The sequence below is a fragment of the Marinobacter sp. CH_CUG1437-1 genome (genome assembly GCF_037029655.1).
Taxonomy (GTDB): domain Bacteria; phylum Pseudomonadota; class Gammaproteobacteria; order Pseudomonadales; family Oleiphilaceae; genus Marinobacter; species Marinobacter salsuginis.
Window position 1 is genome coordinate 573,919 of sequence record NZ_JAYMEW010000002.1, and the last position, 115,343, is coordinate 689,261.

Annotated in this window: 98 protein-coding genes and 6 tRNA genes (2 of these 104 only partly in view); 35 read left to right on the plus strand and 69 right to left on the minus strand. The window is 57.1% G+C overall.

Annotation, left to right across the window (positions count from 1 at the left end):
- The 4 genes in view from WA411_RS08005 to WA411_RS08020 are tightly spaced (at most 10 nt apart) and all read right to left on the minus strand, a layout consistent with a single transcriptional unit that may run on beyond the window.
- Positions 1 to 773, minus strand: the 5' portion of a protein-coding gene (locus WA411_RS08005; protein ID WP_053112339.1) for a carbohydrate ABC transporter permease. Its footprint begins 34 nt before the window's first position; 773 of the gene's 807 nt are visible here — the first part of the coding sequence; it begins with the start codon at positions 771 to 773; its stop codon lies beyond the left edge, outside the window.
- 10 nt (positions 774 to 783) lie between these two features.
- Positions 784 to 1,650 carry a carbohydrate ABC transporter permease gene (locus WA411_RS08010; RefSeq protein ID WP_053112341.1) on the minus strand — a complete coding sequence of 289 codons (867 nt, stop codon included), beginning with the start codon at positions 1,648 to 1,650 and terminating at the stop codon, positions 784 to 786.
- Positions 1,650 to 2,750: an ABC transporter ATP-binding protein gene (locus tag WA411_RS08015; RefSeq protein ID WP_291907084.1), complete on the minus strand. Its 1,101-nt coding sequence runs from the start codon at positions 2,748 to 2,750 to the stop codon at positions 1,650 to 1,652. Before WA411_RS08015 ends, WA411_RS08010 begins: the two co-directional genes overlap by 1 nt.
- Entirely contained in the window at positions 2,750 to 3,844 is a 1,095-nt protein-coding gene (locus WA411_RS08020; protein WP_202347466.1) for an ABC transporter ATP-binding protein, read from the minus strand. The genes WA411_RS08015 and WA411_RS08020 overlap by 1 nt, the downstream gene beginning before the upstream one ends.
- 333 nt (positions 3,845 to 4,177) lie before the next feature.
- Here WA411_RS08020 and WA411_RS08025 point away from each other — a divergent pair, with 333 nt between their 5' ends.
- On the plus strand, positions 4,178 to 6,058 hold the full coding sequence (locus WA411_RS08025) for a sigma-54-dependent Fis family transcriptional regulator (protein ID WP_291907077.1): 1,881 nt from the start codon (positions 4,178 to 4,180) through the stop codon (positions 6,056 to 6,058).
- 25 nt (positions 6,059 to 6,083) lie between these two features.
- Here the strand turns inward: WA411_RS08025 and glpK are convergent, their stop codons facing one another.
- Complete coding sequence (gene glpK, locus WA411_RS08030) at positions 6,084 to 7,556, minus strand: glycerol kinase GlpK (RefSeq protein ID WP_291907074.1); 1,473 nt, start codon at positions 7,554 to 7,556, stop codon at positions 6,084 to 6,086.
- Between the two features lie 203 nt (positions 7,557 to 7,759).
- Here glpK and WA411_RS08035 point away from each other — a divergent pair, with 203 nt between their 5' ends.
- Together WA411_RS08035 and glpD are read left to right on the plus strand one after the other, a co-directional pair.
- Positions 7,760 to 8,518 carry a DeoR/GlpR family transcriptional regulator gene (locus WA411_RS08035; protein ID WP_291907070.1) on the plus strand — a complete coding sequence of 253 codons (759 nt, stop codon included), beginning with the start codon at positions 7,760 to 7,762 and terminating at the stop codon, positions 8,516 to 8,518.
- Positions 8,519 to 8,700: 182 nt separating this feature from the next.
- Complete coding sequence (gene glpD, locus WA411_RS08040; RefSeq protein WP_291907067.1) at positions 8,701 to 10,230, plus strand: glycerol-3-phosphate dehydrogenase; 1,530 nt, start codon at positions 8,701 to 8,703, stop codon at positions 10,228 to 10,230.
- Between the two features lie 198 nt (positions 10,231 to 10,428).
- Here the strand turns inward: glpD and WA411_RS08045 are convergent, their stop codons facing one another.
- Positions 10,429 to 11,556: a porin gene (locus tag WA411_RS08045; RefSeq protein ID WP_136632373.1), complete on the minus strand. Its 1,128-nt coding sequence runs from the start codon at positions 11,554 to 11,556 to the stop codon at positions 10,429 to 10,431.
- 366 nt (positions 11,557 to 11,922) lie between these two features.
- On the opposite strand from WA411_RS08045, the gene WA411_RS08050 reads away from it, so the two are divergent.
- Entirely contained in the window at positions 11,923 to 13,677 is a 1,755-nt protein-coding gene (locus WA411_RS08050; RefSeq protein ID WP_418766805.1) for an ABC transporter substrate-binding protein, read from the plus strand.
- A gap of 14 nt (positions 13,678 to 13,691) precedes the next feature.
- Here WA411_RS08050 and WA411_RS08055 read toward each other — a convergent pair whose 3' ends face one another.
- Entirely contained in the window at positions 13,692 to 14,294 is a 603-nt protein-coding gene (locus tag WA411_RS08055) for a uracil-DNA glycosylase family protein (protein ID WP_291907055.1), read from the minus strand.
- 92 nt (positions 14,295 to 14,386) lie between these two features.
- Between WA411_RS08055 and WA411_RS08060 the strand changes: the two genes are divergently transcribed.
- Positions 14,387 to 15,127 (plus strand): nitroreductase family protein, encoded by a 741-nt coding sequence (locus tag WA411_RS08060; RefSeq protein WP_069183313.1) that lies wholly within the window; start codon positions 14,387 to 14,389, stop codon positions 15,125 to 15,127.
- A 21-nt stretch (positions 15,128 to 15,148) separates the two neighbouring features.
- On the opposite strand, the gene glk is transcribed toward WA411_RS08060, so the two are convergent.
- Together glk and edd are read right to left on the minus strand one after the other, a co-directional pair.
- Complete coding sequence (gene glk / locus WA411_RS08065) at positions 15,149 to 16,114, minus strand: glucokinase (protein WP_291907050.1); 966 nt, start codon at positions 16,112 to 16,114, stop codon at positions 15,149 to 15,151.
- The gene (edd, locus tag WA411_RS08070; RefSeq protein WP_291907047.1) at positions 16,111 to 17,931 is read right to left on the minus strand and encodes a phosphogluconate dehydratase; all 1,821 of its coding nucleotides are present in this window, start codon (positions 17,929 to 17,931) and stop codon (positions 16,111 to 16,113) included. The genes glk and edd overlap by 4 nt, the downstream gene beginning before the upstream one ends.
- Before the next feature lie 169 nt (positions 17,932 to 18,100).
- Between edd and gap the strand changes: the two genes are divergently transcribed.
- Positions 18,101 to 19,105: a type I glyceraldehyde-3-phosphate dehydrogenase gene (gap, locus tag WA411_RS08075; protein ID WP_291907044.1), complete on the plus strand. Its 1,005-nt coding sequence runs from the start codon at positions 18,101 to 18,103 to the stop codon at positions 19,103 to 19,105.
- A 68-nt stretch (positions 19,106 to 19,173) separates the two neighbouring features.
- Positions 19,174 to 20,622 carry a pyruvate kinase gene (pyk, locus tag WA411_RS08080; RefSeq protein ID WP_291907042.1) on the plus strand — a complete coding sequence of 483 codons (1,449 nt, stop codon included), beginning with the start codon at positions 19,174 to 19,176 and terminating at the stop codon, positions 20,620 to 20,622.
- Positions 20,623 to 21,119: 497 nt separating this feature from the next.
- On the opposite strand, the gene WA411_RS08085 is transcribed toward pyk, so the two are convergent.
- The 3 genes from WA411_RS08085 to zwf are packed head-to-tail and all read right to left on the minus strand — an operon-like array spanning position 21,120 to position 23,978.
- On the minus strand, positions 21,120 to 21,767 hold the full coding sequence (locus tag WA411_RS08085; RefSeq protein ID WP_136630106.1) for a bifunctional 4-hydroxy-2-oxoglutarate aldolase/2-dehydro-3-deoxy-phosphogluconate aldolase: 648 nt from the start codon (positions 21,765 to 21,767) through the stop codon (positions 21,120 to 21,122).
- A gap of 29 nt (positions 21,768 to 21,796) precedes the next feature.
- Positions 21,797 to 22,510 (minus strand): 6-phosphogluconolactonase, encoded by a 714-nt coding sequence (gene pgl / locus WA411_RS08090; protein WP_291907392.1) that lies wholly within the window; start codon positions 22,508 to 22,510, stop codon positions 21,797 to 21,799.
- Positions 22,503 to 23,978, minus strand: coding sequence for a glucose-6-phosphate dehydrogenase (zwf, locus tag WA411_RS08095; protein ID WP_136630105.1), 1,476 nt, complete (start codon positions 23,976 to 23,978; stop codon positions 22,503 to 22,505). The genes pgl and zwf overlap by 8 nt, the downstream gene beginning before the upstream one ends.
- Positions 23,979 to 24,189: 211 nt before the next feature.
- Between zwf and WA411_RS08100 the strand changes: the two genes are divergently transcribed.
- The 4 genes from WA411_RS08100 (at position 24,190) to WA411_RS08115 (ending at position 30,549) form a co-directional block, all read left to right on the plus strand.
- Positions 24,190 to 25,062: a MurR/RpiR family transcriptional regulator gene (locus WA411_RS08100; protein WP_069183306.1), complete on the plus strand. Its 873-nt coding sequence runs from the start codon at positions 24,190 to 24,192 to the stop codon at positions 25,060 to 25,062.
- Between the two features lie 275 nt (positions 25,063 to 25,337).
- The gene (locus WA411_RS08105) at positions 25,338 to 26,666 is read left to right on the plus strand and encodes a carbohydrate porin (RefSeq protein WP_291907034.1); all 1,329 of its coding nucleotides are present in this window, start codon (positions 25,338 to 25,340) and stop codon (positions 26,664 to 26,666) included.
- A 217-nt stretch (positions 26,667 to 26,883) separates the two neighbouring features.
- Positions 26,884 to 30,048 (plus strand): pullulanase-type alpha-1,6-glucosidase, encoded by a 3,165-nt coding sequence (gene pulA / locus WA411_RS08110; protein WP_291907031.1) that lies wholly within the window; start codon positions 26,884 to 26,886, stop codon positions 30,046 to 30,048.
- A gap of 72 nt (positions 30,049 to 30,120) precedes the next feature.
- Positions 30,121 to 30,549: a hypothetical protein gene (locus tag WA411_RS08115; protein ID WP_209396955.1), complete on the plus strand. Its 429-nt coding sequence runs from the start codon at positions 30,121 to 30,123 to the stop codon at positions 30,547 to 30,549.
- A 78-nt stretch (positions 30,550 to 30,627) separates the two neighbouring features.
- On the opposite strand, the gene WA411_RS08120 is transcribed toward WA411_RS08115, so the two are convergent.
- The 10 genes from WA411_RS08120 to WA411_RS08165 all read right to left on the minus strand — a co-directional run bounded on the left by WA411_RS08120 (position 30,628) and on the right by WA411_RS08165 (position 39,915).
- Positions 30,628 to 32,472, minus strand: a complete 1,845-nt coding sequence (locus WA411_RS08120) for a SurA N-terminal domain-containing protein (RefSeq protein WP_291907028.1) — start codon at positions 32,470 to 32,472, stop codon at positions 30,628 to 30,630.
- Positions 32,473 to 32,628: 156 nt separating this feature from the next.
- Positions 32,629 to 32,901 (minus strand): HU family DNA-binding protein, encoded by a 273-nt coding sequence (locus WA411_RS08125; protein ID WP_008174603.1) that lies wholly within the window; start codon positions 32,899 to 32,901, stop codon positions 32,629 to 32,631.
- Between the two features lie 238 nt (positions 32,902 to 33,139).
- The gene (gene lon / locus WA411_RS08130) at positions 33,140 to 35,557 is read right to left on the minus strand and encodes an endopeptidase La (RefSeq protein ID WP_291907007.1); all 2,418 of its coding nucleotides are present in this window, start codon (positions 35,555 to 35,557) and stop codon (positions 33,140 to 33,142) included.
- A gap of 161 nt (positions 35,558 to 35,718) precedes the next feature.
- Positions 35,719 to 37,002: an ATP-dependent Clp protease ATP-binding subunit ClpX gene (gene clpX / locus WA411_RS08135; protein ID WP_008174598.1), complete on the minus strand. Its 1,284-nt coding sequence runs from the start codon at positions 37,000 to 37,002 to the stop codon at positions 35,719 to 35,721.
- A gap of 76 nt (positions 37,003 to 37,078) precedes the next feature.
- On the minus strand, positions 37,079 to 37,714 hold the full coding sequence (gene clpP, locus WA411_RS08140; protein ID WP_069183301.1) for an ATP-dependent Clp endopeptidase proteolytic subunit ClpP: 636 nt from the start codon (positions 37,712 to 37,714) through the stop codon (positions 37,079 to 37,081).
- Positions 37,715 to 37,886: 172 nt separating this feature from the next.
- Positions 37,887 to 39,191 (minus strand): trigger factor, encoded by a 1,305-nt coding sequence (gene tig, locus WA411_RS08145; RefSeq protein WP_209396949.1) that lies wholly within the window; start codon positions 39,189 to 39,191, stop codon positions 37,887 to 37,889.
- 222 nt (positions 39,192 to 39,413) lie between these two features.
- A tRNA-Leu gene (locus tag WA411_RS08150) sits at positions 39,414 to 39,498 on the minus strand.
- Positions 39,499 to 39,577: 79 nt separating this feature from the next.
- Positions 39,578 to 39,653, minus strand: a tRNA-His gene (locus tag WA411_RS08155).
- Positions 39,654 to 39,729: 76 nt separating this feature from the next.
- Positions 39,730 to 39,806 (minus strand) — tRNA-Arg (locus WA411_RS08160).
- 32 nt (positions 39,807 to 39,838) lie between these two features.
- Positions 39,839 to 39,915: transfer RNA gene (locus tag WA411_RS08165), tRNA-Pro, on the minus strand.
- Between the two features lie 233 nt (positions 39,916 to 40,148).
- Here WA411_RS08165 and folD point away from each other — a divergent pair.
- Positions 40,149 to 41,006 (plus strand): bifunctional methylenetetrahydrofolate dehydrogenase/methenyltetrahydrofolate cyclohydrolase FolD, encoded by an 858-nt coding sequence (gene folD / locus WA411_RS08170; protein ID WP_291907000.1) that lies wholly within the window; start codon positions 40,149 to 40,151, stop codon positions 41,004 to 41,006.
- An 84-nt stretch (positions 41,007 to 41,090) separates the two neighbouring features.
- On the opposite strand, the gene WA411_RS08175 is transcribed toward folD, so the two are convergent.
- The 3 genes from WA411_RS08175 to WA411_RS08185 all read right to left on the minus strand — a co-directional run bounded on the left by WA411_RS08175 (position 41,091) and on the right by WA411_RS08185 (position 46,486).
- Entirely contained in the window at positions 41,091 to 43,271 is a 2,181-nt protein-coding gene (locus tag WA411_RS08175) for a malate synthase G (RefSeq protein ID WP_153637430.1), read from the minus strand.
- A 150-nt stretch (positions 43,272 to 43,421) separates the two neighbouring features.
- Entirely contained in the window at positions 43,422 to 44,810 is a 1,389-nt protein-coding gene (gene cysS / locus WA411_RS08180) for a cysteine--tRNA ligase (protein WP_222464755.1), read from the minus strand.
- Entirely contained in the window at positions 44,807 to 46,486 is a 1,680-nt protein-coding gene (locus WA411_RS08185; protein WP_291906994.1) for a glutamine--tRNA ligase/YqeY domain fusion protein, read from the minus strand. The genes cysS and WA411_RS08185 overlap by 4 nt, the downstream gene beginning before the upstream one ends.
- Positions 46,487 to 46,624: 138 nt before the next feature.
- Here WA411_RS08185 and WA411_RS08190 point away from each other — a divergent pair, with 138 nt between their 5' ends.
- Positions 46,625 to 47,125 carry a peptidylprolyl isomerase gene (locus WA411_RS08190; RefSeq protein ID WP_069183295.1) on the plus strand — a complete coding sequence of 167 codons (501 nt, stop codon included), beginning with the start codon at positions 46,625 to 46,627 and terminating at the stop codon, positions 47,123 to 47,125.
- Positions 47,122 to 47,847: a UDP-2,3-diacylglucosamine diphosphatase gene (locus WA411_RS08195; RefSeq protein ID WP_291906991.1), complete on the plus strand. Its 726-nt coding sequence runs from the start codon at positions 47,122 to 47,124 to the stop codon at positions 47,845 to 47,847. Before WA411_RS08190 ends, WA411_RS08195 begins: the two co-directional genes overlap by 4 nt.
- A gap of 39 nt (positions 47,848 to 47,886) precedes the next feature.
- On the opposite strand, the gene WA411_RS08200 is transcribed toward WA411_RS08195, so the two are convergent.
- The 8 genes from WA411_RS08200 to WA411_RS08235 form a co-directional block, all read right to left on the minus strand.
- Positions 47,887 to 48,597, minus strand: a complete 711-nt coding sequence (locus WA411_RS08200) for an amino acid ABC transporter ATP-binding protein (protein WP_227514516.1) — start codon at positions 48,595 to 48,597, stop codon at positions 47,887 to 47,889.
- A 98-nt stretch (positions 48,598 to 48,695) separates the two neighbouring features.
- Positions 48,696 to 49,781 carry an amino acid ABC transporter permease gene (locus WA411_RS08205; protein WP_069183293.1) on the minus strand — a complete coding sequence of 362 codons (1,086 nt, stop codon included), beginning with the start codon at positions 49,779 to 49,781 and terminating at the stop codon, positions 48,696 to 48,698.
- Positions 49,781 to 50,968 carry an amino acid ABC transporter permease gene (locus WA411_RS08210; protein ID WP_153633560.1) on the minus strand — a complete coding sequence of 396 codons (1,188 nt, stop codon included), beginning with the start codon at positions 50,966 to 50,968 and terminating at the stop codon, positions 49,781 to 49,783. Before WA411_RS08210 ends, WA411_RS08205 begins: the two co-directional genes overlap by 1 nt.
- An 88-nt stretch (positions 50,969 to 51,056) precedes the next feature.
- Positions 51,057 to 52,082 carry an amino acid ABC transporter substrate-binding protein gene (locus tag WA411_RS08215; protein WP_291906986.1) on the minus strand — a complete coding sequence of 342 codons (1,026 nt, stop codon included), beginning with the start codon at positions 52,080 to 52,082 and terminating at the stop codon, positions 51,057 to 51,059.
- A 260-nt stretch (positions 52,083 to 52,342) separates the two neighbouring features.
- Positions 52,343 to 53,230: a hypothetical protein gene (locus WA411_RS08220; protein ID WP_291906983.1), complete on the minus strand. Its 888-nt coding sequence runs from the start codon at positions 53,228 to 53,230 to the stop codon at positions 52,343 to 52,345.
- A gap of 33 nt (positions 53,231 to 53,263) precedes the next feature.
- Positions 53,264 to 53,656, minus strand: coding sequence for an acyl-CoA thioesterase (locus WA411_RS08225; protein ID WP_069183289.1), 393 nt, complete (start codon positions 53,654 to 53,656; stop codon positions 53,264 to 53,266).
- Positions 53,657 to 53,723: 67 nt separating this feature from the next.
- Entirely contained in the window at positions 53,724 to 55,304 is a 1,581-nt protein-coding gene (locus tag WA411_RS08230) for a PQQ-dependent sugar dehydrogenase (protein WP_291906981.1), read from the minus strand.
- A 115-nt stretch (positions 55,305 to 55,419) separates the two neighbouring features.
- On the minus strand, positions 55,420 to 56,190 hold the full coding sequence (locus tag WA411_RS08235; protein WP_069183288.1) for a ferredoxin--NADP reductase: 771 nt from the start codon (positions 56,188 to 56,190) through the stop codon (positions 55,420 to 55,422).
- 145 nt (positions 56,191 to 56,335) lie between these two features.
- Between WA411_RS08235 and WA411_RS08240 the strand changes: the two genes are divergently transcribed.
- A complete protein-coding gene (locus tag WA411_RS08240; protein WP_136631971.1) occupies positions 56,336 to 57,220 on the plus strand; it encodes a LysR family transcriptional regulator in 885 nt (294 codons plus the stop codon).
- Here the strand turns inward: WA411_RS08240 and WA411_RS08245 are convergent.
- On the minus strand, positions 57,212 to 57,820 hold the full coding sequence (locus tag WA411_RS08245) for a tRNA-(ms[2]io[6]A)-hydroxylase (protein ID WP_153633563.1): 609 nt from the start codon (positions 57,818 to 57,820) through the stop codon (positions 57,212 to 57,214). The two genes, WA411_RS08240 and WA411_RS08245, sit on opposite strands and share 9 nt — an antisense overlap.
- Positions 57,821 to 58,077: 257 nt before the next feature.
- On the opposite strand from WA411_RS08245, the gene WA411_RS08250 reads away from it, so the two are divergent.
- Positions 58,078 to 60,672: a bifunctional aconitate hydratase 2/2-methylisocitrate dehydratase gene (locus tag WA411_RS08250; protein ID WP_069183680.1), complete on the plus strand. Its 2,595-nt coding sequence runs from the start codon at positions 58,078 to 58,080 to the stop codon at positions 60,670 to 60,672.
- A 90-nt stretch (positions 60,673 to 60,762) separates the two neighbouring features.
- Here WA411_RS08250 and WA411_RS08255 read toward each other — a convergent pair whose 3' ends face one another.
- From WA411_RS08255 to WA411_RS08315, 13 genes are all read right to left on the minus strand, one after another.
- Positions 60,763 to 61,509 (minus strand): sulfite exporter TauE/SafE family protein, encoded by a 747-nt coding sequence (locus WA411_RS08255; protein ID WP_291906973.1) that lies wholly within the window; start codon positions 61,507 to 61,509, stop codon positions 60,763 to 60,765.
- 126 nt (positions 61,510 to 61,635) lie between these two features.
- Positions 61,636 to 63,126 (minus strand): sodium/proline symporter PutP, encoded by a 1,491-nt coding sequence (putP, locus tag WA411_RS08260; protein ID WP_209396945.1) that lies wholly within the window; start codon positions 63,124 to 63,126, stop codon positions 61,636 to 61,638.
- Between the two features lie 291 nt (positions 63,127 to 63,417).
- Complete coding sequence (locus tag WA411_RS08265; protein WP_291906970.1) at positions 63,418 to 64,197, minus strand: helix-turn-helix transcriptional regulator; 780 nt, start codon at positions 64,195 to 64,197, stop codon at positions 63,418 to 63,420.
- Positions 64,198 to 64,310: 113 nt separating this feature from the next.
- On the minus strand, positions 64,311 to 64,943 hold the full coding sequence (tmk, locus tag WA411_RS08270; protein ID WP_291906967.1) for a dTMP kinase: 633 nt from the start codon (positions 64,941 to 64,943) through the stop codon (positions 64,311 to 64,313).
- Positions 64,940 to 66,004: an endolytic transglycosylase MltG gene (gene mltG, locus WA411_RS08275; RefSeq protein WP_291906964.1), complete on the minus strand. Its 1,065-nt coding sequence runs from the start codon at positions 66,002 to 66,004 to the stop codon at positions 64,940 to 64,942. Before mltG ends, tmk begins: the two co-directional genes overlap by 4 nt.
- A 5-nt stretch (positions 66,005 to 66,009) precedes the next feature.
- The gene (gene pabC / locus WA411_RS08280; RefSeq protein ID WP_291906961.1) at positions 66,010 to 66,828 is read right to left on the minus strand and encodes an aminodeoxychorismate lyase; all 819 of its coding nucleotides are present in this window, start codon (positions 66,826 to 66,828) and stop codon (positions 66,010 to 66,012) included.
- A gap of 8 nt (positions 66,829 to 66,836) precedes the next feature.
- Positions 66,837 to 68,084: a beta-ketoacyl-ACP synthase II gene (fabF, locus tag WA411_RS08285; protein WP_209396942.1), complete on the minus strand. Its 1,248-nt coding sequence runs from the start codon at positions 68,082 to 68,084 to the stop codon at positions 66,837 to 66,839.
- 130 nt (positions 68,085 to 68,214) lie between these two features.
- Positions 68,215 to 68,448 (minus strand): acyl carrier protein, encoded by a 234-nt coding sequence (gene acpP, locus WA411_RS08290; protein ID WP_008174976.1) that lies wholly within the window; start codon positions 68,446 to 68,448, stop codon positions 68,215 to 68,217.
- A 134-nt stretch (positions 68,449 to 68,582) separates the two neighbouring features.
- Positions 68,583 to 69,326 (minus strand): 3-oxoacyl-ACP reductase FabG, encoded by a 744-nt coding sequence (gene fabG, locus WA411_RS08295; protein ID WP_069183278.1) that lies wholly within the window; start codon positions 69,324 to 69,326, stop codon positions 68,583 to 68,585.
- A gap of 18 nt (positions 69,327 to 69,344) precedes the next feature.
- Positions 69,345 to 70,283 carry an ACP S-malonyltransferase gene (gene fabD, locus WA411_RS08300; RefSeq protein WP_291906953.1) on the minus strand — a complete coding sequence of 313 codons (939 nt, stop codon included), beginning with the start codon at positions 70,281 to 70,283 and terminating at the stop codon, positions 69,345 to 69,347.
- Between the two features lie 112 nt (positions 70,284 to 70,395).
- Positions 70,396 to 71,397 (minus strand): phosphate acyltransferase PlsX, encoded by a 1,002-nt coding sequence (plsX, locus tag WA411_RS08305; RefSeq protein ID WP_366673952.1) that lies wholly within the window; start codon positions 71,395 to 71,397, stop codon positions 70,396 to 70,398.
- Between the two features lie 43 nt (positions 71,398 to 71,440).
- On the minus strand, positions 71,441 to 71,620 hold the full coding sequence (rpmF, locus tag WA411_RS08310) for a 50S ribosomal protein L32 (protein WP_008174968.1): 180 nt from the start codon (positions 71,618 to 71,620) through the stop codon (positions 71,441 to 71,443).
- A gap of 99 nt (positions 71,621 to 71,719) precedes the next feature.
- Positions 71,720 to 72,274: a YceD family protein gene (locus tag WA411_RS08315; RefSeq protein WP_291906938.1), complete on the minus strand. Its 555-nt coding sequence runs from the start codon at positions 72,272 to 72,274 to the stop codon at positions 71,720 to 71,722.
- 137 nt (positions 72,275 to 72,411) lie between these two features.
- Between WA411_RS08315 and WA411_RS08320 the strand changes: the two genes are divergently transcribed.
- A complete protein-coding gene (locus WA411_RS08320; protein ID WP_291906936.1) occupies positions 72,412 to 73,029 on the plus strand; it encodes a Maf family protein in 618 nt (205 codons plus the stop codon).
- On the opposite strand, the gene WA411_RS08325 is transcribed toward WA411_RS08320, so the two are convergent.
- Genes WA411_RS08325 through rluC form a run of 3 tightly spaced genes read right to left on the minus strand, consistent with a single transcriptional unit; the run spans position 73,026 to position 75,818 of the window.
- Complete coding sequence (locus tag WA411_RS08325; protein ID WP_291906933.1) at positions 73,026 to 74,069, minus strand: S49 family peptidase; 1,044 nt, start codon at positions 74,067 to 74,069, stop codon at positions 73,026 to 73,028. The genes WA411_RS08320 and WA411_RS08325 overlap by 4 nt on opposite strands.
- 46 nt (positions 74,070 to 74,115) lie before the next feature.
- Positions 74,116 to 74,763, minus strand: a complete 648-nt coding sequence (locus WA411_RS08330; RefSeq protein ID WP_136631982.1) for an HAD family hydrolase — start codon at positions 74,761 to 74,763, stop codon at positions 74,116 to 74,118.
- Positions 74,760 to 75,818 (minus strand): 23S rRNA pseudouridine(955/2504/2580) synthase RluC, encoded by a 1,059-nt coding sequence (rluC, locus tag WA411_RS08335; protein WP_228744342.1) that lies wholly within the window; start codon positions 75,816 to 75,818, stop codon positions 74,760 to 74,762. The genes WA411_RS08330 and rluC overlap by 4 nt, the downstream gene beginning before the upstream one ends.
- Before the next feature lie 595 nt (positions 75,819 to 76,413).
- Between rluC and rne the strand changes: the two genes are divergently transcribed.
- A complete protein-coding gene (gene rne, locus WA411_RS08340; protein WP_291906924.1) occupies positions 76,414 to 79,557 on the plus strand; it encodes a ribonuclease E in 3,144 nt (1,047 codons plus the stop codon).
- 3 nt (positions 79,558 to 79,560) lie between these two features.
- Positions 79,561 to 80,103, plus strand: coding sequence for a YecA/YgfB family protein (locus WA411_RS08345; RefSeq protein ID WP_069183270.1), 543 nt, complete (start codon positions 79,561 to 79,563; stop codon positions 80,101 to 80,103).
- Here the strand turns inward: WA411_RS08345 and WA411_RS08350 are convergent.
- Positions 80,100 to 80,978 (minus strand): PHP domain-containing protein, encoded by an 879-nt coding sequence (locus tag WA411_RS08350; RefSeq protein WP_291906919.1) that lies wholly within the window; start codon positions 80,976 to 80,978, stop codon positions 80,100 to 80,102. The genes WA411_RS08345 and WA411_RS08350 overlap by 4 nt on opposite strands.
- Positions 80,979 to 81,109: 131 nt before the next feature.
- Here WA411_RS08350 and WA411_RS08355 point away from each other — a divergent pair, with 131 nt between their 5' ends.
- The 3 genes from WA411_RS08355 to WA411_RS08365 all read left to right on the plus strand — a co-directional run bounded on the left by WA411_RS08355 (position 81,110) and on the right by WA411_RS08365 (position 82,502).
- A complete protein-coding gene (locus WA411_RS08355; RefSeq protein ID WP_291906917.1) occupies positions 81,110 to 81,409 on the plus strand; it encodes a YciI family protein in 300 nt (99 codons plus the stop codon).
- Positions 81,410 to 81,535: 126 nt separating this feature from the next.
- On the plus strand, positions 81,536 to 82,207 hold the full coding sequence (locus tag WA411_RS08360) for a TIGR04211 family SH3 domain-containing protein (RefSeq protein WP_069183267.1): 672 nt from the start codon (positions 81,536 to 81,538) through the stop codon (positions 82,205 to 82,207).
- A gap of 4 nt (positions 82,208 to 82,211) precedes the next feature.
- Positions 82,212 to 82,502 (plus strand): PilZ domain-containing protein, encoded by a 291-nt coding sequence (locus WA411_RS08365; protein ID WP_291906914.1) that lies wholly within the window; start codon positions 82,212 to 82,214, stop codon positions 82,500 to 82,502.
- 51 nt (positions 82,503 to 82,553) lie between these two features.
- On the opposite strand, the gene rraA is transcribed toward WA411_RS08365, so the two are convergent.
- A complete protein-coding gene (rraA, locus tag WA411_RS08370) occupies positions 82,554 to 83,033 on the minus strand; it encodes a ribonuclease E activity regulator RraA (RefSeq protein WP_291906912.1) in 480 nt (159 codons plus the stop codon).
- Positions 83,034 to 83,063: 30 nt separating this feature from the next.
- A complete protein-coding gene (gene ppsA / locus WA411_RS08375; protein WP_418766806.1) occupies positions 83,064 to 85,400 on the minus strand; it encodes a phosphoenolpyruvate synthase in 2,337 nt (778 codons plus the stop codon).
- Positions 85,401 to 85,606: 206 nt separating this feature from the next.
- On the opposite strand from ppsA, the gene ppsR reads away from it, so the two are divergent.
- The gene (gene ppsR / locus WA411_RS08380) at positions 85,607 to 86,422 is read left to right on the plus strand and encodes a posphoenolpyruvate synthetase regulatory kinase/phosphorylase PpsR (protein WP_069183263.1); all 816 of its coding nucleotides are present in this window, start codon (positions 85,607 to 85,609) and stop codon (positions 86,420 to 86,422) included.
- A 118-nt stretch (positions 86,423 to 86,540) separates the two neighbouring features.
- On the opposite strand, the gene WA411_RS08385 is transcribed toward ppsR, so the two are convergent.
- Positions 86,541 to 89,465, minus strand: coding sequence for an insulinase family protein (locus WA411_RS08385; protein ID WP_291906907.1), 2,925 nt, complete (start codon positions 89,463 to 89,465; stop codon positions 86,541 to 86,543).
- A 99-nt stretch (positions 89,466 to 89,564) separates the two neighbouring features.
- Here WA411_RS08385 and WA411_RS08390 point away from each other — a divergent pair, with 99 nt between their 5' ends.
- The 3 genes from WA411_RS08390 to WA411_RS08400 all read left to right on the plus strand — a co-directional run bounded on the left by WA411_RS08390 (position 89,565) and on the right by WA411_RS08400 (position 92,608).
- A complete protein-coding gene (locus WA411_RS08390; RefSeq protein WP_069183261.1) occupies positions 89,565 to 90,026 on the plus strand; it encodes a hypothetical protein in 462 nt (153 codons plus the stop codon).
- A gap of 115 nt (positions 90,027 to 90,141) precedes the next feature.
- Positions 90,142 to 91,461 (plus strand): PEGA domain-containing protein, encoded by a 1,320-nt coding sequence (locus WA411_RS08395; RefSeq protein WP_209396928.1) that lies wholly within the window; start codon positions 90,142 to 90,144, stop codon positions 91,459 to 91,461.
- 52 nt (positions 91,462 to 91,513) lie between these two features.
- Positions 91,514 to 92,608, plus strand: a complete 1,095-nt coding sequence (locus WA411_RS08400; RefSeq protein ID WP_153633568.1) for a response regulator — start codon at positions 91,514 to 91,516, stop codon at positions 92,606 to 92,608.
- Here the strand turns inward: WA411_RS08400 and WA411_RS08405 are convergent.
- Positions 92,568 to 93,323 (minus strand): nucleotidyltransferase family protein, encoded by a 756-nt coding sequence (locus WA411_RS08405; protein WP_291906899.1) that lies wholly within the window; start codon positions 93,321 to 93,323, stop codon positions 92,568 to 92,570. The two genes, WA411_RS08400 and WA411_RS08405, sit on opposite strands and share 41 nt — an antisense overlap.
- 21 nt (positions 93,324 to 93,344) lie before the next feature.
- Between WA411_RS08405 and WA411_RS08410 the strand changes: the two genes are divergently transcribed.
- Positions 93,345 to 94,196 carry a 6-carboxytetrahydropterin synthase gene (locus WA411_RS08410; protein ID WP_069183258.1) on the plus strand — a complete coding sequence of 284 codons (852 nt, stop codon included), beginning with the start codon at positions 93,345 to 93,347 and terminating at the stop codon, positions 94,194 to 94,196.
- A 123-nt stretch (positions 94,197 to 94,319) separates the two neighbouring features.
- Here WA411_RS08410 and WA411_RS08415 read toward each other — a convergent pair.
- The 3 genes from WA411_RS08415 to gltX all read right to left on the minus strand — a co-directional run bounded on the left by WA411_RS08415 (position 94,320) and on the right by gltX (position 96,076).
- A tRNA-Glu gene (locus WA411_RS08415) sits at positions 94,320 to 94,395 on the minus strand.
- Between the two features lie 7 nt (positions 94,396 to 94,402).
- Positions 94,403 to 94,478: transfer RNA gene (locus WA411_RS08420), tRNA-Ala, on the minus strand.
- Positions 94,479 to 94,591: 113 nt separating this feature from the next.
- Positions 94,592 to 96,076 carry a glutamate--tRNA ligase gene (gltX, locus tag WA411_RS08425; protein ID WP_291906895.1) on the minus strand — a complete coding sequence of 495 codons (1,485 nt, stop codon included), beginning with the start codon at positions 96,074 to 96,076 and terminating at the stop codon, positions 94,592 to 94,594.
- A gap of 187 nt (positions 96,077 to 96,263) precedes the next feature.
- On the opposite strand from gltX, the gene WA411_RS08430 reads away from it, so the two are divergent.
- The gene (locus WA411_RS08430) at positions 96,264 to 97,271 is read left to right on the plus strand and encodes a zinc ABC transporter substrate-binding protein (protein ID WP_291906892.1); all 1,008 of its coding nucleotides are present in this window, start codon (positions 96,264 to 96,266) and stop codon (positions 97,269 to 97,271) included.
- On the opposite strand, the gene WA411_RS08435 is transcribed toward WA411_RS08430, so the two are convergent.
- Complete coding sequence (locus WA411_RS08435) at positions 97,248 to 98,162, minus strand: AEC family transporter (RefSeq protein WP_291906890.1); 915 nt, start codon at positions 98,160 to 98,162, stop codon at positions 97,248 to 97,250. The two genes, WA411_RS08430 and WA411_RS08435, sit on opposite strands and share 24 nt — an antisense overlap.
- Positions 98,163 to 98,272: 110 nt before the next feature.
- Between WA411_RS08435 and WA411_RS08440 the strand changes: the two genes are divergently transcribed.
- The 6 genes from WA411_RS08440 to WA411_RS08465 all read left to right on the plus strand — a co-directional run bounded on the left by WA411_RS08440 (position 98,273) and on the right by WA411_RS08465 (position 103,375).
- Positions 98,273 to 98,704, plus strand: a complete 432-nt coding sequence (locus WA411_RS08440; RefSeq protein ID WP_291906887.1) for a BLUF domain-containing protein — start codon at positions 98,273 to 98,275, stop codon at positions 98,702 to 98,704.
- A gap of 121 nt (positions 98,705 to 98,825) precedes the next feature.
- Positions 98,826 to 99,860 carry a tRNA dihydrouridine(20/20a) synthase DusA gene (gene dusA, locus WA411_RS08445; RefSeq protein ID WP_291906884.1) on the plus strand — a complete coding sequence of 345 codons (1,035 nt, stop codon included), beginning with the start codon at positions 98,826 to 98,828 and terminating at the stop codon, positions 99,858 to 99,860.
- 127 nt (positions 99,861 to 99,987) lie between these two features.
- Positions 99,988 to 100,953: a transaldolase gene (gene tal, locus WA411_RS08450; RefSeq protein ID WP_291906880.1), complete on the plus strand. Its 966-nt coding sequence runs from the start codon at positions 99,988 to 99,990 to the stop codon at positions 100,951 to 100,953.
- A gap of 42 nt (positions 100,954 to 100,995) precedes the next feature.
- Positions 100,996 to 101,445, plus strand: a complete 450-nt coding sequence (locus WA411_RS08455) for a tellurite resistance TerB family protein (RefSeq protein ID WP_291906878.1) — start codon at positions 100,996 to 100,998, stop codon at positions 101,443 to 101,445.
- Between the two features lie 11 nt (positions 101,446 to 101,456).
- A complete protein-coding gene (locus tag WA411_RS08460) occupies positions 101,457 to 102,584 on the plus strand; it encodes a 3-deoxy-7-phosphoheptulonate synthase (protein WP_209396913.1) in 1,128 nt (375 codons plus the stop codon).
- The gene (locus WA411_RS08465) at positions 102,581 to 103,375 is read left to right on the plus strand and encodes a glycerophosphodiester phosphodiesterase (RefSeq protein ID WP_291906873.1); all 795 of its coding nucleotides are present in this window, start codon (positions 102,581 to 102,583) and stop codon (positions 103,373 to 103,375) included. The genes WA411_RS08460 and WA411_RS08465 overlap by 4 nt, the downstream gene beginning before the upstream one ends.
- 71 nt (positions 103,376 to 103,446) lie before the next feature.
- Here the strand turns inward: WA411_RS08465 and sthA are convergent, their stop codons facing one another.
- The 10 genes from sthA to WA411_RS08515 all read right to left on the minus strand — a co-directional run bounded on the left by sthA (position 103,447) and on the right by WA411_RS08515 (position 113,836).
- Positions 103,447 to 104,838 carry a Si-specific NAD(P)(+) transhydrogenase gene (sthA, locus tag WA411_RS08470; RefSeq protein ID WP_136629789.1) on the minus strand — a complete coding sequence of 464 codons (1,392 nt, stop codon included), beginning with the start codon at positions 104,836 to 104,838 and terminating at the stop codon, positions 103,447 to 103,449.
- 58 nt (positions 104,839 to 104,896) lie between these two features.
- Positions 104,897 to 105,145, minus strand: a complete 249-nt coding sequence (gene nqrM, locus WA411_RS08475; RefSeq protein ID WP_153633576.1) for a (Na+)-NQR maturation NqrM — start codon at positions 105,143 to 105,145, stop codon at positions 104,897 to 104,899.
- Between the two features lie 12 nt (positions 105,146 to 105,157).
- The gene (locus WA411_RS08480) at positions 105,158 to 106,207 is read right to left on the minus strand and encodes an FAD:protein FMN transferase (RefSeq protein WP_291906868.1); all 1,050 of its coding nucleotides are present in this window, start codon (positions 106,205 to 106,207) and stop codon (positions 105,158 to 105,160) included.
- A 9-nt stretch (positions 106,208 to 106,216) separates the two neighbouring features.
- On the minus strand, positions 106,217 to 107,443 hold the full coding sequence (nqrF, locus tag WA411_RS08485; RefSeq protein WP_136629792.1) for an NADH:ubiquinone reductase (Na(+)-transporting) subunit F: 1,227 nt from the start codon (positions 107,441 to 107,443) through the stop codon (positions 106,217 to 106,219).
- 37 nt (positions 107,444 to 107,480) lie between these two features.
- Positions 107,481 to 108,089, minus strand: a complete 609-nt coding sequence (gene nqrE, locus WA411_RS08490; RefSeq protein ID WP_104320397.1) for an NADH:ubiquinone reductase (Na(+)-transporting) subunit E — start codon at positions 108,087 to 108,089, stop codon at positions 107,481 to 107,483.
- Positions 108,089 to 108,754 (minus strand): NADH:ubiquinone reductase (Na(+)-transporting) subunit D, encoded by a 666-nt coding sequence (locus WA411_RS08495; RefSeq protein WP_153633578.1) that lies wholly within the window; start codon positions 108,752 to 108,754, stop codon positions 108,089 to 108,091. The genes nqrE and WA411_RS08495 overlap by 1 nt, the downstream gene beginning before the upstream one ends.
- 2 nt (positions 108,755 to 108,756) lie before the next feature.
- A complete protein-coding gene (locus WA411_RS08500) occupies positions 108,757 to 109,560 on the minus strand; it encodes a Na(+)-translocating NADH-quinone reductase subunit C (protein WP_153633579.1) in 804 nt (267 codons plus the stop codon).
- Positions 109,553 to 110,761 carry an NADH:ubiquinone reductase (Na(+)-transporting) subunit B gene (locus WA411_RS08505; protein ID WP_064228852.1) on the minus strand — a complete coding sequence of 403 codons (1,209 nt, stop codon included), beginning with the start codon at positions 110,759 to 110,761 and terminating at the stop codon, positions 109,553 to 109,555. The genes WA411_RS08500 and WA411_RS08505 overlap by 8 nt, the downstream gene beginning before the upstream one ends.
- 4 nt (positions 110,762 to 110,765) lie before the next feature.
- Positions 110,766 to 112,112 carry a Na(+)-translocating NADH-quinone reductase subunit A gene (locus tag WA411_RS08510; protein WP_069183241.1) on the minus strand — a complete coding sequence of 449 codons (1,347 nt, stop codon included), beginning with the start codon at positions 112,110 to 112,112 and terminating at the stop codon, positions 110,766 to 110,768.
- A gap of 269 nt (positions 112,113 to 112,381) precedes the next feature.
- Entirely contained in the window at positions 112,382 to 113,836 is a 1,455-nt protein-coding gene (locus tag WA411_RS08515) for a glyceraldehyde-3-phosphate dehydrogenase (protein ID WP_412537618.1), read from the minus strand.
- A gap of 236 nt (positions 113,837 to 114,072) precedes the next feature.
- Between WA411_RS08515 and mfd the strand changes: the two genes are divergently transcribed.
- On the plus strand, positions 114,073 to 115,343 hold the beginning of the coding sequence (gene mfd / locus WA411_RS08520) for a transcription-repair coupling factor (protein WP_291906851.1). 2,263 nt of this gene lie beyond the right edge of the window; 1,271 of the gene's 3,534 nt are visible here — the first part of the coding sequence; its start codon is at positions 114,073 to 114,075; its stop codon lies beyond the right edge, outside the window.

Genomic DNA, 115,343 nt, shown 5'->3' on the forward strand with positions numbered 1-115,343 from the left:
TGGTTGCGAACGAACCAGATCACCAGCAGGCCGGGAATGATGGTGAGTGAACCGGCAGCCGCCAGAACGCCCCAGTCGATACCACTCGCCCCTATCGTTCGGGTCATGATCGCCCCGATTGGCTGGGCATCCACGGACGTCAGGGTCCGGGCAAGGAGCAACTCTACCCAGGAGAACATGAAGGCGAAGAATGCGGTGACCCCGATACCGGAACGAATCATCGGCAGGAAGACCTTCACGAAGAATTTGGGAAAGCTGTAGCCATCAATATAGGCCATTTCGTCGTACTCGCGCGGCACGCCGGACATAAACCCTTCCAGAATCCAGACCGCAAGCGGCACGTTGAACAGGCAGTGCGCCAGGGCCACGGCAATGTGGGTATCGAACAGCCCGATGGACGAATACAACTGGAAGAACGGCAACAGGAAAACCGCCGGCGGTGCCATCCGGTTACTGAGCAGCCAGAAGAACAGGTGCTTGTCGCCGAGAAACTTGTAACGGCTGAATGCGTAGGCTGCCGGCAGGGCCACCACCAGCGTGATCACCACGTTGATCGAAACATAGATCATCGAGTTGATATAGCCGCTGTACCAGCTCGGGTCGGTAAAAATCACCGCATAGTTGTCCAGGGTGAAATTCTGCGGCCAGAGTGTCAGACCGCCCAGGATTTCCTGGTTGGTCTTGAACGACATGTTCAGCAACCAGTAGATCGGCGTCAGCAGCAGCAGGATAAACAGGGTTATCCCAAAATTTTTCGAACGTGTCTGTCTCATCACATTCTCCTTATTTTTCTTTGTCGGCGTGCGTAATGGCGGTAAAGAACAGCCAGGAAATCAGCAGCACGATGAGGAAGTAGATCAGCGAGAATGCCGCCGCGCGCCCCAGGTCAAACTGCCCTATCGCCATGGTGGTGAGCGTCTGACTCAGGAAGGTGGTCGAGCTGCCAGGCCCGCCGCCGGTCAGCACGAACGGCTCGATGTAGATCATGAAACTGTCCATGAAGCGCAGCAGCACGGCGATGATCAGCACGCTCTTGAGGCGGGGCAGCTGAATGTAACGGAACACAGCCCACTTTGAAGCCCGATCGATTTCCGCGGCCTGATAGAACGCCTCGGGAATCGCCCGCAGCCCGGAATAGCAAAGCAGCGCCACCAGCGGTGTCCAGTGCCATACGTCCATGAGCAGCACCGTCAACCAGGCATCAAGAGTGTCACCGGTGTAGTTGTAATCGATACCAAGCTGGTTGATGCCCCAGCCGAACAGACCAATGTCACCGCGGGCGAAAATCTGCCAGATGGTGCCAACCACGTTCCAGGGAATCAGCAGGGGAATGGCCAGCAGAATCAGACACAGCGATCCCTTGATACCGGATTTGGGCATCATCAGCGCCACCCCGATCCCGAGGGGAATCTGAATCAGCAGGACCGCACCGGAGAAGATGAACTGACGAATCAGGGAGTCCTGAAGACGCTCATCCGTCAATACCTCCTTGAACCATTCGGTGCCCACGAAGAACGCCTGGCCCGGTCCGAAAATATCCTGGACCGAATAGTTCACCACGGTCATCAGGGGAATCAGTGCCGAGAAGGCAACGAGCAGGAATACTGGCAGCACCAGCCACCAGGCTTTGTTGTTTTGTACCTTTTGCATCACTGTTGCTCCTGTACCAGGAATTCATCCACATACAGCTTCAGCCATTGCTTCGGGAACGAGAGATGAACCCGGCTGCCAATCGATGCGGCGAAGTCCTCGCTCTGCCGGACTTTCATTTTCTCGTGGTCAAGCTGCACGGTAACGATCTTGTAGGTACCGAGGTCTTCGACATCCAGGACCTCCGCCTCGAAGGTGTCGTCTGAAGCTACGGAGGACACTTCCACAAACTCCGGCCGGATTCCGATCTTGATGTTGGTGGACCTGGTCCGCTGCAGGACATCAACTTGCCAGGGCTCAAGTGCCACGACCGTGCCACCGAAACACACGCCGCGGGGGCATCTCTGTACCTCGATGAGGTTCATCCCCGGGCTTCCGATAAAGAAACCCACGAACGTGTGGTTGGGCTGCTCGAAGAGCTCGGTAGGGGTGCCAAACTGAACAATCTGTCCGCCGTACATCACGGCAATCTTGTCGGCAAAGGTGGAGGCTTCGAGCTGGTCGTGGGTGACATACACCATGGTGATGTCGAACTGCTCGTGAATCTGCTTGAGCTTCCGACGCAGCTTCCACTTGAGCTGCGGGTCGATCACGGTCAGGGGCTCATCGAACAGAATCGCCGAAACATCTTCCCGCACCAGGCCCCGGCCCATGGACACCTTCTGCTTCTCATCCGCGGTCAGGTTCTTTGCCTTCTTGTAGAGCTTGTCCTCGATTTCCAGGACTTCGGCAATCTCATGAACACGGGCCTTGATCTTGGAGGTCGGAACCTTGTTGTTCTTGAGCGGAAACGCCAGGTTGTCGTAAACGGTCATTGAGTCGTAGATGACTGGAAACTGGAAAACCTGGGCGATATTCCTGTCTCGCGGAGAAAGCTCGTTAACCCGCTTTCCATCAAACAGAACATCGCCCTCGGAGGGCTGAACAAGGCCGGAGATGATGTTCAGCATGGTGCTTTTCCCACAACCGGACGGACCCAACAGCGCGTACGCACCACCCTTGTGCCAGACGTGGTCGAGTTGACGGATGGCGTAATCGTCCGGGCCCTCGGGCATATCACTGTAACTGTGGGCGAGTGATTTCAACTGAATTTCAGCCATCAGACAGACCCTCCTGAAACCTGAGACGGTGTGTGCACCAGTTGCTCGTTGTTGTCGAACACGAACAGTTTATTGATCGGCAGGTACACCTTGATTGGTGAGCCTGTGTGGTACTGATGCACCCCCATTAACTGCAACACCATTTCGAAGTGACTGTTCTCAACATGCATGAAGGTTTCAGAGCCACTGATTTCGCTGAGCTCTACCTCCATGGACATTTCGAGGTCATCGTCGCTGGTGGGCACCAGGCCGATGTGGCTGGGCCGGATCCCGAACCAGTAATCACCCGGCTGAAGCTTCGCCAGCTCCTGTGTCAGCGCGTGGTGCGAATATTCGTCGAAGGTCACCTCGGTTTCAGAAACACGCCCCCGAATCATGTTCATCGGGGGTTCACTGAACAACTGTGCAGCGAGGGTGTTCACGGGCGCGCGGTAGACATCCATCACCGGGCCGGTCTGAACCACCTGGCCTTCGTGCAACAGTGTGGTTGTGCCACCGAGCGCCAGGGCTTCGTTGGCCTCTGTGGTGGCGTAAACCGCGATACACTGACGCTCGCGGAACAGGTCACGCAATTCCGCCCTGAGCTCCTCGCGCAGCTTGTAATCGAGGTTGACCAGTGGCTCGTCGAATAGCACAAGGGTGGCGTCCTTCACCAGCGCCCGGGCCATGGCGGTTCGTTGCTGCTGGCCACCGGACAGCTCCAGCGGGTAGCGCTTGAGCAAAGGGTCGATCCGAAGCATCGACGCGGTTTCTTTCACCCTTCGATCAATCTCGGACTCTGCCATCTTTGCAAGCCGCAGGGGCGAGGCAATATTTTCGTAGACAGTCAGGTTGGGGTAATTGATGAACTGCTGATAGATCATCGAAATATTTCGGCTCTGCACGCTCTGCCCCGTGACGTCCTCACCGTTGTAGATCAGACGGCCGCTATCAGGCTTGTCCAGCCCTGCCATCAGTCGCATCAGTGAGGTCTTACCGGCCAGTGTCCGGCCGAGCAGAACGTTAAAGGAACCTGCCTCAAAGGTGAGGTTGGCATCCCGGATATAGTCGACACCGTCGACCTCACGGGAGAGATTCTCCAGTGTTAAGGACATAGGCTTTCCTTTTTGTTCTTGTGGAAACGCACTCCGGGCCGGTTTACATCGGCCACAGAAATTCGATTTCGAATCTCCTTACGCAAAGGCTATACCAGCTTGCACGTCTGCGTAGGTAATCTTACTTACTCCACTGTTTTGTATAGCCTTTTATTTTTCGCACAATTTCTCATACGAAAACCATAATGTTCGTTTAGCAATACTTTGTTCAAATTGAACATTGACGTGAACAGGATTTACACAGATGATTGAGCAACACATTTGACACAGTTGCCCACGTCAGCTGCTCGAGTCGTCTGCCAGAACAACAAACGAACACCTGAGTGACGCCTGATGAGAAAAAACGAATATTCGGACTACCGGAGCGTTATTGCCGATTCCTGGGACCGCTGCATTGCATGGGGCCTTGATCACGACCATGAGCCAACACCGCTGGTGCCGGAGTCTGCCAGGCTGGAAGAAATAAACCGCCAATACAGCGAATTGCTCTCGGTTACCGAGGCTGAGGTTCTGCCCTACTACCGGAACGTACTTTCCAACAGCCGCTGCCTCATTCTGCTCGCCGATCAGCACGCCACGGTATTGAACAGCTGGGGCGATGAACGCATTACCGAGACCCGGCTGAAACCCTGGTTTCAGACCGGCGCAAACTGGCAGGAGCAGAACTGCGGTACCAACGCCATTGGCACCTCTATTGCTGTCGGCGCCCCCGTTCAGATTCAGCGAAACGAACATTTCCTGAAAACGAACCGGAGCATCATTGGTTCTGCGGCACCGATTTTCGATGCCCACAGGCAGATTGCCGGTGTTCTCAGTGTGTTCAGCGACGCGTACCTCCCCCAGGCTCACACCCTGGGCATGGTTCGCCTGCTTTCCCAATCTGTGGAGAACCGGCTTATCAATCGCCAGTTCGGTCCCGATCATTTCCAGATCACCTTGAATACCACGGCAGATAACTTCGATAGTCCCTGGTCGGGGATTCTGGTGTGCGATGATTCCGGACGGGTCATTGCGAGTAACCAGCGAGCGGACCAGTTGCTGGGGATCAATACCGTGGAGGCCCGTCTGGATGAGCTTTTCAACGGCCGTCGTAATCAAATTCTTGGCCATCCGGAAACCGAACCCCTGCAACTGACCACCCGCAGCAAGGTGCGACTGAGCGCCCGGATCAAGCGCCCTACCCGGGTTGTCGACAACAGCGCCCAAAATGATCCGATACCACTCCCTGATGAGGGCAAGCATTCCGATGAATTGCTGGGTATCGACAATCTCGAATACGGCGATTCAGCCGTGAAGCGGTGCGCGACACAGAGTCTCAAAGTGCTGCAGCGGGGGCTACCGGTTCTCATCACCGGCGAGACCGGGGTCGGCAAGGAAGTTCTGGTCAAGGCGCTTCATCGCGCATCGCCGCGCAGGGATCAACCACTGGTGGCGGTTAACTGCGCGGCCATTCCCCCGGAACTGGTCGAATCGGAATTATTCGGTTACGAAGCGGGCGCCTTCACAGGCGCGCGGGCGCAAGGTTCACTGGGTTTTATCCGAAAGGCCCACAAGGGCATTCTGTTTCTGGACGAAATTGGCGAAATGCCCCTTTCGGCCCAATCAAGGCTGCTACGGGTACTCCAGGAACGGTTGGTTACTCCGGTCGGCTCTACCGACAGCGTCCCTGTTGATATTCTGCTGGTCACGGCGACCAACCGACCACTGGGCACACGGATCGAAAGCGGTCATTTCAGGGCAGACCTCTATTACCGGATCAACGGGCTATGCGTGGAACTCCCTGCGCTTCGGGACCGCGCCGACAGATTGCTGCTGATACAGACACTCTATTCCCGTTACCGTGATCCGGGGCAATCAGAACAGCTGTCTCCCAAGGTACTCTCGGCCCTGGAAAACCACCCGTGGCCGGGCAACATTCGCCAACTGGTCAACGTGCTGCGGGTGGCTATCGCCATTGCCGACGGGGAGGACGTGCAGGTGTGGCATTTGCCGGAAGACTTCCTTGCAGAATTCGAGAACAGCTCGGGCGAGGAATCCGATCAGACTATCCCGCAGCCATCTGTTCCGGGCATTGAAGCGGAACCCGAGGATACACTCGCCAGAACGCTCAGGGTCTATCACAAGTGCACAGGCAATGTATCTCAGGCCGCCAGAGAACTGGCAATAAGCCGTAACACGCTATACAAGCGTCTGCGGGAACTTGGGGTTCGATGAAACCCATACCCGCAGAAGCCTGGTGTCATAGCTTTTGAACCGCTTGGAACCAGCCATCATACAGCGCGTCCCGCTTCTCTTTCGTCATGACGGGTTCAAAACTCCGGTCACATCGCCATAGTTCGGAAAGCTCCTCGAGAGAGCCATAGACACCGGCCTTCAGGCCAGCCAGATAGGCAGCGCCCAATGCCGTGGTTTCAACCAGCGACGGGCGATCCACGCGGGCACCGAGAATGTCGGCCAGAAACTGAAGTACCCAGTTATTGGCCACCATGCCACCATCAACCCTCAGGTTGACCGGCCGAATCCCGTCTTTTTCCATGGCCTTTTGCAGGTCCTTGGTTTGATAGCAAACAGATTGCAGGCCCGCCGTGACAATCTCCTTGATGCCGGTATCGCGGGTAAGACCGAAGATGGCGCCCCGTGCATTGGGGTCCCAGTAGGGCGCGCCCAACCCGGTAAAAGCCGGTACCAGATAAACACCGTGGTCGACGGGCGTCCCCTCCGCCAGCGGTTCTGTTTCACAGGCGTCGCGAATAAGCTGAAGGCCGTCCCGCAGCCATTGAATAGTGGCGCCGGCGATAAAAATACTGCCCTCCAGGGCGTAGGTGGGCTTACCGTTAACCCGGTAGGCCACCGTGGTAAGCAAGCGGTGCTCCGATTGCAGAGCCTTGTCACCGGTATTGAGCATCAGGAAGCAGCCAGTGCCATAGGTGCTCTTCGCCATGCCAATGCCGAAACAGGTCTGGCCAAACAGGGCGGCCTGTTGATCGCCTGCCACGCCCAGCACAGAGGCACCGTTGAGTGCCCCACCCTCGGTGATCTGCCCGAAATGATCAGCGGAATCCATCACCTCCGGTAGCAGCGATTCGGGAATACCAAAGAGCTCCAGAAGCTCCGGATCCCATTTCTGGTTGTGGATGTTGAACAGCATCGTGCGGCTGGCATTGGTGGCGTCTGTGCGATGCTCTCGACCGCCGGTCAATCGCCACAACAAAAAGCTGTCGACGGTACCGAACGCGAGCTCCCCTCGCTCCGCCCGCTCCCTTACTCCGGAGACATTTTCCAGAATCCAGCGAATCTTGGTGGCCGAAAAATAGGGATCAATGAGCAAGCCGGTCTTGCTGTTGACCCAGGGTTCGAGCCCCTCACTTTTCAGGGACTCGCAATAGGAGGCCGTTCGCCGATCCTGCCAGACAATGGCGTTGTAGACGGGCTCTCCGGTGTTGCGATCCCAGACTACGGTGGTCTCGCGTTGGTTGGTGATGCCTACAGCAACCACTTCACCGCGATCACCGCACTCTTCGGCCATTACGGCGTTGAACGTTTGCTGAACCGATGACCATAGGTCTTCCGGATTGTGCTCAACCCAGCCACTGGCCGGGAAATGTTGCGGAAACTCTTGCTGGCGGGTGGCGTGTATGTTGCCCTGCAGGTCAAAGAGTATGGCGCGGGAACTGGTAGTCCCCTGATCGATGGAAAGTATGTATTGGCTCATAATGTTCGACCTCGGTTTCTTATTTTTTCGTATTTTTACTTTTTTGAACATAAATGCCAAGCGGTTTTCACGACAAGCGAGCATATTACCAGCCAAACCTTTTAAAAAAGCTGCATAACCCGCTGAAAACTACTAAACTTTAAGACTGTTTTCGGACGCACAGTATTTCGCATGAGAAAAATGACAGAGCGGAGGAGATTTTAATGGCACAGCGTCGCCGACAGGATCTGATTATGGAGCTGATCCAGCAGAACGGTTTCGTCACCACCGAACAGCTGGTAGACCAGTTCAAGGTAACGCCCCAGACCATCCGCCGCGATCTGAATGAACTCGCCAAGCAGAAAAAGCTCCGCAGACACCATGGTGGAGCGGGCATTGATTCCAGCACGGTCAATACCGCTTATCAGGCCCGCAAGATCATGGATCTGGAGGCCAAGGAAAGAATTGCCGAGGCGCTGGTAGAGTTGATTCCGGACAATTCCTCCATGTTCATCAATATCGGCACCACCACCGAGACCATCGCCAAGGCCCTGCTGGAAAAACACAACCTGCAGATCGTTACCAACAACCTCCATGTCGCGTCCATTCTCTCGGCCAAGGAAGATTTCCACGTAATCATTGCGGGCGGCGAAGTCCGCAACCGGGATGGCGGGATTGTCGGTGAAGCCACCCGGGATTTCATCAACCAGTTCAAGATGGACTTCGGCATCATTGGCATAAGTGGCATTCACAACGACGGCTCTCTCCTGGATTTTGATTACCGTGAGGTCCGCGTGGCCCAGGCAATTATTGCCAACTCCAACCAGGTTCTTCTGGCAGCCGACCATTCCAAGTTCGGACGCAATGCCATGGTCCGTCTGGGAAGCATTTCCCAGGCTGATCACGTCTTCACCGACCAGCAACCTCCCGTGGAAATCCGCCAGCTGCTGACCGAACACAACGTACAGCTTCATATCGTCTGATTGTTTTTCGCTTCCCTCTCTATCCGAAAACGTGATCGCCTCCCCCTTTTCGTTTTTTTTCTATTTTTTCCTTTACGAATATACAAGCCTTTCGCATAATAGTGTCATATCGCATGTTGAACATTGAAAAGTGCGCATGACAACAAAGCGTCTTTTCCATTGGCGTCAGGAGATGACCAACAATGACTTTGGAGCACGAACAGTTTGACGTTATTGTCGTTGGCGGTGGAGTCAACGGCACCGGCATTGCCATGGATGCAGCCGGGAGAGGCCTGAAAGTCCTCCTTTGCGAAATGAATGACCTGGCGTCAGCCACGTCATCCAGCAGCAGCAAGCTCATACACGGCGGGCTGCGCTATCTGGAACACTATGAATTCCGACTGGTCCGGGAGGCCCTGGCGGAGCGCGAATCACTGCTTCGCAATTCGCCACACATCATGTGGCCAATGCGTTTTCGGTTACCGCACCGACCGCACCTGCGCCCAGCCTGGATGATTCGAACCGGCCTCTTTCTCTACGACCACCTGGCGAAACGGGAAATCCTTCCGGGCTCACGCTCCATCAAGTTCGGTGAGAACGATCCGCTGAAACCGGATATCACCAAGGGATTCGAGTACTCGGACGGCTGGGTCGACGATGCTCGCCTGGTGGTTCTGACTGCGAAAAAAGCACAGCAGTTTGGCGCGCAGATATGCACCCGCACCAAATGTGTCAAGGCCGAACAGGGCACCCATGACTGGAAAGTCACACTGCGGGACATGACCGATGAAACCGAAAGAACGGTATCAGCCAAGGCCATTGTGAATGCTTCTGGTCCCTGGGTAAGCAAGTTATTCGGTGAAACCCTGTCGATGCCGGCGCCGAAAATGATTCGCATGGTCAAAGGCAGCCATATTGTGGTTCCCAGACTCAACAAGGGTACCGAAGCCTACATCCTTCAGAATGAAGACGAGCGGATCGTGTTTGTTATTCCCTACGAGGATGAATTCTCGCTGGTGGGCACCACCGATGTCGATTACGAAGGTGACCCCAAGAAAGCGAAAATTTCACCAGAAGAAACTGACTATCTGCTGAACATCGTGAACTCCCATTTCAAGAGGCAGCTTGAACCCTCGGATGTGATCTGGTCCTACTCCGGTGTGCGCCCTCTTATGGACGACGAGCAGGAAAATGCCCAGAAGGCATCTCGGGATTACTCCTTCGAGGTCAATAGTGAGAAAGGCAAGGCGCCACTGATTTCGGTATTCGGAGGCAAGATCACCACCTACCGCAAGCTGGCAGAGGCCGCCACTGACAAACTGTGCCAGTTCTTTCCTGAGGCCGGCGGGCGCTGGACCAAAACCGGAGTTTTACCCGGCGGTGACTTTGCCAACCACGAGGCGCTTGAAGAAAAACTCAGGCGTGACTTCCCCTGGCTCTCCGAGAAAGTGATCAGCCGCTACGTGCGTACCTATGGCACCACCAGCTATGACATTCTCCGGGACTGCCAGTCGATGGACGATCTGGGCATTCATTTCGCCGGAACTCTCTACGAGCAGGAAGTCGAGCATCTGATCAAGAACGAATGGGCCATGACGTCGGAAGACATTCTTTGGCGCCGGACCAAGCAGGGGCTTTATGCCAGCGACTCGGATGTTGAAGCCCTGGAACGTTTCCTGATGAAAGCTGTCAGTTCCGATAATCGCAAGACCGCTCTCCACCACAGCGCCTGAAGCTCTCTCAGGCATCTTTGCTCCGGCCGGACTCTATCCGCCCGGAGCTTTTTTGTAGCTGGCTCCGCACGGTTTTGGGAAAGCCCTCCCCCTGTCCTTGGCAACTTCGTGTATCAACTCCCACAAAAAAAGGTTGAGGGGTTAACCTCAACCTTTTGCGCTCCCACTTTCGAGGGTGCTTGCCTCCATTCGAGACAATCAGAATGTCAGTTGCGAACCAAAGATGATCGCATCGTATTCACCCTGTCCGTCACCGGTACCGAGTGTGGTGTATTCCGCCATCAGGGTCAGGTGATCGGTGGCCGCGTATCGAGCAAAGAGCATAGTCAGATCTGTATCGTTGCTGTCACCCGCGACAATATCGTCTTCACCTTCGCCATAACTGACACCCAGCGTGGTTCGGTTGATCTGGTAGGTGGTTTCAACATACCACTGACTGGCGTCTTCTTCGTTCGGATCCAGGCGGGCGGCAAACACTCCGTTGCCTGTACCCTGGGTCATGCCGTAGTTGCCTCGAACGGACAGGCCACCAAAAGAGACAGAACCGCCGAAGTCGATACCGGACATGGTGTAGTCATCAAAGGTACCGGTTTTGGAGTCCACGTCCTGCGTGAAACCACTGGACCAGAGGGAAAAATTGTTGCCCGAATAGACCACGTTCGCTTCGATGCGCGGCATGGTGTACTCGGCATCGGCAACGCCATCCACCTTTGAAGGGCTGAACAAACCGACCTTGAACTGCAGACCGCCCAGGCTGTTGGAGGTGTACATCACACGGGGTGTGAAGTTGGCATAAAAGTAGCCGTTGCCAATGCGCCCGGCCGTTGCGGCCACCTGGTCCGGGCCACCGATCAGGCCAACGCCCAGAGCACTGCCGTTATCACCAATAGCAGGCACCCCATAGATCCCGAAGCCCTTACCAATATTTACCTTACCGAAATCGCCGGCCACGGCAATCTCGGAGACCCGGCTGCGAAAATCGGCATTGGCATCACCGGGCGCAATATTCGCGTTCATCTGGAAATGGCCGGACACTTCCAGACCATTTTGGGTCGGTGCATAAATGTTGGTTTGCAGCGTTGCCGGGTTGAAACCGGTCGTGATGGTAAACGAGTCTTCGTCCGTTGGTTGGTCATAATTGCCGAACACCGCAAAGATCGGAATGTGGCCATTAAAGCCCGCTTTCCACCCGTTATCAGATTCAAAGGACACCTCCGCCAGGGCTGGCGAGCAGACCCCTGCCGCCAGCAGCAGGGAGGCTGCCAATGGGGCCTTCCGGAAAGAACGGTTGTTGGACGACACAAAGACATTGTTATTTTCGATCATGTTAGCTTCCTGTTTTTGTTAGCGCTGAACTGTCGAAGCCACCTGAAACGCTTTGCCCAAGGACATAGCTGCGGCGAAACGCCTGGCGACTGACTTCGTTAACGAACCGTCTGGTTTTCGCATTGCGCCATATCGGTTCGAAACAGAACAAATTTAGCGCTGAAAATTGCAAATGGAAAGTTTATGATCGAAAAAATTTTCGTTTAGCCCGCCTTAAAAAGACTTTAGAAAGAAGCATGAACGGTTAAACAGCTGTTTTTAATACACTTAAACTGCCCTTCCCCCGAAATAAAATTTTTCGTTGACGAACTTTCCAACGAACCATATGATCTTAAATTGTACGAAAAGCAACAAAAACAAGAGGCGATCATGAACAAATACCCGTTGCTAGTCGGCCTGATACTACTGGTGAGCCAACCGGTAATCGCGGGCCCCCTCTTCGACTCACTTTCCAATGAGAAGCGATCGCTTATCCGCACACTGATCCAGGACCACTTTCCGGATTCGACCCTATCGGAAGACGAACAGGCTGAAGAACTCGCCTGGTTTACCCATGCCGCCGCGGAGCTCCAGGGAACATCGATATCGGTTCTCTCCGAACAATTACCGACCCATGACTACGAGGCAGAGGTACTGGCACCCGCGTTTTCAATGCTGACGGGGATTCCGGTAATCCACGACAGGAAGCCCGAAGGCGAGGTGATTCGCCAGATCAACCTGCAGCGCATCATGGCGGCCAAGGGGCGGTACGACGCATTTGTGAATGACTCCGACATGATTGGCACCCATTCCCGCAGCGGCTGGGCTCTGGCGCTGAGCGATTATATAGAAGGGGCGGGCAAGGCATTTACACTGCCGACCCTGGCACTGGAAGATTTCATTGGCCTGGAGTTCGTCACTGGCCCCGACGGCAAGATCTACCAGCTACCCGATCAGCAGTTCGCCAACCTGTACTGGTTCCGTTACGACTGGTTCCAGCGCCCCGAACTGAGGGCCCAATTCAGGGAGCGCTACGGCTACGAGCTTGGCGTGCCCTTCAACTGGTCCGCATATGAGGACATCGCAGAATTTTTCTCGGTTCACGTGCAGGAGATCGATGGCGAACGTGTCTACGGGCACATGGACTACGGCAAGCGGGACCCATCTCTGGGATGGCGCTTCACCGATGCCTGGTTCTCCATGGCAGGCGCGGGTGATCAGGGGATTCCCAACGGATTACCGGTCGATGAATGGGGCATTCGTATGGAGGGCTGCCATCCTGTTGGCTCTTCCGTCAGTCGTGGCGGCGCCACCAACAGTCCGGCAGCGGTCTATGCACTGGAAAAATACATCGACTGGTTGCAGCGCTTCGCTCCTCCGGAGGCGGCGAACATGACATTCTCGGAAGCCGGTCCCGTGCCGGCCCGGGGGCAGGTCGCACAGCAAATCTTCTGGTACACCGCTTTTACCTCCGATATGACAAAAGAGGGGTTGCCCGTCGTGAACGAAGACGGCACTCCGAAATGGCGGATGGCGCCCTCCCCTCGCGGCGCCTACTGGCAGGAGGGTATGAAGCTCGGATATCAGGACGTGGGCGCCTGGACCATCCCGCGCGCCATGGGGGCGGACCAGCAGAAAGCAGCGTGGCTTTATGCCCAGTTCACCGTCTCGCGCACCGTGTCACTCCAGAAGACCCTCTACGGTCTGACACCCATCCGGCTTTCAGACCTGGAATCGCCGCAAATGCAGGCAAAAGCGCCAACACTGGGAGGTCTTGTCGAGTTCTACCGTAGCCCGGCTAGAACCGCCTGGTCGCCCACTGGAGTGAACGTGCCAGACTACCCTCGGTTGGCCAAGCTATGGTGGCCAAACATCGCCGATGCGGTAACGGGGAAAATGACCCCGCAGCAGGCGCTCGATAACCTGGCGGCAGCACAAGACAGAACCTTGTCTATTATCGAACGTAACTTCCTGGCCGGTGATTGTGGTCCTAAAATGGCGGATGAAGAAAAGCTGAAGGGCGAAGAATGGTGGCTCGCCCAACCTGGTGCGCCCAAGCCTCGCCTGAACAATGAGAAACCCCAGGGCATAACCATCCGTTACGAGGACCTGCTCAGGCAGTGGGACATTGCGGGCAACTGAACAAGCTCCCGGCCTCAATCGGGCTCAAGAAGCCTGGCAATTCTGCGCTGAAGTTCGGGCACAACCTCGCTTTCAAACCAGGGATTCCGACGCAACCACAGGTTATTTCTTGGGCTGGGGTGAGGCATGGGCAGAACTTCCGGCCAATACTCCTGCCAATGCTGGACATTGGCCGTGACGGATTTGCGACAGTCGGCCAGGTGCCAGGCATGGGCATATTGGCCGATAACCAGAGTCAACCCAATATGCCGCAGACGATCCAGCAACAGGTTGCGCCAGGCCGGCGCGCACTCTGGTCGCGGCGGAAGATCCCCGGATTTGCCGGTACCCGGATAGCAAAACCCCATGGGCAGGATGGCCAGCTTCTGTTCGTCATAAAAGGTATCCCGGGTTATCCCCATCCATTGCCGAAGCCGATCGCCGCTGGGATCATTGAAGGGCAACCCGGTTTCATGCACTCGCCTGCCCGGCGCCTGCCCGACCACCAGAATGCGGGCGCTTTCCGATATCTGGATGACCGGCCTTGGGCCACGTGGAAGAACGTCCGCACAAATCGTACACGCCCGCACGCGCCGAACCAGGTCGTCGAAGGGAAGCCGGGAGAGATCCTCTTTCATGAACGTTCCATTGTCAGGGTGATTGCATAAACGGGCATTTCCCGTAACGATAGAGGCACAATCACGACACAACAAGTCACGAAGGACACACCATGAATGCCAAAGCAGGCCCTCTTCCTCTGCCGGAAATTGATGTCGAGGAGTTCCGAAAAGTCGTTCGCACCCGCCGCTCCATCAGGCGCTTCACCGATGAGCCTATTCCGGAGAAGGTGCTTGAGGATTGCCTCGAGCTGGCAACACTTGCCCCAAACTCCAGCAACCTTCAGCCCTGGGAATTTTTCGTTGTCCGCACTCCGGAGCTGAAGGCGAAACTTGCCCACGCCTGTCTTGGCCAGAATGCCGCGAAAACCGCCGCCGCGCTGATCGTGGTGGTTGCCCGACCGGATAGCTGGCGAGCTCATGCCCGACAAGCCCTGGAAGACTGGCCAGAAGAAAAACTGCCGCCGATCGTTGAAAAGTACTACCGCAAAGTCGCCCCCATTCACTACAACCAGGGCCCCTTCGGGATTCTGGGGTTAGCGAAGAAAGCGGCAGGCCTTGCCGTGGGAATCACCCGGCCTGTCCCCCGGGGCCCCTACTCAACCTGCGAGATGAAAATCTGGGCCACCAAATCCACCGCCCTGGCGGCCCAGAACCTGATGCTTGCACTCCGGGCCCACGGCTATGATTCCTGCCCCATGGAGGGTTTTGACGAGTATCGTGTCAAGAAACTGCTCAACCTGCCCGGTAAAGGACTGGTGACCATGGTACTGGCCGCCGGCCGCCGGGCGGAGAACGGCGTGTATAACCGCCAATACCGTTTTGATCAGAGCCAACTGGTTCACTACCTCTGACCCAGCAAAGGCACTCGGGCATCACACCTCCGGATTGCCCAGTGCCTCGGCCGCTCCCAACAGCCCGGTGTAGGGCTCTGTGACCACATAGACCGGCGTGAACTCCAGCAACGGGCGCATTCTGCCTTTATCCTCAAAGCCGTTCCGGAAGGGACTTTCCAGAAAGAAATCGAGGAAACGGGGCAGGATTCCACCGCAGAGATAAACACCACCGATGCTACCCAGGGTCAGAACCCCATTGCCGGCTACCCGACCGAGGATTTCACAGAAGTGGCGGAGCGTGTGTCGCGCCAGGCTGTCGGTGTTTTCCACCGCAGCCGCGGTGATTTTTTCCGGCGCATCCAGTGGGGCGGCCACGCCCTGGATCTCGGCATGGGCCTGATACAGATTCAGCAGGCCCTGACCACAAAGAATACGCTCTACCGACACCCGCCCAAATCGGGCCTTGAGAATCCGCAGCACCGCCATTTCGGTATCATCGGTGGGGGCGAAATCCACGTGGCCGCCTTCGGTCATCAACGGTACCCAACCATGCTCAATGGGCACCAGGCCCGAAACACCGAGCCCGGTTCCAGGCCCCATAACCAGTCGGGGGCGAAGGCTGTCACCCGGCCCACCACACACAGGCACAAGGTGTTCGTCCGGAACATGGGGAACGCCGAGCGCCATGGCGGTAAAGTCATTGATCACCTTGAACCTGGACCAGCCGAACTGCGCCCGGACCTCTTCGATATCAAAGCGCCAGTGATTGTTGGTCATGCGAACCTGGGTGCCTCGAACCGGTGAGGCAACGGCCAGACAGGCTCCATCCACCTCTGAAACTCCGACCCGGGCCAGGTAATCCCGCACGGCGTCATCGAGATTGGTGTATTCCCCGCAGGGCAGAATCTCGATAGCCCCGGGCTGCACACTGCCCTTCTCTACCAGTGCGAAACGCGCATTGGTGCCGCCGATGTCACCGACCAGTGAGTAATGTGTTGCTGTCATGCCTCATGATTCCAGAAAAAGCTGGCCCCTTCCTCGGGATTGCTGGCCGAACGTCGCATCCAGCCAAACAATTCCCGACCATAGCCGTGATGATACCCGGTCAGGTCCGCATTTTCAGAATCCCGGCCGGCAAACTCCTGCTCATCCACGCGGACGGCAAGAATCCCCTTTTCGGCATCCAGACAAACCTGGTCACCATTTTTGACCTTGGCCAGCGGCCCGCCATCCAGCGCCTCCGGGTAGACATGGATCGCCGCGGGCACCTTGCCCGACGCGCCGGACATACGGCCATCCGTCACCAGTCCGACCTTGAACCCGCGATCCTGCAACACGCCCAGGTAAGGGGTAAGCTTGTGCAGCTCTGGCATGCCATTGCTCTTGGGTCCCTGGAACCGCACGATCACAATGCAATCCCGATCCAGGTCGCCGGCCTCGAAAGCTGCCTTTAGTTCGTTCTGGTCGTTGAACACCACGGCCGGCGCTTCAACTATCCGGTGTTCCGGAGCAACGGCAGAAACCTTGATCACGCCCCGGCCCAGATTGCCATCGAGCACCCGTAGCCCACCATCGGGTGCAAACGGCTCCGCAACCGGGCTCAGCACATCCGGGCGAAGGCTTTTTTCCGGCGCCGGCTTCCACACCAGCCTCTCATCCTCCAGCTCCGGCATCTCGGTATAGCGCTCAAGGCCATAGCCCACGACCGTGTTCACGTCATTGTGCAGGTACCCGCCGCTCAGCAGCTCCCGGATCAGGAACGGGGTACCTCCCGCCTCGTGAAACGCGTTCACGTCTTCCTGGCCATTGGGGTAGATGCGGGTCATGGAGGGGACTACGGAAGAAAGCTCGGCGTAGTCGTTCCAGTCGATGATGATACCGGCAGCCCGGGCAATGGCGATCCAGTGAATGGTGTGATTGGTGGAGCCACCGGTAACCAGCAGCGCTACCAGCGCATTGACGATGCTCTTCTCATCCACCATATCGCCAAGACCAAGCTCGCCTCCGTGAGGCTTCGACAATTTGATCACCTGCTCGGTTGCGGCACGGGTGAGCTCTTCGCGCAGCGGGGTATTGGGATTTACAAAAGCCGATCCCGGCAAATGCAGCCCCATGACTTCGACCAACAGCTGGTTGCTGTTGGCGGTGCCGTAAAACGTGCAGGTGCCGGGGCTGTGATAGGACTTGCTCTCGGCCTCCAGCAATTCTTCCTTGCCAACCTTACCCTCGGCGTAAAGCTGTCGAATCCGCTGTTTTTCCTTGTTCGGCAGCCCTGAAGGCATCGGGCCTGCCGGAACCAGAATGGTAGGGAGATAGCCGAAGCCCAGCGAGCCGATCAGCAGGCCCGGAACAATCTTGTCGCAGATGCCCAATAGCAGCGTGGCATCAAACATGTTGTGGCTCAGGGCCACGGCCGTACTCATGGCGATGGTGTCCCGGGAAAACAGGCTCAGCTCCATACCCGGCTGGCCCTGGGTTACGCCATCACACATGGCAGGCGTGCCTCCGGCCACCTGGGCCACGGACCCCATCCCCCGGGCCGCCTCCCGAATAACATCGGGGAACTTTTCGTAAGGTTGGTGGGCCGAAAGCATATCGTTATAGGCCGTTACCATGGCCACATTGGCCTTGTTCATGAACTTCAGGGTGTCTTTGTCGCCCTGACTACAGGCCGCAAAACCGTGGGCCAGATTGCCGCAGGACAGAGAACTCCGGTGCGGGGATTGGGCTTTGAGAGCGTTCATGCGGTTCAGGTAATCCTGCCGCGTTGAGCGACTGCGCTCAATAATTCTCTGGGTAACCTTGTCTACGGTCGGGTGCATGGTGGGCTCCATTGCATAATCTATTAGAGTGGTCGTTTTTAGATGTAATTTTACTTTCTTTTTTTAGCATTACCACCGTTTAATCGTTCATTTATTCTTTTTTTGTTGTTATATTTACTACATTGCTGAGGTTAAACGAACAAAAAACGACCACCCAAGGAGTCAGACGATGACAATCCGTATCGCAATCAACGGTTTTGGCCGCATCGGTCGCAATGTTCTCAGAGCATTGTATGAAAATAACTACCGGAGCCAGCTCCAGGTTGTTGCCATCAACGACCTTGGCGACGCCGAAACCAACGCTCATTTGCTCAAGTATGACAGCGTTCATGGCCGATTTAACGCCGACGTCAGTCACGACGCAGAATCCCTGACCGTTAACGGGGACCGGATTGCCATTACCGCTCTCCGCAACCCCGAAGAACTGCCCTGGAAAGACCACCGTGTTGATGTCGTTTTCGAGTGTACCGGCCTCTTCACCAAACGCGACAAGGCGGCTGCACACCTGACGGCCGGCGCCCGCAAGGTTATCATCTCGGCACCCAGCCCTGATGCGGATGCCATCGTGGTATACGGCGTGAACCACGAAACACTGACCGCCGACCACGACATCATCTCCAATGCGTCCTGCACCACAAACTGCCTGGCTCCGGTGGTTGAAGCCCTGCACAAGACCATTGGTATCGAGAGTGGCCTGATGACCACCATCCACTCCTACACTAACGATCAGAAGCTGAGCGACGTCTACCATTCCGACCTCTATCGGGCACGCTCAGCCACCCAGTCAATGATCCCAACCAAGACCGGCGCCGCTGCCGCCATTGGCAAGGTCATTCCGGAGTTGGACGGCAAACTCGATGGCCTGGCCGTTCGCGTTCCCACCATCAATGTGTCACTGGTGGATTTCGGCTTCATTGCCAGCCGGGAGACAACCGCAGAGGAAGTCAACGAAGCGGTTAAAGCGGCGGCCGAGCAGAACCCGGTTCTTGGCTATAATATCGAGAAGCTGGTCAGCGTGGACTTCAATCACAACGCGCTCTCCAGCATCTTTGACGCCAACCACACCCGCGTTCTGGGCCGTCACGTAAAAGTCATGGCCTGGTACGATAATGAATGGGGGTTCTCGAACCGCATGCTGGATAATGCACTCGCCCTGATCAAGGCCGGCCAGTAAAACTGGCCGGCCCAGCTGATTCCGCTACCCTGCTCGAGACCATTTTGAAGAACCAAAGGACACAAACCATGCTCAGGCGTACCAAGATCGTCGCCACCCTCGGCCCCGCCACTGACTCGCCGGAATCCCTCGCAGCTATAATTGCCGCCGGAGTAGACGTTACCCGACTGAACTTTTCCCACGGCAGCGCCGAGGAGCACATCGGACGAGCCCGCCGTGTCCGCGAAGCGGCTGCAGCCCAGGGCCGGTTCGTCGCGCTGCTCGCCGATCTGCAGGGCCCCAAGCTTCGCATCGCCCGCTTTGCGGAGAACAAGGTCACCCTTCAGGCCGGCCAGACGTTTATCCTCGATGCTGCCATGGACAAGGAGGCCGGTACCGAAGAAAGAGTCGGGATCGATTACGAGCAACTGATCGAAGATGTGGAACCGGGCGACATCCTGGTTCTCGATGACGGTCGCATTGAGATGGAAGTTCAGTCGGTCGATGATCACAGCATCACCTCCACTGTTCTGATCGGCGGCCCGCTCTCGAACAACAAGGGCCTGAACAAGCGTGGCGGCGGCCTGTCTGCTGAGGCACTGACTGAGAAGGACAAGCAGGACATCGTCACAGCCGCCAAACTCGGTGCCGATTACGTGGCGGTTTCTTTTGTTCGCACCGCCGAGGATATGCACATCGCACGGCGCCTGCTTAAACAAGCAGGATCTGACGCCGGCCTGGTCGCCAAAATCGAACGGGCGGAACTTGCCGACGATGTGGAAGCCCTGGACGCGGTCATCGAAGCCTCCGATGCCGTGATGGTTGCCCGCGGCGACCTGGCCGTGGAAATCGGAGACGCACAGCTGGTTGGCGTCCAGAAGCACATCATCTCCCGCGCCCGGGTTCTTAACCGCGCGGTGATCACGGCCACGCAGATGATGGAGTCGATGATCACCAGCCCGATGCCAACACGAGCCGAAGTCTCAGACGTTGCCAACGCGGTGATGGACTACACCGACGCGGTGATGCTCTCTGCCGAGACCGCGGTGGGTGATTATCCGAAGGAAGCCGTGGAAGCCATGGTGCGCATCTGCCTGGGTGCCGAGAAGCATCCATCGATGCATCAGTCCAAGCACCGGATTCACGAGAGCATGGAAGCGGTGGACGAGGCCATCGCGCTTTCGGCCATGTACGCCGCCAACCACCTTGAGGGTGTCTCGGCCATCATCTGCATGACCGAAACCGGCGCCACACCGAGGTTGATGTCGCGCATAAAGTCGAGCCTGCCAATCTTTGCGTTTTCGCGCCATCACTCCACGCAGCATCGGGTCGTTTTGTTCCGGGGCGTTCAGACGGTGCCTTTCGATTCTGCCAAGATCCCGAACGAGCGGACGAATGCGTTGGCGGTGTCGGAGCTGGTGAACCGGGGGGCAGTCAAGGATGGTGATCTGGTGGTGATTACCAAGGGTGATTATGTGAATGCCCAGGGTGGGACCAATACCATGAAGATTGTTCGCGTTGGGTCGGATATTCGCTGATTCTCTAGCTTCTCTGGCTATAGCCCGCTGTCTTCGGTGCATGGGCTCGTAGCCTGAGGCTGTGTGCCGGGCGGCAGTAGGGTTCCCCTTTCCAAAAACCGCTACGAGCACATCCATGTGCGCTTGGCTGTGGCCATCCTTGGCCACAGACATTTTTGGAAAGGGGAACCCCACTCCCTCCTTCAGAATTTTGCAGTTATCTCTGCGTGACAGTTTCTCGAGTATTGCGAACTTACGACGAATTCTCGCGTTATCGGAGATTATGCCAAGCGCTTTGGGGCAGGGCTTCCGGGAATGTCGCTGGCCAGGGACGGCCAGCGCCAAGCGCACATGGGTGAGGCGGAGCGTTTATGAAGCGAAGCTTCATGCGACAGACGAACGACAGCAATCTGTGATTGCTGGCTGGACCCCGAAGGGGTGCTCGTAGCGTTTCCCGGAAGCCCTGCCCCAAAGTGCGTCCACTCCAAAACTTCCAGTCTGGAAAACCAAGTCGGAAATCAGAGATCAGCAAGACTCCCACGCGCAATCTCGGTGATCTGCGCCCAGTCTCTGGCCGCCACCACATCCGCAGGGGTCAACCAGGTGCCACCAACGGCCTGGACGTTACCGAGGGACAGGTAGTCGGCTGCGGTGTTTCGGCGGATGCCGCCGGTTGGGCAGAAGGTGACATCCGGGAAGGGGCCGCTGAAGGCTTTTAGGGCCGGGATGCCGCCGGCGACTTCGGCAGGGAAGAATTTGAATTCGCGGTAGCCGAGGTTATAGCCCACCATCATCTCGGAGATGGTAGCGATGCCGGGCAACAAAGGCGCTTCAGAGGTCACGCCGAATTCCAGGATGGCTTCGGTCACGCCCGGGGTGATCACGAACTGGGCGCCAGCGGCTTCCACCTGCCGATACTGCGCAATGCTGGTCACGGTACCTGCGCCCACCCAGGCGTCCGGGATGGCTTTGCGGACTTCTTCGATGGCTTTGAGGCCGTGTTCGGTGCGCAGGGTGATTTCCAGGACGTTGATGCCGCCATCAACCAGTGCCTGACAAAGCGGCACGGCGTCTTCGAGCTCTTGGATAGCGATAACTGGCACCAGGGGTGAGGATTGCAGTACTGCCCTGACGCGCTCGCGATGGTAGTCGGAAAGTTGATTCATGGTTTTCTCCATAACAAAGGTCGGGCGTTTCAGGGGCTCCAGAACAACTGGAGGCCAGGCTTGAGGAAAGCTCTGATGGGCATTTCGAGACCCTTGTCCGGTTCGGACAGGGCATGCTCCAATGTTCGCAGCTTGTCTTCACCCTTCAGATGCAGTGCCTTGAAGCGGGCATCTCTCAGGGGCGGCCAGGTCAGTGTGATGCGCTTTTGGGGTTGCGACGCGGGCGTAGCAGCGGCAACGATGTCCTGACACTCGGGATCCATGGCACTCTTCAGCTCCGGTGCATCCGGGAACAGCGACGCCGTGTGGCCGTCGTTGCCCATGCCGAGAATCAGTACGTCGATGGGCAGGGCCAGATCCGCCAGCTCGGCCTTGACCCGTTCCAGGCCTTCGGCAGGTGTGGCACCGGGCTGTTTGAGCGACAGGAATCGGGCCGACGCCGCCTGGTTCTGCAGCAGATTCTCCCGAACAAGACGGGTGTTACTGGCGTCATCGCTTTCGTCCACCCAACGCTCATCCGCCAGCAGGACGTCTACCCTGCCCCATTCCAGATTCTTGCTGGAAAGCGCCTTGAAAAATGGCAGCGGCGTGGAGCCGCCGGATACCACCAGGCTCGCCCTGGGCGCCTCTCTCAGGCGGGCAGCCAGAAACTCTGCAACCGCATCCGCAAGATTCAGGGCCACAGCCTCAGGCGTTTCACCTGAACAGTCGCGAACACCCTGGGGCAAGCGCAGATCAGACATCTTCATACCAGCTCCTCCCATCCCGGGTGATCATGGCGATGGAGGCAACCGGCCCCCAGGTTCCAGCGGCATAACGCTTGGGCGGTTCGCCGCTGTCTTTCCAGTTCTGGATAACCTGGTCTACCCAGCGCCAGGCGAACTCCACCTCGTCACGGCGGACAAACAGGTACTGGTTGCCTTTCATCACCTCCCACAGCAGACGCTCGTAGGCGTCGGGTATCCGGTCGGTGGCAAAGGTCTCCGAGAATGTCAGCTCCAGCGGGCCCTGGCGCAGGCGCATGCCTTTGTCCAGACCCTGGTCTTTGGTGAGGATCTTCAGGGCCATGCCCTCATCGGGCTGCAGTCGGATGATCAGCTTGTTGTTGGCCAGGTGTTTCTGGTCGGGATCAAAGATGTAGTGCGGGGCCGGTTTGAAGTGGATGATTATCTGAGACAGCTTCTCCGGCAGGCGCTTGCCCGTGCGAATATAAAAAGGCACGCCGGACCAGCGCCAGTTATCGATTTCAGCTTTCAGGGCCACAAAGGTTTCAGTAGCACTGCCCTTGTTCGCACCTTCCTCTTCCAGATAGCCGGGCACCGGTTTGCCGTTGCTGGTGCCGGCGGTGTATTGCCCGCGCACCACATAGCTGTCCATCATGTTCGGCGTTATCTGCTTCAACGCCTTGAGCACTTTTACCTTTTCATCCCGGATACTGTCCGCGGACAGATCGGAAGGCGGATCCATGGCAATCAGACACAGCAGCTGCAACAGGTGATTCTGGATCATGTCCCGTATCTGGCCGGCTTTGTCAAAATAGCCCCACCGACCCTCGATGCCCACGCTCTCGGCTACCGTGATTTCCACATGGGATATATGATTCTGGTCCCATTGCGAGGCAAACAGATTGTTGGCAAATCGCAGGGCGATCAGGTTTTGGACGGTTTCCTTGCCCAGGTAATGATCAATCCGGAACAGCTGATTCTCGTTATAGACCTCGCCCAGCTCATCGTTGATCACCTTTGAGGACTCCAGGTCGTGGCCGATCGGCTTCTCTACCACCACCCTGGTCTTCTCGGTACAGCAACTGGCGGAGCGCAAGTTTCGGGCTATAACACCATACATGGACGGCGGGGTGGCCATGTATACGATGAGCTCATTGTTGGCGTCATCCCGCCAATCGTTGAGCACACCAAAGGCCTCCGGTTCGTTAAAATCCAGAATCTGGTAATCAACCCGTTTCAGAAAAGACTTGGCCAGTTCACCGTCGAACTCCTCCGGCTTTACATGCTGCTTCAGCTTGTCAAACAACTGCTGGCGCACGGTCTCGGTATCCGCCTCTGTGCGGGCAATGGCCAGCACCCGGCTACCGTCGGCCAGGAGGTTGGCTCGCTCCAGCTGGTACAGCGCCGGAAACAGTTTTCGCTGGGCGAGGTCCCCCAACGCTCCGAATAGCATGAGGTCACAACGGGTATTGATCTTGTTGACCATTGGTTCCTTCTCTCTGGTGGGCAGTCCGTCGCAAAAAATCGACGACCGGACTCAATGTAGTAATTTTAAACAAATAATGACATTCAAAAATCAATATTCCAAGAAAAAACTGCTTTTCGTGATACTTTTACTACCCCAAAACCGGTAAAAAAGCGGTATAATCACCGCGTTTTCAAGACACCGACCGCCCATGATTCAGGGAGTACCATTGATGGCCGCGAACCAGGCGCACCGTGACGACAATCTGCTTGAGGACATCCAGTCCAGGCTGGACAGCCTTAACAAATCCGAGCGCAAAGTGGCCGAGGCCATTCTCCGCGACCCCAGCGCGGCCACCCGTTACAGCATAGCTGCACTGGCCAGAGCCGCCGATGTAAGCGAGCCAACGGTCAACCGCTTCTGCCGGGGTTTCTCTGCCACGGGCTTCCCGGATTTCAAAATCCGCCTCGCCCAGAGCATTGCCACCGGCACCCCTTACATCGGCCAGAATGTGGAGCCGGATGACACCGTTGCCGAATTCGCCGACAAGATCATGCTCAGTACCATTGCCAGCCTGGACAAAGCCCGGCAGGCGCTCGACCCGAAAGCCCTGGCCACCGCGATCGATTACCTGATCCAGGCCAAGCAGATCAATTTCTTTGGCATGGGCGGATCTGCGGCTGTGGCCATGGACGCTCAGCACAAGTTTTTCCGCTTCAATATCCCGGTGATGTCTTACGACGACGCCTTGATGCAACGTATGGTTGCGGCCGGCGCCAACGTCGGTGACGTAATCGTCCTTATTTCCTATACGGGCCGCACCCGGGAAACTGTCGATATCGCGCAACTGGCGCGGGCAAACGGCGCCACTGTGATTGGCATCACTAACCCCGACTCACCCCTGGCGGAAAGCTGCACGGTGGTACTGGGCGTGACCGCTCCGGAGGACACCGAGGTCTACATGCCAATGTCTTCACGCATCATTCACCTCAGCGTTATCGACATCCTGGCAACCGGTGTAACCCTCAAACGCGGCGCGGATTTCCTCGGGCACCTCAAGAAGATCAAGGAAAGCCTCAAACCAACACGCTTTCCGCCGAGCTGAATACAACCAAAAGAAAGATAGCAAAGCGAACAACAGAGGGGCTCCTCCTCCTACGCCCCTCCTCCCCCTGAAAACTCCCCCCCCAAATTCTTCGGGGCGGATGATGTACTACCTCCTAGGTTACAACACTATGAAATCCGGTTTCCCAATGTCTGATTGGCAGAAGCTGCAATCGCGGGAACCGGAAGCCTGATCCGGCCATTGCCAATCCAATCTCGGCATCCGGAGATTCCGCTTCCCTGACATTTAAAAAAGATAAAAAGCACAGGACACAGATGATGCAAAACAAAATGCGCTTTACCGCAAACAAGCTTCCCCTGGCTGCCGCAATCACCGCCGCAGTCCTGGCAACGCCAGCCGTTGCTGTCGATTTCCATGGCTATGCCCGGGCCGGCGTGTCCACCAATATTGGCAGCGGTGGCGAGCAAACCTGTTTCGGCAGCGGTTCCACCGGCCACTACGTTGGACGTCTGGCCGATGAGTGCGACACCTATTCTGAACTGTCACTGGGTGATGAACTCTTCAGCCAGGACGGCAAAACCTTCCGTTTTGATTCCATGCTGGCCTACAGTGCCAACCGCCAGGGCAACGACTACCAGGCCCTGAACGGCTTCAACAACATCAACAACGTGGATTTTGGTAACCAGGAAACCACGTCGAACAGTTCCGACCCCTACGGCGGTGGTGATATTGCACTTCGCCAGCTCTATGTATCCGCCAATAACGTGATCGAATCACTGCCCGGGGCCACCCTGTGGGCCGGTAAGCGATTCTACAAGCGGAAGGATATCCACCAGCTGGACCTGTTCTATGTCAGTAACGCCGGCTACGGTGCCGGTGTCGAAAACATCACCGCGGGCCCCGGCCAACTCTCGCTGGCCTATACCAACTCCGATACCAGCGACGGTGACAACTTTGTCCAGAACAACAAGGTCGACGTGCGCTATTCCTTCCCTCTCGCAGGCGGCAACAATCTGGAGCTGATCGGCATCTACGCCATGGCCGACCTGACCGACGCCCAGGAGGACGCCGGAATAAATGATGAGAACGGCTATTTCTTCACTGCCGAGTTCTCTTCCGGCGTGATGGGCGGTTTCAACAAGTTCGCGGTTCAGTACGGCGCCGATTCCATGGGCTTTGCGCTGGCAGAGAATGCCAGTGGCGGCCGGGTAGACAACGGCAACGTGGCCGGCTACTTCGAATCCAGCTGGCGCGTACTCAACCACGGTGTGATCAAGCTTGGCAAAGGCTGGGACCTCGGCCACTCAGTTGTCTACGAGCAGGCTGAATCTCATGACCCGTCCGCCAAAGACGGCGAGCGTCTGAGCATCGTTGCCCGCCCGATCTACAACTGGTCGCCGGTCATGAGCACCGCAATCGAAGTGGGCTACAGCGATACCGACCGCCCCTGGTTCACCGAATCCCAGGATCTCGGTAAATTCGCAATCGCCCAGCAGTGGCAAGCTGGCCCCGGATACTGGGCGCGCCCGGTCATCCGTGCCTACGCCGCAACCTTCTTTGGTGACGAAGCCGAAGGAGCCCGCGGTGGTGAAGGTGTCGATGGAGATATCCAGATCGGCGCCCAGATCGAAGCCTGGTGGTAAGGCTCTAAAACCCACACTCTCGTTGGACCTCCTCTGGGCCGGCTTTTGCCGGCCCCTTTTTTTGCCTGCTGAACCCTTTCTACTACCCCAGCACTATTCCATCTACGCCCCGAAAAATTGCCCGCCGAAGGATGTCCTTCCGGCCTTATCACGCAACTATGAATCTGACCCAAAAGGGTTCAAAGCCAAACAAAAACAATGGAAAAGGGGATTTCCCATGCCTGAGCAAAAACTGGTTGCAGGCAGCCTTGCACTGGCGTTTTCGCTGGTGCTGGCCGGCTGCAATTCCGGAAGCGACAACCCTGCGCCGGACGACGGCACCGGTGGTGGCGGCCAGACCGATGCACTCCTCGAGCCGGGCGAAAACGAAGCGCTGCTCTATTACAAACGACCTGACGAAAACTACAGCGGCTGGGGCCTGCACCTCTGGAACAACCCGGCGGACGGCTGCGACGGCCTTGCCGAGGGAGTTCCAACAGAATGGAGCAGCCCCCGGTTGCCCGATGGTATCAGCGACACCTACGGTGCCTGGTACCTGATCCCGATACGCGAAGCCGGAGAGTGCATGAACTTCATCATGCACAAGGGCGACGAAAAAGACCTCGGCGGCCTTGACCACCGTTGGCACTTTGGCGCCCTTGGCGATCGCATCTTTACGCTGAGCGGCAGCCAGGAATTGTCGCAGACTCCGATTGAGGCAGAGGCTGTCACCATCGCCGGAGCCAAGGCTCACTGGCTCGATGAAACCACGGTAGTAATCAAGGACGCAGGCAGCCTGGCCCGGGTTGAACTGCTGCATGACCAGAATGCGCAAATCACCGTTACCGAAAACGAAACGCTTGACGGCGGACAGCCCTTGGCGCTCTCTGCAACGTCTCTTGCCCCTGCGCTTGCGGAGAAATTTCCGCACCTGAGTGGCTGGCCAGCCTTTGAGGTTCAGGCAGGCAACTCTGATATCCAAACCGCCCTGAAAGGCCAACTGGTCGCCGCCGGCTTTAACAGCAGCGACGATCTGGTTATGGCCACCGGCGTCCAGATCCCGGGGGTGCTGGACGATCTGTTTGCCTATAACGGAGACCTGGGTGCCGTGATAGACGGCGCTGACGTGGACTTCGCCGTCTGGGCACCCACCGCACAGTCATTGCGTCTGCACGTTTTCGACGATTCAGGCACGCTGCTTCCGGGCTATCCCGTCAGCATGACTGAGACCGATGGCGTCTGGACGCACAGCGGAAATTTTGCGGAACTGGATCAGCAGTTCTACCAGTACGAAGTGACTGTCTACCATCCCAGAACGGGCGCCATCGAGACCACGATGGTTTCAGACCCCTATGCACTCAGCCTCTCAACTAACGGCCAGTATGCCCAGATTGTGGATCTGGCAAGCAACCACAAGCCGGCAGGCTGGGACTCGCTGTCAACACCGGCCATGCTGGCTCCGGAGGACGTGGTTGTCTATGAAACCCACATTCGTGATTTCAGTGCCACCGACGAAACCCTCGATCCGGCACTGAGAGGCAAATACCGTGCATTCACCGCGCCAGCAGACGGCAGCGTCGACAGTGTCGCGCACCTGAAATCCCTGGCCGATGCCGGCGTCACCCATCTGCATCTGCTCCCAGCTTTCGACATTGCCACCGTCAACGAAGATCCCACCGGGGTTGTCGACATCAACGATGATTTCAGCCGCCTGTGCGATCTGTCCGACGAGGCTGCCAGCGCCTATCAGGCATACTGCGCCAGTGGCAAAACGATTCGTCAGGTGCTGAGTGCATTCGATCCGCTGACTGGGGACGCCCAGGCCCTCTACAACACCTTCCGCGATCTGGACAGCTTCAACTGGGGATACGACCCGGTACATTTCACCGTTCCGGAGGGCAGTTATGCCTCCGATGCAGACGGCACCCAGCGCATTCTGGAGTTTAGGGAAATGGTGCAGGCAGCTACTGCGCTTGGCCTGAACGTGGTCATGGACGTGGTGTACAACCACACCAACTCATCCGGGCTTGCCGAAAATTCTGTCCTGGACAAGCTGGTTCCCGGTTATTACCACCGCCAGAATCCGGAAACCGGAGCGGTCGAACAATCCACCTGCTGTGAGAATACCGCCAGCGAGCACGCCATGATGGAAAAGCTCATGGTGGACTCACTGGTAACCTGGGCCGACCATTACAAGATCTCCGGTTTCCGCTTCGACCTCATGGGCCACCATATGCTCAGTAATATGGAAAAAGCCCTCGCAGCGGTAAAGGCGGTCGATCCTGACACTTTCTTTTACGGAGAGGCCTGGAACTTCGGCGAAGTGGCCAACAATGCCCGCGGGCAAAATGCCATCCAGGCGAATATGGCAGGCACCGGCATCGGGTCTTTCAACGACCGGCTTCGGGATGCCGTCCGTGGTGGTGGCCCGTTTGACGGCGGCGATGCCATCCGCGCTAACCAAGGCTTCGGCAACGGCCTCTTCACTTTTCCAAACGACCGCAACACTGGCAGCGACGACGAGAAAAACCGCCTGCTCCAGGTCAGTGACTGGGTGCGCATCGGTATCGCCGGCAGCCTGAAGGATTTCAGCTTTGAAACTGGCAACGGAGAAATCCTGAGCGGCGGCCAGATCGACTACAACGGGCAGAATGCCGGCTACACCGACGATCCCCAGGAAATCATCAACTACGTCTCCAAGCACGACAACCAGACCCTGTGGGACAACAACCAGTATAAGGCGGATTACGCAGCGACGACCATGGAGCGGGCACAAATGCAGGTGGTCAGCCTGGCCGTGCCCATCCTCAGCCAGGGCATCCCCTTCCTGCACATGGGTTCGGAGTTGCTGCGCTCAAAATCCATGGAACGGGACAGCTACGACTCCGGCGACTGGTACAACGAAGTGGACTTCAGTTACCAGAGCTCTGCCTGGAACCGGGGTCTGCCTCGTCAGGACAAGGACGGCTCAAACTGGGATCTGATCACCGAAGTGATTCAGTCAGCAGGCGCGGGTGCGGCGCCTACACCTGAAGCGATTGCCTACACCAACCAACAGGTCCGCGAGCTTCTGACCGTCCGCAGGGACTGCCCGCTGTTCCGCCTACAAACGGCCGAGGCCATCCAGAACCGGTTGCGGTTTCTGAATACCGGCACAGGCCAGATTCCGGGAGTGATCGGTTACAGCCTGCTGGATGACACTAGTAACGGCCTGCCCGACCTCGATGCCGCCAACGATGAGATTGTCGTCGTTATCAACGCCAGTAATAGCACCCAGACCCTGAGCACGGGGCTGAGCGGAACCTTTGCTGTTATGGCGGACACATCACCAACAGAGACTGCGAGCGCATCGGGCGGCGATTTCTCCGTTCCGGCGCTTTCCGTTGGCGTCTTTGCCCGCTAAACAGCGGCTGCTCAGACAACGATATGGCCACCGGTTGGCCCGGTGGCTTCTACAAAAAGAAGGAGAATACCCATGAACATGAAACTCCATACTCTCGCGCTCGCTTCCGTCCTGGCCGTCACTGGTTGTGCAACCACCGGAGGTGAGCGGGATTACAGCGAATCCCTTTATCTCAGAGGCCAGTTTGCCTGGTGGGATGCACTCCCCGAATACAAGGTAAAGAAGGTCGACAGCGGACTGTACCGGACTGAAGTGGAACTGAAAGCGGATGGCCAGCCTTACGAGTTCAAGTTTGGCGATGCCAACTGGAGCAGCGGCACAAACTGCGGCTATCTCTCGGAGGCCGACGACAAGGTGGTGGAGCTCGACACGCCGGTAAACGCGAACTGTTCCGCCGTGTTCGAGAACTTCCGCTTTACCCCGCCGGAGTCGGCGGTCTACGGTTTTTTCTTTGACACCTCCGGTGAGGTGCCTCAGGTCTACATCAAGAAGGCCGAATAACAGAAAAGCCCGGGCATAGGCACCGGGCTTTTCGCTTTCTCTGGGCGCCATTAGGCGCCCTCTTTCATGGAGCGGACATCAGGGTCTCTCGACCTCTGCCCGATTCCTCAGGAACTGCTGGTAAGCGGCGTATTCACGCTGGCCTTCAAGCGACGCCAGGAACTCACGGAGCTGGTTCAGCTCGGTGCTTTCTTCGGCCACCTGACCGTCGGTAACCTCGTCCAAAGCGATCACTGCGGCTGAATGCGGCGTCACAGCCTTGCCGTAACGGGCATCGTCGGCAGGACGGGGCAGAGAGAAAACCTGTTGCATGATGGCAGGCCCAACATCCGAGGCGTTCCTGGCAAGACCCTCATAGCTCGCCCACTCTCCAATACCCTCGGGGGTATTGCCAGCTTCAAGCTCAGCGATAACCGTATCGGCCCTTTCGGAGAGCGCTTCACGGGTCTTGCGTTGCTCAAGCGTGGCACGGATCTGATCACGAACCTCGTCAAGCGGCAACTGCTCGGCCTCGTGGTACTCACGAACCCGCGCGACAACGGAGACGTTGTCACCCACATCAATCAGCTCGGTATTGTAGCCGGCCTCCAGGACATCCTCGGAGAACAGCTGTCGAACCAGGCCGGCATGATCAAATGGAGCCTGGCCACCGTCACGGGTGACGCCCGTGGCCTCTCGCACTTCCAGGCCCAGTTCTTCCGCAGGGCCGGCCAGGTCATCGGCTGCATAGGCAGAGTCGGCAAGTTCGGCACGGACTTCCGCAAAACGCTCCCTGGCCTGTTCGCGAGCCAGTTCACGACGGAGTTGCTCTTCCATTTCAGCCAGAGACGGCACCTCGGACTCTCTAACATCTTCCAGACGGATCAGATGGACACCGAAGGACGTACGAACCGGCTCGGAAATCTCCCCTTCCTCAAGGGCAAACAACGCCTCCTCAAAGGCCTCGGCGTAAATACCGCGGCCAGCGTAACCCAGATCGCCGCCGTCCTCCGCAGAGACGGTGTCAATCGAATACTCCCGGGCCAGATCGGCAAAGGATTCACCGGCCGCCAGGCGCTCCTGGATCGTCGCCATGGTTTCGTCTGCTTCACTGCCGTCTTCGATCAGGATGTGCGACGCACGACGCTCCTCGCTCGCCAGATCAGCCGACCGCCGCTCGTAATAGGCCTGAAGCTCCGCATCGTCAATTTCGATGCTCTCAGCGAGGGCACCCTGGGACAAGGTAATATAAGCGGCATCGACCCGCTCCGGCTTCTGGAACGCCCCTGAATTCTCTTCATAGAAGGTTTCGATGTCGGCGTCCGTAACCGAGATGCTATCCGCCACGGAACTGGCGGGAATATCCAGTACCCGGAAGCTCCGGGTCTGATTCTGGATCTGGAGCAGTTGCTCGGCGTTTTCATCGGCAACCAGACCACTCTGGACGATGCCGGCACGGATCTGGTTAACCACGTACTGCTTGCGCATGGCTTCCCGGAACTCACCGACACCCATACCCATGTTGCGCACCGTGGAAACGAAACGGTCACGGTTGAACTGTCCATCCACCTGGAACTGCGGCATCTGGGTGATCAAGGCATCGATATCCGCATCATTGAGTTCCAGACCCTGTGCGTTGGCGTCCTGGATCAGGACCTGCTCCTGGATCAGGGAATCCAGTACATCCGTGCGGATCTGGTCTTCATTGAGCATGGAAGGATCGGGGGTTTCCATTCTGGATAGCCGGCGCTGACTCTCCATCTGCACCACGCGGAGAAACTCCCGCTCGGTAATATCCTCGCCGTTGACCGTTGCCACCTCTGGCTCGCCAGAGAAGCCGCCAACAATGGCGTCCATTCCCCAGATGGATAGCGACACAATCAGAAGACCAATGATGATCTTGGCAATCGTGCCCTGGGCATTTTCCCGAATATCTTGAAGCATGTTTCTCCCGGATCCCTGTTCAAGGTCGTGCAGTGTAATTCGTTTCAGCGCGCTGTTACAGGCGGACCTAACGTAAAAAGGCGCACCCTGAGTGGAATGCGCCTTGAATTCTTCTTGGGTGGCCCCCTGTGACAGGAGCCACCGGAGAAAGAACCGTTACTTAACGGCGTCTTTCAGGGCCTTGCCTGCTTTGAACCCAGGCACTTTGGAGGCCGGAATCTTGATCTCGGCACCAGTCTGCGGGTTACGACCGGTACGAGCAGCACGCTCTTTAACGGAGAAGGTACCAAAACCGATCAGAGTTACCTGATCGCCTTTTTTCAGGGCACCGGTGATGGAGTTGGTCATTGCATCCAGAGCACGGCCAGCGGCGGCTTTGGAGATATCTGCGGACTCTGCAATTGCATCGATAAGTTCGGACTTGTTCACACTAAACCCCTTCGATTTCAGGTTGAAGATGTTATAGGTTGGTTTGTTTTTTCTCGGACGTTCTCGACTATCGCATAAGCGGTCAGAGAATTCCATTCTTCAGTTTTCTTATTCCTTTCGGCTTTATACCGGCATTCGGAATAGGCACTAACTGCGCGGGAGCCCTTGGTATTGGCTGCTTCACGGCGAAACAGTTATACCAATGGGCTCTCTGGCATGTCAACAACTCATCAAGGCTTTAATGTGTATTTATGCGTTCTGACGCGTCGCCTTCATCATCACGCGGCTTGCCGGACCCGGTTTCCGGGGAGGAATCCTCAACCCTTGGCTCGGGCGGATACGCCAGCGCAATGTCGAGCACTTCGTCTATCCACTTCACCGGCCGTATCTCCAGTGACTCCTTGATGTTCTCCGGTATCTCTTTGAGATCCCGAACATTTTCATCAGGGATAATCACCGTCTTGATGCCACCCCGGTGTGCTGCAAGAAGCTTTTCCTTCAAGCCGCCGATGGCCAATACACGCCCTCGCAGGGTAATCTCACCGGTCATTGCCACGTCAGCGCGAACCGGAATCTTGGTCAATGAAGAAACCAGGGCTGTGCACATGCCGATACCCGCACTCGGGCCGTCTTTCGGCGTGGCACCTTCCGGCACATGGACGTGCAGATCGTGTTTCTCGTGGAAATCATCGGCAATTCCGAGACCGGGTGCGCGGCTGCGAACCACCGTCAAGGCCGTCTGGATGGACTCCTGCATAACATCGCCCAAAGAACCGGTCTTGACCACCCGGCCCTTGCCCGGTGTGAGCGCACATTCAATGTGCAGCAGTTCGCCGCCCACCTGGGTCCAGGCCAACCCTGTCACCTGACCAATCTCGTTCTTTTCCTCGGCGAGGCCGTACTTGAATTTCTTGACCCCCGAGTAGTCCTCGAGCATGTCCTGAGTCAGGGTCACAGACGCCTTTTCACCACTCTCCACATGGTCGCGTACCACCTTGCGGCAGATCTTCGCGATCTCACGCTCCAGGCCGCGCACGCCGGCTTCACGGGTGTAGTAGCGGATCAGGTCGCGGAGAGTATCCTCGGGCAGCTTCAACTCGTCCTTGCGCAGCCCGTTTGCCTTGATCTGCTTGGGCAACAGGTACCGCAGCGCAATGTTGACCTTCTCGTCCTCGGTGTATCCGGGGATACGGATGATTTCCATCCGATCCAGCAGCGCCGGCGGAATGTCCATGGAGTTGGAGGTGCACACGAACATCACATCGGAGAGGTCGTAATCAACTTCCAGATAGTGATCGTTGAACGTGTGATTCTGCTCCGGATCCAGAACCTCAAGCAGCGCTGATGCCGGGTCACCACGGTGATCCATGCCCATCTTGTCGATTTCATCGAACAGAAACAGCGGGTTTTTCACCCCCACCTTGGACAACTTCTGCAGAAGCTTGCCCGGCAGCGCACCGATGTAGGTTTTCCGGTGACCACGGATTTCAGCTTCATCCCGAACGCCGCCCAGGGCCATGCGGGTGTATTTCCGATTGGTAGCGCGGGCGATGGACTGCCCGAGTGAGGTCTTACCGACACCAGGAGGTCCCACCAGGCAAAGCACCGGGCCTTTGACCTTCTTCACACGACTCTGAACCGCCAGGTATTCCAGAATACGCTTCTTGACCTCATCCAGGCCGTAGTGATCTTTATCGAGGATCTCCCGGGCTTTTTCGATGTCGTGACGGACACGGCTTCGCTTCTTCCAGGGAATGGCCAGCATCCAGTCGATGTAACCCCGAACGACGGTTGCCTCCGCAGACATCGGCGACATCATCTTGAGCTTGTTCAGTTCGGTTTCGGTTTTCTTGCGGGCTTCTTCCGGAAGGCCGGCTTCCTCGAGCTTCTGTTCCAGTTCTTCAAAGTCGTTATTGCCTTCGCCCAGGTTACCCATTTCCTTCTGGATAGCCTTCATCTGCTCATTCAGATAGTACTCGCGCTGGCTGCGCTCCATCTGCTTCTTGACGCGGCCACGGATGCGTTTCTCGACCTCAATCAGATCGATTTCGCCGTCGAGTTTGCCCAGCAGAAGGTCCACGCGCTTGCGGATGTCCAGAGCTTCCAGGAGTTCCTGTTTTTCAGGAATACGCATTTCCAGGTGCGCGGCCATGGTGTCGGCCAGGCGCTCCAACTCTTCAATACCGGTAAGCGCATTGGAGACTTCAGAGGGTACCTTCTTGGAGAGTTTTACGTACTTTTCAAACTCATCCATCAAAGTCTTTACCAGAACCTCCTGCTCGCGCTCGGGCAAGCCTTCTTCATCCATAAGGACTGCGCCACCGGACAGGAATTCGCCCTCGGTGATGTCGCTGATGGTGGCTCGGGCGTTGCCCTCTACAAGCACTTTGACTGTGCCATCGGGCAGACGGAGCATTTGCAGGACCGTGGCCAGGGTGCCCATCTCGAACACATCCTTCGGGCCGGGTTCATCGGTGGAAGCGTCTTTCTGGGCAACCAGGAGGATTTCCTTGCTTCCTTCCATTGCGGCTTCCAGAGCCTGAATGGATTTTTCTCGGCCCACAAACAGCGGGACCACCATGTGCGGAAACACCACTACGTCACGCAGCGGAAGCAGCGGGTACTCTTGCACGGCATTTTCGGGTATACGGGTCATTGGGAATCCTCTGACGGTATTTCTTTCAGCATATCACCCTTCATTGGGGCGCCCGCAAAAATTGCAATCTTTTTACCAAACGAAACAGGGCAGGAAACTCGGGATACAAAACGCGAAAAGGGGCGTCACCGCCCCTTTTCATTTGAACCACTGAACAACGCTCAATCTTCAGGCACAGCCTTGGCGTGATCACTGCTCGCGTAGATCTTGAAGGGCTCGGAATCCCCGCTGATTACGCTTTCGTCGATCACCACCTTGGTGACGTCATGCTCCGAGGGAATCTGGTACATGGTATCCAGCAGCGTCGCTTCCATAATGGAACGCAAACCACGGGCACCCGTCTTGCGCTCCATGGCCTTACGGGCAACGGCCCGCAACGCGTCTTCGCGGAAATCGAGCTCGACCCCTTCCATATCAAACAGCTTCTGGTACTGCTTGGTCAGGGAGTTCTTGGGCTCGGTCAGAATCTGAACAAGCGCTTCCTCGTCCAGTTCGTTGAGGGTTGCCACGACCGGCAAACGACCCACGAACTCTGGAATCAGGCCGTATTTTACCAGATCCTCAGTTTCCACGTCCTTGATGACGTCGCCCGTGTTCTTGGCATCATCCTGACTGGCGACCGATGCAGAGAAACCAATACTGTTCTTTTCAGTACGCTCGCGAATCACCTTGTCGAGGCCCGCAAAAGCGCCACCGCAGATAAACAGCATGTTGCCGGTATCAACCTGCAGGAATTCCTGCTGCGGATGTTTGCGACCACCCTGCGGCGGGACCGACGCAACCGTGCCTTCGATCAGCTTCAGAAGTGCCTGCTGAACACCCTCGCCGGAGACATCCCGGGTAATAGACGGGTTGTCTGACTTGCGGGAGATCTTGTCAATCTCATCGATATAGACAATACCGCGCTGGGCCTTGTCGACATCGTAATCGCACTTCTGCAACAACTTCTGGATGATGTTCTCGACATCCTCACCCACGTAACCAGCTTCGGTCAGCGTGGTTGCGTCGGCAATGGTAAAGGGAACATTCAGCATCCGCGCCAGGGTCTCTGCAAGCAGAGTCTTACCACTGCCGGTCGGGCCGATCAGCAGGATGTTACTCTTGCCGAGCTCGACATCACCCTTGCCCTCGCCGTAACGAAGACGTTTGTAGTGGTTATAGACCGCAACGGACAAAACCACCTTGGCCCGGTCCTGACCGATGACGTACTCATCAAGGGTATTGCGGATCTCGGCCGGTGTGGGAAGGCGATCGCTCGGCTCTTCCTGCGCGTTCTCCTGGATCTCTTCCCGGATAATGTCGTTGCACAGGTCGACGCACTCGTCGCAGATGAACACCGAGGGCCCTGCAATGAGCTTTCGGACTTCATGCTGGCTCTTTCCACAAAACGAGCAGTAGAGCAACTTGCCGTTATCGTCGCCCCTGCCGTTTCTTTCATCTGCCATTGAAATACCTCTGATCTCGTTTTGCCGGCGTCACTGCCTGATACGCCGGCCAAGTATGATGCGATTACTTCCAGTATTATTTATTCGGTACGCGCTTATCAAGTATTGAATCAATCAGCCCATACTCTTTCGCCTGCCCCGGATCCATGAAGTTGTCACGGTCGGTATCCTTGGCGATGGTTTCTAGATCCTGCCCGGTATGATGGGCCAGGATGGAGTTCAGGGTATGCCGGATCTTCAGGATTTCCCGGGTGTGAATCTCAATGTCCGTTGCCTGCCCCTGGTAACCACCCAGCGGCTGATGAATCATGACACGGGAGTTGGGCAAACACGCCCGCTTTCCGGCCGCACCGCCGGCGAGCAGGAATGCCCCCATGCTCGCAGCCTGACCTACACACAGGGTCGCGACGTCCGGCTTGATGAACTGCATGGTGTCGTAGATGGACATACCCGCAGTGACCGAACCGCCCGGGCTGTTGATATAAAGATGAATGTCCTTGTCCGGATTCTCAGACTCGAGGAACAGGAGCTGGGCCACGATCAGGTTCGCCATGTGGTCCTCTACCGGGCCCACCATGAAGATTACCCGCTCCTTGAGCAAGCGGGAGTAAATGTCGAACGACCGCTCGCCGCGAGCTGTCTGCTCGATAACAATCGGCACCAGTCCTGAATTGGTAACCATTGCGGGACCATCGATTGGTTTCTGCGTCATGATGCGCCTGAACTCCTTATGGACAATGGGTCGTGGACTCGCTCCACGGCAGTTTCAAAAGTATTGCACCCTATACTTTGCCAGCAGCGGCCCCAGATGAAAACAGCCGGACATGCCGGCTGTTCTCTGGGTCGGCCATCGGGACCGGCTTTTGATCCGATCCCGGGCAAAATCAGCGCTGGGGCTGACCGGCCTGAACGGCCTCTTCGTACTTGACCTTCTTCTCTTTGACCTTCGCCTGCTCCAGCACATGGTCAACAACCGCATCCTCCAGAACGGAAGACTCGATCTGGCTCTTCTGCTCCGGGTTGCTGTTGAAGTGAGCAACAACCTCTTCAGGCTGTTCATACGTAGACGCGATTTCCTGGATCTTTTCGTCTACTTTTGCCGGATCGGCTTTCAGGTCGTTCTTCTTGACCACTTCCTGGAACAGCAGGCCGGTCTTCACGCGACGCTCCGCCTGCTCCTGGAAAATTTCCTTCGGCAGCTGCTGAAAATCAACCTGGCCGCCAAAGCGCTGAACAGCGTCCTGGCGGAGGCGATCGATTTCCTGGTCAACCAGAGCAGACGGAATATCCAGCTCGGTGGTTTCCAGCAGTCCGTCAACAACGTCGTTCTTGACTTTGTTGGAAACCGCCTGCTTCAGCTCACGCTCCATGTTCTTTTTGACTTCTTCGCGGAAGGTCGCTTCGTCTTCAGCATCGATACCGAACTTCTTGAAGAATTCGGTGTCGAGTTCGGGCAACTGCGGCTCTTCGACCTTGTGAATCTTGATCTCGAACTTGGCCGGCTTACCTGCCAGCTCTTCGTTGTGGTAATCCTCCGGGAAGGTCACCTCGATTTCCATGTCTTCGCCGGCCTTTCCACCAACGATGGCTTTCTCAAAGCCCGGAATCATCTGGCCGGAGCCCAGAGTCAGGCGATGGCCTTCAGCGGCGCCGCCTTCAAACTCTTCACCATCGATGAAACCTTTGAAGTCAATGGTCAACACGTCCTTGTTCTTGGACTTGCGCTTGACTTCTTTCATGGTGGCCTGCTGACGACGCAGGTTGTCGATCATGTTGTCGACGTCTTTGTCGGTGATCTCGGAAGTGAGCTTTTCAACGGAGATCTTGCTCAGATCGCCCAGTTCGATTTCGGGCAGCACTTCGAAGATGGCAACGAATTCCAGATCCTTGCCCTCTTCCATCGTCTTGGGCTCAAACTTTGGCCAGCCCGCCGGGTTGATATCCTGCTCCTGCAGTGCCTTGATGTAGTTGTCGCGCATAACCTCGCCAACGATTTCCTGGCGGACGCTGTCACCGAAACGACGCTTGACGACGCTCATGGGCACCTTGCCCGGCCGGAAACCGTTCAGGCGCACGGTACGCGCGGTTTCCTGCAGGCGTTTCTGGACCGCCTGGTCGATTTCCTGGGCGGGCACACCAATCGTCATGCGACGCTCGATGTTGGAGGTCGTTTCAACAGACACTTGCATGGAAGATCCTCAAATTACAGGTTCGGTATGTGAATGAAATTAAACCTAAAAGTCCGATTTCGGGGCGATTCCCAAGAAAGGACCGAAAATTAAAAGCCGGTAGTTTATCATGCTTTGCACCGCCGAGAGAATCACCCTGCAAAGCAGTTTGATGCTGCCCAATCACGGAACCGGCCGAATCTTGAAGACATAAATGGGGACGAACGAAAAAAAAGAAAGGGGTGGTGCGCGAGGAGAGACTCGAACTCTCACGGGTTGCCCCACTGGAACCTAAATCCAGCGCGTCTACCAGTTCCGCCACTCGCGCACAACAGAATGAAGAATGCCCGATGGCCAGACTGCCATCAACCTATTCAACAAACGCGGAATCAACTCTGAAAGAAAAGTGGGGTGGACGAAGGGGTTCGAACCCTCGACCGCAGGAGTCACAATCCTGAGCTCTACCAACTGAGCTACGTCCACCACATCGGGACATGCCTTTTACTTTTCAACTTTGCTGGTTACGGTCGCTCCGGCGCGGACCAAGCCGACGACTTGATGGCGCGCCCGGCAGGACTCGAACCTGCGACCATCCGCTTAGAAGGCGGATGCTCTATCCAGCTGAGCTACGGGCGCTTGACCGTTCGCCCACCTGAACATTCAGAAAATGGTCGGGGTAGAGAGATTCGAACTCCCGACATCCTGCTCCCAAAGCAGGCGCGCTACCAGACTGCGCTATACCCCGTTTGAACTGAACAACAAGTGCCTCAGCAAAGTTGGCGCGCATATTACCGGCGCCGGAGGGTTCCGTCAACACGGATTTCCAAATTCCCTGAAACAACAGCCTCTTCAGTGACAAAGTGCGGTGCCGAAAGTTCCTCCGCGCCCGGTCAGGCGCCCGTTCAATTGGAGTTCGCCTGGAAGCATGAGACAATGCCCCACCTCCAATTTACCGATGCCCAACCGACAAGACGAGACATGACCGCCAAACTGATCAACGGAAAAGAGATTGCCGCCGAAGTAAGACAGCAAGTCGCGGCAGGGGTGGAAGCACGAACCCAGCAAGGCCTGAGAGCCCCCGGGCTGGCCGTGGTACTGGTCGGCAACGATCCCGCATCCCATGTATACGTAAGCAACAAACGCAAGGCGTGCGACCAGGCCGGAATTCTCTCCCTCTCATACGATCTGCCGGAAGACACTTCCCAGGAAGCACTCGAGGCGCTGATTGATGAGCTGAATGAAAACCCGACCGTAGATGGAATCCTGGTACAGCTTCCATTGCCTGCTCATCTGGATGCAGACCCGATTCTGGTCAAGATCCGCCCGGACAAAGACGTCGACGGCTTTCACCCGTATAACATCGGCCGCCTGATGCAGCGCAAGCCCACCCTGCGCCCATGCACACCGGCTGGCATTATCACCCTGCTCGACAGCATTGATACGCCTTACAAGGGCCAGCATGCCGTGATTGTCGGCGCTTCCAATATTGTCGGTCGCCCCATGAGCATGGAGCTGCTATTGAAAGGTGCCACGACAACGGTTTGTCACCGCTTCACACCAGATCTTGAGAAGTTTGTCCGGGAAGCCGACATCCTGGTCGCTGCAGTCGGCAAGCCCGGCCTGATCAAGGGCGACTGGGTAAAGCCGGGAGCAACTGTGATTGATGTGGGCATCAACCGGATGGAAGACGGAAAGCTGCATGGCGATGTAGATTTCGCAGCGGCTTCAGAGCGCGCCGCCTACATCACACCGGTTCCCGGTGGCGTCGGGCCGATGACCATTGCCACCCTGCTGCAGAATACACTGTATGCCGCGGATGTTCTGCACAAGGACTGAGCCGAGGTGTTGGATTACGGCTCCGCCTAATCCAGCAAGCCACAAAAAACCCCGCCGAGGCGGGGTTTTTTTTATGCTTAGCGCTTACTGTCCGTACTTGGCTTTCGCCTTCAGACGGTAGGCGTGCAGCAGCGGCTCGGTGTAGCCGTTGGGCTGCTCGCGGCCCTTGAGAACCAGATCCAGCGCTGCCTGGAAGGCGACACTATCATCAAAGTTCCCGGCCATTGGGCGGTAGGCCGAATCACCGGCGTTCTGCTTGTCGACCACCGCAGCCATGCGCTTCATGGTTTCCATGATCTGCTCTTCGGAGCAGATACCATGATGCAGCCAGTTGGCCAGCAACTGGGAAGCGATACGCAGCGTGGCGCGGTCTTCCATCAGGCCCACATCATTGATGTCAGGTACCTTGGAGCAGCCAACGCCCTGATCGATCCAGCGAACAACGTAACCGAGGATACCCTGGGCATTGTTGTCCAGTTCCTGCTGGATATCTTCAGCACTCAGGGAGGCCGGATCATCCATTACAGGCACTGTCAGAATGTCCTCCAGTGCTGCACGAGTGCGGCTTTCCAGCTGCTTCTGGACATCAGCCACGTTCACCTGGTGGTAGTGAGTTGCATGCAGCGTGGCCGCCGTGGGAGACGGAACCCAGGCTGTGTTCGCGCCGGCCTTCGGATGGCCGATTTTTGCTTCCAGCATGCCGGCCATCAGGTCAGGCATGGCCCACATGCCCTTACCAATCTGGGCAACACCACGGAAACCGGTTTCCAGGCCAATGTCCACGTTCCACTGCTCGTAGGCGTTGATCCAGGTTGCCTGCTTCATCGGGCCCTTGCGGATAAACGGACCCAATTCCATGGAGGTATGGATCTCGTCACCGGTGCGGTCCAGGAAGCCGGTATTAATGAATACGGCGCGCTCTTTGGCGGCATGGATACAGGCTTTCAGGTTAACCGTGGTACGACGCTCCTCGTCCATAATGCCGACCTTCAGGGTGAAGCGCGGCAGACCAAGCGCATCTTCAACACGGCCGAAGAATTCGTTGGTGAACGCCACCTCTTCCGGTCCGTGCATCTTCGGCTTCACGATGTACATGGAGCCTTTGGTGCTGTTCTGGAACTTGCCGTTGCCCTTCATGTCGTGAATGGCGATCAGCGACGTGATCAGACCGTCCATCAGGCCTTCCGGCACTTCGTTGCCGTCCTTCAGCAGGATGGCAGGGTTGGTCATCAGGTGGCCGACGTTACGGATAAACATCAGGCTTCGACCTTTCAGGCTCAGCTCACTGCCGTCGGCTGCCGTGTAGGTGCGGTCAGCGTTCATCTTGCGGGTCAGCTGCTCGCCACCTTTTTCAAAGGTTTCCTGCAGGTCACCCTTCATCAGGCCAAGCCAGTTGCGGTAAGCCAGTGCCTTGTCGTCAGCGTCTACGGCCGCTACCGAATCTTCGCAGTCCATGATGGTGGTCAGAGCAGACTCCATCAGAACGTCTTTGACGTTAGCGCCGTCGTCTTTGCCAATCGGGTGGCTGGCGTCGATCTGGATTTCGAAGTGCATGCCGTTCTTGACCAGCAGCACGCCGGTGGGCGCGTCGGCAGCACCGGTGTAGCCGACAAAGCCGGCTTCGTCTTTCAGACCGGTGGTCTCACCATTCTGCAGCTTGACGACCAGCTTGCCACCTTCAACCAGATACTTGGCAGCATCTTTATGGCTGCCAGAGGCCAGAGGCGCGGAGCTGTCGAGCAGGTTACGGGCCCATTCGATAACTTTGGCCCCGCGAACCGGGTTGTAACCACGGCCTTTGTCGGCGCCGCCTTCTTCGGAGATCGCATCGGTACCGTAAAGGGCATCGTACAGGCTACCCCAGCGCGCGTTCGCCGCGTTGAGCGCAAACCGGGCGTTCATGATCGGAACCACCAGCTGCGGGCCGGCCATGGTGGCCACCTCCGGATCCACATTGGAGGTGGAGATCTTGAATTCGGAAGGCTCGTCAACGAGATAACCGATGTCTTTCAGGAAGGACTTGTACTCGGCCATGTCCAGCTTCTGACCCTTGTGATCACGGTTCCAGCTGTCCATTTTTTCCTGGATCGCATCACGCTTGGCCAGCAGCTCGCGGTTGCGTGGCGCCAGCTCGTTCACGATCTTGTCGAATTCTGCCCAGAATTTATCGGCATCGACCCCTGTGCCCGGGATCGCTTCATTGTTCACGAAATCATACAGATTCTTTGCGACCTGAATGCCGCCGATTTGTACGCGTTCTGTCATCGTTGTCTGCCTCAGTGGGTTACGTTTCCCGACTCCCCCTTCATCTTGAGGGGGCATTCTAATTTGAGCGCCGCATTGTAAGGGAAAATCCTTACAAGATCATGCCTGCACGCGCAAAACTGGTCTGACCAACCAGCATCTCCCGGAAATTCAGGCTTTACGCCAGCTCGTCCCCTCTCGGGAATCGTCCAGAATAATACCCTTCTCGAGTAGCTCGTCGCGGATCCGGTCGGCCTCGGCAAAATTCTTCGCCTTTCGGGCATCGGCCCGGGCCTGGATCATCGCTTCAATGTCTTCGGCGCTGAGTTCACCACCGGTGTCCGCCTGGAAAAACGCCTCGGGGTCCTGTTGCAACAGCCCCAGGACACCGCCGAGCCTCACCAGAATCGCCGCACTACGTTTGGCATCCTCTTCGCGACCATCGCGCCGGTGCTGGTTGATTTCGTTGGCAACCGCGTGGAGGACAGCAATGGCGCCCGCAGTATTGAAATCATCGTCCATCGCCTCGGCAAACCGCTCATCATGCTCGGATTCCGGCACATCGGCGGCCTTGGCGGGCACGATGCCTCTAAGGGCATGATACAGCCGAGTGAGCGTGCGGCCGGCCTCGGCCAGATTTTCCTCGGAGTAGTCCACCTGGCTGCGGTAATGACTGGACACCAGGAAGTAACGGACCACTTCCGCCGGGTACTTCTCCATGATCTCGCGGATGGTGAAGAAGTTGCCCAAAGACTTGGACATCTTTTCCTTGTTCACCCGGATGGCGCCCGCGTGCATCCAGGTGTTCACAAAGGTGTGCCCAGTGGCACACTCGGATTGGGCAATCTCGTTCTCGTGGTGCGGGAACAGCAGGTCCGGCCCACCGCCATGAATATCGAAGGTGTCGCCTAGGCAGCAGGTAGACATGGCCGAACACTCGATGTGCCAGCCGGGACGACCATCGCCCCAGGGCGAGGGCCAGCTGACCTCCCCTGCCTTGGCCGCTTTCCACAACGCGAAATCCGCCGGACTGCGTTTGGCTTCCTGCACGTCAACTCGCGCGCCCGCCAGCAGATCCTCCAGTTTTTTCTTGCTGAGCTTGCCGTATTCCTCGAAGGAATCAACGGCAAAATAGACATCACCGTTATCCGCCGCATAGGCGTGGCCACTGGCAATCAGCTTATGGATCATCGCGATGATTTCGTCAATGTACGCAGTCGCCCGGGGCTCTTCGTCCGGAGACAGCACACCAAGACGGGCTTCATCTTCGTGCATCGCCCTGATCATCCGGTCGGTAAGCTCGTTATAGGGCTCACCGTTCTCATCCGCACGGCGCAAGATCTTGTCGTCAATATCGGTGATGTTGCGAACGTAGTTTACGTCGTAGCCGCGATGGCGCAGGTAACGGGTAATCACGTCAAAGGCCACCAGCACCCGTGCATGGCCCAAGTGGCAGTAGTCGTAGACGGTCATACCGCAGACATACATCCGCACCTTGCCCGGCTCAATCGGCCGGAACTCTTCCTTTTGCTGGGTCAGCGTGTTGTAGATGCGGATCACTTGCCCCCCTTACCCCAGGAATCCCTGAGCGTAACCGTGCGGTTGAACACCGGCCGACCGGCAGACTCGGTATGGGCCTGATCGCAGAAGAAATAGCCTTCCCGCTCGAACTGGTAGGGAAGATCTGTGCGGGGCGCGGCAAGACTCTTCTCTACCCGGGCACCCTTCAGGACCACCAATGATTCCGGGTTCAGGTGATCCATCAAATCACCTTCCTTGTCACTGTCCGGGGACTCATGGTTGAACATGCGGTCGTACAGATTAATGTCCGCCTCCACGCTATCGGTGGCAGACACCCAATGAATCACGCCATTGGGTTTGTAGCCTTCGGGATTGACACCCAGGGTGTTGGGATCGTACTCGCATTTCAGCTCCACGATCTCACCGTTGTCATCACGAACCACTTCGCGGCAGGTCATCACGTAACCGCCCCGCAGACGCACCGCCTGATCCGGCGCCAGCCGCTTCCATTTGCGCGGCGGCTCCATTTCAAAATCTTCCCGATCGATAAAAAGCGTCTGGGTCCAGGGCACTTCCCGCTCGCCCATATCGGGGTCCTGCGGATGAACCGGCAGGATCAGGGTTTCACTCTTGTCGGCCGGGTAATTGGTCAGTGTGACTTTCAGCGGGCGCATGACACACATGGCTCTCGGTGCGCGAGTGTTCAGATCTTCGCGAATAGCGTGCTCCAGCATGCCCACATCCACGGTACCGCCAGCCTTATTCACGCCAATCATGTCGCAGAAGGTGCGGATGGACTCCGGCGTATAACCGCGCCGGCGCATGCCCGAAATGGTTGGCATCCGGGGATCGTTCCAGCCATCAACCACGCCCTCATCCACCAGTCGCTTGAGCTTGCGCTTCGAGGTGATGGTGTAATTCAGGTTCAGACGGGCAAACTCGATCTGGCGTGGGTGACAGGGGCCGGAGATGTTATCCAGAACCCAGTCATACAGCGGCCGGTGATCCTCGAATTCCAGGGTGCACAGGGAATGGGTAATCCCCTCCATGGCGTCTGAAATCGGATGCGTGAAGTCATACATCGGGTAGATGCACCATTTGTTACCGGTCTGATGGTGCTCTGCGTAACGGATACGATAAAGAATCGGATCCCGCATGTTGATGTTCGGCGAGGCCATATCGATCTTGGCCCGCAGCACCAGCTCACCGTTCTGGTACTTGCCATCCCGCATGTCGCGGAACATCTGCAGACTCTCTTCCACCGGGCGGTCCCGGTAGGGGCTGTTTCTGCCAGGCTCTTTCAGGCTTCCGCGGTACTCAGCCATTTCGTCGGCTGTCAGGGCGCACACATAGGCCTTGTCCCGGGTAATCAGTTCCTCGGCAAATTCATAGAGAGCATCAAAGTAATCCGAGGCATAACGAACGTCCCCGGCCCACTCGTAGCCAAGCCACTCCACATCCTGTTTGATGGCGTCGATGTATTCCTGGTTTTCCTTTTCCGGGTTGGTGTCGTCAAACCGCAGGTTGCAGTCGCCGGAAAAGGTCTCGGCGATGCCAAAATTCAGGCAGATCGATTTGGCATGACCAATATGCAGGTAACCGTTGGGCTCTGGCGGGAATCGGGTGACCACCTTGCCGGTATGCTCTCCGCTGGCGATGGCGTCTTCGATCAGGCTCTGGATAAAGTTGTGGGCTTTCTTCGACTCGGCGCTCATACAATCTCTGTTAAAAGGGGAGTGAATCTTAAACCGCGTATTATACTCACAAATCCTTGCCGGACTCATGCATAGCAGGAAACTCTTGAGTACAATGGGCCCTGTAACGTACCTAACCTTTCTGAACAGGAAAACCTGATGATTCTGCTGACAACCAACTACGGTGACATCAAGCTGGAACTGGACTATGACAAGGCACCGGAAACCGCCAAGAATTTTGAACAGTATGTTCGCGACGGTTTTTACGATGGCCTCATTTTTCACCGTGTGATCAGCAATTTCATGATTCAGGGCGGAGGCTTCGAGCCCGGCATGACGCCGCGCAAAACCCGCGATTCCATCCAGAACGAAGCCGATAACGGCCTGAGCAACATGCAGGGCACCATCGCCATGGCACGCACCATGGACCCGCATTCCGCTACCGCCCAGTTCTTTATCAACGTTGAGAATAACGGCTTCCTCGACCACACCGCCAAGAACGCGGAAGGCTGGGGCTACTGCGTGTTCGGCAAGGTTGTCGAGGGCATGGACACGGTCAACGCAATCCGTGCGGTCCGCACCACCATGCGAGCGGGCCACCAGGACGTGCCTGCCGATGACGTGGTTATCGAAAAGGCTGAGGTTCTGGAGGACGCGTGACCACGCTGTTTATTTCAGACCTTCACCTTGAGGAATCCCGCCCGGATATTACTGAGGCATTTCTGGGGTTTCTCAACGGGACAGCCAGCGGCGTTGATCAGCTCTATATCCTCGGTGATTTCTTCGAGGCCTGGATCGGCGATGACGAACGCACGCCGCTCCAGGAACAGATTGCTGCTGCCCTGCGCAAACTGAGGGATAGCGGCACCGACATCTTCCTGATGCACGGCAATCGGGATTTTCTGATTGGTGAGGATTTCTGCAAGCGGGCCGGCGCAACCCTTCTGGACGACCCCACGGTAATCGATCTGCACGGCACCCCTACCCTCCTCATGCATGGCGACAGCCTGTGCACGGCCGATGTGGAGTACCAGAAGTTCCGGGCCAACATGCGCAACCCTCAGTGGCAACAGATGATACTCCAGCGTCCTCTTGAGGACCGCCAGCAGATGGCCCGCCAGCTGCGGGAAATCAGCATGGCGAAAAATCAGGGCAAGGAAGAGTTCATCATGGACGTAACGCCGGAGGAAGTGATCAAGGATATGGAAGCCCACGGTGTCCAGCACATGATTCATGGCCACACCCACCGCCCCGCCGTGCATGAGCTCATTGCCAACGGCTTGCCGGCAAAGCGGATTGTCCTGGGCGACTGGGACAAGAACGTCTGGTGGCTCGAGGCGGAACCTGGCAAAGAGCCAGAGCTGAAGAAACAACCGTTATAAAAAAACCGGGCAAATGCCCGGTTTTTTTTGCCCTTTGCTTCAGTGCGCCAGTATCTGCTGGAGAAACTTCTGGGTCCGAGCTTCCTGCGGGTTTGTAAAAAACTCGTGCGGTGGTGCTTCCTCCACAATCTCACCACCATCCATGAAGATGACCCTGTCGGCCACGGTTTTGGCAAAGCCCATCTCATGGGTTACACAAAGCATCGTCATGCCGCTGCCGGCTAGCTCAATCATGACATCGAGCACTTCCTTGATCATTTCGGGATCCAGCGCCGACGTTGGCTCATCGAACAGCATGATTTTCGGCTTCATGCACAGGGCTCGGGCAATCGCAACCCGCTGTTGCTGGCCGCCGGACAACTGTCCGGGATATTTGAGAGCCTGGTCGGGAATCTTTACCCTCTCCAGATATTCCATGGCGGTCGCTTCCGCCTCTTTGCGAGGAATCTTGCGGACCCAGATCGGCGACAGGCAGCAGTTCTCAAGGACCGTCAGGTGCGGGAACAGGTTGAAATGCTGGAATACCATGCCGACCTCCCGACGAACCGTATCGATCTGGCGCACATCATCGGTCAGCTCAACGTCGTCGACGATGATTTTGCCTTGTTGATGTTCTTCCAGCCGGTTAATGCATCGAATGAATGTCGATTTACCAGAGCCGGACGGCCCGCAGATAACAATTCGCTCGCCCTGGGCTACTGTCAGGTTGAGGTCCTTCAGTACGTGGAAATCCCCGTACCACTTGTGCATGCCTTCAACACGGATAATGTCGGACTTCTTGCCGGTGTTATCCTGTTCGGAAGGCGTTGCATTGGAAGTTTGGGTTTGTTCTGTCATTGGGTTACCCATCAGGTTTTATGACCGGTGTCGAGTTTGCGTTCGAGATTCTGGCTGTAGCGGGATATGCCGAAGCAGAAGACCCAGAAACAGAAAGCGACGAAAACATAGCCTTCTATGGCCACGTTCTGCCATGCCGGGTCTGTCACAGTGGACTGGACGGTTCCAAGCACATCAAACAGGCCGATAATCAGAACCAGCGTGGTGTCCTTGAACAGTGAAATGAAGGTATTCACGATTCCCGGAATCACCATTTTCAGCGCCTGGGGAAGAATAACGAGCCCCATCTTCCGCCAGTAGCCGAGCCCGAGAGCATCAGCTGCCTCATACTGGCCCCGCGGAATGGCTTGCAGACCACCCCGGATGACTTCCGCCATATAGGCAGACTGCCAGAGTGTGATACCAATCAGGGCCCGTGCCAGTTTTTCGAAGTTGACGCCTTCAGGGAGGAATAGCGGCAGCATCACCGAGGCCATAAAAAGCACTGTGATCAGGGGCACCGCCCGCCAGACCTCGATGAACACCACGCTCAGACCACGAATGATCGGCATCTCCGAGCGCCGTCCAAGGGCCAGTAGAATGCCAATAGGCAGAGAGGCGAGGATGCCGATGTATGCGAGAATCAGGGTCAGCATCAGGCCGCCCCATTTTGTGCTCTCGACAACCTCAAGGCCGAACGTGCCGCCGGGTATCAGGAAATACCCGATGATGGGCAAGCCGGTCATGCCGAAAATCCCGAGCCATTTGCGGCCAGGGAACCGCTCGATGAACTGGGGTACAAACGCAATGGCCAGCAGCAGGAACATGGCGTCCACACGCCACTGCAGCTCATCGGGGTAGAACCCGTAAATGAAGAAATTCAGACGCTGACTGATAAACAGCCAACAGGCGCCCGCGCCAGTACAGTCACTCGCATCCTGGCCCTGGAAGTTCGCTTCGAACAGCAACCAGTTCAGCAGGGGGCCTACACTGGTCACCAGCAAATAGCCAACCGCCAAGGTCAGCAAGGCGTTGTACCAGGTTGAGAACAGGTGCTCTCGCATCCACTTGATCGGACTGAGCGCCTTCTTGGGTGGTTTCATGGTTGACTCAGTCATCATCGCTCCTTAATCGCCACAGCCCGGTTGTAGATATTCATGAACAGCGAGATCGAGAGGCTGATCGTGAGATAAACCGCCATGGTGATCGCTACAACCTCGACCGCTTGCCCGGTCTGGTTAAGGGTCGTGCCCATGAAGACTGCAACGAGATCCGGATAGCCGATGGCCGTCGCAAGGGATGAATTCTTCGCCAGGTTCAGGTACTGACTGGTTAATGGCGGGATGATGACGCGCATTGCCTGCGGTATCACAACCAGGCGCAACGTAAGTCCGTTAGGGAGTCCCAGCGCTTTGGCCGCTTCCGTCTGGCCCTTGCTCACTGACAGGATACCGGACCGAACTATCTCTGCTATAAAACTGGCCGTGTACAGCGACAACGCCACCCACAGGGCGGCAAGCTCGGGAATGATGGTAATACCACCACCAAAATTGAAGCCCCTCAGTGCGGGTACTTCCCATTCGAGCGGGCTGCCTGCGGCGAAGTAGGCAATTGCCGGCAACAGGACCAGTAGTGCAACACCAACCTTGAAGGTGGGAAAGATCTGGCCAGTAGCCAGCTGCCGCTTTTTGGCCCAGATTCGAATGCCAACAACTGCGGCAATGGCGATTGCCAGAGCCCCCCAGACCAGCCCAAAACCGTCCTGTGCCAGGGGTTCCGGGACATAAAGCCCGCGGTTGTTGAGAAACATGGTACCGCCCACATCGATACTCTGGCGCGGCGAAGGCAAGGCGCCCAGAACGGCGAAATACCAGAAAAAGATCTGCAGCAGTAACGGGATATTCCGGATGACCTCGATGTAAACGAGGGACACCTTGGCAACCAGCCAGTTACTGGACAGACGGGCCACGCCGATGATGAATCCGAGAATCGTTGCAGCAACGATGCCCATTGCGGAGACCAGGAGGGTATTGGTCAGGCCAACCCAGAAGGTTCGGCCATAGGTCATGGTGGCATCGTAAGGGATCAGGCTCATGATGATGCCGAAACCGGCAGTCTCATCAAGAAAGCCGAAACCGGTGCTGATGCCCCGGCTCTCCATGTTGGCGAGCGTGTTTTCTACCAGTGTCCAGCCAGCCCAGAAAACGAGGGCTATGGCGACAACCTGGAAAAAGAGTGAACGTACCCGGGGGTCATACCAGGGCTTGGGCCCCGCAGGTCTTGAATCAATTGTTTGTTTTTTCATGCAATGTTCCGAAAGGCTTCCCTGCAGCTGACTTCATCAGAGATCACCGGGGCGCCGCTTGCGAGGCGCCCCGGTGTGCTTTCAGGTGTTACCGGACTGGCGGGGCATACATGATGCCGCCATCGGTCCACAGGGCGTTGATACCCCGATCCAGACCGAGCGGTGTGTCCGGACCCACATTGCGGTCGTACATTTCGCCGTAGTTACCCACCAGTTTTACAACCTTGTGACCGAAGTCGTCAGGCAGGCCAAGCTTGGCGCCCATGTCGCCATCCGTACCCAGCAGGCGCTGAATGTTCGGATTATCAGACTTCAGCATGTCGTCAGCATTGGCGCTTGTTACGCCCAGCTCTTCAGCGTTGATCTGCACTGAAAGCACCCACTTGACGATGTTGAACCACTGGTCATCGCCCTGACGGACAACGGGGCCAAGAGGCTCCTTCGAGATGGTGTTAGGCAGGATTTTTGCGGCGCTCGGATCCTGAAGCTTGGAGCGCAAAGCTGCCAGCTGGGAACGGTCGGAAGTCAACACGTCACAGCGACCGGCAGAGAAGCCCTGCACAGTCTGCTCGGAGGTGTCGAATACGATAGGTTTGAATTCCATCCCCTTGGCACGGAAATAATCGGAGAGATTCAGTTCGGTGGTTGTACCGGCCTGGATACAAATCGAAGCTCCGTCGAGCTGGAGCGCATCGTCTACCCCGATATCCTTGTTGATCAGGAAACCCTGGCCGTCGTAGTAGTTAACCCCGGCAAAATTGAGGCCCAGCGAAGCGTCACGGGTCAACGTCCAGGTCGTGTTGCGGGAAAGCATGTCGATTTCACCGGACTGCAGTGCGGTAAAACGCTCTTTTGCGGTGAGGGGCGTAAACTCGACCGCAGAGGCATCCCCGAAGATCGCTGCAGCTACAGCGCGGCAGGTATCAACATCGATACCGGTCCAGTTGCCCTTTTCGTCAGGCTGGGAGAATCCCGGAAGACCTGTGGTAACACCACACTGCAGGTGCCCCTTCTCCTTGACGTTCTCCAGAGTCGTGGCGGCCATCGCACCAGTAGCCGAGAAGGTACCTACGGCCAGAGCAATCCCCAGGGCAATCGATTTCGTCTTTCTCATTGTCTTTTCTCCGAACATCAGTTGGTTTTTCGAGACGCATGGACTCAGCAATTTGCGAGCCATACATCTTAAACCCATGATTTGTATTGTTTTTATCCGCCACCAGGGCGTTACAGACAGATCTGAAACGAGGTGACGCTGCTTCATGCACTGATACAGTGCCCTCATTGCGACTCCATGCGCCAGAAAAAGGCAGCATTGGAGCCGTGCTCCTTAAAAGTAGAACAAGGTTCGGTAAATGAACTAGTTTTTATGCAAATTTATTCGGAAATTTTGAAGACGGGTGGCTCTTCATAGGTTTCGAGGCGTTTCAACCAGCCTGGCAGCCAGCGCTCTCGTTCGATGGGATCTTTTGCGTTCTCAGCTCTACGCGTGAGAACAGTAGCGGCCGCCTCCCGAAGCTGCTTGAGGGCACTGCGGTCAGGCGAGCCCGACATTTCCAGCAGCACCTGCAGTAGCCCCCAGCCCTGATCGTTGTAGCGTTCCGTGGGTGAGAGCCCCTCTCCCTTGAAATTCACATAGTCGATGATGGCGTAGACGCCGCCGGGGGTCTGACTGAGCGCTTTCACCCTGTTAGCCACTTCTGACTTTCGATCGTCCGGAGCGGACTCAATGATTTTTCCAAGCGACTGCCTGGCCCGCCGGAATATAAATTCAGCCTGGATCCCCTGGGTGCCGGCCAGAAACTCCCGCAGTTCCGCCAGCCGGGGCGAGTCTTCGACGGCCACGAATTCCGCTTTTTCGCTCCAGGGAGCGTCGAACGGCTCCAGAGCCAGCAACCATTCGGGAATATTGACTTGCCGTTGCTCCATGTATTCCATCAGCGCGGGAAAGCTCTCGACAAACCGACCTTCAACGCCCTTCGGATACCAGATGAAGTGCCCGATACCGAGCGACGGGAAGGCCTCACCATCATTCCAGTGGACCAGGCACTGGAAACGACCTGCGCATTCGTTCCGGAAAATCTGCTGACCCACCCAGTCCAACTGGGCGGAGGTCAGCGCCAGGGAAACATCAACATCAGGACTCTCCGACGCGGACATATCCTGGGTCTCAGGAACGGGATCCGTAGTCTCGTTCGCGGAATCACAGCCAGCGAGTGCGAAAACCGTGATCAGACCAAGCAATGCAAACGATTTACCAAACACCAGCGCCTCCGGTAGGTTCAAAATTACGGGCGATTACTCTACAGCATGTTCAGCCAGTCTTGCTTTGATGTCCTCTGGAATTGGCAGGGCCTTCTCTGTTTCGTAATCGAAATGAATCAGCACGGCGACGCCCCGGGCAATCTGCTTGTCGCCCTGCCAGGCTTCCTGAACGACATGGAACGAGGAATTGCCAATCTTGCCAATGCCTGTTTTGATCTTGACCGGAATATGCCAGTAGCTCTGGGCCAGCAGATCAATTTCCAGCCGTGCAATGATCAGCGGCCAGGTCTCCGCCTCAAGGGTGGGATGAAAAATCCGGAAAACCGGCGTTCTGGCCTGCTCGAACCAGACCGGCAAAGTGGTATTGCTGATGTGCCCAAGGGCATCGGTATCGCTGAAACGTGGTTCCAGCTCCAGATGAAACATGGCGGCTTCCCCCTTTTGAAAACCGCCTACTATACACCGGCCATACGCAAACGACCCAGATCTCCGACTAAGGCACGATACGCAGCACTCGCCCTTCGGCGCTGTCGGTAAGCAGATACACCCCACCGTCAGGCCCCGTGGCAACATCCCGAATCCGCTCATCAAGCTCTTCGAACATCGTTTCCGTATCGTTGGCCTGCCGTCCGTCCAGCGTCACCCTATGCACACTTCTGTCGGCGAGCGCGCCCACAAGCAAGTTGCCGTGCCAGTCCGGAAACAGCTCGCCCCTGTAGCGGGTCATCCCTGAGGGCGCGATTGAAGGGGTCCAGTGCAGCAGCGGCTGCTCCATACCCTCATGCTCAACAAAGGGCGTGATCATCGCTCCCGTGTAGTCGATGCCATGAGTGATCCCCGGCCAGCCATAGTTGTGTCCCGGCTCGATGATGTTGACCTCATCCCCGCCACGTGGGCCGTGTTCGTGGGCAATCAGCAAACCATCAACGGAATCGTAGACCAGCCCCTGCACATTGCGGTGTCCGTAACTGTAGATTTCCGGAAGAGCATCGTGGCTGCCAACGAAGGGATTGTCTTCGGGCGCGGTGCCATCCGGGTTCAGGCGGACAATCTTGCCAAGATGGCTGGACAGGTCCTGCGCCTGCTCGCGATAGTCAAATCCATCTCCCAGGGTGACGATCAGCGTACCATCGGGAAGCCACGCCATTCGGCCACCATAGTGGGCACTGCCCTGCTTCGCAGGTTGAGCCCGGAATATCTCGACTACGTCGTGCAGAGCCATTCCCTGTAACTGACAACGGGCAACACATAGGTGATTGGCTGCGGCGGTACCGCAAGCGTAGGCGAGAAATACCGCCCGGTCAGCCTCAAAATCCGGCGACAGCAGGACATCAAAAAGGCCAGCCTGAGCATCATTGAAAACTGTCGGCACGCCTGTAATCGGCTCGGGATCCAGCCCCCACTCCCCTGAAATGCGCCGTAACCGCCCTGCCCGCTCCGTTACCAGGGCGCCACCCTCAGGGAGAAACGCCAGGGACCAGGGATGCTCCAGCCCGGAGATTAATGTCTCGACGGTGTAGTTGCCGGGAGACTGGGCCTGCACCGGCGCGGGCAGCGACCCGAGGCCCAGTGCCAGGCAACAGGCAAGAATAACCGTCGGAGCATGACCAACGACACCGGTATGCCGCCTGGCCGTCAGTCGGGCGAACAATGCACCCGCAAACGCCGCCGTTAGCAACATCGCGAGTAGCCCACCCGCAGACCGGGTAGCCGCAATGAGCGTAGGCATGGGGGCCAGTGCATTGGCTGTCAGCAGCGCCACCCACAGCCCGCAGGCCCCGGCCAGTGCGAACAGCGGTACCCGCAGCCCACGCCCCACGAAACGCGAGACAGCGGTAGCGACAACCTGGGAAACGACGAAACTAACACCAAAAAGGATTCCATAAAGCGGCGCGAAGGAAACCAGATCATGCACAGTGGCGGACAGGCGGGCGTCAAATCCAACCCCCACCCCGATGGCCTGAAGGGCGAGGAGGTTTAGCTGGGTCTGAACCACTGTACCAAGAACCACTCCGACCACCAGTGCCACCAGGAAACTGATGACGTTTTTCTTCGTTCCCTGCATTCCCGCCATTTTGTCCGCCTCCATAACCGTTTGCCGTTTATACGACCAATTCTGTCAGATACAAACACAAAAAAGCCGGAGCATCACGCTCCGGCTTTGTCAAAGGCGGCCTGGCCCTGAAAACTCACTGCTCCACAAAGGCCCGTTCAATCACGTAATGCCCCATGTCGCCGCCCCGGGCTTCCTTGAAACCCATATTGTTCAGGATGGCGCAGGTGTCCTTCAGCATGCTCGGGCTGCCGCAGATCATGAACCGATCGTTTTCCGGATCGAAGTCCGGCAAGTCCAGATCACGGGTAATCTTCCCGGTTTCCATGGCATCGGTCAGCCGGCCCCGGTTGCGGAACTCTTCGCGAGTGACGGTGGGATAGTAAACCAGCTTGCCCTTGACCATTTCTCCGAAGTATTCGTTCTCCGGCAATTCCTCAATTTCCTTCTGATAGGCCAGCTCGGACACGTAACGAACGCCATGGGTCAGGATCACCTTATCGAAGGCCTCGTAGACCTCTGGATCCTTGATGATGCTCATGAAGGGGGCAAGCCCGGTACCGGTGCTGATCAGCCAGAGGTTCTTGCCCGGCAGCAGGTTATCCAGAATCAGGGTACCCGTTGGTTTGCGGCTTACCAGAATTTCGTCGCCCACCTGAATCTTCTGTAGACGGGATGTGAGTGGGCCGTCCTGCACCTTGATCGAGAAGAACTCAAGCTCTTCCTCGTAGTTCGCACTGGCAATACTGTAGGCGCGCATCAGCGGCTTGCCCTCGGTCTCCAGACCGATCATGACGAAATGACCGTTTTTGAAACGAAAGCCCGGATCACGGCTTGTGGTGAAGCTGAACAGGGTATCGTTCCAGTGATGGACGCTGGTAACTTTCTCTTTGATCAGGTTGCTCATGTAAACCTCTTGCCTGTTCGATACGCTGTTTTACGGCGAATGATTTAACTTTGGATTGCGCTCAGTCTAACCCGGCACTAACCTATCGGGAAAATGGGATATTCTCATAACCTTATTCGAGTAAACCGATTAAGAGCGAAAAGTTATGAAATACAGTTTCCGACAGCTGGAGGTTTTCCTTGCAGCGGCACACTTCCAGAACATTACCCGGGCCGCCGAATCGCTGGCCATGTCGCAGTCAGCAGCCAGTAGTGCACTTAAAGAACTAGAGAATCAGTTCGATATCCAGCTCTTCGATCGCGTTGGCAAACGGCTTCAGTTAAACGAACTCGGGCGGCTTTACCGCCCCAAGGTGGAAGCCGTCCTTGCCCAGGCGAACGAACTGGAACAGGCCTTCAGCAAGCACACGGAAGTGGGTGCGCTCAAAGTAGGTGCCACGCTTACTATCGGAAACTATCTGGCCGTGGGTGTCATGGCCCAATACATGAATACCCCTACACACCCCAGAGTCTCTCTGGAAGTGGCCAACACAAGCACCATTGCCAGACGAGTCAAGGACTTTGAGTTGGACATCGGGTTGATTGAAGGCGAATTACAGTCACCTGAACTGGATGTGTTGCCCTGGCGAGGTGATGAGCTGGTGGTTTTCTGCTCTCCGAGCCATCCTCTTGCCGGCAAGAAGTCTCTCTCCGACGAGGACCTGCGCAGCGCCACCTGGATCATGCGGGAGCCAGGGTCAGGAACTCGTCAGAGCTTTGAGCGAGGCATGCACGGGCTGCTGCCGGATCTGAACGTGCTGCTGGAACTGGAACACACTGAAGCCATCAAGCGCGCCGTAGAGGCAGACCTGGGCATTGGCTGCCTGTCTGAAGTGGTGCTGGCAGACGCGTTCAAGCGGGGCAGCCTGGTGCCGCTGACGGTCCCAGAACACCGACGATTTGATCGCCAGTTCTATTTTATCCTGCACAAGCAGAAATACCGCAGCGCCGGCATTGATGCCTGGATAGAGCTGTGCCGGCAGCTACGCTGAGACCGGCCCGCTGTGGAACCGGAACTCCGTATCCGGCTCTTCGACCAGCGCTTTCTCAAGCGCCAGAAATTCTGCCACCCGCGCCTCGATAGGCTCACCGGCAGCCTGCTCGGCCAAAGACAGATAATCCTGATAATGTCGGGCTTCGGATTTCAGCAGGCTGGTGTAGAAGTCCGCCAGCTTCTCATCCAGAAATGGCGCCAGGGCAGCAAAACGTTCGCAGGAGCGCGCTTCGATAATAGCGCCCACGATCAACACATCCACCAGACGTCCGGGATCTTCGGTGCGAACTGCCTGTCTCAAACCGGCAGCGTAGCGGGCCGGCGTCAGGTGACAATACTCCACGCCCCGCTTTTTCATGATCGCCAGCACCTGCTCGAAATGCCTCAGCTCCTCACGGGCCAGCCGGGACATCTTGTTCAACAGGTCGGTGTTGTCGACATAGCGGTACATCAGGCTCAACGCGGTGGAGGCGGCCTTTTTCTCGCAGTGGGCGTGATCAATCAGCATCAGATCCTGATTCGCCAGGGCGTTGTCGATCCATTGTTGCGGGGTCCGGCACGGCAGGAAGTTGTGAATCTCTTGCAGGGCGTCGTTCATGGCTAAGCACATTGGTTAATTGGCGGCGGGCGAGTATAGCGCACTTAACAGATTCCTCCGACCTCTGTCCAACTTAACTTTATAAGGGGTTTCCTATAGAATGCAGCGCCAGATTGAGGAGTCTCTGAATAAACCCTGAAACCCCATCGGTGATTTGAGGCATTATTCAGAGGCTCCTGCGGCCTTTCCGCCAAAAACCGCCCGCCAAGGCATGAAGCCAACGGCGCGGGACATTCCAACTGATGAGGGTCCATATCGTGTTAGAAGCCTATCGTGAACACGTTGCTGAACGTGAAGCCCTGGGTATTCCTCCCAAGCCCCTGAACGCCGAGCAAACCGCTGCTCTGGTCGATCTGCTGAAAAACCCGCCGGCCGGCGAGGAAGATACCCTGGTGTATCTCCTGGAAAACCGTGTGCCGCCAGGTGTGGATGAAGCCGCCTACGTGAAGGCCGCTTTCCTGACCGCCATTGTGAAAGGCGAAGCGTCTTCTCCGCTGCTGGACAAGCAGACAGCGGTCAAGCTGCTGGGCATGATGCAGGGTGGCTATAACATCGCGACTCTGGTCGACCTTCTGGATGACTCCGAACTGGCCGAACTGGCCGGTGAACAGCTCAAGCGTACCCTGCTGATGTTCGACGCCTTCAACGACGTGAAGGAAAAGATGGACGCAGGCAACCCCGTTGCCAAGGCAGTCATTGAATCCTGGGCCAACGGCGAGTGGTTCACCAACAAGAAGAAGGTACCCGAGAGCACCAAGATGGTGGTGTTCAAGGTTACTGGCGAAACCAACACCGACGATCTGTCACCGGCTCCGGATGCCTGGTCCCGCCCGGACATCCCTCTGCACGCCCGCGCTGCCTACAAAATGGAGCGCGACGGCCTGAAGCCGGAAGAGCCCGGCGTTACCGGCCCCATGAGCCAGATCGACGAAATCAAGTCCAAGGGCCTGCCCGTTGCCTTTGTTGGTGATGTTGTCGGTACCGGTTCTTCCCGTAAGTCCGCCACCAACTCTGTTCTGTGGTTCTTCGGTGAAGACATCCCGGGCGTGCCCAACAAGCGTGCCGGTGGTGTCTGTATCGGTAACAAGGTTGCTCCGATCTTCTTCAACACCATGGAAGATGCCGGCGCCCTGGTTTTCGAGGCTCCCGTTGACAACATGAACATGGGCGACGTGATCGAGATCCGTCCGTACGAAGGCAAGATCCTGAACGAAGCCGGTGAAACCATCTCCGAGTTCAAGTTCAAGTCTGATGTGATCCTGGACGAAGTTCAGGCCGGCGGCCGTATCCCCCTGATCATTGGCCGTGGCCTGACTGCCAAGGCTCGTACAGCACTGGGCATGGGCGCGACCGACCTGTTCCGCCTGCCGAAAGATCCCGAAGCCGGCACCAAGGGCTTCACCCTGGCCCAGAAGATGGTCGGTAAGGCCTGTGGCCTGGAAGAAGGCAAAGGCGTTCGTCCGAACACCTACTGCGAGCCGCACATGACCACCGTAGGTTCCCAGGACACCACCGGCCCGATGACCCGGGACGAGCTGAAAGATCTGGCATGTCTGGGCTTCCAGGCTGATCTGGTTATGCAGTCCTTCTGTCACACCGCTGCCTACCCGAAGCCGGTTGACGTGGAAATGCAGCACACCATGCCGGACTTCATCCGCACCCGTGGCGGTGTTTCCCTGCGCCCGGGCGACGGCATCATCCACTCCTGGCTGAACCGCATGCTGCTGCCGGACACCGTCGGCACCGGTGGTGACTCCCACACCCGTTTCCCGATGGGCATCTCCTTCCCGGCCGGTTCCGGCCTGGTTGCGTTTGCCGCTGCCACCGGCGTTATGCCGCTGGACATGCCGGAGTCTGTCCTGGTTCGCTTCAAGGGCGAAATGCAGCCCGGCATCACTCTGCGCGACCTGGTACACGCCATTCCGCTGTACGGCATCAAGCAGGGCATGCTGACTGTTGAGAAGAAAGGCAAGATCAATGAGTTCTCTGGTCGCATCCTCGAAATCGAGGGTCTTGAGCACCTGACCGTAGAACAGGCGTTCGAATTGTCTGACGCGTCTGCAGAGCGCTCCGCGGCCGGTTGTACCATCAACCTGTCTGAGGACTCCGTAGCCGAGTACCTGCGCTCCAACATCACCATGCTGCGCTGGATGATTGCCGAAGGTTACGGTGATCCGCGTACCCTGGAGCGTCGCGCCCAGCAGATGGAAGAGTGGCTGGCCGATCCGAAGCTAATGCGTGCCGACAAAGATGCCGAGTACGCCCACGTTATCGAGATCGACCTGGCTGACATCAAAGAGCCGATCGTATGCTGCCCGAACGACCCGGACGACGCCAAGTTCCTGTCCGAAGTGGCTGGCGACAAGGTGGACGAAGTCTTCATCGGCTCCTGCATGACCAACATCGGTCACTTCCGCGCCGCCGGCAAACTTCTTGAGCAGCACAAAGGCCCGCTGAGCACCCGCCTGTGGATGTCTCCGCCGACCAAGATGGATCAGGCCCAGCTGATGGAAGAAGGCTACTTCAACACCTACGGCACTGCCGGTGTTCGCACCGAAATGCCGGGCTGCTCCCTGTGCATGGGTAACCAGGCGCGTGTAGCACCGAAGTCGACGGTTCTGTCCACGTCCACCCGTAACTTCCCGAACCGCCTCGGTGATGGTGCCAACGTGTACCTGACCTCTGCGGAACTGGCAGCTGTGGGTGCGGTTCTGGGCAAACTCCCCTCCCCTGCGGAATACATGGAGTACGCCAAGGACCTGAACAGCATGTCGAAAGAGATCTACAAGTATCTCAACTTCGACCAGATGGAGAACTACACCAAGAAGGCTGCCGAGGCGAACGTTGCCTAAGCACTGACCTTCAGGTCAAGCTCCACAGAAACGCCAGCCCTCGGGCTGGCGTTTTTTATGCCTGCTTACATACCCGGGACGCCCACACAATCAGTCGATAATCAGCCTCAACAGAATCGCAGCCACCATAACGAGGGTAATCCCCTTGATCCAACGTGCGCCGCGTTTGCTCATATTGACCCGGGTAGCGATAAACGCACCGGTAATGTTGCCCAGCGCCAGGGTCAGTCCCACGCCCCAGCGCACCTGATCGTTAAGGGCGAACACTACCAGTGCTGCAAAGGTAAACGGCAGCACGATCGAGACCTTGAGCACGTTCACCTGGCGCAGGTCGATCTTGAGCATGTGGTAAAGCACCACAAGGAAAAGCACCCCGACACCAACCTGAATGAATCCGCCGTACATGCCAACCACGAACATCGCCAGGTAGACAGCCGGACCAAGGCGCTCGGGTGTCAGTGGACGGGTATTGAGAACGGGCTGCGGCAACAGCATGAAGACAGAGGCGCAAATCATGGCCGCCACGAGCACCCATTCGAACACCGTATCGGAAACCCAGGTAGCGACCCAGGCACCCACCAGAGAGCCCAGAACCGCCGGAATCGCCAGGTGCAGGCTGACAACAAGGTTGCCATGCCCCATGCGGTAGAAGCTGCCTACCGCGGTGACACTCTGCAGGGTTATGGCCACCCGGTTCGTGCCGTTGGCGACCTGAGGCGGCAAACCGAGAAACATCAACAGGGGCAGGGTCAGCATGGAACCGCCGGCTGAGAGAACATTAATAAACCCGGCAATGCCGCCGATCGTCAGCAAAGCCCCGATTTCCAGAACAGTCACTCAGCGCGCTCCATCCAAGCTTGGGGGATACGACAGTAGCCCCCTCGATCAGGAATCATTATGACTAAAAAAAGGACTCCCGAAGGAGCCCTTTTCACTTCTGACAACGCTTTTCCCGCGTTTTTTTTACCGTTCGATGTGCTGGTACTCACCGGCATCGGCGGTTACCGAGCTCACTACCAGGATTGCGATGAATGCCGCAATGAAGCCCGGAATAATTTCATAGACACCCGGGCCACCCATGAACGAGCCGTTCCAGCCCAGGGAGATCCAGATAATGACCGTGGCTGCACCGACAACCATACCCGCAATCGCGCCTGCACCATTGGTGCGCGGCCACATCAGTGACAGGATGATCAGCGGGCCAAATGCAGCACCAAAGCCTGCCCATGCGTTGGCAACCAGCGCAAGAACCTGAGAGTCCGGATCGGAGGCGATGAAGGCTGCGACCAGACCGACGAGGACAACGCACACCCTGCCAATATTCACGCATTCCTTATCAGTTGCTTCCTTACGCAGGAACAGACGATAGAAGTCTTCTGTCAGCGAGGAGGAAGACACCAGCAGCTGACTGGAAATTGTACTCATAACCGCCGCCAACAAGGCTGCATACAGGAAGCCAGTAATCAGGGGATGGAACAGCATATCGGACAGAATGATAAAGATGGTCTCAGGATCCTGGATGTCCATACCATTGCGAATGGCGTAGGCGCGACCAAAGACACCCAGTGAGATCGCACCGATCAGGGAGATCAGCATCCAGCTCATGCCGATGTTCCGGGCAATCGGTACATCCTTCAGGGTACGGATGGCCATAAAACGCACGATGATATGGGGCTGACCAAAGTAACCCAAACCCCAGGTAACCGCAGACAGCCAACCTATGAAGGTCAGGCCTTCCGTCCAGGACAGCAGCGTCGGATCGACTTCATTCAAAGTTTGTGACGCCTGAGCAAAACCACCGCCGCCTTCGCCAAACAGCACAACGGCCGGCATGATCACCAGCGCCAGCATCATGATGCAGCCCTGCACAAAGTCCGTCATGCTCACGGCCAGGAAACCACCTACCACGGTATAGGCCAGAACCACGCCCAGGGTAATGACGATACCAACCGCGTAATCACTCAAGCCACCGAAGTTGAAAATCCCGGAGAACGCGCTTTCGAACAGCTTGCCACCGGCAACCAGACCTGACGCCGTGTACACTGCGAAAAAGATAACAATGACGATCGCAGATACTGTTCTGAGGGAAAGTGCCTGCGTCGGGAAGCGATTCGCCAGGAACGAGGGAATGGTAATGGCATTTCCGTAGTGAACGGTCTGCTCACGAAGCCGTGGCGCAACCAGCGTCCAGTTAAAGAATGCCCCCACGAGCAGGCCAATACCGATCCAGGCCGATCCGAGACCGGAAGCAAACAGCGCCCCTGGCAGACCCAGAAGCAACCAGCCACTCATATCAGAAGCGCCAGCTGAAAGCGCAGCCACCTTCGGACTGAGGGCTCGACCGCCCAACATATAGTCCTCGGATGAAGAGGTAGCTCTGCGCATGGCATAAACGCCAATGGCGATCATGAGCGCAAAGTAAGCAAATAGACTGATCCAAACACCAATAGCCATAAGGGCTCCTCCGGTTTAATGAGTCGGAATAGATCCGCTCGCAAAGCACATGGCTGACCTTCTGCCAACTCGCTGCACTATTCTTCTTTTGTTCCCGAATTCCATCTCAATTGAAGCAGGGATTTTTCCTTGTGGTAATTCCCTGAACCTGAGTGCGCAAAGGGCATTTGCGACTCTCACCCCGCACCGGGCTTCAGTCGCTATAAGTTAGTATTAGTGCGGATTTCAGGCTTACGAAATCCTACGATTCTTTTGCACAATCCTACGGGACTAATGAACTGAGGGGCCAAATCAGGCCACACTCTCGCCAACCTGTAATCGTGACGGCGTGGTCCCCTTGTATTTCCGCAAGGCATTTGTCAGCGCGCTTTGCGACGAGAAACCGGTTCGATAACTGATTTCAGACACCGTAAGGGTCGTTGTTGCGAGAAGGTGCGCCGCCTGATCCAGGCGCGTCTGTAACAGAAACTGGTGCGGCGTTATGCCTGCCAGGTCCCTGAACACCTCATGGAACCGGCTGACACTGAGGCAAACCTCTCCAGCCATGTCTTCAACGGTGATCTTCTTATGGAGATTTCTGAGGATGAAGCGGCGGATTGCATCAGGACTGATCGCATTCCGGTTTGACGTGAAGGACTTGCCATCCGTGATCCGGTCAGCCATGCAATAAAGAATGCTGGAAGCCAGGTGCTGCTGGAGCGTTACATGATTGGGCGCGCGATCAAACTCGCCAGCGGCGAACTGGACGAGACCGTGCAGGCGACTATCCATTTGCAAGGTTCGCGGCTTTTCGAATACCCGCATCATGCGCTCATAGTCGGCGTGAGCCGGAGAATTAACGGCGGGTGCAAGCGGATCCAGATTGATGACCAGAACATGGTTCTTGTCATTACCACGATAATCGTGTCGGGCCTCCGTAGGCACCAGATAAGCCCGCCAGGTATCCAGATAGGCCCCTGCTCCATCAACGCTCAACTCGGCTTCTCCACGCACCCCGATGACAATCTGGTGGTGCTCATGCCAGTGCTGATGCGCGGCCGTGGGAAGCTTCAGAAGTTTCGCGTTAACCATTAAAACTGCCAGCGTTTAACTGAGAATGTTCCTCAATTAAAGCAGAACATTACAGAAAGTGCACGAATGGAACAAAAACGGCGGCAAAACCAGAGCATTTGTCGGACTTGAAACTATTGACCATTGACCCACCGGTTCAAAAGGCCCGACACCTGATCAGACACCTCTGAGAGCGAACGAGCGGCATCAATCACTTGATACCTGGCGGGCTGTGCCGTCGCCCTGGCAAGATAGGCATCCCTTATTCGCTGGAAAAAATCCAGATCCTCCTGCTCAAAGCGATCCAGTTCACCTCGCTTGCGAGCTCGGGCCATGCCTGTGTCCACGGGGGCATCCAGAACGATAACGTGGTCCGGACGAATGTCACCCTGAACAAGGGTTTCAAGCAAGGCGATTCGTTCTTCGGGAACGCCCCGACCACCACCCTGATAGGCAAAGGTCGCATCGGTAAAACGGTCGCACAGGACCCACTGGCCTAGCTCCAGCGCTGGAAGGATCCGCGTGTGGAGATGCTGCGCTCTGGCCGCGAACATCAGCAGCAGCTCGGTAATTTCATTCACCGGCTCGTCCCGGGGTGCCAGCAGGAGCTCGCGGATGGCCTCAGCCATGGGCGTGCCTCCTGGCTCACGGGTAACAATATAATCAACACCCATCTGATCCAGTGTGCTGGCGGCGTTGGTCAACTGGGTCGACTTGCCAACGCCCTCGGTGCCCTCAAATGTTATGAACTGTCCCCGCGCCTTCATCCGGCATCCTCATCAGAATCGGCATCCTGTGGTGCCGGCGAGGAACGGTAATCCTCACGTCGGTTTAGCTGAAACTCTCGCACCGCCTTCTGGTGCTCCGAGAGTGTGCGAGAGAACTTGTGGGTGCCATCACCCCGGGCGACGAAGTAAAGTGCATCGCCTTTGTCCGGGTGTAGCGCTGCGTGAATGGATTCACGCCCCGGGAGGGCTATGGGCGTGGGAGGTAGTCCATTGATTCGGTATGTGTTGTAAGGCGTATAGGTACGCAGATCCTTACGGCCAATCCTGCCCTGATAGCTGTCGCCCATGCCGTAAATGACCGTGGGATCGGTTTGCAGCCGCATCCCCTTCTGCAGGCGACGAACAAATACGCCCGCAACCTGATCCCGCTCATGGGGCGCTCCGGTTTCGCGCTCCACGATCGAGGCCATGATCAAAGCTTCATAGGGAGTGTCGTAAGGGAGCCCTTCTTCCCGCGCTGCCCACTCTTCGGCCAATACGGTTTCCATCCGGTTGAAGGCACGCTTCAGAAGATCAAGATCCGATTCGCTACTGGTGAAAGCGTAGGTATCGGGAAAGAACCGCCCCTCTGGATGCTCGCCTTCGGCGCCAACAGCCGCCATAATCTGCTCAGTGGTCCACTGGCCGGTCACTTTCTCCAGCCGCTCGGCGCGGGCCAAGGCTGCTCGCATATCCTTGAATGTCCAACCCTCGATAAACTGCACATACCAGTGTTTGGTATCGCCGGACACCATGGCACCGATCATGTCCCTGGGGCTCATGCCGTCGACAAATTCGTACTCGCCAGCCTTGATCCTGGTTTGTCCAGGCTCGATCCGACCATAGAGCCGGAGCCACAACCGGTCTGAAACCAGTCCTTGAGACTCAAGTCGGCCAACTACTTCAATAAAAGAACTGCCCTGGGGAACGTTAAAAAGCAGCGGCTCTTCGAGCATCACCGGCTTGTTCAGGCCTTGCAGACCCTGCCACACCCAGAGACCAGTTCCTGCCGAGGCGAGGACGGCGACACATACGCACGCAAGCAATAACTTCTTGAGCAAACGATTTATTCCAGTATTTCGAGAGGATTGAAGATTGTCGCAAGTCCGCCATCGACAGGCAAATCATGACCGGCGATAGTGCGAACCGGAACAATACCCAGCACGCTGTTGAGCAGAAACAGTCCCTGGCAATCTGGACCAAGCACATCGTCTACTGTGACTGGACGCTCTGTCACCGTATCCCCTCTTTGCCTGAGACGCTTCAGAAGCCACTGTCTGAGCACACCGGCAACCGCCAGGCTTGATGCCGGCGGTGTCAGCCAGCAATCGCCCCGGCGAAGCAGAAGATTGGTGCGGGTGCCTTCGACCAGATTGCCGTCGCGGTCCGCCATGATCACCTCGAATAGAGAAGGCCCGAGATCAGAGGCCGCCAGGACCTGTTCTATCCGGTTCAGAGACTTGATCCCCGCCAGCAATGGATTAACGGTCAGCGGCACTTTGGAGACATCAACCGCAACACCGGCTGGATCAGGCACAGGTGGCAAAGGTGAGGCAGAAACCATCAGGTTAGGCTCCATGCCAGGGTCCGGGCGATACCCTCGCCCGCCACTGCCGCGGGTCAGCGTCAGTTTCAGAACCCAGTCCTCCGAATTGAAACGATCAGCGAAACGTTGCGCCGCCTCGACGCAAACGTTGGCGAGTTCTTTCCGGGAAACCTCGATTCCAAGGCGCGCGGCGTCACGAACCATTCGCTCCAGGTGGCGGGATAAAAGTACACCCCTGTGCCCGGACATCCGGATAGTTTCGAACAGCCCGTCACCATAGGCCAGACCACGATCACCGGCAGGCAGGCCGCCCTCATCTGCCCAGTAAAGACGAAACACGACGAGTGTCAGCCTTCGTAGCGACGGAAAATCAGGGTTCCGTTGGTACCACCGAATCCGAACGAGTTGGACAGCGCCACTCGAACATCGGCCTGACGACTCTTGTGGGCCACAAGATCCAGATCGCATCCTTCATCAGGATTATCCAGATTGATGGTGGGCGGCAGCACGCCATCGCGTATGGCCAGTACCGAGAAGATCGCCTCAACAGCACCGGCTGCGCCAAGAAGGTGCCCGGTCATTGATTTGGTACTGCTCATGGCCAGCTTTTCAGCATGTGCGCCGAATACTCTCCGAACAGCAGCCACTTCGGCGACGTCTCCGACCTGGGTGGAGGTGCCGTGGGCGTTGATATAGTCAATCTCGTCGGCGTCGAGGCCAGCGTCACGCACGGCATTGGCCATGGAACGGGCCGCGCCCTCGCCATCCTCCGGCGGCGCGGTGATGTGGTGGGCATCATCGCTCATGCCAAAGCCGACCACCTCGCCGTAGATCGTGGCGCCCCGCTGTTTCGCGTGCTCAAGTTCCTCAAGAACCACCACGCCGGCACCGTCACTGAGTACGAAGCCGTCCCGATCTTTATCCCACGGTCGACTGGCCTTTTCCGGCTCATCGTTTCGCGTGGACAGGGCCCGGGCGGCGGAGAAGGCAGCCATGCCGGTTCGCGTGGTCGCCATTTCAGACCCACCAGCCAGCATGACTTCGGCGTCACCGTAAGCAATCGTACGGGCAGCGTAGCCAATGTTGTGGGTGCCGGTGGTGCAGGCGGTGACAATCGCAATGTTCGGACCGCGATAGCCAAAGCGGATGGCAGCATTACCGGAGATCATGTTGATAACAGAGGCCGGCACGAAAAACGGAGAAACCTTTCGAGGACCGGACTTGTCCATGGTAAGAACGCTTTTCTCGATGTACTCGAGACCACCGATGCCAGAGCCAATGGCAATACCGACGCGCTCGCGGTCAAGCCTGTCAAAAGATTCGAGGCCACTGTCGTCCACCGCCTGCTGGGCGGCAATCAGGCCGTAATGGATAAAGGCGTCGAGTTTTCGTGCATCCTTGGGGGACAGGTAGGGCTCCATATCCAGATCCCGGATGGCCCCTCCAATCCGTGTGTTGTAGGCTGATGCGTCAAAGCGGTCGATCATACCAATCCCGCTACGTCCGGCCTGGATGGCTTGCCAGGACGACTCCACGCTATTGCCGACCGGAGACAGCATGCCCATGCCTGTAATGACAACTCGCCGTTTAGTCATAACCTGTTGCACCTGATCATGTCCGAATGAATCTGAACGCAGATTGAACCTGATTTTCAGCCAATAAAAAAGCCGTCCCTCGCTGTTTCACAAGGACGGCTTTTTGCCTGGCTTTCTTAAATGCAGAGTATCAGGTGTGCGCGACGATGTAGTCGATCGCGTCCTGAACACTTGTCAGCTTCTCGGCTTCCTCGTCAGGGATCTCGGTTTCGAATTCCTCTTCCAGTGCCATAACCAGCTCAACGGTGTCCAGTGAGTCAGCGCCAAGATCCTCTACAAAAGAAGATGAGTTCTGAACTTCGGACTCTTTAACGCCCAACTGTTCACAAACGATCTTCTTCACGCGCTCTTCAACTGTACTCATAATGTCCTCACTTTGTGTGTCAACCAAGCAACTCAAGTGCTGCCAGTTTAGTTTAAACCCTACCTGCAAACAAGCAGGGATTCTGATAAACATGTTGTGCGACAAGGAGTTGCGCACACCCCCCCACAGGGGGTTTATCCCATGTACATTCCGCCGTTCACGTTGATGGTTTCACCCGTCACGTAACCGGCTGCATCGGATGCCAGGAAGGCGACCACGGCGGCCACCTCTTCCGGCTCACCCAGACGACCCGCGGGTATGATTTCCAGCATAGCCTCGCGCTGCTTGTCGTCCAGTTTTTTTGTCATATCAGTGTCAATAAATCCCGGAGCCACGCAATTCGCGGTGATACCCCGATTCGACATTTCTTTGGCCAGGCTTCGGGTGAATCCTTCAACGCCGGCCTTGGCAGCGCAATAATTGCCCTGCCCCGGATTGCCCATGCCGGCAACCACGGAACTGATGTTAATGATCCGACCCCATTTCGCCTTGGCCATGCCGCGCAGAACAGCCTTGCTGGTGCGGTAGACGCTGGACAGGTTGGTTTCCAGAACCGACGCCCAGTCCTCGTCTTTCAAACGCATCAGCAGGTTGTCGCGGGTAATACCGGCATTGTTGACCAGAATCAGAGGCGCGCCTGACTTCTCCGTCAGCGCCTTGAGGCCTGATTCAATGCTGGCAGGATCTGCAACGTTCATGACCATGCCATAGCCTTTGAAACCGGCCGACTGGAGGTCTTTGGTGATGGACTCGGCACCGGCCTCGCTGGTTGCGGTGCCAACAACTTCAGCGCCCTGCTCGGCCAGCGCACGGGCAATCGCCTGGCCAATGCCACGGGTCGCACCGGTTACCAGTGCAGTTTTACCTTCCAGAGACATGAATAACTCCCTTTCGTTTCAGGACTGACCGAAGGCGTCCAGCGCCTTAGTCAGCGAGTCCGGATCTTCGATACCGTGTACGGCCAAAGTCCGGTCGATGCGTTTGGCAAGTCCCGCCAGCACTTTGCCGGTGCCGCATTCAACAGCGACCTCAACACCATTGGCAACAAGAGTACGTACAGAATCCGTCCATAGTACCGGTGAATAAAGCTGCTTGAGCAGATTGGACTTCAGTGTAGCGGATTCGGTCTCGGCGGCAGCGTTAACATTTTGTATGACCGGGATGACAGCATCATTAAAACGCACATCTTCCAGGGCTTTGGCCAACTCTTCAGCAGCGCCTTTCATGAGTGCGCAATGGGATGGCACGCTTACAGGCAATGGCATGGCCTTCTTCGCGCCTTTTTGCTTGCAGGCTTCAATAGCCCGATCGACTGCGGCTGCCGAGCCAGCAATAACCACCTGACCAGGGGCATTAAAGTTTACCGCAGATACCACATCGCCCTGTGCCGCATCCTGACAGGCGGCCACAACGGCATCATCCTCAAGACCAAGGATGGCTGCCATCTTCCCTTCTCCGGCCGGCACAGCGTCCTGCATGAGCTCACCACGCAGGCGAACCAGTTTGACCGCTTCAACAAAATCGAGGCTCTCTGCCGCCACCAGGGCGCTGTACTCTCCCAGACTGTGACCGGCGAGAAAATCGGGAGAACCACCGCCGGCAACAAACCACTGCCGCCAGAGGGCAATACTGGCAGTCAGGAGCGCAGGCTGCGTCACCATGGTTTTATTCAATTCCTCCGCAGGCCCCTTCTGGCAGAGATCCCAGAGGTCATAGCCGAGAACATTGGAGGCTTCGGAAAAGGTTCTATCGATAATGGGCCAAGCTTCAGCGGCTGCTGAAAGCATACCCACCGATTGCGACCCTTGTCCTGGAAAAATAAAGGCTGATTTCATAAGCGGGATCTTATCGTCATTGGGTGGTTACGTGAGATTAGCCAATAGTACAAGTTAGGCCAATTATCCGCGAATGCGTGGCCAAACCGGGACAGACTTTAGTCTCAGGCACTCAAAGCATGAGATCGTCGAGACGCTCGTTGATACGGCGGGGCACTTCCAGCTCAACCTCCCTGACAGCCTGACGAATAGCCGACAGCATGGCGCGCTCATTGGCATTTCCATGGCTCTTGATCACCACACCCTGGAGGCCGAGCAGGCTGGCACCGTTGTGCCGGGAAGGATCCATCAATTGCAGAAGCCGACCAACAATCGGCCGGGCCAGCAGGCCGACCAGCCTGCCGTAGAGGTTCCGGGTGAATGCCTGCTCCATCAATTCGATCAGCAGACCTGCAACGCCTTCCCCGGTCTTCAGGGCGATGTTGCCAACGAAGCCGTCGCAGACAACTACATCGGCCACATCGCGAAACAGATCACTGCCTTCCACATAACCAATGTAGTTAATGCTGTCGCACTGGGCCAGCATATGAGAGGCCAGACGGACCTGCTCATTACCCTTGATCTCTTCTTCGCCAACGTTCAGCAGTGCAACCCGCGGCTCTGCCTGGCTGCAGATGGCAGAAGCCATCAGTGACCCCATCAGCGCGTACTGATAAAGATTTTCGGCAGTGGAGTCGACGTTGGCACCAAGATCAAGAACATGGCAACGTCCACGAAGCGAAGGAATCAGTTTGGCAATGGCCGGGCGCTCGATACCCGGATACATTCGGATAATGGTGCGACCAAAGGCCATCAGCGCGCCGGTGTTACCGGCACTGACACAGCCCTGCGCCTCGCCGTCCCGGACAAGACCCAGCGCAATGGCCATGGAGGAATTTTTCTTGTGGCGAAGTGCGTGGGAGGGCCGCTCGTTCATTCTGACCACATCCGCCGCTTCGACAATGCGGATTCTGGCATGCCCTTCACGCAACAAAGCCTCAAGCTCGCTCCGGATTCCCACCAGAACGATGCTCAAGGCTTCGTTTTCACGCACCGCCTGCAATGACGCGGCAACCACAACGGCTGCGCCGCGGTCGCCACTCATGGCGTCAATCGCGATGGTGACCGGTTTCACCGTTCTGCCATCCGATTCCTGGCGATGCATAGCGGCAACGAGATTACTCGTCGCGTGCTTCGATTACCTGCTTGCCACGGTAAAAGCCGTCCGGAGACACGTGGTGACGACGATGTACTTCACCGGTGGTCGCGTCAGTGCTCAGAGCAGCGGCGCTCAGGGCGTCGTGTGAACGGCGCATGCCACGCTTGGAACGGGTCTTACGGTTTTGCTGTACAGCCATGATTATGCTCCTGACCTGTTAACGTAAACTTTGTCTTGCTGAACAAGTAACGTCTGTTCGTTAAATGTGCGCCGGCTTCCCAAGGGAGACCGCGCCCGGTTAATGCTTTGTCTTTTTGAGTTCCGCCAGAACACTGAACGGATTCTCGCCCGATTTTCTTACCGGCTCTGCCTCGGAGCCATCAGGCTCAAATGCTTCCAGATCTTCCCGAGCAGGACAATCATCCCGTTCGTGAAGCGGAAATGGTGGCAACACCAGCAACAACTCGTCTTCCACCATGGACCAGAGATCCGCGGTGAAGTCATCGGTCAAAAACGGCTCAAGCTCTTTCGGTAGCTGTTGGGCCTGCTCGTCACTGGTGACCAGCCCCAGGGTGAACCCGGACTCCAGAGTCACACTCATAGGACCCATACACCGCTGACATTCCAGATCCACGGGAGCGGTCAGCTCACCCGACACCACGCGACGCCGTTCACCATCCATAAAGAAAGACAGTTTTACCCGGCACGCGGCACCTTCCGAGAACCCGAGAACCGCTTCGCGAAAACGGCCTAGCCCGCTGATAGGAATCTCTCCCTCCAGTGTGCTGTTCTGTTCCGCTAACCGGTAAGGATCAACAGATTTGGGCAACTCGGCGTTGGACGCGTTTGACATAGGCGAGCAATTTTAGGGGCGCAGCCCTCTGGTGTCAAAGACTTCGTTGCTTTTTCACGGGGGTTCCCGTGCAGATAGGTGTAATTTACGATAACCGCATCTCAATTACTTGGGCCAGGCACTCAAAGGACCTATCGATGACCCGAAAACCGCTTCTACTCGCGTCTTCATCACCCTACCGGAAAACGCTTCTGGAACGGCTGGGCCTTCCGTTCACCTGCGCCAGCCCAGACATCGACGAATCGCCAAAACCAGACGAATCCGGAGAATCCCTGGCCACGCGCCTGGCCGTAAACAAGGCCCGTGCACTGGCGGACCGCTTTCCCGGGCACTGGATCATCGGCTCAGACCAGGTGGCTTGCCTACCGGACGGCTCGGTGCTGAGCAAGCCCGGCGGCCATGAACAGGCAGCGCACCAATTGCGTCAGAGCAGTGGCCACAGAGTCTTGTTTCTGACAGGCCTGGCACTGCTCGACGCCGACTCCGGAAAGCTCGAAAGTCTCTGCGAACCTTACAATGTCCGGTTCCGTGAACTGACTGACGCGGAGATAGAAGCCTACCTGCAGCAAGAAAAACCCTACGACTGCGCCGGCAGCTTCAAGATGGAAGGCCTGGGCATCACACTGTTCGAAGCGCTTGAAGGCCGGGACCCTAACAGCCTGGTAGGACTGCCGCTGATCGCCCTGAACGACATGCTTCGGCGCTGGGGCCGGAATCCCCTGCTGGAAAACCGGCCTGAGCCCGAAAAAACTTAACGAAGCTCGAGACGGGACTCGACCAACTGACTGGCGACCCCCTCGCCAAAGGCGACACCAAGCTGATCGACAATATCCTGGAATGGCGACTTGCGACGACTGTAGTCCACAAGCTTTTCCTGCCCGATGATCTGCCGAGCCACGTGTGAAGCACTGCCTAACCCATCAGCCAGACCAAGCTCAACGGCTTGCTCGCCACTCCACACCAGACCACTGAACAGTCTTTCGTCATCTGACAGGCGATCACCACGCCCCTGCTTTACGGCTGCAATAAACTGTTGATGGGTGTTTTCCAGCACGCTCTGCCAGAACGCCACCTCCTCTTGCTCCTCCGGAGAGAACGGATCCAGGAAAGCCTTGTTCTCGCCGGCGGTATAAAGACGGCGATCCACACCGATTTTTTCCATAACCCCGGTAAACCCGAAACCGCCAGCCACAACGCCAATGGAGCCAACGAGGCTGGCACGGTTGGCGTAAATTTCATCCGCGGCGGCCGCAATATAATAGGCTCCGGAGGCACCAATATCGGAGATCACTGCGTAAACCTTTTTCTCGGGGTATTCCTCCCGCAAACGCTTGATCTCGTCGTAAACATAACCCGCCTGAACCGGACTGCCGCCCGGACTGTTGATGCGCAGAATCACGGCCACAGAGTTCGGCTCCTCGAAGGCCGTTCGAAGGGAACCAACGATGTTATCAGCGCTTGCCAGCTCGTCCGCGGCGATCGGACCATTTATTTCAACCAGAGCAGTATGCTCCCCTGCCACACCTTCCAGAGAGTCGCCGATGGGAAACTTGAACATGAACAGCAGAGCGATCAGATAACCAAAGGTCAGAAATTTGAAAAAGATGCCCCAGCGCCGACTTCTTCGCTGCTCGGCCTGAAGCGACATCACCAGCTTTTCAATCAGCTTCCAGTCACGGCCGGATTCCGGCGGAAGTTTCGGCGATTTACGCCCGAACAGCGGCTTACCCTCCTTCTCTGGCTCTACCGGCTTATCCCCCCAATCGGCAGGCTTGTCAGATTCCCAGTCACTCATGCTCGCATCCTGTCAGCAAATTCGATGAATTCGGTCTGTCTACAACCTACAACCCCAGCACCCGACGAAGGTCAGGCACCGAATCAACAATGGCGTGCGGCGAGTAATCGCCCAGCACGTCCCGCTTGTGGACACCCCACTCAACCCCGATGGAAGGCATGCCAATACGCCGGGCCATTTCCAGGTCATATCGGGTATCACCAATCATCACCGCCTCTTCCGGCTCAATGCGGTAGAACCGAAGGATCTCCTCAAGCATCGCCGGATCAGGTTTTGAGCGGGTTTCATCGGCGCATCGGGTAATTTCGAAGTGGTCACCCAGGCCACTGGAGACCAGAGCAAAATCCAGCCCGCGCCGGCTCTTGCCAGTAGCAACGGAACAACTTCGCCCGGATCCACGAAGATCTGCTACCACCTCGGCCATCCCTTCAAACACATTCTGGGGTGTTGTCACCTTGCTGAAGAAATAACGCGCGTAACCTTCCCGGATATTATTCATTTCCTCACGACTGATGCCCGGGTAGAGTTTTTCCAGCGCCTCGACCATGCCAAGGCCGATAATATCCCGGTAGGCCTCTCGCTCCAGGGCCGGATAGCCCAACTCGGTCGCAGCCTGGTGCAGACTGTCGGCAATGTGCTCAACCGAGTCCACCAGGGTCCCGTCCCAGTCAAAAATAACCACTCTGACGTTCATTGATCGGATCCTTTAAGACGCCCCGAAAGCTTCCTGAGTACGTCGTTGAATGCATCGTCGTAAGGCGCCTCCAGGCGCATCGACTCACCGGTGACCGGCAAGGTGAACTCCAGGGCGCGGGCATGCAGCATTAATCGCTGCCCGCCAATGGAGCGGAATGCTTTGAGGCTGACATCATCCATATACTTGTCGTCACCCGCAATCGGATGACCGGCCCAGGCACTGTGAACCCGGATCTGGTGTGTCCGCCCGGTAATCGGCGAGGCCTCCACCAGACTGTAGCCGGCAAAGCGTTCCAGGCAGCGAAAGGTCGTCAGGGACGCTTTCCCAGAGTCATCAACCCGAACCCGGCGCTCTCCGTTTGGCATTTCATAGCGCAGCAGGGGCACATCGACCCGGTCGATACTGGCTGGCCAGTCGCCGGCAACCAGCGCATGATAGTGCTTGCGAATGCGCTTCTGTCGCAGCTCATCCTGCAAGAAACGCAGTGCCGATCGCTTCTTGGCTACCATGACCAGGCCGGATGTATCGCGATCCAGACGATGAACAAGCTCCAGGAATTTTGCTGACGGACGAGCCGAACGAAGCACCTCAATCAACCCGAAGCTCAGCCCGCTGCCGCCGTGAACCGCAATACCGGAGGGCTTGTTGACCACCAGCATCTGGTCGTTCTCGAACACAACGGCCGCCTCCATGACGCCCTGAACCCGGGAACCTGGCGCCACCTGCTCCGGTTTTTCCTTGCGGGTAATCGGCGGTATGCGCACCTGATCACCGGTATTCACGCGGGTATCCGGCTTCACACGCCCCTTGTTCACCCGAACCTCGCCCTTGCGGATTATTCGATAAATAATGCTCTTGGGCACACCACGCAGCTGGGCAAGAAGAAAGTTATCCACCCTCTGACCGTCGTTATCCTCATCCACGGTAACCCACTGAACGCCCAGACGAACTTCGCCTCGGGCAGCAGCATTCCCACCGCCAACCTCACTTGTCCTGACCGGCTTATCGGGCCTGGTCCGGGGTGGCTTTTTGCTGGCTGACTTTCGGGACATGAAGTTCCTTGGATGATGGAGTAGCTACAGGATTGAACGGGTGCATGAATACTGTTATATTCCGGCGTGCTCTGCCGTTTGTCTACGGCCTGACCAACTCAAGTCAGAAGCCGGAGCGGCAGAAGTATACCGACACTATTCGAGAGTTTGAACGCCGTGCACCCAATCACTACCGGGAACGGCGAGAGAAATGCTCCCGGAGGACCAGGACAGATCTTCACAAGACTGCATCCTGTACCCGGGAGAAAGAAAAACCGCGCAGAAAACCGCGGGCGACATCGCGAAGAATCATTGCCACCCAGGGCCGGGCCGTCCAGCATACGAATACGACGTGAGACCCAGGCACCTGAGTGAACCTGAAAACGGATAACATGCGTCAACAGACACGAACCTTACACGACCTCTCCCTGCCTACAGGCAGACGGATCGTCGGCGTTGGTCTCAGACCGACAGGATCACACCCCCGAAGGGTCTGATTCGTCTGGCCGCCGGTCCGCCCTTGATGTAACAGGGCCCGCGGCACGCACATCCTGCTTCGCTGATGCGATCCCCTCTGGTTTTCTGTCAAATTAAACGACAGGAACTCTTTCTTTCCATGAAAAGAATGCTCATTAATGCAACTCATCCTGAAGAGTTGCGCGTCGCCCTCGTTGACGGCCAGCGTCTGTTTGATCTTGATATCGAATCCAGCTCCCGCGAGCAGAAAAAAGCCAACATCTACAAAGGCCGCATTACCCGCGTTGAGCCCAGCCTTGAAGCCGCCTTTGTCGATTTCGGTGCCGAGCGCCACGGTTTTCTTCCGCTCAAGGAAATTTCCAAGGAATACTTCAAGAAATCTCCCGGCCAGATCGAAGGCAAGATCAACATCAAGGACGTAGTGTCCGAAGGCCAGGAAGTAATCGTCCAGGTGGACAAGGAAGAGCGTGGCAACAAGGGCGCGGCCCTGACCACCTTCATCTCCCTCGCCGGCCGCTATCTGGTGCTTATGCCCAACAACCCCCGTGCCGGCGGTATTTCACGCCGCATTGAGGGCGATGAGCGGGCCCAACTCAAAGAAGCCATGAACGATGTCCAGGTGCCCAAGTCCATGGGCATCATCGTCCGCACCGCCGGTATCGGCCGCAGCACCGAAGAACTCCAGTGGGATCTGGACTACCTTGTGCAGTTCTGGGAAGCCATCACCCAGGCCGCTGGTGAGCGCAAGGCGCCCTTCCTGATTCATCAGGAAAGCAACGTCATCATCCGCGCCGTTCGCGACTACCTGCGCCAGGATATCGGCGAGGTGCTGATTGACGCTAACGGGGTTTACGAGGACGTCCTGAATTTCGTCCGCGCCGTCATGCCCACGTTCGAAAACAAGATCAAGCTGTACAAGGATGAAATCCCCCTGTTCAGCCGCTACCAGATTGAAGGCCAGATCGAGACGGCGTTCCAGCGGGAAGTAAAACTGCCCTCCGGCGGCTCCATCGTGATTGACCCGACCGAGGCCCTGGTTTCCATTGACATCAACTCCTCCCGGGCCACCAAAGGCCAGGATATCGAGGAAACCGCACTCCAGACCAACCTGGAAGCGGCCGAGGAAATCGCCCGCCAGCTGCGACTGCGTGACATGGGTGGCCTGATTGTCATCGACTTCATCGACATGACGCCGGCCAAGCACCAGCGGGAAGTGGAACAGAAGATGCGGGAGGCTCTGGAAATCGACCGGGCCCGGGTTCAGGTCGGCAAGATCTCCCGTTTCGGACTGCTGGAAATGTCCCGTCAGCGCCTGCGCCCCTCCCTGGGTGAGACCCGCAGCGAAGTCTGCCCCCGGTGCGAAGGACAGGGCACGATTCGCGGTATCGAGTCCCTCGCCCTCAGCATCATGCGGCTGATCTACGAGGAATCCTCGAAGGACAAGACCGGCGAAGTACGGGCCGTTGTGCCGGTATCAGTTGCCACTTTCCTGCTGAACGAGAAGCGTAAGCAACTGGCGGACATTGAAGCTCGCCAGGAAGTCAGTGTTGTCGTGGTGCCAGTACCACACATGGAAACGCCACACTTTGAAATCATCCGGATGCGTCAGGATGAGACCACGCCCGAGCATATCTCCAGCCACCAGGTGGCCCAGGAATACAGCGAGCGCGAAGAGGAAATCTTTGAGGCTCCGGCCCCTGAAAAGCCGGTTCGAGAGCAGGCCGCTGTGAAGGCCATCCGGCCCAGCGCGCCCGCGCCCACTCCGGCAGCACCGAAAGCAGAGGAAACAGCCGATCAGGAAGAAGGCCTGTTCCGCCGGCTCGGTCGTAAGATCTCCGCCTTCTTCAGCGGCGAAGAAGAGCAAAAGACCGAAATTCTCGACCAGGGCAAGAACCAGCGCGAAGACCGCCGAAACCAGGGACGGCAGGACCGTCGCAAGTCCCGGGTAGCCCGCGGTGACGAACAGCGCTCCGGTGGCAACCGCAGTGGTAACGACCGGCGCCAGGGCGGCCAACAAAGCCGTGGTGACGACAACCGCGGGCGCGGACGCAACCGCAGTGATGACCAGAGCCGCGGCAACCAGAACCGTCAGGGGGCTGACAACAAAGGCTCGGACAATCGCGGAGGCGATAACAAGGGCGGAGACAACAAAGGCTCTGATAATCGCCGTGATAACCGTCGCGATAACCAGGGCCGTGGCCGCAACAGGCCGCAGCGGGACCAGAAGGACAACCGCGACCAGAAGGACCAGAAGGATCAGGGCCCGCAGGATAACGCCACCAAGTCCGGCTCGGCTGACAAGTCCGGCTCTGACGAAAAGCGTCGCAAGCCACGTCGCCAGCGTAATCGTGACGGATCGCCCGCTGAGACACCGGCCTCCTCACCGGCGGACCGTAAAGCAGCCCGCAGCGAGAAGCACCAGAAGGACACCCAACCTGAAAAAGGTCGGGACGAGAGCAAGGCGGAAGTAAAAGCCGAGCAACCGATGGAGCCTTCAAACAAGGCGCCCGCAAAGTCTGAGAAGTCCGAATCCCGGACTGATACAGCGTCAGCGGCCAATGAAGCGCCGAAACCAGCTGCAGCCCAGGAACAGCCCACAAAGGAGCCGAAGCCTGAGCAGACGCCTTCAGCCAAGGCACCCTCTGACAGCAAACCGCAGGCCCAGTCAGAAGAGACGGCAAAGGCCAGTGGCAAGCCAGTTGAAAAGCCTGAAGCTGATCAGTTGAACGCTGAAAAGGCCGAAAAGGGTGGGGCCGCCAAAACGGAAAAGAGCTCCGAACCTCGCCCGAAGCCGCAACAGGCTGGCGCAAAGGCTGCCGAGCAGGCTCAGCAAACAGACACCAAGCCAGAGCCGGAACCCAAGACCGCAGCCGGAAGCGAGCAGGCACCGGAAGCCAAAAAGCAGCCTGCTGAATCAAAAGAGGCAGCCGCGCCCAAGGCCAAACCCGAGCCGGCAGCCAAATCAGAGGCGGCAGCAGAGCCCGGAAAAGCTAAAGAGCCTGCGGAGGTGAAGGCGGCAGCCGGAATCCAGGCCCCGGAAAGCCAGCCGGAACCGAAGCAACCGGCACCGGCAAAAGCCGAGGAAAAGAAGGCCGAGCCTGAAAAGGCAGAAGCTGAAAAAGTCGAAAAGCCCTCTGCTCCGGAGCCTGCAGCGAAGGACACGCCCACCGAGACTCCGACAGTCGACGTGCCGGTGACACCGGGTCGCGCCTACAACGACCCCAGAGAGGTCCGCAAGCGTCAGAAAGCTGCGGAAGAGGCCAAGAAGGCCGGGAGCAACTAACTGATGCTATCGAACTCCGACATTGAAGCGCTGGAAGACATCCTCTTCGCGGAACCCTGGGGGGAGGATGCCCTGGACTTCTTCGGCTTCCACGGGGTGGTCTGCGCCAGCGTCGTCGGCCCGGCCGAACTGAGTGCAGAAGACATCTTCCGCCTCGCCACTGGCGCCGATCAGTTGCCGGACACCGGGATTCCCGAGGTGTTCAGGCGCTGCTCCGCCCAGTTGGCAAATGACATGGCCCATGCCCTGGATATGGGGCAGGCCCTGGAATTGCCGGAGCCCGAGGACGGCGACCCGATGAACGCTCTGGAAAACTGGTGCGCCGGGTTTGTGGACACTTTCCTTGAACATGAAGAGGAATGGCTGGAGGCATCCAGCGAGGAAGAGACCGCCGATCTGATGGTGCCTATGCTGACCCTATCGGGACTGTTCGACGACGAGGACTTCCAGAAAGTTCGCAACAGTGAGAAGTTGTCCCGGCAAATGGCCGATGCCATTCCGGACTCACTGACCGACCTGTACCTTCTGTTCCACGCGCCGGATTAACCCGTCGCAGACCTCAAAATGGGTTGCCTGAAGGAATGCCAGACCGGCTCAAGCCCGTCTGGCATTTTCATGATGCGGCCAAGCTCACACCAGGGCGCACCCGGAAAGTGAAAATCACTGCCCTGGGACGCCAGTAACTTCTCTTTCCTGCACAGCTCTGCCAGAAAGCCCAGGTCGCCGCTGGACTGCCCGGAGGTGGACACCTCGATGGCTTGCCCCCCTGCCCTTCGGAAATCCGAGGTCAGCTCCCTCAGTTTGGTTGCCGTCAGCTGATATTTCCGGGGGTGGGCAAGAACCGCAACGCCGCCCGCCTCGGTAATCCAGCGAATGACCTCCGATAGCTCCGGCCAGAAGGCCTTTACATCACCCGGCTTACCGGCGCCCAGATACCGTTTGAATGCCTGGCCGGTATTATTGACCACGCCAGCCTCTGTCAGAACCTGGGCGAAGTGCGGGCGTCCCGGCACGTCCCCGCCGGCGGCCTCCGATGCCCTGGCCAGCAGATCATCAATACCAAGCTTGCCCAGGCGCTCGGCGATCATTCGCGCACGAGCCCAGCGATTCTCGTTCTGCCGCTCAAGCGCCTGCCGAAAACCCTCGGCAGCGGGATCAAAATCCAGACCCACGATGTGGATCGTGCGGCTTTTCCAGAGGCAGGAGAGTTCAACGCCGGGGATCAGCTCGATGCCCTGTACCTGTGCAGCAGTTTGCGCTTCGGCAAGGCCGGCGATCGTGTCATGGTCGGTCAGGGAAAGATGGGTGACGCCGCGACCGGCAGCCCGCTCAACCAGCGCGGCCGGTGATAGCGCGCCATCGGAAGCCGTGCTGTGGCAATGTAGATCAATGCACAAATGCGGGTCTTGCGGTATAGTCACAAAATATCCTGAATCATCAGATAACTGGCGGCGTGCCGCGGGCTTACAGTGTACCAGCCAACCCTTGCGCGACACGACCGCTGATTGTCTGGCTGTTCACCCCGGTTATGAGTGTCATTACGGAGAGCTGAATGTACTACGCGATTATCAGTGAAGACGTCGAGAACAGCCTGCCGTTGCGTCAGTCCGCGCGACCTGCTCACATCGAGCGGCTGCAGGTATTGAAAGCCGAAGGCCGGTTACTTGTTGCCGGTCCTCACCCGGCGCTCGACACACCAGAGCCTGGCGATGCCGGCTTTACCGGCAGCCTGGTGGTCGCGGAGTTCGACTCCCTGGAAGCAGCCCAGGCGTGGGCAGATGCCGACCCTTATGTGGATGCAGGCGTCTACCAGAAGGTGGTGGTGAAGCCCTTCAAGGCTGTTTTGCCGTAAGCGATGCCATGGGGCTCTATGAGTTTATTGTAATGATGGCTCGCTTGCACGGCGGGGCATCTGTGACAAAATTGCGCTTTTAATCACGCTCAGATTTCAATCGCAGAACTTCAGGGAACGTAACCAGTGACGCTTTTTCGTCTCGCCATCAGTGTCTTGTTCGCAGTGTCGTCCATTGCCGTTGCCCAGGCCAAAACTGTCTGGGTGGACGACCAGTTGTATCTTCCGGTGAGATCCGGCGCGGGCTCCCAGTTCCGGATCATCGAGAACGCGGTTCCCAGCGGCACACCGCTGGAAGTGATCGAGGCGTCCGATTCCGGGTATACACTTGTTCGCACGCCCAAGGGCACTGAGGGCTGGGTTTCCAGCCAGTACCTGAGCGAAACGCCTATCGCGGCAGACCGCCTTCGGACAGCCAATCGCCAGCTGGAAGAAACGCGCGCTGAGTTGGCCCAGGTAAAGGAGCAGTTGTCCAACGTCGTCAATGAACGTAACGCTCTGGAAAGCTCCGAGGCCTCCCTTTCCGACCGGTCACAGGAACTCCAGGAAGAGCTCCAGCGGATCAAGAGTATCGCCGCAGATTCCATTAACCTGGAACGTCGCAATCGCGAGCTCCGTGAAGAAAACCAGAAGATTCGCAACGATCTTGAGGTTCTGACGGCCGAAAACGAACGTCTTGAAGCCAGCAAGGAATACGACTTCATGTTGCTGGGCGCCGGCCTGGTTCTTGGTGGTGTGCTGCTGGCACTGATCATCCCCATGCTGAAACCGACAAGAAAAACCGACAACTGGGCCTGATGCCATGAAAGACTATTCGGAAAAACGCGATTTTCACCGTATGCAGGTAAACTCGGAGATTGAGATTACCGATAGCCAGGGCAATAGCTTCAAGGGGGTGTGTCGAGACCTGAGCGCCACCGGCATGCAGCTTTACGTTGATCGGGAAGTAGCCGTGGGAGAGGAGCTCCAGACGGTTCTACATCCCAGCAGTGATCAATTCCCGCCACTGGAGGCGGTTTGTGAAGTAATTCGCTGCGAGGTGGAAGGCGACGGATTCCTGCTGGGAACCAACATCAGCGAAGTTACTCGCTGAACGAAAAACGGCGGCCATTGGCCGCCGTTTTTGTCTGTGCCAGCAAAAGCCTCAAACCAGAGGCTTTTCCGAGACGATAATACCGTTGTTGTCAGCATAGACATACTGCCCGGGGTGGAAGGTAACGCCGTGGAAAGTGACCGGAACATTCAGGTCTCCCAGGCCACGCTTCTCACTCTTTCTGGGATGGGTGCCAAGGGCCTGAACACCCAGGGCGGTGTTGCCAATCTCGTCCACGTCGCGCACGCAACCATAGATAATAAGACCGGCCCACCCGTTGCTCGCCGCTTTCTCTGCCAGCATGTCACCCAGCAGTGCGTGACGCTTTGAAGCGCCACCGTCCACCACCATCACACGACCGTTTCCGGGTTGGCCAACCTGCTCTTTCACCACGGAGTTATCTTCGAAGCACTTCACGGTGACAATCTCACCGCCAAAGGCCTTGTTGCCGCCATAGTTGTTGAAACCGGGCTCTACAACCTGCACTTCCGGAAATTCGTCGCACAGGTCCGGGGTAATTATCGTCGTCACGTTGTCGCTCTCCTTATCCTGGAAATAAACTCAGTCGATTTTTTCGTCGGCCAGGAAGAACCAGGTATCCAGCACCGAATCCGGGTTCAGTGACACCGTATCAATGCCCTGATCCATTAACCATTTGGCAAGATCCGGATGATCCGATGGGCCCTGCCCGCAGATACCAATGTACTTGCCGGCTTTCTTACAGGCCTGAATCGCGTTGGACAACAGGGCCTTGACCGCATCGTTACGCTCATCAAACAGGTGGGCGATGATGCCCGAGTCCCTGTCCAGGCCCAGTGTCAGCTGGGTCAGGTCATTGGAGCCGATAGAGAAGCCGTCAAAGTGCTCAAGGAACTGATCCGCCAACAGCGCGTTGGCCGGCAGCTCGCACATCATAATCACTCGCAGGCCGTTGTCACCGCGCTTGAGTCCGTTCTCCGCCAGCAGATTCACAACCTGCTCTGCTTCACCCACCGTACGAACAAACGGAACCATGACTTCCACGTTGGTCAGGCCCATCTCGTTGCGCACTTTCTTCAGGGCGCGGCATTCCAGCTCAAAGCAGTCCCGGAAAGTGTCAGAGATGTACCGGGAGGCGCCCCGGAACCCGAGCATCGGGTTTTCTTCGTCTGGCTCGTAAAGGGTGCCGCCAATCAGATTGGCATACTCGTTGGATTTGAAATCCGACAGACGCACGATCACCTTCTTGGGCGCGAACGCAGCGGCCAGTGTGGAGATGCCTTCCACCAGTTTATCGACATAGAAATCCACCGGGGAACTGTAGCCGGAGATGCGCTTCTCGACCGTCTGCTTGATATCCCGCGGCAGCCCGTCGAAGTTCAGCAGTGCCTTGGGGTGAACGCCGATCATACGGTTGATGATGAACTCCAGCCGTGCCAGGCCGACGCCCTCATTCGGCAGCGCCTGGAAATCAAAGGCCCGGTCCGGGTTGCCCACGTTCATCATGATCTTGAACGGTATGTTGGGCATGGAGTCCACGGTGTTTTCCCGCAGCTCGAAGTCCAGTGCACCCTCATAGATCATACCGGTATCACCTTCGGCGCAGGAAACAGTGACTTCCTGCCCATCGGTCAACAACTCGGTGGCATCGCCGCAACCGACCACGGCAGGAATGCCAAGCTCGCGGGCAATGATCGCCGCGTGGCAGGTACGACCACCACGATCAGTCACGATGGCGGAGGCCCGTTTCATGACCGGCTCCCAATCCGGGTCGGTCATGTCGGTGACCAGCACATCGCCGGCCTGAACACGATCCATTTCCTTGATGCTGGTAATGATCTTCACGGGACCGCTACCAATCTTGTGGCCGATACTCCGGCCTTCGACCAGAACCTTGCCGGTCTCTTTGAGGAGATAACGCTCCATTACGTTGGCGGAGGCACGACTTTTCACCGTCTCAGGGCGGGCCTGAACGATATAGATCTTGCCGTCGTCCCCATCTTTGGCCCACTCGATGTCCATCGGACGCTGGTAGTGCTTCTCGATGATCATCGCCTGGCGCGCCAGGTCTTCCACCTCGGCATCGGTGATGCAGAAGCGGTTGCGCTCTTCCTGCTCCACCTTGACGGTTTCAACGAATTCTCCCTCGCCGGGCTTGGTGTGGTAGACCATCTTGATGGCTTTGCTGCCCAGATTGCGGCGAAGCACAGCCGGACGGTCCGCTTCCAGTGTCGGCTTGTGTACGTAGAATTCATCCGGGTTCACAGCGCCCTGAACGACCGTCTCACCCAGGCCGTAGGAAGCGGTCACGAACACCACGTCGCGGAAGCCGGATTCGGTGTCGAGGGTAAACATCACGCCACTGGCTGCCGTTTCACTGCGCACCATTTTCTGGATGCCAGCTGAAAGCGCGACCATTTTGTGGTCGAAACCGTGATGTACGCGGTAGGAAATAGCGCGGTCATTAAACAGCGACGCGAAAACTTCCTTCACCGAGGTGCGAACCTGCTCCAGGCCCACCACGTTAAGGAAGGTTTCCTGCTGACCGGCGAACGACGCGTCCGGCAGGTCTTCCGCGGTGGCAGAGGAGCGAACCGCAACCGCCATGTGTTCATTGCCATGCTGCAGGGCGGCGAACGACTCCTTCAGGGCATTTTCCAGAACGTCCGGGAATGGTGTCTCGATGATCCACTGGCGAATCTGCGCACCTACCCGGGCCAGCTCGTTTACGTCATTGATATCCAGAGCGTCCAGAGCATTGTCGATCCGCTCCTTCAATCCGTCCGTGGCGAGAAATTCGCGATAGGCGTGCGCTGTAGTGGCAAAACCACCCGGAACGGTAACACCTGCGTTGGCGAGATTACTGATCATTTCGCCGAGTGAGGCGTTCTTGCCGCCTACCCGATCGACATCGGACATTCCCAGGTGATCAAACCAGATAATGTAATCTTCCAAAGCATGTCTCCCTTGAGTCTGTGAAGCTAAGAGCAAAATCGGGCCAGCGGTAAAAGTAGGCAATATCCACTGCGGAGTCTCGAACTTGGCGTGTATGATACTGTAACCTGCGGAAATTACCTAGGCCACCAGGCCAGGAATCAAGGAACCATGGAACCGGACGATACAGCATGAAACGCACTGCTTTTTTCATTTCTGATGGCACCGGCCTGACAGCCGAAGCACTGGGGCACAGCCTTCTGGCCCAATTCGAAAAAATCGAATTCGAACGGGTCACCGTTCCCTATATTGCGGACGAAGAAAAAGCCCGGGAAATGGTCAAACGGATCAACAAGGCGGCCGAGACCGATGGCGCACGCCCGCTGGTGTTCGACACCATTGTAAATAGCGATATCCGGGAAATCATCGCCACAGCCGAAGGCTTCATGGTGGATATTTTCGGGACCTTTCTCAAACCCATGGAGGAAGAGTTGCAGTCCTCTTCCTCATATACCGTGGGTAAATCCCATGCCATCAATAACGAGGGGAGCTACGAGCGCAGGATCAATGCGGTCAACTTTGCTCTGGATAATGACGATGGCGCACGCACGCGGCATTACGATGAAGCCGATCTGATACTCGTGGGTGCCTCTCGTAGCGGGAAAACACCCACCTGCCTCTATCTGGCCCTGCAATATGGCGTGAAGGCGGCAAACTATCCGATTACGGAAGAAGATCTGGCAGACCAACAGATCCCCAAAGCACTCAAGCCTCATAAAGAGAAGATCTTTGGGCTGACCATTGATCCGGAACGCCTGGCGACCATACGCAACGAGCGCCGGCCAAACTCCCGCTACTCCTCCATCAAGCAGTGCATGCACGAAATCGAGGAAATCGAGTTGATGTACAAGCGTGAGCGGATTCCCTACTTGAACACCACGGCCTATTCCGTAGAGGAAATCTCCACCCGAATCATGGTAACAACCGGGCTGAAAAGACACCGCTAAACATCGCAGGGCGCCAGGGAAATGACCGGGTAACTGAAAAGGGGTCAGATGTGAAAAGAGGTCAGATGAACATTTCATCTGACCCCTTTTTCATAGCGCCTTTTTGTGAAGCCGGGCTCTAGAGTTCTTCGATAGCCAACCCAAGTTTCTCGGCCCTGGCCCGATTCTCCGGGCTGGTTACCACTGCGGTACTGGCTTTTTCGGGCACCAGCCAGGTTCTGGCGACGCGCTTCAGGTCATCCAGTGTGACCGACAGCACTCGCTCCCGGAACCTCGCCCGCTGTTCCAGGGTGCGGCCAAACAGCTTGTTGTGGAAAGCATGCCGAGCTGCACCGGCCGGGGACCGGGGCCTGTCGAGTTGGCCAATCACACCAAGAATCGACTCTTCAAGCTCCTGATAATCATGGTCGTTGTCCTGCAACCACGCCAGGGCGGCATCGAAATCGTCCAACGTTTCCTCCAGGCGCGGATCCCGGTAGGAGAAGAACCGGAAGGTACCATTCACGCTGTCCTGGCCAGCGCCACCACCGTAAGCACCGCCCTTTTCACGGATGGCACGGTGTAAATAACCGTTGCGCAGGAAACCACCAAGCACGGTCAGTGCCGCCGCATCCGGATGGTCCACCGCTACCGTGCTGTAGGCTTTGGAACAGAAGTTGACCTGGGTAGAGGTCAGCCACGCCTCGCGGGTGGTGTAATTGACCGACTCCATTTTCCAGTCAGAAACGGCTGCTTCGGAAGCATCGCGCCAGCAGGACTTCAGGTCATCAACCATCGCCGGAAGCTGCTCGTCCTCACCGATCACCAGGAACTCACGCCCCTGGTTGCGAATTTTCTCATGCAACGCAGACAGTCCGTCACACAGAGCCGCCAGCTCCTCCGGATCCTTCAGGGCCTGATCCAGCTGCTTGGTACCGCGAATACCGGCAAGACCACCGAGCCGGAAAGACAGCCAGGCTCCCGGGCTCATGCCCTGAGACGCCGCGCCCATGGCCAGCGCATGACCACTGCCGGTCACCGCCTGCTCTCGACGAGCCCGAATCTGGGCAATAATTTCCCGGATCCGTTCTTTCTCGTCAAAGCGGGCGCTGGTGTAGACATCCCGCAGAAGACGGGTCAACTCACTGCGGTTACGGGCCAGCGCCTTGCCATTAAAGATGATGTATCCGGACAAGTCCTGAACATCATCAATACGGCCTTTGGCGCTGAACGCCGCCCCGATACCACCGGATTCCGCAGAAATACGATCCTGCATCTGCAGGTAGTCCAGATCACCACAGCCCACTTCGGAAATCAGGGTGGTGTAATAAGGCACCAGCAGAAGCTCTTCTTCTGTCAGAGCCGGAACCGGGACAATAATCTGTTCGTATACCAGACCGTTGGTGCCACGGGCATAAACCGTCGCCGAGATATCGCCGTCATAACGCCCTTCCGGCTCTGGCATCTGCAGGGGCACGTCGGACAGATCCACTTTTGGCAGGATGGAATCGTCATCCTTGTGCATCTGGCGCTCTTCCAGAGCCTTGGCCCGATCCACGATCATCCGGACTTCTTCGTCGGTCAGCTCGGCCTTGCGACGGGCCAGGGCTTCACGGATAGCCTCCTGCCGGCGGGACTCGAGCTTTTCGTCCGGTCGCAGGGTCAAAGTGACCCGGTGTGGGTTCTCCAGTAGCTTGCGGCGGATCAGGTTTGGCACATACTGCGGATCCCGAATTTTCTCCCGGAGCGTTGCCAGCACCGGCTCCAGGTCAAGCAGTTCGACAGGATCACCACCGTGCACCATGGGTGCGATGGCGCTCATGATCAGTTGCAGTCCGTATGGGAACTGGTCACCAGCGATTTCCCGCTGGTGCAGTTCGAGCTGATGCAGGATGGCCTCGAGACGTTCCTCGCTGACGCCCTCCTCCACCACCTTCAGAAGCGTGGATTCGAGCAGCGCTTCCAGATCCTTGTGCTTGTCGGGTTCGCTGCCTTCGATGCCGCAGACAAAGGTCATCTCACGGTTGGAATCTTCCAGCCCGCACATGGGCGACGGTGCATGCCCCAGATCTGTGGTTTCCAGGGCCCGCATCAGCGGCGAGGCACTGTTTTCAAGCAGAACGGCGGACAACAGCTGCCCCTCCAGGTTCTCCTGAAGATCAAAGCTGTGGCCCAGAAGCCACCCCACCACGATGTGGGTCTTGTTGTCGGTACCCTCACCCTCGTTCACGGCGTAGCCCTGCTCCACACGAACGGGCGCAAACATGCGCTTCTCGTCGCGGACCGGCAGATCAATATCCAGTCGGTCAAAACGTTTCAGTGCCAGCTCTTCAAACTTTTCATGATGCTCATGGGCCGGGATATTGCCGTACGTGGCAAATATCGCATTGCTGGGGTGGTAATGATGGCGATAGAACTGAAGCAGGTCGTCGTAACTGAGGTCAACGATGTGGTCCGGCTCACCACCACTGTTGTAGTGATAGGTCGTGGTCGGGAACAGATGGCTGCTCAGGTTCTGCCACAGCTGGGAGGTCGGCGAACTCATCGCGCCTTTCATCTCGTTGTAGACAACGCCCCGATAGACCAGATCGGTCGAGGGATCCTCGGGTTTGTCGAATTCCAGGCGGTGACCCTCCTGGGCAAAATCCAGTGGGTCAAGCTTGGAGAAAAACACGCAATCGAGGTAGACCGACAGCAGATTGTCGAAGTCTTTCCGGTTCATGCTGGCGAACGGATAGGCAGTCCAGTCGCTGCTGGTAAAGGCATTCATGAAGGTGTTCAGCGACCGCCGGATCATCATGAAGAATGGGTCGCGAACCGGAAAACGCTCACTGCCGCAAAGCGCGGTATGCTCGAGAATGTGAGCAACGCCGGTGGAATCCATCGGGAAGGTTCGAAGCGCCACGAAAAATACGTTCTCGCCGTTATCTGCGGCCAGGTGCAGGTGCCGGGCGCCGGTTTTCCTGTGACGATACTCCTCAACCTCAAGGTTGAGCGTGTCGATCCGGTGACTGCGAAGCTTCTCAAAGGCCGGATGGGTTGCGTTGTCGATCACTGCAGCCATTCAAACTATCCTGTCTTTAAACAATTGGAGAATTGTAGGGTAACACGTAGTATCGCTTATCATGCATCACTCCAGTAGCTAAAGGGTACCTCGCCGTCCATGACAACTCCCGCTCCTCAGACAAAGGCAGTTGACGCTCCGGAAGTCGCCGCTTATTGGGCAGAACGACGAAATTACCTTGACCGGATCCGGAAGGTACCGGAAATCAGACAGCGCTTCTGGCGGGAAGTTGCCATATACCTGCTGCGTCGCCTGCTCTGGTCTTTTGGATTTTTCCCGGTTTTTATCGCTTTCTGGGTTCCATTTGTGATGGCCAGCTTCAATCCCGTTGTGCTGGCTTCAGATCTGATCCCACTGTTGCAGGATTTCGTTGATTCCAATCCAGAGGTGCAAGCGACCACCATCAGTACACTGGTCATCGCCTGGGCCTCCATCGGGTTCTTCTTCCTGGTATTTGACTTCGTGCTGACCCCCTTCAAATCACCCTATGAATACGAAGCCGACGTGTACATGAGATCATGGGAACAACTCAACCATGATCAGCTTCCGGATAAAGTGTGATTTGGCCTGCATTCTCGGTAACTGCCGGACACTTTCTGTTACATAGTGTTGCAGTCACTGGGTAAGATGAAGCGGTAGACAGAATTCCAAGAATGCAGGATCACGAGGTTCCGTCATGGTCGATTTCAGACCGCTTCTGTTCATAAATGCCCTGGCACTTATGCTGTTGGTTACCGCCGGGTTCGCATCCGTGCGGGATGACCTTCGAATGACGGAAACCTTCGAGCCACCTGCCGTCGAGCAGGTGATCACATCCGGCCCTGATGAATCGGAGATCAGCGCGCCGCCTGAACCTGCTGCCATTGCGTCCCCCCTACCGGAGCCAGCTCCCCAGCAATCCAACACGCCCGTGGTCGACGCCACCCCGTTCACCATTCCGCCCATGCCTGAGAATCCGGAGGTTCTGGCAATGGCTGAATCGCCGGCAGCCATGGCAACCCGGACTGATACAGCCAAGGCAACTCGGGAAAAACCGGCAAAACAACAGCAGCCAGAGCGACCAACACAGGCTCTGCTGGTGCTCCGCTCAAATGTGGTCGGCGATCAGGTGACGATAAACGGAAAGCAATACGGCGCCACTCGCCTGGACCTGGAGCTGGATCCGGGCCGGTATGAGGTCACTATCAGCAAGCCAGGCTTCAAGCCCTGGAATCGCACCGTGGCCCTTGAAGCCGGCAACGAGATGACCCTGGTGGGCGAACTGGAAGCCTTTACCACGGTAAATTTCCGGGACGGGACCTGGGTCGGCGGTGTGAAAACCGGTGACGGCACCTATCAGGATGCGGACGGCCTGCGCTACGAAGGCCACTTTGTGGACGGTGAATTCCACGGCCAGGGCACTGCCTGGTATCCAGACGGCAGCCGCTACGAGGGAGACTGGGCTGCCGGACAACGCGAGGGCGAAGGCGAATGGCGCAGCGCTGACGGGTCCAGGTACTCCGGCGAATTCCGGACCGACCAGTTCAATGGCAAAGGCACCCTGACATTGGCAAACGGAGACATACTGACCGGACACTGGCAGGACGGGCAACTCAATGGCCACGGTTCCCTGACTACTGCGGACGGCATGCTCTATGTGGGCGGATTCCGGAACAACGAATTTCATGGCAGTGGCACACTGACCTACCCCGATGGAAGGCACTACGAAGGCGAATTTTCCAACGGCGCTTTCCACGGCACAGGAACCGAGGTCTTCGCCAGTGGCAAGAAATACGAAGGTCAGTACATCGAAGGGAAGTTTCATGGCAGGGGTTTGCTGAAAAACCCCAACGGCAGTTCAATCGAAGCCACTTTCCGTCATGGCGAGCCTTACGGACAGGTGCGCCTGACCACGGCGGCAGGGGAGATTTTCACTGCCCGAACCACTGAACCCGGTGTCTGTTATCGGGACAAGAGCTACCGGGCCACAGAGTGCCCGAAACTGGAAGGCTGGTAATCCCGGCAGCCCGATAACAAACGCGTTTGCAGTAAACGATTGAGGTAGTGACATGGCGATCAAAAACGCTCTGCTGGTAGATGACTCCAAGGTGGCACGATTTGCCCTGAGCAAACTGTTGGAGAGTCGCGATATGGAAGTCAACATGGCTGGCTCGGCCGAAGAGGCCCTGGATTTCCTCAACAGCCATGGCCGCCCGGATGTCATCTTCATGGACCATCTGATGCCCGGAATGAATGGCGTTGAGGCCACCAAGGCCATCAAGGGCAATCCGGAGACCGCCAGCATTCCCATCATCATGTGCACATCCAAGAAATCGTCCTCGTTTATGGAAGAGGCGCGAAACTTTGGTGTCTACAACATCCTGACCAAGCCGCCACAAACCGAAGGACTCAAAGAAGTTCTGGACCAACTGGCCAGCGATGTCACAGGGGGAACCCTGCCAGAACCGCCCACTGAATCAGCGTCCGCCTACGTCGACGAGGATGAATTACTGAACGTCCCGGCGGATGCTTCGGTGGAACTGTCTCCCAAAACAGGCGATTCCGCCGGTCGTGGCAACCCTCAGGCCAACGTGGTTCCCCTGACCAGCGAGCTTATCGAGCAGATTGCCCGTTCTGCGGTCAAAACCCACATCAACAATCGGCTGCATGAACTGCTCAGCTCGCTCTTTGATGAACAGTTCGACCACCTGAAGCGCGCGCTGGACGAGTCTCGCAGCAAGCAGGACGCGGCTATCGAGGAGCGCCTGAACGCAGTGACTGAAATGGTCGAGGAGCGAACCAGAAGCCTGCGCGACGACGTCGCCGCCGAAGTCAATCTCAACCTCGGCAGCGAGCTGGCAGTTCTCAAGAAGGAGCTGAAAAAGAATTCCGGCTTTACCAGCGATCATATGGCTGAGCTAAAAGATCACATCACCAGCGTTCAGACGATCGATACCGAGTTCTGGCAGACCCTTCAATCCGAGGCCATTCAGCAGGCCCATGAAATTTCCCGGGAAACCGCTGAAGACATCGCCCAGCGGACAATCGATCTGTTCGTTGCCCAACAGCGTTCTGCAGCCTCTCGAGTCTACACCATTGGTCTTGCCGTAAGCCTCGGGATCTTCAGCGTCGGGATTGCCTGGCTGTCAGGCCTTTTCGGCTAAGCAGCGCCCGGATTCTGCGCCAGTCTGCCGGGGTGTCCACATCGTCGTGGACCCCCGGAATATCGACCCGGGTGGCCCGCATCTCTGCCAGCAGCTGCCCAGCGCCCTTATCCCCCTCCAGATCAAGCACCAGAGGCCAGAGCCAGCGTGGAAGGTAGGCAGGCACGCCCGGCCTCCCCCCATAATCTGCGGCAATCGGCTGATCCGGCACATAGCGCGCGGCCTTGCCAAAAGCCTCAAGGGCATTCAGATCCAATAACGGTTGGTCCGCCACCAGAACGAAAGCCCCTTTCGCAGCGGGCCCCAGGCTTCGAAGCCCTGCAGACAGCGACGCTGAAATCCCATGCTGCCAATCCGGCGTTCTCAGCCATAACGATGGTTGGCGTCGGCAACGAAAGCGGATCAAGGGGTACCAGGCACCGCACACAACCCGGACGTCCGGGCTCAATACTCGGCCCTGGCCAATGGCTGCATCCAGGAGAATACGGTTGCGGGAATCGGTTACCTCCGGATCCCGGGGGCCCAGAGGCAACAGGGCTTTGGGCCGGCCAAGGCGGCTGGAGGCACCGGCAGCCAGTACCAGTACCGGGAATTGCTGATCGTTGAGCTTGTCGAAGTTTAAGATGATGAAACCCGTACAGTAAGAAATGGAGCCCGGGGAATCCGCCAGACTGCTGTATTCGATGATTTTTGCTAGAATTCCGCCATCAATCAATCATACCCGCCTGGAAATTTGATGAACCATCTGTTTGTAGACAACCTGACCGTTATCGATTTCGCTTACCTCGACCCGACCCGGGGGTTGGTGGGTGAAAGCTGGATTGCGGATGTGGTGCTTGGCGGGGAGCTGGACGAACAGGGTATGGTGTTCGACTTCAGCAACGTAAAACGCACCATCAAGCGGGTCATTGATGAGCGAGTGGACCATCGCCTGGTCATTCCCCGAGGTTACCACGGATTGTCATGGAACGAGGAAGAGCCAGACACCTTCAACTGGTCGCTGACCGATGGCAGCCAGATCACTCACCGGTCGCCGGACGAAGCCATCGTCTGGCTGTCCGCCGACCGGGTTGTGCCATCAGCTGTTGCCTCGCTGCTGGAACAGGAAATCAAGGCGGTGCTTCCCGCCAATGTAATTTCCGTGGAGATCAACCTCCGGGAAGAAGAAATCGACGGCGCCTACTATCACTACGTGCACGGCCTGAAGAAACACCTGGGCAACTGCCAGCGCATCGCCCACGGTCACCGCTCGCCGATCCGTATCGACCGTAACGGGCATCGCGATTACGACCTGGAACGCCGCTGGGCGAAACTCTGGCGCGACATCTACGTGGGTTCAGAAGAAGATGTGGTGCGTCGGCATGTGGGTGAAGACGGCGTTCGCTATGTGACCTTCGAATACGAAGCCAACCAGGGCGAGTTTGCGCTGACCCTGCCAGAGGAGCGCGTGTACATGCTGGATACCGACACGACGGTAGAGCTGATTGCCGCCCACATGGCAGACAAGCTCAAGGTGGAGTTTGCGACAGACACCATCCGGGTGAAGGCCTATGAAGGTGTTGGCAAAGGGGCCATTGCGGAGCGTTGATTGAAGTCCTGAAAACGGGATCAGAAGAACTTTTCTACTGATTCCTGGTTTACAGGCACAAAAAAACCGCCCGAAGGCGGTTTTTTTGATGGCTTTCCGGTGGACTAAACCGAAAAGCCTAATTGGCGTCCCCTAGGGGGTTCGAACCCCTGTTGCCGCCGTGAAAGGGCGGAGTCCTAGGCCACTAGACGAAGGGGACTAGAAATTGGTGGAGCCAGGCGGGATCGAACCGCCGACCTCAACACTGCCAGTGTTGCGCTCTCCCAGCTGAGCTATGGCCCCTCAACGGCTGCGTATATTAAGGATCCGCCCTATGGGCGTCAACCTCTGAATCACACTTTTTTTCAGTTTTCTGAACATCCCTGTTCGAGCCGTTTATTAATTCACCAAAGCGGTCAATGAATACCCAGAGCCGCGTATTCCTTTTCCACTTTCTTTGTTTCTTTCTTGGAAAAGCCACCCATAACTTCCAGCGCATGCCGAAGCCTTGAACGGGTCATGTCCGGGCCCAGAAGCGCCATGGAATCCATCACGGACCAGGAGTTCGGCGTACCAGCCACCGCCACAAAGATAGAGAACATGAAATCACCCATCTTCAGCTCCATGGCCTTGGCCAGGGCCTTGATGTCCGCGAAGATGGTTTCCTTGCCCCAATGGCGCTGGGCTTCAAGCTTCCACAATGTAAACTGCAGAACCCGCTTGATCTGAGCTTCCTCCAGTTTGTTGTGGGCAAAGTCTTCCGGCTTCAGGTTGAGCATACCGGAGAACATAAACTGGGCCATGGGCGCCACATCCGAAAATACCTCTGCCCTGCCCTTGATGTGGGGCACCAGAGCACGCAGGGCATCCTCGTTGAACCACCACTGGCGCATGCGCTCCATGAACTGCTCTTCGGTCAGCTCTTCACGCAGCCACTGGCCGTTCAGCCAGCGAAGTTTCTCCACATCGAACACCGGGCCACCAAGGGACACACGCTGGATGTCGAAATTCTCGATCATCTCGTCCAGGGTGAACTTTTCCCGCTCGTCCGGCATTGACCAGCCCATACGCCCCAGGTAATTGGTCACAGCCTCTGGAAGAAAGCCCATTCGCTCATAGAAGTTGATGCTGGTGGGGTTCTTGCGTTTGGACAGCTTGCTCTTGTCCGGATTACGCAACAGCGGCAGGTGACAGAGCACCGGCATCTCCCAGCCAAAATACTGGTACAACAGCTTGTGTTTGGGCGCCGAGTTGATCCACTCCTCTCCACGCAAAACATGGGTGATTTCCATCAGGTGATCATCAACCACATTCGCCAGGTGATAGGTGGGCATGCCGTCGGACTTGAGCAGAATCTGGCAGTCCACCTGAGCCCAGTCGATCTCAATGGTGCCCCGAAGCATGTCGTCGATCTCGCAGACGCCCTCATCGGGCACTTTCATGCGAATCACATATGGATCGCCTGCATCAAGGCGGCGCTTCACTTCATCCTCAGGCAACTCCAGATCGCCCTTGATGCCCGGATTCAAGCCCTGAGCCTTGCGCTCTTCCCGAATGGCTTCAAGCTCTTCCGGTGTGCGGAAGCAGTAAAACGCATGCCCGGCCGTGACCAGGTCCTCGGCATACTGGCGGTAGGAGTGCTTGCGCTCGGACTGGCGATAGGGGCCGTGAGGACCACCGACATCGGGGCCTTCGTCCCAGTTCAGACCAAGCCAGCGAAGCGCCTTTAGAATGTCCTGCTCGGACTCCGCAGTACTGCGGGCCTGGTCAGTATCTTCGATACGCAGGATGAACTGCCCGCCGTGCTGACGGGCAAAACACAGGTTGAACAGGGCCACGTAGGCGGTACCAACGTGAGGGTCACCCGTAGGTGACGGAGCAATTCGGGTACGTACAGTCATGAAACCTTCCTGAAAAATCGGTGGCCGTTTTGTAAAGCGGGCATTATACCGGCCATCGTCGGGTTTCGCATGATCAGCAAGTTAACAGGCGCACCATAGACTGCCAGTAGAAAGTTTCTTTTGCCGACCCCACACCAATTTGTTACATTATAACATTACACAATGGCATTGCAGGATCTCATCTATCATGCGCGTTCCCGGAAAAGCACTTTCTCTGGCACTCGGTGCCGGCACCCTTTTGATCAGCGGCGCACTTCAAGCCGAGACCCGTATCGTTACCTCCATCAAACCGGTTGAACTGATTGTCAGCGCCATCGCAACGGACGACATGCAGACGACCACCCTGGTTCCACCTGGCTCCAGCCCCCACAACTACACCATGAAGCCATCCCAGCGTCGGGCACTGGAAAACGCCGACGTGATTTTCTGGGTCGGGCCCGACATGGAAACCTTCCTTAATCGCCTCCTGGCCGGGCAAGAATTCAGTGGTCGAACGGTCGCGCTCATGGATGCCGAAGACGAACCCGCAGAAGTTACCCACGGTGAACACGCCCACGACGCCCACGACGACCACGCCGACGATCATCATGGCCATGCTCATAAAGAGGAGGCCAAGGAGGAAGAGCGCCACAACGAGGGACATGGACACGGCCATGATCACGGAGACGGCGAAGACCCGCACATCTGGCTGGATCCCGAACTGGCCATCGAAATGGCCGGGACGGTCCGCGATGCTCTCTCAAGACTGGAAGGTGTTGACGCTGGCGCGTTAAACGAGAATTTCGAGCTGTTCAAAGCCAGCGTTCGAGAAACCGATGCCAATATTCGCGACCGCCTTGCACCGGCCCACGACATCAGCCTGTTCGCCTATCACGACGCCTTTACCCGGTTTGCCGAACACTATGAACTAAAACTCGAGGGCGTTCTGACCCTGAACCCGGAGCTGTCGCCGGGGGCACGGCATATCGCGGAGGTGCAGGAAAAACTACGCAACGCCAACCACCCATGCCTGCTGACCGAACCGCAGTTTAACCGGCAGTGGTGGCGTTCGATCACGGAGAATTTGAACGTCACCTTCAGCACCTGGGACCCCCTTGCCACCGATATCGAGGCAACGGCCCAGGGCTACAACAACTTCCAGCACAGCATTGTCGACGCGGTACTCAACTGCCTACCAGAGGATACTGAGCATTAACGGAATGGTGACGATGGCCAGCAAGGTCTGGCCACTGATGATGCCCGCCATCAAGGGGGCATCACCACCCAGTTGCCGCGCCAGGATGTAGGCAGAGGTGGCCGTGGGGAGCGCTGCCAATAGAACCGCCACCTGCACCAGCATTCCTTCGAGCCCTAGCAACATTGCCAGTCCGGCGGTCATCATCGGAAACCCGATCAGCTTCAACGTAGACGCGACAATAAATGGCAGGGACGCACCTCGCAGGGCTTTCAATTGAAGCCCGGCACCGACCGTCATCAGCCCCATCGGCAACGCCAGGTTACTGAGCGGCTCGAGAACGCCGCCGATCAGCGGATGGAATCCGATTTCGAAGAAACTCCAGACCACGCCAATCACCGAGCCTACGATCAATGGATTGGTCACAATCGCCTTAAACACCGGCACCAATCTCACCGGCCCTTCCGCGGCCACCAGCGAAAACATCAGTATGCAGAGCAAATTTAGCAACGGCACCATGATGGCCACTGCAATTGCCGTCAGCGACAGCCCCTGATCGCCCAGCAGCATGCCGCCAGCGGCCAGCCCCACATAGGAATTGAACCGGATAGCCCCCTGGTAAACCGACGAGAAGACCGGACCGGACCAGCGCCAGAACCATTGAGCAAATGCCAGAACCAACGTCATCGCGATCAGCATGACCCCGATCAGCAAGGCAATATCGCCATAGGCGGAAGCCGGCAACCGCGCCTGCCCCAGCTTGAAAACAAGCATGGCCGGGAACAACACATAGTAGGTAAAGCGCTCCGCCTGGGGCCAGAAATCGCCACCGGGAAAGTCAATGCGGCGGAACACATGCCCGAGCATGATCAGGACAAATACCGGCAGCAGAGCCTGCACCATCAGGGGCATACGTTCAAACTCCAGGGCAAGGTTGTTAACTTGGGTTTTATGGGAGTACAGTTAAAGAAGCATGAAATCATAGCAGAAGGAGTGTTTCTCCTTCAGGGAGGTTTTTTGCTATGGACGCATCAAAGCCCAGACTTTGCAGGCTTATCTATTTCAGCAGCGTTTCTTCACATCTGCAGGAATCCGATCTAGACGACATCCTCGCGGAATCCATCAAAAGAAACGAGCGGGACGGCATCACCGGCTTGCTGGCTTATGATCAATTCAATTTCATGCAGGTTTTGGAAGGTGAGGAAGATGCCGTCAACAGACTCTATCTTGGCATCACTGCCGATCCTCGCCACCAGGATGTTCGGCTGATCCAGTACGAGCAAATCGATCATCACCAGTTTGACGATTGGGCAATGGCTCTCGCGAAGCTTCCCGAGGTTCCGGGCAATTACATCAACAAACTCTATGGTGGATTCAAGCCCCAGCTGTTCTCCACTAGAGACGCTCTAATTTATTTCAATTTTCTCCGCAACTATTTGAAACGCGCTGCCTGAAGCCCGTTATAGATTTCGCCAAAGCCTTACGGAAATCGGAAACCAATGCCTGTTAAACTACGACTCTTGTTTTCAGCGTCGTACTTTTATAACCCGTTTTTTGTCGACAACAGGTATCGCAATGTCTGGAATACCATCTCAGGAAACCATGCTGCACAACTCCGGCCCCTCCCGCCGCTTCTGCGTGGCCCCGATGATGGACTGGACCACCAGCCATTACCGTTATCTGGCGCGCCAGCTCAGCAGACATACCCTACTCTACACTGAGATGGTCACCACCGGGGCGTTGATCCACGGTGATACCGCACGTTTTCTGCGCCACGATGAGGCCGAATATCCATTGGCCCTTCAGCTTGGCGGCAGTGATGCCGGCGAACTGGCGCACTGCGCCAGGCTGGCCCAGCAATACGGGTTTGATGAGGTTAACCTGAACGTCGGTTGCCCCAGCGATAGGGTGCAGAACAACATGATTGGCGCCTGTCTGATGGGCCACCCCGACAAGGTGGCGGAGGGCGTTCGGGCCATGATTGAGGCAACCGACCTGCCGGTCACTGTGAAGCATCGGATCGGTATTGATGGCCGGGAGTCCTGGGACGATCTCTGCGAGTTCGTGGAAAAAGTGTCTGATGCGGGTTGCCGGACGTTTATCGTGCATGCACGAATCGCGATTCTTGAAGGCCTGAGCCCCAAGGAAAACCGTGAAGTCCCACCGCTCAAATACGATTGGGTATATCGGCTGAAAGCGAAATACCCGCACCTGGAGATCATCATCAACGGCGGTATAAAGACCTTCGATGAATGCCACGAGCACCTGCGGCATACCGACGGCGTGATGCTGGGCCGGGAGGCCTACCACAACCCCTGGCTGCTGGCAGGTGTCGATCCGGAGTTTTTCGGGGAGGCAGCGCCGGTGGAAACCCGGCATCAGGCGCTTCGGGCCATGCTTCCGTTCATCCAGAGCGAACTCGAGCGGGGCGTATACCTCACCCACATGTCCCGACACCTGCTGGGCCTGTTCCACGGCCAGCCCGGTGGCCGGCAGTTCCGTCGCTACATAAGTGAGAACGCCCATAAAACCGGCGCAGGCCTGGAAGTTATCGAGACCGCGCTGGAAAAGGTGCGTGAACCGTCAATGCCGGAGATTGCCGAAGCTTAACCGCAGGCAATTGCCCCCATACCTTTTGTTGTCTTGTTCCTGTCAGAGCAGCCCGTTATTGTAGGCGTATAGCCAGCGCCCGGGATTCGGGCGCACCAATAACAGATCAACCGGGACGACAGGACGAATGACCAGCAAGCTCGACCAACTGAAAACCATGACCACGGTAGTGGCGGATACCGGCGATATCGAAGCCATTGCAAAGTGGCGGCCGGAAGATGCCACCACCAACCCATCCCTGCTCCTCAAGGCGGCCGCTTCCGATGCTTATCGTCCCATGTTGGACAAGGCTGTGACGGAAGCCCGCCAGCATGGCGGCTCAGACGCCGAGCAGTTAACCATGGCCACCGATATGCTGGCCGTGCTCGCTGGCCGGGAAATCCTGAACCTGATTCCCGGTGTGGTATCCACCGAGGTCGACGCCCGGTTGTCCTTCGATACCGCCGGTACGCTGGAGCGAGCCCGCCGCCTGGTTGAGCTGTACGACAAACAGGGCGTCGATACCAGCCGCGTGCTGATCAAGATTGCTTCCACCTGGGAAGGTATCCGGGCTGCCGAGCAACTGGAGAAGGAAGGCATTCGCTGCAACCTGACACTCCTGTTTTCCTTCATCCAGGCGGCCGCCTGCGCCCAGGCCGGTGCCTTCCTGATCTCTCCGTTCGTTGGTCGTATTCTGGACTGGCACCTGGCCAGCACGGGCCGCGACAGCTACCCGGCGGCGGAAGACCCCGGGGTGCTGTCCGTCTCTCGCATCTACAATTACTACAAAGCCAACGGCTTCAAGACGGTGGTGATGGGCGCCAGCTTCAGAAATACCGGCGAAATCGAGATGCTGGCCGGTTGCGACCGCCTGACCATCAGTCCGGCCCTGCTGCAGGAGTTGCAGGACGACCAGGGCGACCTGCCTCGTCGTCTGGTGGCTGATACCGCCAGCTCACCGGATCAGTTTGGCACCATTGACGAAAGGCTGTTCCGTTGGGAGTCCAACGAGGACGCCATGGCGACCGAAAAGCTGGCCGATGGCATTCGCCGGTTCACAGCCGATCAGATAGAGCTGGAAAACCGGGTTCGGCAGCTCGCCAGGGCCGCCTGAAACCGCGCCTCAAACCAAACACAGGAGTGGGATTGTCCGATCATGATCGAGAGCCTGAAAAAACTCTTTGCGGCACCGGAAGCTGAGAGCGAGAAACCGGATTCTCACCAACTGGCCGTGGCTGCAACCGCGTTGATGGTTCAGGTTTCACGGATCGACCAGCACGAGGACGAACGCGAGCTACAGGCCATTGTCGACGGGGCTGTGAAAGCGCACCAGGTCACCCGGGCCGAAGCAGAGGAAATTCTGCAGGATGCCCTGAACCACGCAGACGATGCCACATCACTCTACGAATTTACCGGCCAGATCAACGAGCACCTCGACCAGGAAGGCAAGCAGGCCCTGCTTGAAAGTATCTGGCGCGTGGCTTTTGCCGACGGTCGCATCGACAAGTACGAAGAACATCTTATTCGCCGCATGGCAGACCTGCTGCATCTTAATCACCGGGAGTTCATGCAGGCGCGGCACCGGGCGCAAGACGCCGGTTCTTGAAAGGAGACAGCATGCTAGCGATTCTTCATCCCAATACCTCTCTGGAAAGCGAGGAATACAGGCAGACCATGCACTACCTTGAGAATCTCCCGAACGTCACGGTTCGGGTTCACGAGGTCCAGGGTGCCACCCAGAGGTTGACCGAAATCTATCTGCTTGGGGATACCAAACCCCTGAACAAGGAAGAGATCGAGGCCTTGCCAGCGGTTGAACGGGCGATTCGTATCTCGGAAGACTACCGTATTCTGGGCCGTCACCGGGATGATCGCCGGCAAAGCGGTTTCACCTACAACGGTGTCGAGTTCAACCAGTCCAATCTGAACATTTTTGCCGGCCTTTGCGCGGTCGATGTGCCCGAGCACGTCGAAATGATGATGCAGGCCCTTGAGGACAACGGCGAAGTCTGCACCCGGATGGGCGCCTACAAGCCGCGCACCAACCCCTACTCGTTCCAGGGGCACGGCAAGGGCTGCCTGCCCTGGGTGTTCGAGAAGGCTGGCAAGCACGGTATCAAGGTGATCGCCATGGAGATCACTCACGAGAGCCACATCGAGGAAATCGACACCTGCCTGGAGAAACTGGGCAGACCCACCGGCGTCATGCTGCAGGTCGGTACTCGAAACACCCAGAACTTCGAACTGCTGAAGGCCATCGGCCGCCAGAGCACCTATCCGGTACTCCTCAAGCGCGGCTTCGGGATTACCCTGAACGAATCCCTCAACGCCGCGGAGTACCTCGCCAGCGAGGGCAACGCGAATGTTATTTTCTGCCTGAGAGGCATGAAAACCGAAGCTGGGCAGCCGCATCGGAACATGGTGGATTTTGCCCATGTGCCTGCGGTAAAACGGCTCACCCGTATGCCGGTGTGCGTAGACCCGTCCCACTCGGTTGGCAGTCGCGAACAGTCTCCAGACGGAATTCTGGATGTCATGCACGCCACCGCACAGGGCGTGATAGCGGGCGCCAACATGGTGCTGGTGGACTTCCACCCCAAACCGGAAAAGGCGCTTGTAGATGGGCCCCAGGCCCTTCTCATGCAAGAATTGCCGGCCTACCTGGAAGATATTCGCCTTTGCCATGATACCTGGAAGAAGCGCCAGGCCATTTATCAACGCCTGAAGGATGACGCAGCGGAATGATTGTCTACGGACACAGAGGCGCAAAGGGAGAAGCCCCGGAAAACACCCTCCCGGGATTTGTTCATGCTCATCGGCACGGTATCCGGCATTTCGAGCTGGATCTGGTGCTCTCAAAGGACGGCAAGCCGGTTCTTGTGCATGACCTTTCGGTAGACCGCACCACCAGTCAGAAAGGCAGCATCAGCCAGTATACAGCGGCCGAACTTGCAGCCATGGACGCTCGTCGTAACACCAGCTCCTGGCCCAAACCTACAGGGATTCCAGCCCTGGAAGACCTTCTAGACCAGTTCGACGACATCGAACACCTGCAACTGGAGGTCAAGAAGGATACGCGTCAGCGGCTGAACATCCTGAGCAATCGGCTGACCGAGGTGATCCAGCGTCGCAACCTTTACCAGACGGTGGCGATAACCTCGTCAGATACCTGGTTCCTGAAACAGATCCGGAGGCGTAACACAAACATCCGCATCGGCCTCGTAGCGGAACGAAAGTTTCCACGGCCACTCAGCATGGCAAACCGGCTTGGCTGTGAGTACCTCTGCATCAATTGGAAGCTGTGCTCTAAAATGCTGGTTGAACAGGCCCATCGCAGGGGGATGCACGTGTCCACCTGGACAGTGAACCGGATTCACGACATGTTGCAACTGGAAGCGATGGGGGTGGACAGCATCATCACCGATTATCCAACAAGCACACGCATGTTTTTCGATAATCGGGCCAGGTCGGCGCTGTCGCTCCCCCAGAGTCAGGACGGAGTTACCCCGAACCAGGAGGCCGTCTCGGCGGGTTGAGAGCAAAAGATTGAATCAAAGAAAACGGGGTCGGAGGGATGCTCTCCCCGGACCCTGTTTTCTATAGCAGCCTAGAAAATTCGATTCAGGCCATTCAATGCGGCAACCCGGTAGGCTTCCGCCATGGTCGGGTAGTTGAACGTGGTATTGATGAAGTAGTTCAGAGAGTTGGCCTCTCCTTCCTGATTCATGATCGCCTGGCCGATGTGAACGATTTCTGCGGCCTGGTCACCGAAACAGTGGATACCCAATATCTGGCGGGTCTCCCGGTGGAACAGGATTTTCAGCATGCCTACCGCTTCTCCGGTAATCTGAGCGCGGGCCAGATCCTTGAAGAACGCCTGTCCAACCTCGTAGGGCACCTTGGCTTCAGTCAGTTCACGCTCGGTTTTCCCCACGGAACTGATTTCCGGAATGGTGTAGATCCCGGTCGGCACATCGGACACAAAGCGGAAGTACTCGTCATCAACAATATCTGAAGACGCCGAACGGCCCTGGTCATAAGCCGCGCTTGCCAGACTCGGCCAGCCGATCACATCACCCGCCGCGTAGATATTCTCCACCTCGGTGCGGTAGTGCTCATCAACCGCCAGTTGACCCCGACCGTTGGGCACCAGGCCGATGTTCTCCAGCCCAAGCTTCTCGGTGTTGCCACTGCGCCCGTTGCACCAGAGGAATGCATCCGCACGGATTTTCTTGCCGGACTGCAGCGACAGCACTACGCCGTGGTCATCACCCACAACCGACTCGTACTGCTCGTTGTGGCGCACCAGAACGCCGTTATTGCGCAGGTGGTAACTCAGGGCGTCGGAAATTTCGTCATCCAGGAACGACAACAGCCGGCTACCCGGGTTGATCAGGTCCACCTTCACGCCCAACCCTGCAAAAATCGACGCATATTCTGAGCCGATAACGCCAGCGCCATAGATAATCAGGGTTCTGGGGGTATGGGACAGGTTCAGGATGGTGTCCGAGTTGTAGATACGGTGGTGACGGAAATCCACATCTGGCGGCAGATAGGGCCTGGACCCTGTGGCGATAATCGCCTGCTTGAAGTGAAGGGTCTCGGAGGACTTGCTGCCACGGACCTCAATACGGTTCTGGTCGATGAAAAAAGCCCGCCCGTTGATCAGATCCACCCGGTTGCGGGAATAGAACTGGGTTCGGAGCTTGACCTGCTTGCCAATGACCTTCTGGGCGTTCTGAAGTACCCGGGGGAAGGAGAACCAGCGGGGCTCCCCGATATCCCGGAACATCTGATTGGTGTTGAAGGTGATGATCTGTTTGACGGAGTGGCGCAGCGCCTTGGAAGGGATGGTGCCCCAGTGAGTGCAGTTCCCGCCGACGGTAGGCTTGTCCTCGATGATCGCGACACGTTTGCCATGTTTCGTCGCATTCATCGCCGCGCCTTCGCCGGACGGGCCGGCGCCGATAACGACGACGTCGTAATGATGTTCTGCCATGCGCGCAGTGACTCCTTATCTACGTCGTGAAAAGTTGATTGTAATTATCAGAAACAGATCAGTGCTTGCTGGTATTGCTGGCGTCGTAAGCCAAAGCCTCGGGCTCTTTGCCCTCGTTGGCCAATCGCTCATTTTCTTCTTCGCATTTCTGGGTGTTGCCGCCGCAGATATCACAGGACTGGCTGATACCGAGCGCGCCAATCCCGCCGCAGGTTCCACTGATGGGCTTGCGGCCCAGAATTACGCCGATGGACATGGCTGCAACCAGCAGCACTACAATAAACAGAACCAAAAGAAAGGTACCCATATTGCCCTCCCCTCATTGAGTCACGTAGGACGAAAAAGCCGGCGTCTGGTGTGTCTCGAAGCCCTCTTCCGTCCTGACAATAAAATAGGCCGGGATGTTTTCCCTCACCGCAAGCTCATTGGCCTGCTCATAGCCCATCACGTTAAAGCCGGTCGCAAGGGCGTCCGCTGTCATACAGTCGTCTGCGATAACGGTTACCGACGCCAGCCTGTGCGCAATCGGTTTACCGGTTTCAGGGTTTATTGTATGGGAATAGCGACGCCCTTCCGATTCGTAATAGTTACGATAGTCACCCGATGTTGCCATAGCACGCGATTCCAGCGCCACAACCCGGTTCACCTCGCGCCCCTCAGACACCGGTTGCTCGATGGCCAGTCGCCAGGTGCTGCCATCCGGTTTGCGGCCGTTTACCCGAACCTCGCCGCCAATTTCCACCAGATAAGCCTCGATACCCTCGTTTTCCAGGAAACGGGCTACCGCATCCACTCCGTAGCCCTTGGCAATCGCCGAAAGATCCACGTATTGCGGTGGTGTCGCGCGCACGGCGGGCGGATCTGCCCGCAGTTCAATTTTTTCGTAGCCAGTGGCGGCAAGAGCCATGGCAAGCGATTCTTCCGACGGCACCTGTTCCGGCCTTGCCTGGGGCCCGAAACCCCATAGATTCACAACCGGACCGATGGTTACATCAAAAGCGCCGCCAGTCATCGAGGAGATCTCCCGGGCTTTCTGGAGCACCTCAAACAACCCGGCTGAAACGGGAACCCATTCGGATTGATCGTTCCGTTGGTTAAAAAGGGACAGCTCAGAATCATCGCGCCAGGTCGACATTGACGCATCGACGTCTTCAAGCACCTCATCGATGCCACTGGCCAGAGTTTCGAGCTTCTCCGGATCCTCGGTCAATACGACATTGATGTGGTAGCTGGTGCCGAACACGGGGCCGGAGATTTCCCAGATTTTTTCTTCTGGCTGAAACGAACAACCCGCCAGAACGGCAAAGACCAGCGCTGTAAAAGCGCTGGCCAGGGCCACCCTGGCGGGTCGTACCATGCGGGATGTCATCAGGACTGCTTAGCCTCCAAAGTCATCCAGCATGATGTTTTCATCCTCAACACCAAGATCCTTGAGCATCTTGATGCAGGAAGCGTTCATGATTGGGGGCCCACACATGTAGTACTCACAGTCTTCCGGAGCCGGGTGGTCCTTCAGATAGTTTTCGTACAACACGTTATGGATAAAGCCTGTCGGCCCTTCCCAGTTGTCCTCGGGCAGCGCGTCGGAGAGCGCAACGTGCCACTCGAAGTTTTCATTCTCTTCCTGCAGCCCGTCGAAATCTTCCACGTAGAACATCTCGCGGACGCTCCGAGCGCCATACCAGAAGCTGATCTTGCGCTTGGAGTTCAGGCGCTTGAGCTGATCGAAGATATGGGAACGCATGGGCGCCATACCGGCACCGCCGCCGATGAACACCATTTCAGCATCGGTCTTCTTGGCGAAGAACTCACCGAACGGCCCCATCACGGTTACCTTGTCACCCGGCTTCAGGTTGAAGACGTAGCTGGACATGATGCCCGGCGGGTGATCGGTGCCCGGAGGCGGCGTGGCGATACGAATGTTGAACTTGAGAACACCTTTCTCTTCCGGGTAGTTCGCCATGGAATAGGCCCGGATGGTCTCTTCCTTGTTAATCGCCTTGTAACGCCAGATGTTGTGCTTGTCCCAGTCTTCGTGGAACTCTTCCTCGATATCGAAATCCTTGAAGTCGATCTCGTAGGGAGGGCACTCGAGCTGAACATAACCGCCGGCCCGGAAGTCCACTTCCTCGCCTTCGGGCAGCTTGAGCACCAGCTCCTTGATGAAGGTAGCCACGTTGTGGTTGGAGATAACCTCGCATTCCCACTTCTTGACGCCGAAGAACTCTTCCGGCACTTCAACCTTCATGTCCTGTTTCACAGGAACCTGGCAGGACAAACGCCAGCCTTCTTTCTCTTCACGGTTGGTAAAGTGGGTCTTCTCCGTTGGCAGCATGGCACCGCCGCCCTCCAGCACCTTGCATTTGCACTGTGCGCAGGTACCACCGCCCCCACAGGCAGAGGACAGGAAAATACCGCTGTTTGCCAGGGTACCGAGCAGCTTGCCGCCGGCTTCGGTCTTCAGCGTGTGTTCAGGATCATCGTTGATCTCAATGGTCACGTCACCGGTGCTTACCAGCCTGGACCGGGCCGCAAGAATCACTGCGACCAGGGCCAGAACGATAACGGTGAACATGACCACGCCGAGAATAATTTCTGTATTCATGGTCTCGCCTTTTCGTTAAACCGAATCACCGGGTGAATTACAGTGAGATACCGGAGAAGGACATGAAGCCCAGGGACATCAGACCAACAGTAATGAAGGTGATACCCAGGCCACGGAGGCCTTCCGGAACGTCACTGTACTTGAGTTTCTCGCGGATACCCGCCAGGGCAATGATGGCCAGAGCCCAGCCGAGGCCGGCGCCGAAGCCATACACCACACTCTCGCCAAAGGTGTAGTCACGCTCCACCATGAACAGCGAAGCACCCAGAATGGCGCAGTTCACCGTGATCAGTGGCAGGAACACACCCAGAGCGGCGTAGAGCGCCGGGATATACTTGTCCAGAACCATTTCCATGATCTGGACAATAGCCGCGATTACACCGATATACGTCAGCAAGCCGAGAAAGCTCAGGTCTACGTTGGGCAGGCCTGCCCAGTCCAGGGCCCCTTCCCGCAGAATGCTGTTGTACAGCAGGTTGTTCACCGGCACGGTTACGGTCAGTACCACCACCACGGCAATACCGAGACCCGTCGCCGCCTCGATCTTCTTGGAGATAGCCAGGAATGTACACATCCCCAGGAAGAAGGCCAGAGCCATATTCTCAACGAAAATAGCCTTCAGAATCAGGCTGATATAATGTTCCATCAGAAAGCCTCCTTGGCGACATGGCGGGACATTTTATAGTCCGGCTCTTCAACCTGCTCCGGCTTCCAGGTCCGCAGACCCCAGATGGCCAGGCCGATAATGAAGAACGCACTCGGCGGCAGCAGCAACAGACCGTTCGGAATATACCAGCCGCCTTCGTTGACTACCGGCATCAGGGATACACCGAACAGGGAGCCGGCACCCAGAAGCTCGCGGAAAAAGGCAACGAAGATCAGGAGTACGGAGTAGCCGAGGCCATTACCAACGCCATCCAGGAAGCTCAGCCAGGGGCCGTTCTTCATGGCGAAACCTTCTGCGCGGCCCATGACGATGCAGTTGGTGATGATCAGGCCAACGAACACCGAAAGCTGCTTGGAGATCTCATAGGCATAGGCCTTGAGCACCTGGTCAACCACGATTACCAGAGAGGCGATGATGGTCATCTGCACGATGATCCGGATGCTGCCCGGGATCTGTGTGCGTACCAGAGACACGGCCAGGTTGGAAAATGCGGTAACGGCGATAACCGCCATACACATAACCAGAGTGACGTTCATGCTGGTGGTTACCGCCAGCGCTGAACAGATGCCCAGAATCTGCAGGGCAATCGGGTTATTGCTGAAGATCGGTTCGAAGAGAACCTGTTTGGCTGATGCATCTGCCATGATCAGACCTCCCCTTCACGAAGTTTTTGCAGGAACGGCGCGTACCCGCGGTCGCCCATCCAGTAGTTGACCAATTGTTCAACGCCACGGCTTGTCAGGGTCGCACCAGAGAGAGCATCAACCTTGTGCTCCTTATCCTGGGCATCGGCGCTGACGCCGCCCTTGACCAGTCGCACCTGGGGTTCCGAACGGTCTTCGTTGTAGACCTCTTTACCAACCCACTGGCGCTTCCAGCGCGGGTTGTCCACCTCACCGCCAAGACCCGGGGTTTCTGCGTGCGCATAGAAGCCCAGACCTTCAATGGTGTTCAGATCGCCCTCGAGGGAAATGAAGCCGTAAAGGGTAGACCAGAGACCGTAGCCGTGGATCGGAAGAACCACGCGGTTGATCTGGCCGTTCTCACTCATGGTGTAGACCTTGGCAACATTCGGACGGCGCTTGATACCGGCCTTGTCTTCAGAAGACGGAATGTTGGTGGACATCTGAGGGTCCGAAGCGGCCTTGTACATGTCGTACTTCATGGGGTCCTGGACACCCACGTCGGAAGGCTCGACGAATTCACCTGTATCCAGATCGACCAGCCGGACGTCAAAACGCGCAAACGCCTCTTCGATCTGCTCGGCGCTGGAGCCAGACTCCAGCATGCCAGCGGCAGACAGAATGTTGGTCTTGATATCCAGGTTCTGGTTCTGGATCTGGGCCGGGCGAAGCAGAACCGCCGCCGTGGAGACCACGACGGAGAATACAATACTCAGCACCAGTGCAACGATCAGCGTACGGGAGACAGTTTCTTTAGCTTTAGCCACGAGCAAGCCTCCGTTTGATGTTGGCCTGAACCACGTAATGGTCCATCAGCGGCGCGAACAGGTTAGCGAACAGGATGGCCAGCATGATGCCTTCCGGGAAGGCCGGGTTGATCACGCGGATCAGAACCGTCATTACGCCCACCAGAATACCGAAGCACCAGCGGCCGGTGTTGGTCATTGCCGCAGAAACCGGATCCGTTGCCATGAACATCATGCCGAAGGCGAATCCGCCCATGACCAGATGCCAGTGCGCCGGAATGGCGAACATCGGATTGGTTTCAGAACCGATAATGTTCAGCAACAGGGACATACCGATCATGCCGATCAGCACACCGCCAACAATCCGGTAGCTGGCGATTTTCATGGCCAGCAGGATCAGACCGCCGATCAGTACCGCAAGCGTTGAGGTCTCACCCATGGAGCCCTGAATGGTGCCCATGAAGGCGCTCATCCAGCCAATTTGCGCTTCCAGGGCTTCCAGGCCGCCACTTGCAGCCCAGCTCAGCGCGGTGGCACCACTGAAACCATCAACCGCGGTCCAGACGGTGTCACCGGAGATCTGCGCCGGGTAGGCAAAATACAGGAACGCACGGCCGGTCAGGGCCGGGTTCAGGAAGTTCTTGCCAGTACCGCCGAACACTTCTTTACCGATGACGACACCGAAGGTGATACCCAGCGCCACCTGCCAGAGCGGAATGGTGGGCGGGCAGATCAGTGCAAAGAGTACAGATGTAACGAAGAAGCCTTCGTTCACTTCGTGACGACGCACAGTGGCAAACAGGACTTCCCAGAAACCGCCGACCACGAAGGTCACGAAGTAAATGGGCACGAAGTAAGCCATGCCGTACACGAAATTATCCCATACGCCAGCACCGGCGCCGGTAATGGCAAGCGCCTGGATAAAGGCAGTACGCAGGCCGCCGTCAGCGACCATGGCATCCGGGTTAGATGCCAGGAAACTGTTGGCCTGATAGCCGATGTTCCACATACCGAAGAACATCGCCGGGAAAGTACACAGCCACACCGTGATCATGATGCGCTTGAGGTCAACGCCGTCACGCACATGGGCAGTGGTTGAGGTTACCTTGCCGGGAGTGTAGAAAATGGTATCCACGGCCTCATACAGCGCATACCAGCGCTCGTACTTGCCACCCTTTTCAAAGTGATGCTCGATTCCATCGAGAAACTGTCTGATAGCCATCGTATTAGCCCTCGATCTCGATTCGGGTCAGGTTCTCGCGGAGAATCGGACCATATTCATATTTGCCCGGGCACACGAATGTGCACAGCGCCAGATCTTCTTCATCCAGCTCCAGCGCACCAAGCTTCTGTGCCATCTCTGTGTCACCGACAATCAGTGAACGCAGCAGCTGCGTCGGCAGGATATCCAGAGGCATGATCTGCTCGTAAGCGCCGACCGGGACCATCGCCCGCTCACTACCGTTGGTCGTGGTGGTGAAGTTGAAAAGCTTGCCACTGGCGAGCTTGGACAGATATATGTTCAGCACCGAGAAGCGGTTCGGGCCCGGAGACAACCAGCCCATGAACTCACGCTTGTTGCCTTCTTCAAGCACGGATACCTGATTGGCAAAGCGGCCAAGGTAGGCGCAGGGGCCGTCGCCACGGCGACCACCGAACACGGAACCCGAAATCGCGCGGACCTCGCAATCCGTGGCAACTTCGCCGTCCAGAAGCTCCTCAAGGCTGGCACCCAGGCGGGTACGCACCAGGCGCGGCTTCAAAGCCTTGGGGCCACCGATCGCGACAATACGTTCAACCGGCACTTCGCCGGATTCAAACAATTTGGCGATGTCGATGACGTCCTGGTAATTGATGCTCCAGACGGTCTTGCTGCCGGATACCGGGTCCAGATGATGGATGTGGGTACCAACATTACCCGCGGGATGCTTGCCATCGAACTGGTGGACTTCAACGGCGTCGGTCTTGGGAACCGCCACGTTGGATCCTGGCTTGCCGGTAACAAAGACTTTGCCTGCGGTCAGCTTGGTAAGCAGTTTGAGGCCGTTTTCAAATGCCTGACTGTTCTCGCCAATGATGACCGTCGGGTCCGCTGCCAGCGGATTGGTGTCCATGACCGACACAAAAATGGAGTTGGGCGCGGAGTCAATCGCGGGAACCTTACTGTAAGGCCGCGTCTTGAACGCCGTCCAAAGCCCGGATTCCACCAGATTGTCTACCACCTGCTGGCGTTCCAGGCCGGCAAGATCCGCGTCGCTGTAGCGCGCAAAGGTCTCAGCCTCATCGCCATCGATTTCGATAACGATCGACTGAAACACACGACGCTCACCACGGTTAATCTCTTTCACCACGCCGGCGGCGGGTGAGGTATAACGAACGCCTTCGGTCTTCTTGTCCGTGAACAGCAGCGTACCGCGCTTGACACGGTCTCCCTCTTTCACAGCCATCGTCGGCTTCATGCCGATGTAGTCAAAACCGATCAACGCCACGTGGCGAACGGGTTTGCCGTCTGTAATGGTCTGTTCGGGAGCGCCGCTGATGGGAAGATCCAGGCCTTTTTTGATCTTGATCATTAGCCTCATCCAATCATCAGAAACTTTTCAATGGATTCGTAACGCCCGACACCTGCGGCCCAGAAAAACCATGAGAAACGGAGTGCCAGACGTACCCAAAATCGCGCCAATTATAGAGATTAAGGAATCCTATTTCCACCAGAACTCGGAACAGGTTAAGTGTCGACATCGAAATACCCCGACGACATTGCCTGTAAAAACAAAAACCCCGACAGCACTTGCCATCGGGGTTTTCAGGACCTTCACTTCACCAGATCGGCGCGATCGACTCAGTCTCTCGCACGTTTGGGGAAGATCGGGTAACTTACACCGGCCATCTGGTTGACCACGCGGATAACCTGAGCGCTATAGCCAAACTCGTTGTCGTACCAGACGTACAGGATCAGACGCTTGCCGCTGGCGATGGTTGCCTGCGCGTCAACGATACCGGCATGACGGGAACCGACGAAATCGGTGGAAACCACTTCCGGAGAGTTCACGAAGTCGATCTGCTTCTGGAGCTCTGAATGCAGCGCCATATCCCGCAGATAGTCGTTCACACTTTCCGCATCGACTTCTTTCTTGAGATTGAGATTCAGAATCGCCATGGACACGTTCGGCGTCGGAACGCGAATCGCATTGCCCGTCAACTTGCCTTTGAGAACGGGCAGCGCCTTGGCAACGGCCTTGGCGGCACCTGTCTCGGTAATTACCATGTTCAGGGCAGCGCTGCGCCCGCGACGACTTCCCTTGTGGTAATTGTCGATCAGGTTCTGGTCATTGGTGTAGGAGTGCACTGTCTCGACGTGACCGTCTTCAATGCCATACTCATCCTCAATCGCTTTCAGCACAGGGGTGATGGCATTGGTGGTACAGGAAGCCGCCGACAGGATCTTGTCTTCGTTGGTGATCCAGTCGTTGTTGATACCATAGACGATGTTCTTGATGTCGCCCTTGCCCGGCGCAGTCAGGATAACGCGACTGACGCCCTTGGACTTCAGGTGCAGACCAAGCCCGGCCTCGTCACGCCACTTGCCGGTGTTGTCGATCACAATGGCGTTGTTGATGCCGTATTCGGTGTAATCTACCTTGTCCGGACCGTCAGAGTAGATCACCTTGATGTAGTTGCCGTTGGCAATCAGGGCTGATTCTTTTTCATCGACGGTAATGGTGCCATCGAACGGTCCGTGTACGGAATCGCGGCGAAGCAGGCTCGCACGCTTCTCGAGATCGTTCTCTGCACCACCCTGACGTACAACAATCGCGCGCAGGCGCAGGTTGTTACCACCACCGGCTTTCTCGATCAGGATACGCGCCAGCAGACGGCCGATACGGCCAAAGCCGTACAGAACCACATCCTTGGTATCGTTGTGGGCGTCTTCTTCGGACTGAGCGGCGTATTGGCCAACTACCGGACCGATTTCACGCTTGAGGAACTCGGTCAGGTCACCGCCTTCCTCTTTGAACTTGACCGCCAACTTGCCGATATCGACGTGAGCGCGGCCCAGATCAAGTTTGTCCATCGCCTGCAGGATCGGCAGGGTGTCGTGAACAGAAAGCTCGCTGTCTTCAACCTGGCGCACGAAACGGTGAGCGCGGATGATATCAATGACCGACTGGTTGATGATGGCGCGACCATAGACAGAAGTAACCACATTGTTTTTGCGGTAGAGGCGGCCGATCAGCGGAATCATGGCTTCCGCGGTGGATTCTCTTTCTGTCCAGTTGGACAGGTGCTGATTGATCTGTTCGTGACTCACGCTTGAACCTCTGCAGTTGGCACTTGGAAAATGGGGCGCATATTATCCAACTTAATCCGGCTGACCGCAAATACACCAGACCATGACCTTCGTATAGAACCCGCCCGTCGATTAAGCAAGTGTCAGCCACGGCTTCAGCGCCATGACAGTGCCAGTCGCGAGCGTTAGAATACGCGCCACACCGCCGCCCGGACACCCAAACCAGGAGAATCAGACCGCCCATGAGCCAAGGTGCCAGCACACGCCCGTCACTCCGATCCATGATTGCCCCGGAATTCCCTTCCCGAGCGGCTGATCACAGGACATGGGGCCAATTGCATGGCAGCAGTGATGCGCTGGCCATCTGTGAAAGCGCCCGCGCCCACAAAGGCCTGACTCTGGTGATAACCCGGAGCACCGCCGATGCCATCCGGCTTGAACAGGCGATGCGGTTCTTTCTCGGACTGCCTCCTGAAGAGGATGGCCCCGCCATCAGCGAAGACGGATTGGAGCTGCTCTCTCTGCCAGACTGGGAAACCCTGCCCTACGACCTGTTTTCTCCCCATCAGGACATCATCTCCCGACGAATCCGCACGCTGCATCGCTTGCCCTCGACCAGCCATGGGGTACTGGTGGTTCCCGCAAGAACCCTGATGCACAGATTGCCGCCGGTTAACTACCTGCAAGGCAACACTCTGCTTCTGGAAGTCGGCCAGTCCCTGGATATAGAAAACTGGCGCATGCAGCTGGAGGCCGCAGGCTACCGGCACGCCGAGAACGTCTACGAACATGGTGAATACGCTGTTCGAGGCGCGATACTGGACATTTTTCCCATGGGCGCCAGCCTCCCCTACCGGATTGACCTGTTCGATGATGAAATCGAAACTCTCCGGACCTTCGATCCCGAAACCCAGCGTTCGATTGACCGGATAGATCGGATCGAACTGCTGCCTGCTTTCGAATTTCCGTGGCACAAGGAGGCACGGTCGGGCTTCCGTAGCCGCTGGTTCGAGCAGTTCCCGGACGCTGACAAGGACACGCCCATATACCAGGACGTGACCCAGGGCATCACGCCACCGGGGATCGAGTACTACCTGCCCCTGTTCTTCGACGAGACGGCAACCCTGTTCGATTATCTGCCTGGGGCGACCCATGTCTTTACCGCCGACGGGCTGAACGACGCGGTCAGCCATTTTGACAGCGAAACCCGTAACCGTTACGAAGACCGTCGCCACGATCGACTGCGGCCGATACTGCCACCCACCCGGCTGTTTCTGCAGCAGGAGGAGCTGTTCAGACACCTGAAAGCCTTTCCCAGGGTAACCATCTCCTCCGATTCCCAGGAGGCCACAGGATCGGTCAATTGCCCGACAAGAACCCTGCCGGATATCGCCATGGATGGTCGTGCCGCTGATCCTGCCGGCCGTCTCAAGCGGTTTCTCGGTGACTTTGACGGCCACGTACTGATCTGCGCAGAGTCATCCGGCCGGCGGGAAGCCCTGCTGGAGAATCT

Coding starts and splice junctions, on each gene's coding strand:
- gap (WP_291907044.1), top strand. CDS start 18,101: ATGACAATCCGTATCGCAATCAACGGTTTTGGCCGCATCGGTCGCAAT.
- WA411_RS08465 (WP_291906873.1), top strand. CDS start 102,581: ATGATTGTCTACGGACACAGAGGCGCAAAGGGAGAAGCCCCGGAAAAC.
- WA411_RS08435 (WP_291906890.1), bottom strand. CDS start 98,162: ATGCCCCTGATGGTGCAGGCTCTGCTGCCGGTATTTGTCCTGATCATG.
- glk (WP_291907050.1), bottom strand. CDS start 16,114: ATGACAGCAACACATTACTCACTGGTCGGTGACATCGGCGGCACCAAT.
- WA411_RS08355 (WP_291906917.1), top strand. CDS start 81,110: ATGTACTACGCGATTATCAGTGAAGACGTCGAGAACAGCCTGCCGTTG.
- lon (WP_291907007.1), bottom strand. CDS start 35,557: ATGACCCGTATACCCGAAAATGCCGTGCAAGAGTACCCGCTGCTTCCG.
- fabF (WP_209396942.1), bottom strand. CDS start 68,084: ATGACTAAACGGCGAGTTGTCATTACAGGCATGGGCATGCTGTCTCCG.
- putP (WP_209396945.1), bottom strand. CDS start 63,126: ATGGCTATTGGTGTTTGGATCAGTCTATTTGCTTACTTTGCGCTCATG.
- WA411_RS08460 (WP_209396913.1), top strand. CDS start 101,457: ATGCTAGCGATTCTTCATCCCAATACCTCTCTGGAAAGCGAGGAATAC.
- rpmF (WP_008174968.1), bottom strand. CDS start 71,620: ATGGCTGTACAGCAAAACCGTAAGACCCGTTCCAAGCGTGGCATGCGC.
- edd (WP_291907047.1), bottom strand. CDS start 17,931: ATGCACCCGACCGTAGACAAGGTTACCCAGAGAATTATTGAGCGCAGT.
- WA411_RS08455 (WP_291906878.1), top strand. CDS start 100,996: ATGATCGAGAGCCTGAAAAAACTCTTTGCGGCACCGGAAGCTGAGAGC.
- rne (WP_291906924.1), top strand. CDS start 76,414: ATGAAAAGAATGCTCATTAATGCAACTCATCCTGAAGAGTTGCGCGTC.
- nqrF (WP_136629792.1), bottom strand. CDS start 107,443: ATGAATACAGAAATTATTCTCGGCGTGGTCATGTTCACCGTTATCGTT.
- ppsA (WP_418766806.1), bottom strand. CDS start 85,400: ATGTCCGATGTCGATCGGGTAGGCGGCAAGAACGCCTCACTCGGCGAA.
- WA411_RS08190 (WP_069183295.1), top strand. CDS start 46,625: ATGATTCTGCTGACAACCAACTACGGTGACATCAAGCTGGAACTGGAC.
- WA411_RS08265 (WP_291906970.1), bottom strand. CDS start 64,197: ATGGTTAACGCGAAACTTCTGAAGCTTCCCACGGCCGCGCATCAGCAC.
- WA411_RS08055 (WP_291907055.1), bottom strand. CDS start 14,294: ATGAAAGAGGATCTCTCCCGGCTTCCCTTCGACGACCTGGTTCGGCGC.
- WA411_RS08100 (WP_069183306.1), top strand. CDS start 24,190: ATGGCCGCGAACCAGGCGCACCGTGACGACAATCTGCTTGAGGACATC.
- tal (WP_291906880.1), top strand. CDS start 99,988: ATGACCAGCAAGCTCGACCAACTGAAAACCATGACCACGGTAGTGGCG.
- WA411_RS08440 (WP_291906887.1), top strand. CDS start 98,273: ATGGACGCATCAAAGCCCAGACTTTGCAGGCTTATCTATTTCAGCAGC.
- WA411_RS08330 (WP_136631982.1), bottom strand. CDS start 74,763: ATGAACGTCAGAGTGGTTATTTTTGACTGGGACGGGACCCTGGTGGAC.
- WA411_RS08205 (WP_069183293.1), bottom strand. CDS start 49,781: ATGACTGAGTCAACCATGAAACCACCCAAGAAGGCGCTCAGTCCGATC.
- dusA (WP_291906884.1), top strand. CDS start 98,826: ATGTCTGGAATACCATCTCAGGAAACCATGCTGCACAACTCCGGCCCC.
- WA411_RS08230 (WP_291906981.1), bottom strand. CDS start 55,304: ATGGCGGGAATGCAGGGAACGAAGAAAAACGTCATCAGTTTCCTGGTG.
- fabD (WP_291906953.1), bottom strand. CDS start 70,283: ATGAAATCAGCCTTTATTTTTCCAGGACAAGGGTCGCAATCGGTGGGT.
- WA411_RS08120 (WP_291907028.1), bottom strand. CDS start 32,472: ATGCTTCAAGATATTCGGGAAAATGCCCAGGGCACGATTGCCAAGATC.
- zwf (WP_136630105.1), bottom strand. CDS start 23,978: ATGGTCAACAAGATCAATACCCGTTGTGACCTCATGCTATTCGGAGCG.
- WA411_RS08210 (WP_153633560.1), bottom strand. CDS start 50,968: ATGAAAAAACAAACAATTGATTCAAGACCTGCGGGGCCCAAGCCCTGG.
- glpD (WP_291907067.1), top strand. CDS start 8,701: ATGACTTTGGAGCACGAACAGTTTGACGTTATTGTCGTTGGCGGTGGA.
- pgl (WP_291907392.1), bottom strand. CDS start 22,510: ATGTCTGATCTGCGCTTGCCCCAGGGTGTTCGCGACTGTTCAGGTGAA.
- WA411_RS08430 (WP_291906892.1), top strand. CDS start 96,264: ATGCGCGTTCCCGGAAAAGCACTTTCTCTGGCACTCGGTGCCGGCACC.
- pyk (WP_291907042.1), top strand. CDS start 19,174: ATGCTCAGGCGTACCAAGATCGTCGCCACCCTCGGCCCCGCCACTGAC.
- WA411_RS08025 (WP_291907077.1), top strand. CDS start 4,178: ATGAGAAAAAACGAATATTCGGACTACCGGAGCGTTATTGCCGATTCC.
- rluC (WP_228744342.1), bottom strand. CDS start 75,818: ATGTCCCGAAAGTCAGCCAGCAAAAAGCCACCCCGGACCAGGCCCGAT.
- WA411_RS08060 (WP_069183313.1), top strand. CDS start 14,387: ATGAATGCCAAAGCAGGCCCTCTTCCTCTGCCGGAAATTGATGTCGAG.
- WA411_RS08185 (WP_291906994.1), bottom strand. CDS start 46,486: ATGAGCGCCGAGTCGAAGAAAGCCCACAACTTTATCCAGAGCCTGATC.
- sthA (WP_136629789.1), bottom strand. CDS start 104,838: ATGGCAGAACATCATTACGACGTCGTCGTTATCGGCGCCGGCCCGTCC.
- WA411_RS08010 (WP_053112341.1), bottom strand. CDS start 1,650: ATGCAAAAGGTACAAAACAACAAAGCCTGGTGGCTGGTGCTGCCAGTA.
- gltX (WP_291906895.1), bottom strand. CDS start 96,076: ATGACTGTACGTACCCGAATTGCTCCGTCACCTACGGGTGACCCTCAC.
- nqrM (WP_153633576.1), bottom strand. CDS start 105,145: ATGGGTACCTTTCTTTTGGTTCTGTTTATTGTAGTGCTGCTGGTTGCA.
- folD (WP_291907000.1), top strand. CDS start 40,149: ATGACCGCCAAACTGATCAACGGAAAAGAGATTGCCGCCGAAGTAAGA.
- WA411_RS08325 (WP_291906933.1), bottom strand. CDS start 74,069: ATGAGTGACTGGGAATCTGACAAGCCTGCCGATTGGGGGGATAAGCCG.
- WA411_RS08035 (WP_291907070.1), top strand. CDS start 7,760: ATGGCACAGCGTCGCCGACAGGATCTGATTATGGAGCTGATCCAGCAG.
- nqrE (WP_104320397.1), bottom strand. CDS start 108,089: ATGGAACATTATATCAGCCTGATTCTGAAGGCTATTTTCGTTGAGAAT.
- WA411_RS08395 (WP_209396928.1), top strand. CDS start 90,142: ATGGTCGATTTCAGACCGCTTCTGTTCATAAATGCCCTGGCACTTATG.
- WA411_RS08400 (WP_153633568.1), top strand. CDS start 91,514: ATGGCGATCAAAAACGCTCTGCTGGTAGATGACTCCAAGGTGGCACGA.
- WA411_RS08245 (WP_153633563.1), bottom strand. CDS start 57,820: ATGAACGACGCCCTGCAAGAGATTCACAACTTCCTGCCGTGCCGGACC.
- WA411_RS08215 (WP_291906986.1), bottom strand. CDS start 52,082: ATGAGAAAGACGAAATCGATTGCCCTGGGGATTGCTCTGGCCGTAGGT.
- fabG (WP_069183278.1), bottom strand. CDS start 69,326: ATGTCTCTGGAAGGTAAAACTGCACTGGTAACCGGTGCGACCCGTGGC.
- clpP (WP_069183301.1), bottom strand. CDS start 37,714: ATGACGCAGAAACCAATCGATGGTCCCGCAATGGTTACCAATTCAGGA.
- WA411_RS08200 (WP_227514516.1), bottom strand. CDS start 48,597: ATGCACAAGTGGTACGGGGATTTCCACGTACTGAAGGACCTCAACCTG.
- tig (WP_209396949.1), bottom strand. CDS start 39,191: ATGCAAGTGTCTGTTGAAACGACCTCCAACATCGAGCGTCGCATGACG.
- WA411_RS08045 (WP_136632373.1), bottom strand. CDS start 11,556: ATGATCGAAAATAACAATGTCTTTGTGTCGTCCAACAACCGTTCTTTC.
- WA411_RS08480 (WP_291906868.1), bottom strand. CDS start 106,207: ATGACATCCCGCATGGTACGACCCGCCAGGGTGGCCCTGGCCAGCGCT.
- WA411_RS08015 (WP_291907084.1), bottom strand. CDS start 2,750: ATGGCTGAAATTCAGTTGAAATCACTCGCCCACAGTTACAGTGATATG.
- WA411_RS08510 (WP_069183241.1), bottom strand. CDS start 112,112: ATGATCAAGATCAAAAAAGGCCTGGATCTTCCCATCAGCGGCGCTCCC.
- WA411_RS08020 (WP_202347466.1), bottom strand. CDS start 3,844: ATGTCCTTAACACTGGAGAATCTCTCCCGTGAGGTCGACGGTGTCGAC.
- WA411_RS08320 (WP_291906936.1), top strand. CDS start 72,412: ATGACCCGAAAACCGCTTCTACTCGCGTCTTCATCACCCTACCGGAAA.
- pulA (WP_291907031.1), top strand. CDS start 26,884: ATGCCTGAGCAAAAACTGGTTGCAGGCAGCCTTGCACTGGCGTTTTCG.
- WA411_RS08175 (WP_153637430.1), bottom strand. CDS start 43,271: ATGACAGAACGCGTACAAATCGGCGGCATTCAGGTCGCAAAGAATCTG.
- clpX (WP_008174598.1), bottom strand. CDS start 37,002: ATGGCAGATGAAAGAAACGGCAGGGGCGACGATAACGGCAAGTTGCTC.
- WA411_RS08345 (WP_069183270.1), top strand. CDS start 79,561: ATGCTATCGAACTCCGACATTGAAGCGCTGGAAGACATCCTCTTCGCG.
- WA411_RS08115 (WP_209396955.1), top strand. CDS start 30,121: ATGAACATGAAACTCCATACTCTCGCGCTCGCTTCCGTCCTGGCCGTC.
- WA411_RS08225 (WP_069183289.1), bottom strand. CDS start 53,656: ATGTTTCATCTGGAGCTGGAACCACGTTTCAGCGATACCGATGCCCTT.
- acpP (WP_008174976.1), bottom strand. CDS start 68,448: ATGAGTACAGTTGAAGAGCGCGTGAAGAAGATCGTTTGTGAACAGTTG.
- tmk (WP_291906967.1), bottom strand. CDS start 64,943: ATGAAGGCGCGGGGACAGTTCATAACATTTGAGGGCACCGAGGGCGTT.
- WA411_RS08240 (WP_136631971.1), top strand. CDS start 56,336: ATGAAATACAGTTTCCGACAGCTGGAGGTTTTCCTTGCAGCGGCACAC.
- WA411_RS08385 (WP_291906907.1), bottom strand. CDS start 89,465: ATGGCTGCAGTGATCGACAACGCAACCCATCCGGCCTTTGAGAAGCTT.
- WA411_RS08235 (WP_069183288.1), bottom strand. CDS start 56,190: ATGAGCAACCTGATCAAAGAGAAAGTTACCAGCGTCCATCACTGGAAC.
- ppsR (WP_069183263.1), top strand. CDS start 85,607: ATGAAACGCACTGCTTTTTTCATTTCTGATGGCACCGGCCTGACAGCC.
- WA411_RS08085 (WP_136630106.1), bottom strand. CDS start 21,767: ATGAATCAACTTTCCGACTACCATCGCGAGCGCGTCAGGGCAGTACTG.
- WA411_RS08390 (WP_069183261.1), top strand. CDS start 89,565: ATGACAACTCCCGCTCCTCAGACAAAGGCAGTTGACGCTCCGGAAGTC.
- WA411_RS08105 (WP_291907034.1), top strand. CDS start 25,338: ATGATGCAAAACAAAATGCGCTTTACCGCAAACAAGCTTCCCCTGGCT.
- WA411_RS08505 (WP_064228852.1), bottom strand. CDS start 110,761: ATGGCTATCAGACAGTTTCTCGATGGAATCGAGCATCACTTTGAAAAG.
- WA411_RS08410 (WP_069183258.1), top strand. CDS start 93,345: ATGAACCATCTGTTTGTAGACAACCTGACCGTTATCGATTTCGCTTAC.
- WA411_RS08315 (WP_291906938.1), bottom strand. CDS start 72,274: ATGTCAAACGCGTCCAACGCCGAGTTGCCCAAATCTGTTGATCCTTAC.
- WA411_RS08365 (WP_291906914.1), top strand. CDS start 82,212: ATGAAAGACTATTCGGAAAAACGCGATTTTCACCGTATGCAGGTAAAC.
- WA411_RS08495 (WP_153633578.1), bottom strand. CDS start 108,754: ATGGCAGATGCATCAGCCAAACAGGTTCTCTTCGAACCGATCTTCAGC.
- glpK (WP_291907074.1), bottom strand. CDS start 7,556: ATGAGCCAATACATACTTTCCATCGATCAGGGGACTACCAGTTCCCGC.